Origin of the sequence: Cognatundibacterium aquatile (assembly GCF_014699135.1) — a bacterium.
GTDB lineage: Bacteria > Pseudomonadota > Gammaproteobacteria > Burkholderiales > Burkholderiaceae_D > Undibacterium > Undibacterium aquatile.
In genome coordinates this window covers 57,959-173,301 of record NZ_JACOFT010000005.1, presented here as the reverse complement: position 1 = coordinate 173,301, position 115,343 = coordinate 57,959, and the positions used below count along the sequence as shown (strand labels likewise).

105 protein-coding genes (2 of these 105 running past the window's edge) are annotated in these 115,343 nt (G+C 50.4%); 41 read left to right on the top strand and 64 right to left on the bottom strand.

Going from position 1 to position 115,343, the window contains the following annotated elements:
• The 3 genes from H8K26_RS14070 to H8K26_RS14060 all read right to left on the bottom strand — a co-directional run.
• A protein-coding gene (locus H8K26_RS14070) for an alpha-D-ribose 1-methylphosphonate 5-triphosphate diphosphatase (protein ID WP_190480390.1) crosses the window boundary here: on the bottom strand, positions 1-552 show its beginning. The gene continues 603 nt to the left of window position 1, outside the view; only the first 552 of its 1,155 coding nucleotides appear in the window; the start codon lies at positions 550-552; its stop codon lies beyond the left edge, outside the window.
• A gap of 165 nt (positions 553-717) precedes the next feature.
• Complete coding sequence (locus tag H8K26_RS14065) at positions 718-1,128, bottom strand: VOC family protein (protein ID WP_190480388.1); 411 nt, start codon at positions 1,126-1,128, stop codon at positions 718-720.
• A gap of 25 nt (positions 1,129-1,153) precedes the next feature.
• Positions 1,154-1,549 carry a VOC family protein gene (locus tag H8K26_RS14060; RefSeq protein WP_190480386.1) on the bottom strand — a complete coding sequence of 132 codons (396 nt, stop codon included), beginning with the start codon at positions 1,547-1,549 and terminating at the stop codon, positions 1,154-1,156.
• Between the two features lie 221 nt (positions 1,550-1,770).
• On the opposite strand from H8K26_RS14060, the gene H8K26_RS14055 reads away from it, so the two are divergent.
• Both H8K26_RS14055 and H8K26_RS14050 read left to right on the top strand, forming a co-directional pair.
• Entirely contained in the window at positions 1,771-2,535 is a 765-nt protein-coding gene (locus H8K26_RS14055) for a DUF1045 domain-containing protein (protein ID WP_190480384.1), read from the top strand.
• Positions 2,532-3,278, top strand: coding sequence for an alpha/beta fold hydrolase (locus tag H8K26_RS14050; protein WP_190480382.1), 747 nt, complete (start codon positions 2,532-2,534; stop codon positions 3,276-3,278). Before H8K26_RS14055 ends, H8K26_RS14050 begins: the two co-directional genes overlap by 4 nt.
• 201 nt (positions 3,279-3,479) lie before the next feature.
• On the opposite strand, the gene H8K26_RS14045 is transcribed toward H8K26_RS14050, so the two are convergent.
• On the bottom strand, positions 3,480-5,879 hold the full coding sequence (locus H8K26_RS14045) for a TonB-dependent receptor plug domain-containing protein (RefSeq protein WP_190480380.1): 2,400 nt from the start codon (positions 5,877-5,879) through the stop codon (positions 3,480-3,482).
• A gap of 536 nt (positions 5,880-6,415) precedes the next feature.
• On the opposite strand from H8K26_RS14045, the gene H8K26_RS14040 reads away from it, so the two are divergent.
• The gene (locus H8K26_RS14040) at positions 6,416-6,628 is read left to right on the top strand and encodes a cold-shock protein (RefSeq protein WP_186884413.1); all 213 of its coding nucleotides are present in this window, start codon (positions 6,416-6,418) and stop codon (positions 6,626-6,628) included.
• Positions 6,629-7,267: 639 nt separating this feature from the next.
• Here the strand turns inward: H8K26_RS14040 and H8K26_RS14035 are convergent.
• The 5 genes from H8K26_RS14035 to H8K26_RS14015 all read right to left on the bottom strand — a co-directional run bounded on the left by H8K26_RS14035 (position 7,268) and on the right by H8K26_RS14015 (position 11,466).
• Complete coding sequence (locus H8K26_RS14035; protein WP_190480378.1) at positions 7,268-7,597, bottom strand: c-type cytochrome; 330 nt, start codon at positions 7,595-7,597, stop codon at positions 7,268-7,270.
• Positions 7,598-7,612: 15 nt separating this feature from the next.
• Positions 7,613-8,542, bottom strand: a complete 930-nt coding sequence (locus H8K26_RS14030) for an alpha/beta fold hydrolase (RefSeq protein WP_190480376.1) — start codon at positions 8,540-8,542, stop codon at positions 7,613-7,615.
• A 131-nt stretch (positions 8,543-8,673) separates the two neighbouring features.
• A complete protein-coding gene (locus H8K26_RS14025; protein ID WP_190480374.1) occupies positions 8,674-9,435 on the bottom strand; it encodes a head GIN domain-containing protein in 762 nt (253 codons plus the stop codon).
• A 225-nt stretch (positions 9,436-9,660) separates the two neighbouring features.
• Complete coding sequence (locus H8K26_RS14020) at positions 9,661-9,879, bottom strand: DUF4124 domain-containing protein (RefSeq protein WP_190480372.1); 219 nt, start codon at positions 9,877-9,879, stop codon at positions 9,661-9,663.
• A 291-nt stretch (positions 9,880-10,170) separates the two neighbouring features.
• Complete coding sequence (locus H8K26_RS14015; protein WP_190480624.1) at positions 10,171-11,466, bottom strand: acetyl-CoA hydrolase/transferase family protein; 1,296 nt, start codon at positions 11,464-11,466, stop codon at positions 10,171-10,173.
• A gap of 221 nt (positions 11,467-11,687) precedes the next feature.
• On the opposite strand from H8K26_RS14015, the gene H8K26_RS14010 reads away from it, so the two are divergent.
• Together H8K26_RS14010 and H8K26_RS14005 are read left to right on the top strand one after the other, a co-directional pair.
• On the top strand, positions 11,688-13,061 hold the full coding sequence (locus H8K26_RS14010; protein WP_190480370.1) for a M20/M25/M40 family metallo-hydrolase: 1,374 nt from the start codon (positions 11,688-11,690) through the stop codon (positions 13,059-13,061).
• An 88-nt stretch (positions 13,062-13,149) separates the two neighbouring features.
• The gene (locus H8K26_RS14005) at positions 13,150-13,761 is read left to right on the top strand and encodes a glutathione S-transferase family protein (RefSeq protein ID WP_190480368.1); all 612 of its coding nucleotides are present in this window, start codon (positions 13,150-13,152) and stop codon (positions 13,759-13,761) included.
• 94 nt (positions 13,762-13,855) lie between these two features.
• Here H8K26_RS14005 and H8K26_RS14000 read toward each other — a convergent pair whose 3' ends face one another.
• From H8K26_RS14000 to H8K26_RS13990, 3 genes are all read right to left on the bottom strand, one after another.
• Positions 13,856-14,233, bottom strand: coding sequence for a DUF423 domain-containing protein (locus tag H8K26_RS14000; RefSeq protein WP_190480366.1), 378 nt, complete (start codon positions 14,231-14,233; stop codon positions 13,856-13,858).
• Positions 14,230-15,705, bottom strand: coding sequence for a peptide MFS transporter (locus H8K26_RS13995; protein WP_190480364.1), 1,476 nt, complete (start codon positions 15,703-15,705; stop codon positions 14,230-14,232). The genes H8K26_RS14000 and H8K26_RS13995 overlap by 4 nt, the downstream gene beginning before the upstream one ends.
• Positions 15,706-15,824: 119 nt before the next feature.
• Positions 15,825-19,406, bottom strand: coding sequence for an indolepyruvate ferredoxin oxidoreductase family protein (locus tag H8K26_RS13990; RefSeq protein WP_190480362.1), 3,582 nt, complete (start codon positions 19,404-19,406; stop codon positions 15,825-15,827).
• 343 nt (positions 19,407-19,749) lie between these two features.
• On the opposite strand from H8K26_RS13990, the gene H8K26_RS13985 reads away from it, so the two are divergent.
• From H8K26_RS13985 to H8K26_RS13955, 7 genes are all read left to right on the top strand, one after another.
• Complete coding sequence (locus H8K26_RS13985) at positions 19,750-22,086, top strand: methyl-accepting chemotaxis protein (protein ID WP_190480359.1); 2,337 nt, start codon at positions 19,750-19,752, stop codon at positions 22,084-22,086.
• 50 nt (positions 22,087-22,136) lie between these two features.
• On the top strand, positions 22,137-22,988 hold the full coding sequence (gene dapF / locus H8K26_RS13980; protein ID WP_186897672.1) for a diaminopimelate epimerase: 852 nt from the start codon (positions 22,137-22,139) through the stop codon (positions 22,986-22,988).
• Between the two features lie 8 nt (positions 22,989-22,996).
• Complete coding sequence (locus H8K26_RS13975) at positions 22,997-23,656, top strand: DUF484 family protein (RefSeq protein ID WP_390366883.1); 660 nt, start codon at positions 22,997-22,999, stop codon at positions 23,654-23,656.
• 26 nt (positions 23,657-23,682) lie between these two features.
• The gene (xerC, locus tag H8K26_RS13970; RefSeq protein ID WP_190480356.1) at positions 23,683-24,633 is read left to right on the top strand and encodes a tyrosine recombinase XerC; all 951 of its coding nucleotides are present in this window, start codon (positions 23,683-23,685) and stop codon (positions 24,631-24,633) included.
• A gap of 281 nt (positions 24,634-24,914) precedes the next feature.
• The gene (locus H8K26_RS13965) at positions 24,915-26,363 is read left to right on the top strand and encodes an alkaline phosphatase (protein ID WP_190480355.1); all 1,449 of its coding nucleotides are present in this window, start codon (positions 24,915-24,917) and stop codon (positions 26,361-26,363) included.
• Between the two features lie 33 nt (positions 26,364-26,396).
• On the top strand, positions 26,397-27,803 hold the full coding sequence (locus H8K26_RS13960; protein WP_190480353.1) for an alkaline phosphatase: 1,407 nt from the start codon (positions 26,397-26,399) through the stop codon (positions 27,801-27,803).
• A gap of 125 nt (positions 27,804-27,928) precedes the next feature.
• Positions 27,929-28,681 (top strand): hypothetical protein, encoded by a 753-nt coding sequence (locus H8K26_RS13955; RefSeq protein WP_190480352.1) that lies wholly within the window; start codon positions 27,929-27,931, stop codon positions 28,679-28,681.
• Positions 28,682-28,927: 246 nt separating this feature from the next.
• Here H8K26_RS13955 and H8K26_RS13950 read toward each other — a convergent pair whose 3' ends face one another.
• Complete coding sequence (locus H8K26_RS13950) at positions 28,928-30,895, bottom strand: PhoX family protein (protein WP_186884397.1); 1,968 nt, start codon at positions 30,893-30,895, stop codon at positions 28,928-28,930.
• A 283-nt stretch (positions 30,896-31,178) separates the two neighbouring features.
• Here H8K26_RS13950 and H8K26_RS13945 point away from each other — a divergent pair, with 283 nt between their 5' ends.
• From H8K26_RS13945 to H8K26_RS13895, 11 genes are all read left to right on the top strand, one after another.
• On the top strand, positions 31,179-31,670 hold the full coding sequence (locus tag H8K26_RS13945; protein WP_186884396.1) for a Fur family transcriptional regulator: 492 nt from the start codon (positions 31,179-31,181) through the stop codon (positions 31,668-31,670).
• 17 nt (positions 31,671-31,687) lie between these two features.
• Positions 31,688-32,761 carry a CobW family GTP-binding protein gene (locus H8K26_RS13940; protein ID WP_190480350.1) on the top strand — a complete coding sequence of 358 codons (1,074 nt, stop codon included), beginning with the start codon at positions 31,688-31,690 and terminating at the stop codon, positions 32,759-32,761.
• A 207-nt stretch (positions 32,762-32,968) separates the two neighbouring features.
• On the top strand, positions 32,969-33,373 hold the full coding sequence (dksA, locus tag H8K26_RS13935; RefSeq protein ID WP_186884601.1) for an RNA polymerase-binding protein DksA: 405 nt from the start codon (positions 32,969-32,971) through the stop codon (positions 33,371-33,373).
• A gap of 223 nt (positions 33,374-33,596) precedes the next feature.
• The gene (locus tag H8K26_RS13930) at positions 33,597-33,971 is read left to right on the top strand and encodes a hypothetical protein (protein ID WP_190480348.1); all 375 of its coding nucleotides are present in this window, start codon (positions 33,597-33,599) and stop codon (positions 33,969-33,971) included.
• 110 nt (positions 33,972-34,081) lie between these two features.
• The gene (locus H8K26_RS13925) at positions 34,082-36,076 is read left to right on the top strand and encodes a TonB-dependent receptor (protein ID WP_190480346.1); all 1,995 of its coding nucleotides are present in this window, start codon (positions 34,082-34,084) and stop codon (positions 36,074-36,076) included.
• A gap of 259 nt (positions 36,077-36,335) precedes the next feature.
• Positions 36,336-37,763, top strand: coding sequence for an STAS domain-containing protein (locus H8K26_RS13920; RefSeq protein ID WP_190480344.1), 1,428 nt, complete (start codon positions 36,336-36,338; stop codon positions 37,761-37,763).
• Between the two features lie 251 nt (positions 37,764-38,014).
• Complete coding sequence (gene hslV, locus H8K26_RS13915; RefSeq protein ID WP_186884391.1) at positions 38,015-38,551, top strand: ATP-dependent protease subunit HslV; 537 nt, start codon at positions 38,015-38,017, stop codon at positions 38,549-38,551.
• A gap of 69 nt (positions 38,552-38,620) precedes the next feature.
• The gene (gene hslU, locus H8K26_RS13910; protein WP_186884390.1) at positions 38,621-39,961 is read left to right on the top strand and encodes an ATP-dependent protease ATPase subunit HslU; all 1,341 of its coding nucleotides are present in this window, start codon (positions 38,621-38,623) and stop codon (positions 39,959-39,961) included.
• Between the two features lie 32 nt (positions 39,962-39,993).
• Positions 39,994-40,185: a hypothetical protein gene (locus H8K26_RS13905; protein WP_190480341.1), complete on the top strand. Its 192-nt coding sequence runs from the start codon at positions 39,994-39,996 to the stop codon at positions 40,183-40,185.
• A 75-nt stretch (positions 40,186-40,260) separates the two neighbouring features.
• Entirely contained in the window at positions 40,261-40,776 is a 516-nt protein-coding gene (locus tag H8K26_RS13900) for a GAF domain-containing protein (protein ID WP_190480339.1), read from the top strand.
• 123 nt (positions 40,777-40,899) lie between these two features.
• Positions 40,900-41,112 (top strand): hypothetical protein, encoded by a 213-nt coding sequence (locus H8K26_RS13895; protein WP_186884387.1) that lies wholly within the window; start codon positions 40,900-40,902, stop codon positions 41,110-41,112.
• A gap of 1 nt (position 41,113) precedes the next feature.
• Here H8K26_RS13895 and H8K26_RS13890 read toward each other — a convergent pair whose 3' ends face one another.
• The 5 genes from H8K26_RS13890 to H8K26_RS13870 all read right to left on the bottom strand — a co-directional run bounded on the left by H8K26_RS13890 (position 41,114) and on the right by H8K26_RS13870 (position 44,240).
• Positions 41,114-42,112, bottom strand: coding sequence for an NAD(P)H-dependent glycerol-3-phosphate dehydrogenase (locus H8K26_RS13890; RefSeq protein ID WP_186884600.1), 999 nt, complete (start codon positions 42,110-42,112; stop codon positions 41,114-41,116).
• A gap of 274 nt (positions 42,113-42,386) precedes the next feature.
• Positions 42,387-42,836: an SH3 domain-containing protein gene (locus H8K26_RS13885; protein ID WP_186884386.1), complete on the bottom strand. Its 450-nt coding sequence runs from the start codon at positions 42,834-42,836 to the stop codon at positions 42,387-42,389.
• Positions 42,837-42,899: 63 nt separating this feature from the next.
• The gene (secB, locus tag H8K26_RS13880) at positions 42,900-43,373 is read right to left on the bottom strand and encodes a protein-export chaperone SecB (RefSeq protein WP_186884385.1); all 474 of its coding nucleotides are present in this window, start codon (positions 43,371-43,373) and stop codon (positions 42,900-42,902) included.
• A 180-nt stretch (positions 43,374-43,553) separates the two neighbouring features.
• A complete protein-coding gene (grxC, locus tag H8K26_RS13875; RefSeq protein ID WP_186897658.1) occupies positions 43,554-43,814 on the bottom strand; it encodes a glutaredoxin 3 in 261 nt (86 codons plus the stop codon).
• A 24-nt stretch (positions 43,815-43,838) separates the two neighbouring features.
• On the bottom strand, positions 43,839-44,240 hold the full coding sequence (locus H8K26_RS13870) for a rhodanese-like domain-containing protein (RefSeq protein ID WP_186884383.1): 402 nt from the start codon (positions 44,238-44,240) through the stop codon (positions 43,839-43,841).
• Positions 44,241-44,341: 101 nt separating this feature from the next.
• On the opposite strand from H8K26_RS13870, the gene gpmA reads away from it, so the two are divergent.
• From gpmA to H8K26_RS13840, 6 genes are all read left to right on the top strand, one after another.
• Positions 44,342-45,088, top strand: coding sequence for a 2,3-diphosphoglycerate-dependent phosphoglycerate mutase (gene gpmA / locus H8K26_RS13865; protein ID WP_186884382.1), 747 nt, complete (start codon positions 44,342-44,344; stop codon positions 45,086-45,088).
• A 6-nt stretch (positions 45,089-45,094) separates the two neighbouring features.
• Entirely contained in the window at positions 45,095-46,432 is a 1,338-nt protein-coding gene (locus H8K26_RS13860; protein ID WP_190480337.1) for a murein hydrolase activator EnvC family protein, read from the top strand.
• Between the two features lie 14 nt (positions 46,433-46,446).
• Entirely contained in the window at positions 46,447-47,928 is a 1,482-nt protein-coding gene (locus tag H8K26_RS13855) for a S41 family peptidase (RefSeq protein ID WP_186884380.1), read from the top strand.
• Positions 47,929-47,969: 41 nt separating this feature from the next.
• Positions 47,970-48,722: a HesA/MoeB/ThiF family protein gene (locus tag H8K26_RS13850; RefSeq protein WP_190480335.1), complete on the top strand. Its 753-nt coding sequence runs from the start codon at positions 47,970-47,972 to the stop codon at positions 48,720-48,722.
• A gap of 69 nt (positions 48,723-48,791) precedes the next feature.
• Positions 48,792-49,433, top strand: a complete 642-nt coding sequence (locus H8K26_RS13845) for a glutathione S-transferase family protein (RefSeq protein ID WP_190480333.1) — start codon at positions 48,792-48,794, stop codon at positions 49,431-49,433.
• The gene (locus H8K26_RS13840; protein ID WP_190480331.1) at positions 49,430-50,215 is read left to right on the top strand and encodes a spermine/spermidine synthase domain-containing protein; all 786 of its coding nucleotides are present in this window, start codon (positions 49,430-49,432) and stop codon (positions 50,213-50,215) included. The genes H8K26_RS13845 and H8K26_RS13840 overlap by 4 nt, the downstream gene beginning before the upstream one ends.
• A 24-nt stretch (positions 50,216-50,239) precedes the next feature.
• Here H8K26_RS13840 and H8K26_RS13835 read toward each other — a convergent pair whose 3' ends face one another.
• The 11 genes from H8K26_RS13835 to argB form a co-directional block, all read right to left on the bottom strand.
• Positions 50,240-50,632, bottom strand: a complete 393-nt coding sequence (locus tag H8K26_RS13835; protein WP_190480329.1) for a VOC family protein — start codon at positions 50,630-50,632, stop codon at positions 50,240-50,242.
• A gap of 28 nt (positions 50,633-50,660) precedes the next feature.
• Positions 50,661-51,431, bottom strand: coding sequence for an ABC transporter ATP-binding protein (locus tag H8K26_RS13830; RefSeq protein WP_190480327.1), 771 nt, complete (start codon positions 51,429-51,431; stop codon positions 50,661-50,663).
• The gene (locus H8K26_RS13825) at positions 51,431-53,248 is read right to left on the bottom strand and encodes a branched-chain amino acid ABC transporter ATP-binding protein/permease (protein ID WP_190480325.1); all 1,818 of its coding nucleotides are present in this window, start codon (positions 53,246-53,248) and stop codon (positions 51,431-51,433) included. The genes H8K26_RS13830 and H8K26_RS13825 overlap by 1 nt, the downstream gene beginning before the upstream one ends.
• Positions 53,245-54,300, bottom strand: coding sequence for a branched-chain amino acid ABC transporter permease (locus H8K26_RS13820; RefSeq protein ID WP_190480323.1), 1,056 nt, complete (start codon positions 54,298-54,300; stop codon positions 53,245-53,247). Before H8K26_RS13820 ends, H8K26_RS13825 begins: the two co-directional genes overlap by 4 nt.
• 158 nt (positions 54,301-54,458) lie before the next feature.
• Positions 54,459-55,622 carry an ABC transporter substrate-binding protein gene (locus H8K26_RS13815; RefSeq protein ID WP_190480321.1) on the bottom strand — a complete coding sequence of 388 codons (1,164 nt, stop codon included), beginning with the start codon at positions 55,620-55,622 and terminating at the stop codon, positions 54,459-54,461.
• Positions 55,623-55,777: 155 nt separating this feature from the next.
• The gene (pabB, locus tag H8K26_RS13810; RefSeq protein ID WP_317889277.1) at positions 55,778-57,658 is read right to left on the bottom strand and encodes an aminodeoxychorismate synthase component I; all 1,881 of its coding nucleotides are present in this window, start codon (positions 57,656-57,658) and stop codon (positions 55,778-55,780) included.
• A 217-nt stretch (positions 57,659-57,875) separates the two neighbouring features.
• On the bottom strand, positions 57,876-58,331 hold the full coding sequence (locus tag H8K26_RS13805; RefSeq protein ID WP_190480319.1) for an Mpo1 family 2-hydroxy fatty acid dioxygenase: 456 nt from the start codon (positions 58,329-58,331) through the stop codon (positions 57,876-57,878).
• Positions 58,332-58,497: 166 nt separating this feature from the next.
• Positions 58,498-59,073, bottom strand: a complete 576-nt coding sequence (gene slmA / locus H8K26_RS13800) for a nucleoid occlusion factor SlmA (RefSeq protein ID WP_186884370.1) — start codon at positions 59,071-59,073, stop codon at positions 58,498-58,500.
• A gap of 222 nt (positions 59,074-59,295) precedes the next feature.
• The gene (locus tag H8K26_RS13795; RefSeq protein ID WP_190480317.1) at positions 59,296-60,099 is read right to left on the bottom strand and encodes a PhnD/SsuA/transferrin family substrate-binding protein; all 804 of its coding nucleotides are present in this window, start codon (positions 60,097-60,099) and stop codon (positions 59,296-59,298) included.
• A gap of 337 nt (positions 60,100-60,436) precedes the next feature.
• A complete protein-coding gene (locus H8K26_RS13790; RefSeq protein WP_190480315.1) occupies positions 60,437-61,147 on the bottom strand; it encodes a pyrimidine 5'-nucleotidase in 711 nt (236 codons plus the stop codon).
• Between the two features lie 40 nt (positions 61,148-61,187).
• Entirely contained in the window at positions 61,188-62,114 is a 927-nt protein-coding gene (gene argB / locus H8K26_RS13785; RefSeq protein WP_223827036.1) for an acetylglutamate kinase, read from the bottom strand.
• 136 nt (positions 62,115-62,250) lie between these two features.
• Between argB and H8K26_RS13780 the strand changes: the two genes are divergently transcribed.
• Genes H8K26_RS13780 through H8K26_RS13770 form a run of 3 tightly spaced genes read left to right on the top strand, consistent with a single transcriptional unit; the run spans position 62,251 to position 63,661 of the window.
• Positions 62,251-62,457 (top strand): cysteine-rich CWC family protein, encoded by a 207-nt coding sequence (locus tag H8K26_RS13780; protein WP_190480313.1) that lies wholly within the window; start codon positions 62,251-62,253, stop codon positions 62,455-62,457.
• 53 nt (positions 62,458-62,510) lie between these two features.
• Entirely contained in the window at positions 62,511-63,218 is a 708-nt protein-coding gene (folE, locus tag H8K26_RS13775; protein ID WP_186897645.1) for a GTP cyclohydrolase I, read from the top strand.
• A 17-nt stretch (positions 63,219-63,235) separates the two neighbouring features.
• Complete coding sequence (locus H8K26_RS13770; protein WP_186884365.1) at positions 63,236-63,661, top strand: BLUF domain-containing protein; 426 nt, start codon at positions 63,236-63,238, stop codon at positions 63,659-63,661.
• 85 nt (positions 63,662-63,746) lie between these two features.
• On the opposite strand, the gene H8K26_RS13765 is transcribed toward H8K26_RS13770, so the two are convergent.
• From H8K26_RS13765 to H8K26_RS13745, 5 genes are read right to left on the bottom strand one after another with little or no spacing between them, the layout of a single operon-like run.
• Complete coding sequence (locus H8K26_RS13765) at positions 63,747-65,723, bottom strand: M48 family metallopeptidase (protein WP_190480311.1); 1,977 nt, start codon at positions 65,721-65,723, stop codon at positions 63,747-63,749.
• Positions 65,724-65,750: 27 nt separating this feature from the next.
• Positions 65,751-66,341: a LemA family protein gene (locus H8K26_RS13760; protein ID WP_186897643.1), complete on the bottom strand. Its 591-nt coding sequence runs from the start codon at positions 66,339-66,341 to the stop codon at positions 65,751-65,753.
• A 53-nt stretch (positions 66,342-66,394) separates the two neighbouring features.
• Positions 66,395-67,060, bottom strand: a complete 666-nt coding sequence (locus H8K26_RS13755; protein ID WP_186884362.1) for a BON domain-containing protein — start codon at positions 67,058-67,060, stop codon at positions 66,395-66,397.
• Positions 67,047-67,652 carry a phosphoheptose isomerase gene (locus H8K26_RS13750; RefSeq protein WP_190480309.1) on the bottom strand — a complete coding sequence of 202 codons (606 nt, stop codon included), beginning with the start codon at positions 67,650-67,652 and terminating at the stop codon, positions 67,047-67,049. The genes H8K26_RS13755 and H8K26_RS13750 overlap by 14 nt, the downstream gene beginning before the upstream one ends.
• 25 nt (positions 67,653-67,677) lie before the next feature.
• Entirely contained in the window at positions 67,678-68,064 is a 387-nt protein-coding gene (locus H8K26_RS13745) for a YraN family protein (protein ID WP_190480307.1), read from the bottom strand.
• A gap of 41 nt (positions 68,065-68,105) precedes the next feature.
• On the opposite strand from H8K26_RS13745, the gene rsmI reads away from it, so the two are divergent.
• Positions 68,106-69,014: a 16S rRNA (cytidine(1402)-2'-O)-methyltransferase gene (rsmI, locus tag H8K26_RS13740; protein ID WP_190480305.1), complete on the top strand. Its 909-nt coding sequence runs from the start codon at positions 68,106-68,108 to the stop codon at positions 69,012-69,014.
• Here the strand turns inward: rsmI and H8K26_RS13735 are convergent.
• From H8K26_RS13735 to H8K26_RS13710, 6 genes are all read right to left on the bottom strand, one after another.
• Positions 69,011-70,099 (bottom strand): septal ring lytic transglycosylase RlpA family protein, encoded by a 1,089-nt coding sequence (locus H8K26_RS13735; protein WP_190480303.1) that lies wholly within the window; start codon positions 70,097-70,099, stop codon positions 69,011-69,013. The genes rsmI and H8K26_RS13735 overlap by 4 nt on opposite strands.
• Positions 70,096-71,208 (bottom strand): rod shape-determining protein RodA, encoded by a 1,113-nt coding sequence (gene rodA / locus H8K26_RS13730; protein WP_186884357.1) that lies wholly within the window; start codon positions 71,206-71,208, stop codon positions 70,096-70,098. Before rodA ends, H8K26_RS13735 begins: the two co-directional genes overlap by 4 nt.
• A gap of 2 nt (positions 71,209-71,210) precedes the next feature.
• A complete protein-coding gene (mrdA, locus tag H8K26_RS13725) occupies positions 71,211-73,211 on the bottom strand; it encodes a penicillin-binding protein 2 (protein ID WP_186884356.1) in 2,001 nt (666 codons plus the stop codon).
• 58 nt (positions 73,212-73,269) lie between these two features.
• Positions 73,270-73,788 (bottom strand): rod shape-determining protein MreD, encoded by a 519-nt coding sequence (gene mreD / locus H8K26_RS13720; RefSeq protein ID WP_190480301.1) that lies wholly within the window; start codon positions 73,786-73,788, stop codon positions 73,270-73,272.
• Positions 73,785-74,804 (bottom strand): rod shape-determining protein MreC, encoded by a 1,020-nt coding sequence (gene mreC, locus H8K26_RS13715; RefSeq protein WP_190480300.1) that lies wholly within the window; start codon positions 74,802-74,804, stop codon positions 73,785-73,787. The genes mreD and mreC overlap by 4 nt, the downstream gene beginning before the upstream one ends.
• A 249-nt stretch (positions 74,805-75,053) precedes the next feature.
• A complete protein-coding gene (locus H8K26_RS13710; protein ID WP_186884353.1) occupies positions 75,054-76,097 on the bottom strand; it encodes a rod shape-determining protein in 1,044 nt (347 codons plus the stop codon).
• A gap of 287 nt (positions 76,098-76,384) precedes the next feature.
• Here H8K26_RS13710 and gatC point away from each other — a divergent pair, with 287 nt between their 5' ends.
• The 4 genes from gatC (at position 76,385) to pyrE (ending at position 80,437) form a co-directional block, all read left to right on the top strand.
• Entirely contained in the window at positions 76,385-76,687 is a 303-nt protein-coding gene (gene gatC / locus H8K26_RS13705) for an Asp-tRNA(Asn)/Glu-tRNA(Gln) amidotransferase subunit GatC (protein ID WP_186884352.1), read from the top strand.
• Positions 76,688-76,706: 19 nt separating this feature from the next.
• Positions 76,707-78,161 (top strand): Asp-tRNA(Asn)/Glu-tRNA(Gln) amidotransferase subunit GatA, encoded by a 1,455-nt coding sequence (gene gatA / locus H8K26_RS13700; RefSeq protein WP_190480298.1) that lies wholly within the window; start codon positions 76,707-76,709, stop codon positions 78,159-78,161.
• A 109-nt stretch (positions 78,162-78,270) separates the two neighbouring features.
• Positions 78,271-79,737 (top strand): Asp-tRNA(Asn)/Glu-tRNA(Gln) amidotransferase subunit GatB, encoded by a 1,467-nt coding sequence (gene gatB / locus H8K26_RS13695; RefSeq protein WP_390366861.1) that lies wholly within the window; start codon positions 78,271-78,273, stop codon positions 79,735-79,737.
• Positions 79,738-79,771: 34 nt separating this feature from the next.
• On the top strand, positions 79,772-80,437 hold the full coding sequence (gene pyrE / locus H8K26_RS13690) for an orotate phosphoribosyltransferase (protein WP_190480294.1): 666 nt from the start codon (positions 79,772-79,774) through the stop codon (positions 80,435-80,437).
• Between the two features lie 104 nt (positions 80,438-80,541).
• Here pyrE and H8K26_RS13685 read toward each other — a convergent pair whose 3' ends face one another.
• From H8K26_RS13685 to H8K26_RS13640, 10 genes are all read right to left on the bottom strand, one after another.
• Positions 80,542-83,073, bottom strand: coding sequence for a secretin N-terminal domain-containing protein (locus tag H8K26_RS13685; protein ID WP_190480292.1), 2,532 nt, complete (start codon positions 83,071-83,073; stop codon positions 80,542-80,544).
• Positions 83,070-83,612: a hypothetical protein gene (locus H8K26_RS13680; protein ID WP_190480290.1), complete on the bottom strand. Its 543-nt coding sequence runs from the start codon at positions 83,610-83,612 to the stop codon at positions 83,070-83,072. Before H8K26_RS13680 ends, H8K26_RS13685 begins: the two co-directional genes overlap by 4 nt.
• A gap of 3 nt (positions 83,613-83,615) precedes the next feature.
• Complete coding sequence (locus H8K26_RS13675) at positions 83,616-84,266, bottom strand: hypothetical protein (RefSeq protein WP_190480289.1); 651 nt, start codon at positions 84,264-84,266, stop codon at positions 83,616-83,618.
• Between the two features lies 1 nt (position 84,267).
• Entirely contained in the window at positions 84,268-85,416 is a 1,149-nt protein-coding gene (locus H8K26_RS13670; protein WP_190480287.1) for a hypothetical protein, read from the bottom strand.
• Positions 85,417-85,510: 94 nt separating this feature from the next.
• The gene (locus H8K26_RS13665; protein WP_190480285.1) at positions 85,511-86,533 is read right to left on the bottom strand and encodes a hypothetical protein; all 1,023 of its coding nucleotides are present in this window, start codon (positions 86,531-86,533) and stop codon (positions 85,511-85,513) included.
• Positions 86,530-87,171 (bottom strand): type II secretion system protein, encoded by a 642-nt coding sequence (locus H8K26_RS13660; protein ID WP_190480283.1) that lies wholly within the window; start codon positions 87,169-87,171, stop codon positions 86,530-86,532. Before H8K26_RS13660 ends, H8K26_RS13665 begins: the two co-directional genes overlap by 4 nt.
• A 20-nt stretch (positions 87,172-87,191) precedes the next feature.
• Complete coding sequence (locus H8K26_RS13655; protein WP_190480281.1) at positions 87,192-87,650, bottom strand: PulJ/GspJ family protein; 459 nt, start codon at positions 87,648-87,650, stop codon at positions 87,192-87,194.
• A 3-nt stretch (positions 87,651-87,653) separates the two neighbouring features.
• Positions 87,654-88,097, bottom strand: coding sequence for a pilus assembly FimT family protein (locus tag H8K26_RS13650; RefSeq protein ID WP_263398863.1), 444 nt, complete (start codon positions 88,095-88,097; stop codon positions 87,654-87,656).
• A 105-nt stretch (positions 88,098-88,202) separates the two neighbouring features.
• Positions 88,203-88,679 (bottom strand): type II secretion system major pseudopilin GspG, encoded by a 477-nt coding sequence (gene gspG / locus H8K26_RS13645; protein WP_190480277.1) that lies wholly within the window; start codon positions 88,677-88,679, stop codon positions 88,203-88,205.
• Positions 88,680-88,788: 109 nt separating this feature from the next.
• On the bottom strand, positions 88,789-89,991 hold the full coding sequence (locus H8K26_RS13640; RefSeq protein WP_190480275.1) for a type II secretion system F family protein: 1,203 nt from the start codon (positions 89,989-89,991) through the stop codon (positions 88,789-88,791).
• Between the two features lie 509 nt (positions 89,992-90,500).
• Here H8K26_RS13640 and H8K26_RS13635 point away from each other — a divergent pair.
• From H8K26_RS13635 to H8K26_RS13625, 3 genes are all read left to right on the top strand, one after another.
• A complete protein-coding gene (locus H8K26_RS13635) occupies positions 90,501-92,282 on the top strand; it encodes a hypothetical protein (protein ID WP_190480274.1) in 1,782 nt (593 codons plus the stop codon).
• A 347-nt stretch (positions 92,283-92,629) separates the two neighbouring features.
• Positions 92,630-93,145: a hypothetical protein gene (locus H8K26_RS13630; RefSeq protein ID WP_190480271.1), complete on the top strand. Its 516-nt coding sequence runs from the start codon at positions 92,630-92,632 to the stop codon at positions 93,143-93,145.
• 91 nt (positions 93,146-93,236) lie between these two features.
• Positions 93,237-94,922 carry a GspE/PulE family protein gene (locus H8K26_RS13625; RefSeq protein ID WP_190480269.1) on the top strand — a complete coding sequence of 562 codons (1,686 nt, stop codon included), beginning with the start codon at positions 93,237-93,239 and terminating at the stop codon, positions 94,920-94,922.
• Positions 94,923-95,061: 139 nt separating this feature from the next.
• On the opposite strand, the gene H8K26_RS13620 is transcribed toward H8K26_RS13625, so the two are convergent.
• From H8K26_RS13620 to H8K26_RS13605, 4 genes are all read right to left on the bottom strand, one after another.
• Positions 95,062-98,679, bottom strand: coding sequence for a rhamnosyltransferase WsaF family glycosyltransferase (locus H8K26_RS13620; RefSeq protein WP_190480268.1), 3,618 nt, complete (start codon positions 98,677-98,679; stop codon positions 95,062-95,064).
• A gap of 381 nt (positions 98,680-99,060) precedes the next feature.
• On the bottom strand, positions 99,061-99,657 hold the full coding sequence (locus H8K26_RS13615; RefSeq protein ID WP_190480266.1) for a methyltransferase domain-containing protein: 597 nt from the start codon (positions 99,655-99,657) through the stop codon (positions 99,061-99,063).
• 25 nt (positions 99,658-99,682) lie between these two features.
• Complete coding sequence (locus H8K26_RS13610; protein ID WP_190480264.1) at positions 99,683-101,077, bottom strand: ABC transporter ATP-binding protein; 1,395 nt, start codon at positions 101,075-101,077, stop codon at positions 99,683-99,685.
• On the bottom strand, positions 101,067-101,885 hold the full coding sequence (locus H8K26_RS13605) for an ABC transporter permease (RefSeq protein WP_190480262.1): 819 nt from the start codon (positions 101,883-101,885) through the stop codon (positions 101,067-101,069). Before H8K26_RS13605 ends, H8K26_RS13610 begins: the two co-directional genes overlap by 11 nt.
• A 393-nt stretch (positions 101,886-102,278) precedes the next feature.
• Between H8K26_RS13605 and H8K26_RS13600 the strand changes: the two genes are divergently transcribed.
• Positions 102,279-103,052: an exodeoxyribonuclease III gene (locus tag H8K26_RS13600; RefSeq protein ID WP_190480260.1), complete on the top strand. Its 774-nt coding sequence runs from the start codon at positions 102,279-102,281 to the stop codon at positions 103,050-103,052.
• 113 nt (positions 103,053-103,165) lie between these two features.
• Here the strand turns inward: H8K26_RS13600 and H8K26_RS13595 are convergent, their stop codons facing one another.
• From H8K26_RS13595 to gshA, 10 genes are all read right to left on the bottom strand, one after another.
• A complete protein-coding gene (locus tag H8K26_RS13595; protein WP_190480257.1) occupies positions 103,166-104,854 on the bottom strand; it encodes a bifunctional metallophosphatase/5'-nucleotidase in 1,689 nt (562 codons plus the stop codon).
• A 109-nt stretch (positions 104,855-104,963) separates the two neighbouring features.
• Positions 104,964-107,345, bottom strand: a complete 2,382-nt coding sequence (locus tag H8K26_RS13590; RefSeq protein WP_186884328.1) for a TonB-dependent receptor — start codon at positions 107,343-107,345, stop codon at positions 104,964-104,966.
• Positions 107,346-107,976: 631 nt separating this feature from the next.
• Positions 107,977-108,867 carry a M48 family metallopeptidase gene (locus tag H8K26_RS13585; protein WP_190480256.1) on the bottom strand — a complete coding sequence of 297 codons (891 nt, stop codon included), beginning with the start codon at positions 108,865-108,867 and terminating at the stop codon, positions 107,977-107,979.
• A 115-nt stretch (positions 108,868-108,982) separates the two neighbouring features.
• Positions 108,983-109,591, bottom strand: coding sequence for a methionine biosynthesis protein MetW (metW, locus tag H8K26_RS13580; RefSeq protein WP_186884326.1), 609 nt, complete (start codon positions 109,589-109,591; stop codon positions 108,983-108,985).
• On the bottom strand, positions 109,588-110,739 hold the full coding sequence (gene metX, locus H8K26_RS13575; protein WP_223827035.1) for a homoserine O-succinyltransferase MetX: 1,152 nt from the start codon (positions 110,737-110,739) through the stop codon (positions 109,588-109,590). Before metX ends, metW begins: the two co-directional genes overlap by 4 nt.
• Before the next feature lie 228 nt (positions 110,740-110,967).
• The gene (gene ptsP, locus H8K26_RS13570) at positions 110,968-112,734 is read right to left on the bottom strand and encodes a phosphoenolpyruvate--protein phosphotransferase (RefSeq protein ID WP_190480252.1); all 1,767 of its coding nucleotides are present in this window, start codon (positions 112,732-112,734) and stop codon (positions 110,968-110,970) included.
• A gap of 123 nt (positions 112,735-112,857) precedes the next feature.
• On the bottom strand, positions 112,858-113,127 hold the full coding sequence (locus H8K26_RS13565) for an HPr family phosphocarrier protein (protein ID WP_186884323.1): 270 nt from the start codon (positions 113,125-113,127) through the stop codon (positions 112,858-112,860).
• A 21-nt stretch (positions 113,128-113,148) separates the two neighbouring features.
• Positions 113,149-113,556, bottom strand: a complete 408-nt coding sequence (locus tag H8K26_RS13560) for a PTS sugar transporter subunit IIA (protein WP_186897621.1) — start codon at positions 113,554-113,556, stop codon at positions 113,149-113,151.
• Positions 113,557-113,644: 88 nt separating this feature from the next.
• Complete coding sequence (gshB, locus tag H8K26_RS13555) at positions 113,645-114,592, bottom strand: glutathione synthase (protein WP_190480250.1); 948 nt, start codon at positions 114,590-114,592, stop codon at positions 113,645-113,647.
• A gap of 51 nt (positions 114,593-114,643) precedes the next feature.
• Positions 114,644-115,343 carry the 3' portion of a glutamate--cysteine ligase gene (gshA, locus tag H8K26_RS13550; protein WP_186884320.1) on the bottom strand. It continues 599 nt past the right edge of the window, so 700 of the gene's 1,299 nt are visible here — the last part of the coding sequence; the start codon falls outside the window, past its right edge — the gene reads right to left on this strand; the stop codon is at positions 114,644-114,646.

The following is a 115,343-nucleotide window of genomic DNA, read 5'->3' as shown; positions in this document are numbered from 1 at the left end:
ATGTTCAAGGTCTGTCCATTGTCGTTGTCCCGGCGTGTGATCCATCAGCGACACCAGCCGCAAGCGCTCGTCATTTAAAAATGGCGTAAATAATTCCAGCAAACGCGCCTCTGCCAACTCCAGCCGCAGATGCAGAAAATGATCGGTGCGCAGCACCCCCGCCTGCCTGGCACCGGCCAGCCCTTGTACGCAGGCCTGCATCATTTGTGTACGCACGCTGTCGGGGTCGATATCGCCGATGGCAATCGCGTCCAGCACCGTGGTGATACCGGAACAGGCGATCTGCGCGTCATGCGCGATGATGGCGGGCAGCACCGGCCAACTCACTTTCGGGCGCGGCATCAGATGCTTTTCTAAATTATCGGTATGTAATTCCACCAGACCCGGTAACAGATAATCGCCATGCCAGTCAGTACCGGTCAGCGTCGCCGCGCCTGAATTAACATCATCAATATGCCCGTGACTAACGGCGATACCGCCAGTCAGCACCTGATCCGCTGTGACGACGCGTGCGTTGCGGATAGAGAACGCTGTATGCGAAGCAAAATTCATGAAGTAATACATCCTTGAAAAGCGGTGAACAAGCCGAAAAGAACCTGAGAAAAAAATTACCGGTCGTACCTGTGACTTTTTACTGCTGCGATCCGGTATTGTTGAACAGGAATAGAATTTACGCAAAACTTTCCGGCGTGATGAAGATCTGATCTCAGCAATGCACTACAAAGACCATGCGCGATTTTGTAACACCACCCGGTACCCATCGGCATCTTCAAACGTTTTACCGGCCACATCCCAAAAAGGATTAGCGGAGCGCACCGGCAAAAATCCCGCCTGTTGCATGTTCTCGCAGGCTCGCCGCCATTCTGCCTCGTCGGGAAGATAAAAAACCAGCAAATGATCCTGGCTCGGTGCCTTACATGCATACGAGTCGACATGCGAACCGGCATGCTGAGTAAATTCCAGATGATAGTTGTGCTGCGGATGTCCGATGATCGCACCGTCTATGCCATCGTGATCTGCAAATTGGCTCAGCAAAACAAACCCCAGCCCGTCGATATACATTCTGGTGATCACGCTGAGATGATCGGTGGGTCGAGCCACCCGCATCACCGTTTTTTCTGAAATCATGCTTTTCCTTTACTTCACGTGTGATTCACACCGGTGCATGGCACACGGCTTCGACGTTATTCCCATCAGGATCTATCGTGAAAGCACCGTAGTAATTTTCATGATAATGCGGGCGCAGGCCAGGTTGTCCATTGTCTTTGCCGCCATGCGTCATCGCCTGCGCATAGAATTGATCGACAGCGTCGCGGGACGCAGCACTGAAAGCGACATGCCGTGGTGTCGATTTTTCTTTGGTTTCGATAATCCAGAACGTCGGCTTTCCATTCACACCAAACGCGCACATCCGCTGGGTAGGAAAATCGGCATTCCACTCAGCGACAAATTCCATTTGCACGGTATATCCCAATGGCGCAAAAGCCGCTTCATAAAATAATTTTGTGGCCGGATAATCTGTCGCATAAGTGCTGAGGTGATCTATCATGAGTTCTCCCGGTTTTCAGATGGAATAAGAATGATGAATGACAACGCATTCGCCGCATACTATGTCATATCAGACACAAAATATTCTTCTGAAAATGCGCTTACTTTGGTTTCCTGTATTGAGGAACGGCGGCTACATGAGCAATCACGATGTCGCCACAACGTTACGCCATGCGGGATAGCGAACAAAATGAACATGAAAAAATCTGAGAAAAACGACTGATGAACGAAACCAGCAATACTCCTGCTCCGGAAGTACGTTATGCGCTGTATTTTGCGCCGGAGCAAAACAGCCCCTGGTGGCAGGCTGGCTGCCATTGGCTGGGACGTGATCCGGCATCGGCAACCGCTCTGCCGCAACCGGCATTAAGCAACGTGACTGCCGCAGAATTTCACCAACTGACCAGCGACGCCCGTCGTTACGGTTTTCATGCGACGCTGAAAGCACCGTTCAGGCTCGCTGAAGGCTGCACACCCGCGCAACTCGATGCTGCCCTGCGCGCATTTTGCCAACAACAGCACAGCCTGACGATTCCGGCTCCGCGAGTCGAATGGATGGGGAATTTTCTGGCGCTGCGTCCGCATGGTGACGTCAGCGCGATCAATCGGTTAGCAATGGATTGCGTCAGCACCTTCGACAGCTTCCGCGCACCGCTGAGTGCCACCGACATCGCGCGCCGCCAGCGGCATCCACTCAGCGACCGGCAAATGCAGCTCTTGCAGCGCTGGGGTTATCCGTACACAGAAGAAGAGTTCCGTTTTCATATGACGTTGACCGATGCATTGCATGAGCCAGTTCAGGCAGAGGCGATCTGTCAGGCAGCGCAAAACTTCTTTACGATCGATGCGCCTTTGCAGTTGAACGGCCTCGCGCTGTTCACAGAAAGCGCACCGGGCACGCCGTTTCAACTGGCGCAGCGTTATGCATTCGGTGCGGCAAACGACAGCACCACAGCCACAGTGAATGAAATGAAATCGCAGTCATGACAGCCTCAGAAATGAATATCGCGCGCAGCTCAGAAAGCGCCGCTACAACACAACGCCATATCGTGCTGATTCCCGGCTTCATGTGCGATGCCAGCCTGTGGCAAGATGTACTGGGCGGCTTGCAGCAACTCGGCACGGTCTCGTTTGCGGATCTGAATCAGGGCACCGATATCGATGCGATGGCAGACCGCATCATTGCCAGCCTGCCGCAAAGCTGTGTGCTGATCGGTTTTTCTCTCGGTGGTTATGTCGCCCGCCGCATCGCCGCGAAAGCGCCGCAACGCGTCAGTCAGCTGGTGTTACTGAATACCTCGGCACGCGCCACCAGCGTCGAAGAAATCGCCCGCAATCAGCAGCAAATCAAGATGCTGAAAGTATTTCCATACAAAGGGCAGACCGTCACTGCGCTCAAGCGCGCACTGCATCCGGCACGCAGCGACAACAAGGGCTTGCTGCAACATCTGCAGGCGATGTCGCTGACGCTCGGGGCAGATATTTTCATGCAGCAGTTAAGCATCATCCGGCAAGACGGGCACGCCGATTGCGCGCAGATTTTTTGTCCGGTGCTGGTCGTCGCCAGCCGCGAAGATCAGATGCGCCGTTTGCAGGAAGCCGAAGATATCGTCGCCGCGCTGCCGGATCCGACTTTCCGCATCATCGACGATTGCGGCCACATGTCGCCACTCGAACAGCCGCAGATACTGCTGGAATATCTGCGCGATTTTTTGTCGCAGACAAACTGAACGCAGGCTAAAAATATGCTGAAAACAGGCGCAAAAACGGCATTTTTGGCTTAAAAATACTGGGGGGAGTATATTTTAAAGCCCAGCATTAACGCTGAGAATAATGCCAAATCGCCATATACTCCCCCTAAATGTATAAAAATGCAGAAAAAAAGCCGGAAATTTTCCCGGCTTTTTTCGTACTTGCTGCTGACCTGAAAATTACCAGGCGTAAGCTGCCTTCGCATAGAAATAACGACCATTGAAACCATACGGCGAGAAGGTGCTGTAAGGCAAAGTGCCGCCGGTATTCAGGTTCCCGGTTGATGTCACCTGATCCGGATATTTGTCGCCCAGATTGTCGATGCCACCGGTCAGCGTCCACTTGCCGATGCGATAGCTGGCAGAAATATCGACCACCACATTCGCACCATAAGTCTGATCCAGCGTTGCATTATTTTGCGGCGAAACGAAGCTGCCGTAACGGGTTGCCTGCGCACGCGCCGTCCATTGATTGAGCGCGTAATCAGCGCTCAGTGTCAGCTTGTCTTTCGGTGCAGAATCAGTCGCGCGCAACAGCGATTGCCGATCAATCAGCAACAGATTATTTTGCGCCAGCACCGCCGGATTCGCCGCCACATGGCTGACGGTAGTTTTGTTGTGGTTGTAACCCAGCGTCAGCCCGAGTTTATCGCTGCCAGTCAGGCTCAGCTGATAAGTGCCGACGATATCCACGCCGCGTGTTTGTGAATCCAGCGCATTCGTGAAATAACGCGCGGCGCCGACCAGCACGCCCTGTTTCGCCAGCACGCTTTGCAAGGCCGCTGGCAACACCAGATTACCGGAATACAAAATGCGGTTATCAATATCGATCTGATACGCATCGACGCTCAGCGAGACATTTTTATTCGGCTGCAACACCGCACCCAGACTATAGTTGCGCGATTTTTCAGCTTCCAGCGGTTTCGCACCCAACGCTTTTGCCGCCGCAGTAGCAACGCCAAAGGTGCCGGTATCGACCAGTTGCGAGGTGCCGTTAATGGTGATCAGATTGGTGGTCGAGATCGTGTAATTTTGCTGCGCTAACGATGGTGCGCGGAAGCCATTGGACGCCGCACCACGCAACGCAAATTCCGGTGTCACAGCAAAACGGCCCGATAATTTACCGGAAGTGACGCTGCCAAAATCGCTGTAATTTTCATGCCGCACCGCGACTGAGGCGCTGAGTTGTTTTGTCAGCTCGGCTTCAACGTTCGCATACACCGATGTGCTGTGACGGTTAAAGCTGCCTGCATTCGATGGCTGGAAGCCGGAGAAACCCTGCGCACCGCTGCCGAAATACGAGTTTGGCTCACCGGCGCTGATCTCATATTGATCACGCCGGTATTCGGCACCGACCGCCAATGTCAGCGGGTTCGCCAGACCGGCAAATTCAAATTCTTTGGCCGCATCAAAGTTCGCCAGTGTCTGCGAATTTTTTAATTTACCAGCATAAAAACTGGTCGGGCTGGCAGCACCTAAACTGAGGTTGACGCTGTTATTCACATCGAGGCTGAATTCATTCGAACCGTAATTGGCACTCGCATCCCAGCGCCAGCCATCGGCCCGCCCTTTGATCCCGACCACGGTGGAAACATCGGTATTTCTTGCCGCTTCATTCGGCAAAAAGCCTTGTGGATACAGCGGTGTGCGCAAAGTCGTGCCGCTGGTGTAAGCCGTGCGCCAGGTTGCGGCCGCATCGGAATCACGCTGGCTGACATTCGCAAACGCATACAGTTCAAGATCATTATTCAGCGGCAAAGACCCATTCAGTCCCAAATTGGTTTGCTGAACTTTCGGGTCACCTTGTTTCTGCGTGACCTTGCCATACAAAGGCTCGGCCGGATTACGCAAATCAGCACCCGCGCGGTTGGTCTCGCCCTGATATTTTTGTTCTGCGGTAAAACGCACCCAGCCTTTGTCGCCCAGTTGGCTACCAAAGTTGGCGCTCAGCGCACCTTGCGTGCCGTCACCCTTGCTGTATTGACCGCCTCCTGCTTGTAACTCGCCGCCCGCCGCACCTTTTTTGAGAATGATGTTGATCACGCCGGCAATCGCATCAGAACCATATTGCGCCGCTGCACCATCGCGCAGAACTTCGACTTTTTCAATCGCAGAAATAGGAATGGTATTCAGATCAGCCGGTGAAGATCCGCGCCCTGCCGTGCCGTTGACGTTGACAATCGCCGTCGTGTGCCAGCGCTTGCCATTCACCAGCACCAGCGTCTGATCGGGTGACAAGCCGCGCAATTGTGCCGGACGACTCGCAGAAGTGCCGTCAGCAACAGCCGGACGCGGGAAATTCAAGGAAGGCAGCAAGCGGCTTAAGGCAGTACCTAATTCACCGGTGCCGCTGGCCTGCAAATCTTTACTGGTCAGAATATCGATAGGTGCTTCGGAATCAGAGACAGTGCGCTTGATGCTGCGCGTGCCGGTGACAATCACAGTATCAGCTGCAGCGATCTCGGCTTGTTGCGCATACACAGCCGAAGCCGGAGCCACCAGACTGCTGAATAAAGCGCCGATCAGCAGACTGATGGAACGGCGGGGAACGGGAATAGAAAAAGTTTGATACGCACGCATGAATAAACCTCTTTGTAATTGGCAAAACGGACGCCTGATAACGAACGCCTGATAACGCAGTCAGAAAATGACTGCAGCGATGGAGATTCATGCTACGTGCTGAGGGCTGGCTGCCCAACGACCTTTTTTCACTTAGAAAAGATGAAAAAGATATATGGAATATAAAAAACACCACGGAAAAATCATATGAATCACCAACAATGAAAAATATTTTCAATTAATTTTCGTAATAAAAACAAGCACTTAAACACCTGATGCGGAGCCTGTTTTTGTCTATGAAAAGCTGGCATTTTTTTGTGGTGGAAGAATGCTCTTTTGTGTGATCAATACCAGATCGGATTAAAAATAAAGTTTGGTGTTTGTTGTTTTCCCGTGTATATTCCGTTCCGTACTTGCATCAAGTCCTTATATTGTTGGTCCCAATTCCGCATAGCTGTATCCTCTGGCTGTTCTGTTTTTTCTCCTCCGGTTTTATTTCTTGGTTTCAAGTGCCTCCAAGGCAATTTCGCCTATGTTTCACGTAAAGGAATAAAAACATGAGTACTCAAACAGGTATCGTAAAATGGTTCAACGACGCTAAGGGCTTCGGCTTCATCGCTCCTGATGCAGGTGGTGCAGATTTGTTCGCCCACTTTCAGGACATTCAATCGAGCGGCTTCAAAAGTCTGAGCGAAAATCAGCGCGTTTCTTTTGAACGCACGACAGGCCCTAAAGGCGACAAAGCAGGCAATATCCAGATTCTGGCTTAAAGTCTCCCGGCATATTCCGGCAGGCGATGCTTGCCAGAACAGCGCCAACCGTTTTTGCTGTGATGAAAAATTTGTTCTGCAATACCGGCCAGTGACACCATGCAGATAGCATGGGTTGCTGATGAACAAAGTCTGACCGTTACAGCAAGCCTTCGCATACCAGTACGCTGCTCTCACGCAGTGCACTCTGGCGGCAATCAATTCTCACCGGCTGGTGGCACCATACAGATAGTATGGGTTATCGGAAAATGGCGTAGTTGATCAGTGAGTTTCACTGGAAAGCATCTGCTTTTTGCTATGCAATCGTCCATCTCTTTTTTACTGATGCGTGTGCATCATGAAAAAATGCGTTGGTCGATCTTGCGAAGGTACGCATTCGTTTTGCCCTCTGAGGTTGCCAGTATTGACTGACAACGCAGAAAAAAGTGACTCACCACGACAAGCACCGCGCAGATAGCACGGGCATTGTTACAGTCAGTGGCACCACGCAGATAGCATGGGTTGCTGACGAGTCACTGCAATGAATGGATCGCCCACCGTATGGTGGGCTTTTTGTTGTCTGCCGCTTTTGTTTTGGCCGATCAGAACGAGCGCAGATGTAAGGTTTGTGCAGATTGCACTGAATTATTTCTTAGCAGCTTATTTCTTACCGGCGACTTCTGCCAGATAGCGCGCCACCAGTTTGATTTCTGCATCAGTCAATCCGGTAATCACCGGCATTTCACCTATGCCGTTACGCACCGCTTTTTCCACCCGCGCCGCATCCGGCTTCAGCTCGTCCAAGTCGGGGCCGCCTTCTGCATACGAATCCGCATGTTTCAGGCTATGGCACATCGCACATTTCGGCTCGGCTTTCTGATTGAAGATTTTCTTGCCTTCGGCCATCACATCTTCGGCCCCTGCAATACCGGTGCCAAGCAAACTCAGCGCGACAAGACCGTAAGAAATACACAGACGAAAAGCGGACATGACGGGTTCCTCAGATTACTGCAAAAATATGCGGACCGCAGCGACGGTGACTACGGGATTTTCTTCCTGCGGAACATGGCCGAGTTCATCAAACATAATCAGCTTGCTGTTAGCAATATCTTGCTGAAACCACTCTGCGTTTTCCGGCGGTATCAACTGATCTTTGCCACCCCAGAGTATCAGGGTCGGTACACGTATCGTTTTGATTAGTTCAGCATGATCGCCGATGGCGAGCTGGCTGATACGCTGGCGCAGGGCGGGACGATTTCCTTCGCGCAGCATCATCGCTTCATAGCGATCAACTAAGGCTGGCGTGACTTTTTCCGGGCGGGCATAAACATTCTTGACGCTGGATTCAACCATAGAGCGCGGCAGGCAGTGATCCATCACCCACGACATCATAGGCATGCGCGCAATCTGAAAACCAACTGGTATCGATTTTGGTGTGAACGCATAACCTGCTGCATCCACCAGGATCAGTTTGTCTACCCGCGCCGGTGCAGCAGCAGCGACTTCCCAGGCGATTTCGCCACCAAGAGAGTTACCGCCCAACACGACTTTAGACAGATGCAAGCTATCCATCAGATCCAGAATGAAACGCACGTAAGCCGTCGTGCTGTAATCATTTTCCTGATTCGGCCCGGTCAGACCAAAACCGGGTAAATCCATGGTGATCACGCGGCGTTCTGCCTTCAAGGCTTTCACCCACGGTTCCCAGGTATGCAGGCTGGATGAGGTGCCATGGATCAGCATCACCGGAACGGGATCGTCCGCCAGGCCTTCGTCGCGCACATGCACCTGCAAACCGTGAACATCAATAAATTTTGAAGGTGCAGGTGCCCATTTTTGTTTCAGGTCATCGACAGATTTGTCAGGTGCCCAGGCGATCGCTAAACCCAGAAACAAAGCACCTGCTAACAAGATAAAGAGACTCAGGACAGCCATAGAAACGCGTTGACGGACACTCATTGATGACAGAAAAAAAACAATTCAGTAAGAGAGCGAGATTATAGGATGCATCGCCTTTTTCCTGTGCAGTTTCTTACCGGAAGAATGACATTGCCCGACAGCGGTGATTAGTGCGGTGCGCTGCCCAGTCGAATCAGACGACCGGAGCCGCCTATGGTTTTGGTAACGGCGGGATCACCGTAATATTCGATTTCGCCGGAGCCGCCGACAGTCACATCCAGCTTATTATGAACCCAGGTGCGGACATGGCCGGAACCGCCGATACGGATACGCACATCGTTGGCCTCCAGCGTATCCATCAGCAACGAGCCGGAGCCGCCGATTTTCCCGCTGATTTCCGTTGAAGTTCCGGCGGCACTGAAGCTGCCGCTGCCGCTGATATCGATTTCCAGTATCTCGGTACGCAAATCCTGTATCCGCACATCGCCGGAACCACTGACCGCAATATGCAGACCGGGAATGTGTAATTTTTCTGCATTTACCTTACCCCAGCCGCTGATTTTCAGCTCCGCCAGATTTTTCAGAAACACCGTAATCTTCAGCGCTTTACTGTCAGGGTAAACATTTTTCTGCTGCGGCCGTATTTGTAACGCGCCGCTTTCCACCACGACTTCAACCAGGCTCTGTAAATTATCATCGGTCTCGATCTCGACACTTTCTTTTTCTCCCTGACGCAATTCGAGATACGCCGGAAGATCGAGCGCAATTTCGTTAAATCCGCTGGCCACTCTGACTTGTTTCTGGATATTGCCGGAACCAGCCACTGTTTTACCTTTGCGGAAAATATCCAGCCAACCGGCACTCGCAGGTAGCGTCGTCGCCAGCAACAAACCAGCAATAACAGTGCGACGTAAAGATGAGGTTTTCATAGATGGGCTCCGGCAAGACGATCTGGACAAAGAGCGTCAGTGTAGCCGCAAGTGACAGCAGCGAAAAGCGGATTCTGGATCAAAGATCATTCATCGTTCGCCCGTGCCGGGACGAGATTGCGTCATTCCCGAGACAACAAATTTGCAGGATGCTGATTTGATTTAATCAGCATCATCAAACTTTTTCATGAATATGCGACTAGCACACCGCATAGCAAGATCAGTTTACTTTCTTGCGTCCGGCGGGGCTACGGCTGCTTCACCATTCTTTTTCTTTTCGGACGAGGCAACGGATTTCACCTGCACTACTTTGCCTTTACCTTTGCATGGGCTGTCCGACCAGACGACGCGGCCATCGACCTCACATTTGAACACCGGCGTCTGCGCCGCGCTGATCATAGGAAGAGCCAGAGACAACACCAGCACACTCAGTAATTTATTCATTCTCGTTACCTGATTAATTAATCGATTGCAGGATGCGCGCATCACTGTGACTGACGCAGGCTGGCAAGCCAGTCGAACGTCTCTATTGTTAAAATTTAAGCAATTATAAGCTATGCTTTCTGTTCCTTTGCTCAAATCACGATAAATCATGGCAATCGGAGCAGTTTTTTTATCGCGCATCGCTTAAAAGAAAACCCCGCATAAAATAAGGCCTGCAAGGCATTTTCATGCCAGCAGGCGCATCGAATCAGGGGCGTTTACTCAGGCAAAGGCTGGCGACAATCATCGCGCTTACAGCAGATGCAAGCGCCTGGCCTCCTGCGTTAATTCCGCGCGGAAATCCGGGTGAGCAATCGCGATCATTTCCTGCGCACGTTGCTTCGCCGATTTACCGCGTAACTGGGCGACGCCGAATTCGGTGACAACGTAGTTAATATCGTTTTTGCCAGTCGTGACATGGGTGCCCGGAGTCAGCATCGGCACGATACGGGTAATGCTGTCGTCTTTCGCCGTTGCCGGTAAGACGATGAACGCCTTACCATCGCGGGAACGATTCGCCGCCCGCACAAAATCGACCTGCCCGCCAGTGCCCGAATACGGTACTGGCCCCAGACTTTCCGATCCGCACTGTCCCAGCAAGTCAATTTGCAAGGTCGCATTAATCGCGATCAGCTTGTCATTTTTGGCCGCCAGATACGGATCATTGGTAAAGTCCACCGGATGCATTTCCAGTGCCGGATTGCGGTGGATGAACTGATACAATTTTTTTGAACCAAGCACAAAAGTGGCAATCATTTTTCCCGGCATGAACGTCTTTTTGCGATTAGTGACGGCACCACTTTCCACCAGTGTCAGTATGCCGTCACCGATCATTTCTGTATGAATGCCAAGATCGTGCTTGTTGGTAAGTTGCATCACCACCGCATCTGGAATACCACCGTAACCGATCTGCAAGGTCGAACCATCATCAATCATATCGGCAACGTATTTGCCGATAGCCTCCTGCACAGGGCCGATTACCGGCAGACCGACCTCGGTGACGGCTTGATTGCTTTCAACCAGCGCTGCCACCTGAGAAATATGGATGTGGCAGGAACCATTCGCAAACGGCACATTGGGATTTACTTCCAGCACCACCGCACGCGCTTTGGCGATCGCCGCCATCGTGTAATCGGCTGCCAGACTCAGCGAAAAATAGCCATGCTCATCCATAGGAGAAGCCAGCGTGAACACCACATCGGAAGGGATCATGCCGCGCTCTATCAACATCGGCATTTCTGAAAAATAGCTGGGAATAAAATCGATGTCGCCTGCTTGCCCGCCAGCGCGGGAAGCCGCACCAAAAAAGAAAGAAACGTGACGGACATGCTCTGCCGTCGAAGGATCAAAATAGTCGAATTTTCTGATTGGTAAAATCTGCGCCACCTTCACATCGTGAAAGCGCCGGCGTTGTGCCGATAAGGCGGACAATAAAGCGGGCGGCTCACCAACGCCTGTTGGTACGACGATGAAATCGCCATCCTTAACTTGGTTGATGGCATCTTCCGGGGAAAGATGTTTTTGACGATACAATTCCTGTACAGACATCATGTTGTAGCACTCTCTTTGGTGTTAATTAGTAGTCAGTCTCCTGCGAAAGTCTATGTTAGCGTTAAAGCATGTTGCAGCGCAGTCATGCAGACGACATTTGCACCAGATTTGTGCTGGCGCAAAAAATATGTCGTCTCTGCTTGCCAGTGTGGTTTCGCGTAATATCTGCTCAACACCATCCACGTATTTTTTCTCTTATTTTTTTGGGAATATGCACCATGCCACAATCGCCGTTGACTCATTCCGTGCTGCTCAGTATCACATTACTGGCCTGCGCACTACCAGCGTCGGCCCAGATCGACGAACCAAACATCAATGAAAAAAAAACGCAAATAACAAAGATAGTGCAACAGATCTCGGCGCAACGGATTGACAGTTACGTCCGCAAACTGGTCAGCTTTCATACCCGTCATACCATGTCAGAGACACAGTCAGATACTGTCGGCATCGGCGCGGCAAGACGCTGGATCAAAGCAGAACTTGAACGCTGCAGTGCCGGTCAGCTTGACGTGCAATTCGACAGCTATGTCGAAGCAGGTGGACGCCGTATCAGCAAACCGACCGAGATTGTGAATGTGGTCGCGACCCTGAAGGGGAAAACAGACCCCGGCCGTTATTACGTCGTCAGCGGACACTACGATTCGCGTGCCACTGATGTAATGGATGCCACGTCGTTTGCCCCGGGCGCAAATGATGATGCGTCAGGCACTGCTGCTGTCATGGAGATGGCCTGTGTGATGGCACAACATCGCTTTGATGCGAGCATCGTTTTTATGGCGGTCGCTGCGGAAGAGCAAGGGCTGTACGGCGCAACACACTGGGCGAAACAAGCTAGAGAAAAAAATCTGAATATCGCTGGCATGTTCACGAATGACATTATCGGCAGCTCGCGCTCGGAACACGGCGAGATCGATAACAAGTCAGTGCGCCTGTTTGCAGAAGGGATACCCGCCGTCAAAGAATTACCGGACGCGACCCGCAATCTGATTGCCACGGGTGGTGAGAGCGATTCTATTTCCCGCCAGCTGGCGCGCCACGTCAAAGAAACCGGTGAACGCTATGTGCCTGGCTTCACTGTGAATATTATTCATCGGCGTGATCGCTATCTGCGTGGTGGCGATCATATCCCTTTCCTCGAACAGGGTTACGCCGCGCTGCGCTTTACTGAACCAAATGAAGATTTCCATCATCAGCATCAGAATGTCCGTATAGAAAACGGCGTGCAGCTGGGTGACTTACCGGAATTTGTCGATACCGATTACACCGCAAATGTAGCCCGCGTTAACGCGGCTGCACTGGCCAGCTTGGCGCTCGCACCTGCGGCACCGGCACAGGTGCAGATGAATACCTCACAACTTGAAAATGACACCAGCATGCGCTGGAATGCCAATACTGAAGCCGATCTTGCGGGCTACCGCATTGTCTGGCGAGATACGACCAGCAGCGTCTGGCAAGGCAGTGTGATGGTGGGCAATGTCCTCTCCTATACCGTCAAAGGGAAATCCAAAGACAATTATTTCTTTGGCGTACAGGCAGTCGATAAAGACGGCAATATCAGCGTCGCCAGCTACCCTATGCCAGAAAAAAAATGAGCAGAGAAACAGCCATTTCACGCTGATGCCAACGAGGATGCAGAAATATCGGCATAATCAGCATTCTTTTTTACCCCTGAGGATTACTATGATTGAAGTTCATCACCTGAAAGAATCCCGTTCACGTCGTATCACCTGGATGCTGGAAGAATTAGGTCAGGAATATGCGGTGATCAGCTATGACCGCGATCCGCAAACCCGACTCGCACCGCCAGAACTCAAGAAAATTCACCCACTGGGAAAAGCACCGGTGCTGCGCGATAAAGAAGAAATTCTGATCGAATCCGGCGCGATTCTGGAATACCTGATCGCTGAATATGGCAACGGCAAATTCGTACCGGAAAAAGGCTCGACTGATTACTACCGCTATCTGCAATTCATGCACTATGCCGAAGGATCGGCCATGCTGCCTTTGTTGCTGAAGTTGTACGTCGGTCGGCTCGGCGAGGCAGGTGCTCCATTACATCCACGCATCAACAGCGAAATCGCCAATCATCTTGGCTATTTGAACGCGGAATTAGAAGGGCGCGATTTCTTCGTCGGCAATGAACTCACCGGAGCAGATGTCCAGCTATCTTTTGTAGTGCAAATCGGCGTCAGAAGTGCCGGACGCGATGCGTTTCCGAATCTGACGCGTTTTGTCGATATGATAGAAGCACGCCCAGCCTACCAACGCGCAGTCGAAAAAAATGGCGAGTAAGCTCTGCCGCTTCACCCGCCAGTCTTAGCAAGCACTGTCATCAGGTCACAATCTGACACGCTATCCGGCGGCCAGATTGTGACTGCGCAGAACATCAATGCTGACGGCGGTAAGCGCACCGCGCCAGCATTGCCCAACTCAGCAAAAATGCGACGCCACCCACCGGCGTAATCGCACCAAGGATGCGCAAACCAGACAACGCCAGAGCATACAGGCTGCCGCTGAAAATAACGATGCCGGACAACATCGTCCACGTCGCATACCGTAGCAAACGCTCATTCCACTGCGCCTGCAACAGGCTTAATCCCAGCAAGCCCAGTGCATGCACCATCTGATACTGTACCGCCGTCTGCCAGATCGCCAGCATGTCGGCACTCAACACGGATTTCAGGCCGTGCGCACCAAATGCCCCGGCACCAACTGCGGTGATCATATTGATTGCGGCAATACTGATCCAGTGATGCGGTTTCATGCTATCGCCTCTTGATCGGCGCCTTTAGTAATCAGTTTGCGCAAGAAAGGAATCAGCAAAATCAATACAACACCAACGCCGACAGCGCCCCAGCCCAGCATAGAAAAAATATGCTGATACGTTGGATTCGTTGACGCTGCCATACCTTCGCTGGCCTCAGGAATCATGCCGGAAAAATAGCTGGCGAGTATCGATGCCGTGCCCGTCGTCAGCATCCAGGTGCCCATCATCACACCCTGATACTTCGCTGGTGCAAGGCGCCCTATCATGGCGTAACCAACCGGTGAAATCAGCAGCTCAGCAACGCTTTGCAACAGGTAGCTGATGAATATCCAGCGGAATGCCACCAGACCGTTGCTGGCAGCAAAACCTATGCCCAACGGTAGTACCAGAAAGCCAATACCAATCAGTAATAATGCGGCAGAAAACTGCATCGGCACATCAATCTGCCAGCCTTGATCGCGCAGTTTTTTAAACAGCATCGCCATCAGCGGGCCTCCGACCATAATGACGAAGCTATTGATGTTTTGTATCCATTGCGGCGCGATTTCTATGCCCCAGACCATGCGGTCCACATTATTCACCGCAAACAGTTGCAAGCCCATCGGCGCCATCTGATACAGCGTCCAGAACACCAGTGAACCTATGGTCAGCAAAATGTAAGCAGACATGTTTTTTTGTTCGCGCCGATCCTCATGTCTGAATGTCAGATAGGCGATGACCAACGCGATACAGACACTGATGATCAGCACCAGATTACCGGTTAGCTCGGCTTTATGCAGCATGATATAAATCACCGGTACCAGGCCAAACAAAATCACCAGCCCGACCGCCAGACGCTTTTTGAATTCCGTTGGCGTTGCCTGCAATAACGGCGTATTCAGATCGACCAGTCGCTTCCAGTTCAACAGCGCCAGCACAATCGCCATAAAATTGCCTATCGTCGCAAAGACAAACAGACCGGCATAATCTTCCAGCAATTGAAAGTGACCGGCAGCACTAAAGCCGACAAAAAAGCCGAGATTCATCCCCGCGTAATTCCACAGAAATGCACTCTCGCGTCTGTCGTCTTCGGGTTTGAAGCGCTGCGTCAGCATCATGTTGATGCAGGTTACATTCAGACCACTACCGGTCAGGAATAATCCCAGCCCCCAGTACAGTTGCTCGGCACTGCCTAAAGAAATACAGCCGCAGCCCAACACCTGCAATACCATGCCGCCGACGAACAGATTACGGTTGCTGATAAAGCGGCCGCCAAGATAGCCGCCGAATAAATGCAGACCATAATTGAACGCGCCAAACACACCCATGATAGCCGTGGCTTCTTTGACGGAAAAATTCAGTTTCTTGGTTGCGTACAGCACCAGTGTCGAATACAACACAGCGAAACCGAGTGTCGCAAATATCTGAATAAAAAACAGGGCTGCCGAGCCCTCAGGTATGGTGGCAAGCTTTTGTTTAATCGTGGACAAAATGTACTCCTTTGAATGTCGGGTGCATTGTAAAGCAGAGCGCTGGCATCCTGCTCTTTTCCGGATCAGGAAATAAAAAATGGCCGACTTGCGTCGACCATTCTTTTAAGTAGTCAGAACTACGCTGCTTTTTGCGGCGTTGCGACCGTATTAAATTCCGCCAGCAATGTCGCTTGTTTATTTTTAGCGGCAAGCAAATGACGTTCTTTGACATGACCGTAACCGCGAATATCTTCGGGCACACTGGCAACTGCAACCGCACTGGCGAGATTGCCTGCATTCAGCAACGGCAACAGTTGCAGTATCGTCTGTTTGTATTCCATCACCAGCGCACGTTCGGTTCTGCGTTCTGCTGTATATCCAAATACATCGAACATACTGCCACGCAAAGATTTCATCTTCGCCAGCACACCGAATACTTTCATCATCCACGGCCCATAATGTTGCTTGATCAGGTGTCCCTGTGCATCGTGTTTGGCAAACAGCGGCGGTGCGAGGTGGAAGTGAACCGCGTAATCGCCCTCAAACATATCAGCAATTTTTTTCTGGAACTTGCCATCGGTGTACAAACGTGCGACCTCGTACTCATCTTTATACGCCATCAGTTTGAACAGATATTTTGCCACTGCCTCAGTCAGACGTAATGGCTTACCATCGGCAATCGCAGCCTCCGCCACTTTGACCTTATTTACGAAGTCACTGTATTGCAAGGCATAAGCAGCATTCTGATAATCCGTCAGGAAAGCAATCCGTTTAGTGACGATGTCATCCAGTGTCGGTGCGCGTTTCAGCTCAATCACCTGTGCCGGAGCCACCAGCTTTTTCACCGCCGCCAGATCATGCGCTGCGACGCGTCCCCAATTGAATGCCTGCTTATTAAAGTCGATCGCGACGCCATTGAGTTCAATTGCGCGCATCAACCCAGCTTCACTCAGAGGCACGCAGCCTTTTTGCCATGCAAAACCCAGCATGAACATATTCGAGGCAATGTTGTCACCCATCAGTGCCGTTGCCATGCGGGTGGCGTCAACCATATCGACGCGGTCTTCGCCGCAGGAATGGCGGATTTCCGCTTCCGCGCTCTCGCCCGGGAAACTCCAGTCAGGATTTTTAATGAACGTTGACGTTGGTGAAATGGAGGAGTTGACCACCGCACGGGTACGACCTTCGCCCATACGCGACAGCGCATCACGGCTGGCGGTCACGACTTCATCGCAACCGATCACCAGATCCGCCATGCCGGTACCAACGCGGGTGGAATGCAAATCAGCAGCATTGTCCGCAAGACGCACGTGCGACATGACCGCACCGCCTTTTTGCGCCAGACCGGTGATATCGAGTACGGAACATGCCTTGCCTTCGAGATGCGCTGCCATCGCCATGATCTGACCAATCGTGATCACGCCGGTGCCGCCGATACCGGTCACCAGCACGTTCAGCGGTTCTTTCGTTGCAGGTAAAGCCGGTGCAGGCAAGCTGGCCACATCGAGCGCAGTCCCTTGTTCTACTTTGGCCTTCGCTGGCTTTTTCAGCTTGCCGCCTTCGACGGTGACGAAACTTGGACAGAAGCCGTTCACACAAGAATAATCCTTGTTGCATGACGATTGATTGATCTGACGCTTGCGCCCAAATTCGGTTTCCAGCGGTTCGACCGACAGGCAGTTTGATTGCACCGAACAATCGCCGCAACCTTCACAGACTGCTTCATTAATCACAGCGCGTTTGGCTGGATCAGGAAAGCCAGGCTTGCCATCCTTGTCAAATTTTTTCCGGCGGCGACGCTTTTCAGACGCACAGGTCTGATCGTAAATCATCGCTGACACGCCTTCGATTTCGCGCAGCTCGCGCTGTACCGCATCGAGTTCGCTACGATGGCGCACGGTCACGCCGGGAGCCCAGTTGTAATTGGCCGGATATTTTTCCGGTTCATCGGTCACGACGATAATCGGTGTGACACCTTCTGCCGCGATCTGGCGTGAAATCATGCCGGGGTCCAGCGGGCCGTCAAATTCCTGACCACCCGTCATCGCAACGGCGTCGTTAAATAAAATTTTGTAGGTGATATTCACATGCCCGGCAACCGCTGCACGTATCGCCAGCAAACCAGAATGGAAATACGTACCGTCACCCAGATTGCTGAACACATGCTTTTCATTCGTGAACGGTGCCTGACCTACCCAGGTCACGCCTTCACCGCCCATGTGACTGAAGATCGTCGATTCGCGATTCATCCAGGTCACCATGTAATGGCAACCGATACCCGCCAGAGCACGGCTGCCTTCTGGCAACTTGGTCGAGGTATTGTGCGGGCAACCTGAACAGAAATGCGGGACACGATCTTTGTTTGGATCAGGTTTTGCTGCAACGTTCAGCATTGCCTCTTTGGCTTCCAGATAAGCGACACGCTGTTTGACGCGTTGCTCGACCGGATGGCCGGAAAAATACTTGGTGATACGGGATGCAATCGCACGGGCGATCTGCGCCGGGCTGAGTTCATAAGTCGCTGGCAACAACCAGTCGCCATGACCGGTATGATCGAGATCGCTCCATTCACCGGTATCGTCAAACTTGCCGACCACGCGTGGACGCACATCATCCTGCCAGTTGTACAGTTCTTCTTTGAGCGCATATTCGAGAATCTGACGCTTCTCTTCGACCACCAGAATTTCGTCCAGACCTTTGGCAAATTCGCGCACACCCTGCGATTCCAGCGGCCAGGTCATACCGATTTTATACAGACGGATGCCGATGTCGGCCGCCGCCTGCTCATCGATGCCCAGATCCGCCAGCGCCTGGCGGGTGTCGAGATACGATTTACCTGCGGTGATAATGCCGACTCGGGCACGCGGACTATCCCAGATGATCTGATTCAGTTTATTGGCGCGGGCATAGGCTAATGCGCCGTACCATTTGTAATTGATCATGCGCGACTCTTGCGCGAGCACAGGATCGGGCGTGCGTATGCTGATGCCATCAGCAGGCATCTGGAAATCGCCGGGGATAATTGGCTTGATACGTTCAGGATCGATATCGACGGAAGCGCCGGATTCCACTACTTCGGTCACACATTTCATCGAGACCCAGAGGCCGGTGTAGCGCGACAGGGCAATACCATGCAAGCCATAATCCAGATATTCTTGTACCGATGATGGATATAACACCGGAATGCCACAGGCTTTCAGAATATGTTCAGACTGATGTGCCGCGGTAGACGATTTTGCAGCATGGTCATCACCGGCAATGACCAGTACACCACCATGTTTCGATGTTCCCGCCAGATTCGCATGTTTAAACACATCGCCGCAGCGATCAACACCCGGACCTTTGCCGTACCACATCGCAAAGACGCCATCGTATTTCGCCCCCGGGAATAAATTCACCTGCTGCGTACCCCATACCGAGGTTGCCGCCAGATCTTCATTCACGCCGGGATGAAATTTGACGTGCGCTTTTTCCAGATATTTTTTCGCTTTACTGGCAGTCAGATCGACGTTGCCCAAAGGCGAACCGCGATAGCCGGTAATAAAACCAGCCGTATTGAGTCCGGCTTTTTCATCCGCCTGCCGTTGTAACATCATCAGGCGCAATAAGGCCTGGGTGCCGGTCATGAAAGCGCGTCCGCGCTCCAGCGTGAATTTATCGTCGAGGGAAATAGAATTGTCGATCAGCGCCTGCTGCTCGGGTCTGAGAGGTGCATTCATGGGGTCTCCGTGCTTTTTTTGTATGGCATTGGTATTTGCCAATAATCAGAATCACCTTGTGAGTGAATCATATACTTTTTAATTCTGGTCGCACATTAGCATGCAGCATGGTACGTCCCCATGCACAGTCACGCACAAAAATACCAGTACAGTACGACTGACAGTGAGATAAAGTGTACTGGTTCCTGAGAGAAACAATATAGCCTGTTTTTTAAGCTATCATCTATACAGCTGTATCGTGCTGTAATCGGGCTGTTATTGTTGTTTTTCCATTGAAGACAATGTTCTGCCGGTTCTTTTCTGGGAAAATGCAAGAGCGCTTTTAATCCAACGAAAAAAAACTATGCCAGCCTCAAGAGACAAACTGCTGACCACGCTCATGCGGCCAAGTGCCGCCATGATGAGCAAGCTCAGCTTGCGCACCAAACTGCTGTCGATGTTTATCGTCTTGATGCTGCCGACGCTGCTGCTGGTCATGTACATGTTGTCGAAAATGCAGACGGATGTTGAAGTCGCGCAAAATGAGCTGGGCGGCATACAGATCAACCGTCAGGTTATGGATGTGATGATCCAGACCCAAAAACATCGCGGTCAGGTCAATCTGAAGTTATCTGGCGGGAATATTGATGCCGATCTGGCGACAACCAGAAAAGCCTTGTCGGATAGCCTGTCACGACTGAGTCAGGAAATCGTCACCAACCCCGAATTCAAGCTCGCCGATAACTGGAAACCGCTGGAAACCGAATTACGCCAGTTGGCAGCGGGGCAGATCGCAGAAACGTCGGCCGCCAGCCTCGCTCAGCATACCAGTCTGATTGCCAAAATTCAGGATTTCTCTTTGTATGCGAGTGAACGTAGTGGCTTATTTTTTGATCCCGAAGCGGCCACTTATTTCCTGATGGATGCCGCCATCATCAAGATTCCCACATGGATAGAACAAGTGGCTCTGCTGCGGGGCCTGGGTGCCGGTTATATCAAATCAGGTACGATCGATTTTTCCGGTAAAGCGGCCATAGTCTCGCGCCTGAGCGCTTTACAGACCGCAATCAAAGCGGTCAACGATCTGGAACAACAACTGAAGCGGGCTGGCGAAACCGTCCCGACTGAGCAGCAGGCAAGCATCAAAGCGAGTGAGGAATTCGCCGTACTGGCAAAGCAGAATTTGCTGGGAGAGAACGTCAGCGGTGACGCCAGCAGCTATTTCGAACAAGGGACGCAGGCCATCGAAAAAACCGTCAGACTGCAACAGCAATTGCATCAGCGACTGACTGACCTGCTCAGCGAACGCGTGGCAAAACAAAGCTTCCGCAGAAATCTGATCTTTACCGTTCTGGTGTTTTTATTTTTGACGGTATCTTACCTGTTAGTGGGATTTTATCGCGGCTTTATGCAAGCGCTGCACGCCGTGCGTGAATCCGCGTTGTCGGTGTCTTCCGGTGACCTGACCAAGCAAATACATATCGACGGCACAGATGAACTGGCGGAAACCGGCAATACCCTTGAAACTATGAATCTGAGCCTGTCGGGTCTGGTAGCAAATGTACGCACGAATGCGAGCAAGGTGTCACAGCTTGGACAGAATCTGGCCAGCGATATCGGTGATCTGGCAGTCAGAACCGAACAGCAAGCGTCCAGCCTAGAAGAAACAACGGCGAGTGTCGAAGACCTGTCGGTAACAGTAAAAAAAAATGCTGAAAGCGCCCGCGAAGTAGATCATCTGGCCTCGAATCTGAGTCAGATTGCAGCTTCCAGCGGTGACGCGATGCACGCCGCAGTAACGTCTATGCAGGGCATACAACAAAGTGCGCTGAAGATGCATGAAATCATCAGCATGATCGATGGCATCGCTTTTCAAACCAATATACTCGCGCTGAATGCAGCGGTTGAAGCAGCGCGCGCCGGTGAACAAGGGCGCGGCTTTGCCGTGGTGGCAACCGAAGTCCGCAGTCTGGCGCAGCGCAGTGCTGACGCGGCAAAACAAATCCGTGATCTGATCGATCAATCGGTACATCAGGTCAAACATGGCGTCGGTCAGATCAACGACGTCAACACCACACTCAATAACATCGTCTCTGGCATACGCGATCTGGCGGGCAATATTAACGAAATATCCAGCGCGTCAGAGGAGCAAAGCAATGGTCTGGCGCAAATTTCTGAAGCGCTGAAGCATCTCGATGAAATCACACAAAGTAACGGCGGTATGGCAGAACAAGCGCGCAGCACCGCGATTCATCTCGAACAGCGTGCCGCCTATCTGACCAAAGCCGTCGCCAGCTTCCACCTCAGACAGGGTACGGCTGACGAAGCCTATCTGATGGTCAAGAAAGCGATCGAACTGTTCCAACGTAAAGGCAGGGCTGCATTAGCAGAAATCACCGGCGATAAAGACCACTATTTCAGCCACAAAGACATGTATGTGTTTGCCTTCAACCGGGATGGCCAGTATCTGGCATTCGGCGGTAATGCAGAAAAACTGAAACTGAATCTGTTCCAACTGACGGGCCTCGATGGCCGCAAACTGGTGGCCGATGCGTTCAGCCTGCCGGCATCGGGTGGCTGGGTCGATTACACCATCCTGAATCCTGTCTCGAATAAAGTCGAAGGTAAAACTTCGTATATCGAAGCGGTGACGAGTGACATTGTTTTGGGTTGCGGCGTATATAAAGCCGACGGCAGCTAAATCACAGCATCGGGCGCATCATCGCGCTTATCCCGCGATATAATGCATCCATGAAACTCAAATTCACCAAAATGCATGGCGCCGGCAATGATTTTGTCGTGATCGATGCGATTAATCAGCAGATACAATTCACCCGCGAACAGTGGCAGCATATCGCTGACCGCCGCTTTGGCATCGGTGCAGATCAGATTCTGGTCGTCGAAAAATCCGACACGCCGGATGTTGATTTCCGCTACCGCATTTATAACGCCGACGGCGGCGAAGTCGAGCAATGCGGTAATGGCTCACGCGCTTTCGTGCGCTTCGTCATTGAGAAAAAACTCACCGACAAATCGACCATCCGTGTTGAAACCATGTCCGGCATTATTGCCCCACGCATGGAAAGCGACGGCAGCATCACCGTTGATATGGGTGCGCCGATACTGGAACCGGCAAAAGTTCCTTTCGACAATTCCGGGTTGACTGCGATTTCCCAGGCCGATGATACGCTGTGGCCACTCGATGTGAATGGCAAAACCGTCTCTGTTTCTGTGGTCTCGATGGGCAATCCCCACGCGGTACAGGTGGTTGACAATGCGGAGACTTTTCCGGTCGCGGCCGATGGCCCTGTGATCGAACATCATCCGCGTTTTCCCAAGCGCGTGAATGCTGGTTTTATGCAAATTAACGATCGTCATCATATCCGCTTGCGCGTGTATGAACGCGGTGCGGGTGAGACGCTGGCCTGCGGTACCGGTGCCTGCGCGGCAGTTGTTGCAGGTATACGGCGCGGCTTGCTCGACAGCCCGGTTCGCGTCACCACTCATGGCGGCGAACTCTCTATCGCGTGGCAAGGCGAAGGTAGCTCTGTTATGCTCAGCGGCCCGGCAGTCACGGTCTTCGAAGGCGAAATTAATCTCTGATCAATGTAATGAATTCAACTGACATCGCAACCTACCTGATCCAGAATCCGGATTTTTTTGAAGAGCACGCAGAATTACTGAGTGCGGTCAAACTGACGAGCCCGGTCATGGGTCGTACCATTTCTCTGCAAGAACGACAAATGGAAGTCGTGCGTGAAAAGTATCGCGCACTGGAACTCAGATTGTCCGAATTAATGCGGATCGCGGAAGAAAATCACGACATCAGCAAAAAATTTCAGACGTGGACGCGCGCCCTGCTGCTGGCGCGCAATGATGTCGATCTGCCGTTTGTTCTGACGCAGGGTTTACAGGATATTTTCCAGCTGCCGCACGCCACCTTGCGCCTGTGGAATGTCGCCCCTGAGTTTTCTCACACCTGGTTTGCTGCGCCCGCCAGCGAAGATGCTATTCTGTTTGCAAAAGGCCTGACAACGCCGTTTTGCGGCCCGAATCAGGATTTCGAAGCAGCCAGTTGGATAGAAGCCAGCGCACCGGTACAATCCATCGCCATGCTGCCGCTGCGTCTGTCGCCAACATCATCGGCCTTCGGTTTGCTGGTGCTGGGTTCGCCCGATCCGGCGCGTTACACAAAAAACATGGCCACCGATTTTCTGGTCAACATCGCCGATACCAGCAGCGCGGCATTGACCTGTCTGATCGATATTTAATTCACTGACGCCAGACCGGAGTCGCCATGGCAACGCCAGATCACCTACCGGAAACGACTGCCGCTGGCGACAATTTTCTGCATGAGTATCTGGAAGTCTTACGCAGTCAGCGCCAGTTGTCACCGCATACGCTCAGCAGTTATGCACTCGATCTGCGGGAATTGCAGCAATGCGCCGGCTCACAGGCGATCGCCGAACTGAGCGCTGCACAAATCCGCCGCTTTACCTCACAACTCCATGCCCAAGGTCTGAACGCCCGCAGCATCGCACGCAAACTGTCGAGCTGGCGCGGCTTTTACCGTTGGCTGATGGAGCAGCATGACCTGAGCAGCAACCCGGTCGAAGGCATACGCGCCCCGAAAAAAAGTAAGCCTTTGCCCAAAGCACTTGGCGCCGACGATGCTGTGCGTCTGGTGTCGCATCGCGGTGGCGACGAGGCAACACCGCGCGCAAATCGCGCCATGTTTGAACTCTTGTATTCGAGTGGTTTGCGCGTTTCCGAACTGGTCGGCCTGGATGTCGCTGCCGTACAAGAGCCTGGCTATGCATCGGCGGGCTGGATCGATCTGGATCAAGGCGAAGTGCACGTCACCGGTAAAGGCAACAAGCCACGCATCGTGCCGGTCGGTGCGCCAGCGCTGGAAGCATTGCGCGACTGGCTGGCCATCCGCGGGAGTCTGCTCAAAGCCGACCCGCATCCGCTGTTTCTGAGCGAGCGTGGCACACGGATTTCGGCACGTCTGGTGCAGTTGCGCATCAAAACCCATGCACAAAGTCTGGACATACCTGCCAACGTCCATCCGCACATGCTGCGTCATTCCTTTGCATCGCATGTATTGCAATCGTCCGGCGATTTACGCGCGGTACAGGAGATGCTGGGACATAGCTCGATTGCCGCAACGCAGGTGTATACCTCGCTCGACTTTCAGCATCTGGCAAAAGTCTATGATCAGGCGCATCCGCGCGCCAAAAAATAGCATACTCCCCCTCGTTTTCATGATTTCACCCTTGATGTCCTTATAAAATAAGGGTGTCAAAATATACTCCCCCCAGTATATTTAGCGCTTATTTCATCGAAAAAATTGATTGCTGGCGTCTGCACTGCTCAGCAGCACGCATACAGCTTCCTCATCTTTTCAGCAAAATCAGGAAAACAACGCTGAATACAACAGTCCGCCTCATCCTCAGCCAGGGTCACTGACAGGTAATAATGCCTTGTTACATTGGGATACTTTTAACCCCCTCTGGACGAACGAAAATGAAATTCAAGCCTCTTTACGTCGCTGTTCTCGGCGCCGCACTTACTCTCTCGGTCACAGGTTGCGGCACCAGCTCAAACGATCCGGCACCAGTCGCTGAAGCACCGAAAAACGTGATCTTTTTCCTGGGTGACGGCATGGGTATGACGACCATGACAGCAGCGCGTATTTACTCTGTCGGTGAAGATGGCGAATTGACCATGGATACCTTGCCAGAAACCGCGTTCGTTAAAACCTTCTCTAACGATGCACAGGTCACGGACAGTGCACCGTCAATGTCGGCTTACATGACCGGCGTCAAGATGAATAATGAAGTGATTTCCATGTCACCCGACACCGTCGCAGTTGATCCGGTAGCGGACGCGAACGGCAACAAACTGGGAAATAATTGCGGCACTAAAAATGGCACCAGCGCCACCACATTACTGGAACTGGCCAAAGCCAAAGGTTTATCCGCTGGCGTTGTCACGACAACCCGCGTTACACATGCGACACCTGCCGCAACCTACTCACATATCTGCCATCGCGATCTGGAAAATGATATTGCAGCAGCAGCCGTTCCAGGCGGTGTCGGCTACAACACAGCGCTGGGCACAACAGGTCTGGACGTATTAATGGGCGGCGGTCTGCAATTTTTCACGCCATCCAAAAATGGTGGCAAACGCGCCGATGGGCGTGATTTAGTCGCTGAAATGAAAGCGAAAAACTACGCCTACGCCAGCAACGCGACCGAATTCAATGCGATTGACGGCACCAAAACAGATCGCCTGCTCGGCCTGTTCACTTCCAGCCATATGAGCTACGACCTTGATCGTGATCCGGCCAAAGAACCAAGTCTGGCGGACATGACCACCAAAGCGATGGACGTGTTAGCGAAAAATTCCAAAGGCTATTTCCTGATGGTGGAAGGCGGACGGATTGACCACGCTCTGCATGAAACAACCGCCAAGAAAGCATTACAAGACACAGTGGCTTTCGACAACGCAATTAAAGCCGCGATTGCTAAAGCGAAAATCAGCGATCCTGATCTGAAAAACACACTCATCGTCGTTACTGCTGACCATGACCATACACTGGTACTGAACGGCTACGCAAAACGTACCGGTAAAACAGCCAGCGGTAATCCAGGTGTGCTCGGCGTGGTGAAAAACTATGTCACCGGCGCAGTCGAAAAAGATCTGGATGGTGCACCGTATTCGATCATCGGCTTCGGTAATGGTGAAAACCGCACGCAAGGCAGCCGTAGCAGCATGATCAGTCTCGATGAAACCACAACCAGCGCCAATACCTACCATCAGGAAGCGGTGGTACGCGTGGCAGCCGGCAGCGAAACACATGGCGGTACTGACGTATTCCTCGGTGCGATTGGTAAAGGCGCCGATACTTTCCTCGGTACGATCGATAACACCAAAGTCTTCGGTCTGGTGAAATCGGCCTCTGGCTTGTGATTATTCAACATTGTTGAGAACGGATAACTGATTATGAAACGCACACTTTTAGCCGCCACACTGGCGATGACTTTTGCCAATGCTGCAAACGCTGCAGGCGAAGCAAAAAATATTATTTTCTTTTTGGGCGACGGCATGGGCCCATCGACTATCACGGCATCCCGTATTTTTAAATACGGTGAAGACGGCAGCCTGAATATGGACAAGCTGGAACGCACGGCACGCATCAAGACTTATTCTAACGATGCGCAGACGACCGACAGCGCACCATCGATGGCAGCCTACATGACAGGCGTGAAGATGAACAACGAAGTCATCTCCATGTCTGCCGACACCGTTGCGACGAATCCTGGCAAAGATGCGAATGGCAATCTTGGTATCAACAATTGCGCCGCGACAGGTAACGGCACTTCGGTACCAACGATACTGGAACTGGCAAAATCTAAAGGGAAAGCAGTCGGCTCGATTACCACGACTGAGCTGACCCATGCGACACCAGCCGCAACTTTCTCGCATATCTGTAACCGCAATGCGCAATACGCGATTGCTGCGCAGGCAGTGCCAGGTGGCGCAGGCTACAACAGCGCCTTGCTGGATGGTGTGGACGTGCTGATGGGTGGCGGCCGCAACCACTTCCTGCCTTACGATGCCACCACCAGCATCGGTAAGCTCGGCCGTGCCGATGGCCGCAATCTGCTGACTGAAATTGCTGCCAAAGGCTACACCGTTGCGGCGACTAAAGCAGACATGCTGGCAGCGCCGACGAATAAAAAATTCATCGGTTTGTACAGCAGTAAAAGTCATCTGGAATATGAACTCGACCGCACTGCGACACCATCGGTTGGCGAAGGCGCGAACCAGCCTAGCCTGGCCGAGATGACGACAAAAGCCATGGATATTCTGTCGCAAAATTCGAACGGCTATTTCCTGATGGTTGAAGGCGGCCGCATTGACCATGCATTGCACGGCACCAACGCGAAACGTGCACTGACAGACACCATCGCATTTGATGATGCTGTGAAGGCAGCATTGGACAAGGCAAAACTGACTGATCCGACGCTGGCCAATACTCTGATCGTAGTCACCGCAGATCATGACCACACGCTGGCATTCAATGGCTACGGCAAACGCGGCAATCCGATTCTGGACATTAACCGTGGCTACCGCGACGGCAAGCCAAGTCTCGATGCCGATGGCAATACTTACACCACACTGGTGTTCGGTAACGGTCCTAATCGCCCTAACCTGCGTACTAATTTAGACAGTGCAACGGTATTGGCGGACAACTATTTGCAAGAAACCGGCGTTCGTCTGGCCAGTGAAACGCATGGTGGTGGTGATGTGAAATTGTTTGCCACTGGCGCAGGCGCAAAATCGTTTAAAGGCACACTGGACAACACTAAAGTATTCACACTGCTGAAATCAGCTTACGGTTTCTGATTCCTCCATCGCTGAATGTATACAAAACCAGAGGGTGTTGCCCTCTGGTTTTTTTCATCTTTACAGCTATCAGCGCATATCGTCTGATATCGCAATATTCACGAGTACGAAAGTCTTATTTAAAAATGAAATTCAAGCACCTTATCGCCGCACTGAGCCTGACCCTGCCCCTGACCGTCAGCCATTTTGCGATGGCAGCGCCAGCGACGCCTGAGACAGCAGCGCCGGATCTGGATATCCGGATACAAAATTACAGTCGTGTGTTAACGCCAGAAGGCGTGACACGCGAAGCACGCTACGAAGAAACCCTGTTACGCCGCGCCAAACACGTCTGGATCGCCCGCGTTTTGCCAGCCGGTATGCATGACCACGCAGACGGCGATCATGCTGACGAGAAGACCAACAAGAAAAATAATGCTGGCAACGCGAAAGAAGCCAAGCACAAACACTTCAATCATGTGGTGCTTCCGCGCCATGTGTTCCAGGAAAATAATAAAACCCAGATCGAATTCGTGAACACGAAAGATAAAGAAATTATCGCTATTCCTGTTTCCGAATACGACAATGTGAATTTCGATGGCTCGTGGGAAAACGCGTTTTATCTGCTTGATCCTAAGCTCGTCAAAGCCATGCCGCTATCAAAGAAGGCATCGACCGTCAGCGGTGCGCAATGGCGTGAACGCGAAATGAATGGCAATTTCCAGAGAGTATTGTGGGATGAGCAAAAACAAATTCCGCTGATCATCGAAAGCGGTGATAAAGCCGGTACATTCTTCCGCCGCGTTGACGTCAAACTGCAAGCTCCGCTCAGCACTAAGCTGCCATGGCAAAATTTAAAAGGCTATGCGCAAAAAGAATATGCGGATTTTCTCGATTGATTTGTGTGCAGATCAACCGCGCTGCAATGAGCGTTCGCTTTTAGATGAGCGCTCAAACACAGAAAGCAGATACTCCCCGTTACTGAGCCATCAATACCGCTGATGTCCTTATAGAATAAGGGCATCCAAATATACTCCCCCCCAGTATATTCAGACGTAAAAAAGGGCAGAATCATCTGCCCTTTTTCATTCAAACCTGCGTCGCACTTCCGGTCAGATCTGCGCCGGAAGTGCATTCATCAGAAATTATTTCGCCAGTTTGACACTGCTGACATCAGCAGTTAGATAGCCAACCGCAGAAGCGAAACGATCTTTGTAGTTCGCCCGCACCAACGGATCGAGCGTAGGCTTAACGATATTGTGGATGCTGCCCCAATCGCCAGCGTGCTGGAAATTGCTGGTGATGTAGGTCCAGCCATTCAGATTATCCACCACCGACAAACCAGTTGCCTCGGCACCGGCAGGCATGGATGCAACGCGGGTCAGTTTTTTGGTGTCGACGTTGTAAGCCCACAGGAAGTTGTTGACGTGATAGCTGCTGTCTTCGCCGATAAACAAGGTGCGCAGTTTTTCGGAGAATTTCAGATTATCCGGCGCGCCGATTTTTTCCGGATTCGCTGTATTGCCCAAAGCATCCGCCGCAATATCTTCGCCGATCAGCAAAGTCTTGGTGACAGTCGGCACCCATTCACTGTTGATGGCCGCACCAGAAGTATCTTTCTGACCGCCCGCCAGCGTATGCGCCAGAATACCGCCTGCGTTCAAGGCTTTTTCTAAGGTCACGCCGAATGCTTCGTTCCAGGCCGCATTACCGCGCACCATGGAACTTTGCATGTTTTGCAAAGCAGAATAAGCAATCTTGTCTTTTGCATTGACGGTCGTGCCTTCAAGCTTCGTCAAGGCCATACTGCCGCCCATCAACGCCGCATAACGATGGGTTTCGAGGAACGCCGCTGCTTTTTCCATACCGGCTTTGACGCGTACCCACTGGATTTTTCCACTGATATAAATCTTGGTGTAAGTCGCATCTTTTGGATCGGTATTGGCCACATCCATGATGTCAGTTGGTTTCAGCTTGTTTGCCAGTGCTTCGATTTCTGCACTGGTCGCGGAGCCGAGTTTAATCCAGCTCAGTGACGCACCGGCAGCTGCAGTATCGAGTGAGAAACCCGCACCAATTTTAGCCACATACAAAGAACCGGAAGACAGGTCTTTTTCTTTGTCCGCCACGAAAATAAACAAGCCGCCATTCGTTGCATCGTCACCCATCAATGCCGTGCGGTTATCCGGGAAAACCTGTATCAGTTCATGCGAAATACGACCCAGGCAATAATGTTTTTTGATCGAACCAGTGCCATCAGGATTGACTGTCACTTCTGGCAAATGACCATAGTGGTACGGATTTGCTTTCGTTGCGTCACCAAACAAATTGGTGCTGTATGCCGCGAACATCGCATTCGACGAAATCGTGAACGCATCTGGCTCATACTCTTCGCTAGACAGATGTGTGTCCCACGGCGACAGGCTGGAACCGCAGGTAATCCACAAACCATTGGCTTTGGATGTATCGACGTTATGGTATTTCACCAGGCTCAATTTACCGGTTGTCTGATCCTGATCCAGTGTCAGTACAGCGATAGGTGAAGGCAATTTACCGTACATATCGGTTTTGCCATCTTGCGCCCAGGTTGTGTATTCGAACTGCACCACCGCAAATACTGCTTTGCCTTTGATGCCTGTCACTGTCGGATTCGGCAACGATAACAGGGAAGTGCCATCCGGCGAATCTGAGAAATATTGACGTTCTTTGCCCGCAACGGTCGCATCAATAATCGGCTTGTTATTGATGTCGTAGTAACCACCGGCCAACACTGTGCCGCCGTTACCGTTCGGTACCATGTCACCGGTCAGGAAGAATGGCTGATAGGCCAGTTTGTAGGTTTGTGTGGAGTTGTCGCTAAACGTCACATTCAGGCTGGAAGCCACTGTCGTCGTTGCCATCGCGGCGGCATTCGTCAACGTTGGCGCAGCCATTGCAGTGAAATCTGCAGAAACAAAATTCGCCACCGGAGCAGCCGGAGCCGCAGCGACCGCCGAGCTGCCACCACAGGCAGACAGCAGCGATGCTGTGGACATTGCGCCGAGCGGCAGCAACGGTGCACCAGCGAGGAATTTTAATGCCTTACGGCGGCCTGATTGAGGTTGATCTGACATGAGTAGAATTCCAGAATAATTGACGTCAAAACGCGGGCATCAGCGATGCGCGGCGCACAAATTTAGTAAGAATCCGGGACGCAGAACGAGACGCATCAGCGGATTCACCGTGCGCAGTTTAAAAAGTAAATATGACAAGACGATGAATAGAAACACTGCTGTGTTCATGCGACGTCTGCCTGACGTTGTTTTGATCAGACGCACTTTTGCAACTGAATTGCATTTTCAGGCATAATGCTCGCTTACTCTTACTTATTTTTGCTTACTCTTTTCTGCATTCAATATGAAATCTGCGCATCACAGCCACACCGTCAGCGATCAGGCACAGGCCTCGGACTTGTTGCGGGCCAGTGGCGTCCGCGTTACCGATGCGAGACTGGGCGTGTTGTCTGTATTGCTGGATACCAAACGTGCGTTGTCGCATCTGGAAGTGCAAGATGCGCTGCCTGAGATGGACAGAGTCACCTTGTACCGTGCACTGGATTGCCTGACGGAAGCTGGCTTGACGCATAAAATTCCGGGCGATGACCGGGTGTTCCGCTACAGCACCGGCAGTGAACAGTCAGGCGATTCGAAAAGCGGCGTGACGCAGCACCAGCACGGCCATTTCAAATGCACCCGCTGCGCCCGCGTGTTTTGTCTCGATGATGCAGAACAACCGGCGTCTTTACGCGAGCAATTGCAAGCGACCCTGCAGGCAACGCTGGGACGCGGCTTTCAAAGTCATGACATCGAGCTGACCATCAAGGGCTGGTGTGCTGACTGTTCCAATTAACTTTTCCTTCTGACGCTATGGCACTGATTCCAACCACTATTCTTACCGGCTTTCTGGGCGCGGGAAAAACGACCCTGCTCAATCGCATCCTGCAGGAAAACCACGGCTATAAAATCGCCGTGATCGAAAATGAATTCGGCCAGGAAAATATCGACAATGAAATTCTGGTTCAGGACAGCAATGAACAAATCGTCGAAATGAACAATGGTTGTATCTGTTGCACTGTGCGCGGCGATCTGATCATCGCACTCAGTAAGCTGATACAACAAAAGAACGAAGGCAAGATTGATTTCGACCGCGTGATTATCGAAACCACAGGTCTGGCCAATCCCGGCCCGGTTGCGCAAACTTTCTTCGTTGATGAAGAAGTCGGCACCTACTACATGCTTGATGCAGTCGTCACCGTGGTTGATGCGCGTCACGGTATGCAGCAACTCGATGAACATGAAGAAGCGCAGCGTCAGGTGGGCTTTGCCGACAAAATTTTGCTGTCCAAAACGGATCTGGTTGATGCCAAACAACTGGCGAGTCTGCGTTCACGTCTGACGCATATCAATCCACGTGCACCAATCAGCACTGTCGATTTCGGCAAGATTGCCATCGCTGAAGTGCTGGATCTGAAAGGCTTCAACCTGAACGCAAAACTGGATCTCGATCCCGAATTTCTAAGTGAAGAAGAACATTCCCACGAACATCATGCTGAACATGCGCACGATGACGAACACTGTGATGAACATTGCACACATGAACACGGGCACGAACATGCGCATAATCATCATCACGCCCATCATTCTGACGATATCGCCGCATTTGTATTTAAAAGCACACGCCCGTTCAACACCGGGCAGCTTGACGAATTTTTAGGTGGACTGGTGCAGGTGTTCGGCCCGCGCATGCTGCGTTATAAGGGCGTGCTGTACATGCAAGGTGCTGACCGTAAGGTGATCTTCCAGGGGGTACATCAGATTATGGGAACCGATGTCGGCGCGAAATGGGGGGATGAAGAAACGAAAGAAAGCAAAATGGTGTTTATTGGCAAAAATCTACCAAAAGACATATTTATTCAAGGTCTGGAGCATTGTTTAGTATAAACTGTCGGGCTACTGATATCAGGCATTGTCTGTTGTGCAAGTGGCATGAGTAAAAATGCTGCTTTTCATATCAGTAAGGGGAGGATAAATTATCTGAAAACTTCATCGTTTCAGACTTTTTCTATGTGTTAACCCGTTGTATCGAAAGTAAGCGAAGTGGCAACTAAATCATCTAAATCGACTGCTACAGTCAGCGCCCCCGAAGCCCTGCTCACCGAGGAACAAATCCTCGCGATGGGAGAGAAGGACTATATGAACGCTGCACAACTGGCATTTTTCAAGGCCCGTTTGCAACAGCTTGAAAAGGATTTATTGAAGAATGCCGACGAAACTACCGAGCATCTTCGCGAAACCGTATTAGTTCCCGATCCGGCAGACCGTGCCACGATCGAAGAAGAACATGCGCTTGAGTTACGTACCCGTGACCGCGAACGCAAATTGCTGAAAAAAGTTCAGCAATCCATCGCCAGCATCGATGAAGGTGACTACGGCTGGTGCGAAGAAACAGGCGAGCCTATCGGCGTTCCACGCTTATTGGCACGTCCGACAGCAACGCTGTCACTCGAAGCTCAGCAACGACGCGAAATGAAACAAAAACTGTACGGTGATTAATTCCACTGTCACAAAAAAGCGTTAAAGTAAAAAGCGTGTGATCAGTTACACGCTTTTTTTACTCAAGGAACTGCAACAGTGTTGCACCAATAAGGAACTTTGTAGATATTCAGCTATCCAAGCCGCGTCTTGCGCCAGCCAATCAAGGAAAGAATGTTGGCTTTTTGCAACACAACTTACAACGCAATGCCTATAGCAATATCCGGTCAAGTTTTCGATACAAATGAGCTCATCTTATCCATTCAGACACAGACGCAGCAGCCACTGGCTGTTGTGTCTGCTGCTGCCCGCTTTATTGCTGGCGCAATGGGTCAGTCTTTCTCATAAACTCGCGCACGCGGGCTGGCCCGGTGGCAAAGCGCAAGTCACCGCGCTCAGCAACAGTTACACGTTCTGGCAAGTCACTTCGGATTCCGACGAAAGAGCACTGCACTCCTGCGCGTTATTTGACGCGACCGTTGCTGCGGATTATCTCGATGCCAGAGTGCAGACACTTTCGGCCATCGATACAACAGACTTCATTAACACCTTTGCCGCCAATATCGTCTGGCTGGCCAGTATACAGCTCTCGTTCTCTTCACGCGCCCCGCCTTTCTGAAGCATTGAAAATCTCAGCCGGAATTCAATTTCATCTGGCACTCAGTTCGTTTTTTCAGATCGCTCTTCTGAGCGGTCTGCTTTGTTCATTTTCATGTTTCAGGAAAAATCATGCAATTTCACCGCACTATTGCCGCAGCCGCAGTCCTCTCCGCCCTTGCTCATTGCAACGCCAACGCACAAGCGATCAATACTGTCACGGTCACTTCCAACCCACTGGGAAATGGCGAAGACATGCAAGTACTGACGCCGGCAAAAATACTTTCCGGCCCTGAGCTTCGCGCAAAAATTGGCACCTCACTCGGAGAAACGCTGGGCAACGAGCTCGGTGTATCCGCCTCAGGATTTGGTGCAGGCGCATCGCGACCTATCATCCGCGGTCTGGAAGGCCCACGGGTAAAAATTCTGCAAAACGGCATGGGTGTTGCCGACGTCTCCAGCCTGTCAAACGATCACGCAGTCGCCAGTGAAAGCTCAACCGCACAACAAATCGAAATTTTGCGCGGCCCAGCAGCTTTACTCTACGGCAGCGGTGCCATCGGTGGTCTGATCAACGTGATAGACGATCGCATTCCCACCGTATTAAATAAAAAAATTACTGGCGAAGCGGAGCTCAGATACGGCACGGTGAATCAGGAAAAAAGTGGCTCATTCTCCGTGGATGGTTCCAGCGGCAACATAGGATTACATGTAGACGGCAACAGCCGCGAAACCGGAAATTATGATATCCCGGGTAAAGCAAACCTGTCAGATCCGGCATCAGCAGATGGCAAACTACCTTCCAGTTTCACCCGTTCAAACAGTCTTGCTGCCGGTGCATCCCTGATTCAATCGTGGGGTTATCTGGGCGCAGCCGTACAAACTCTGAACGACCATTACGGCATACCAACTGCAGAAAAATCCTTTATCGATCTGCGGCAGAACAGGCTTGATCTGGAAGGCCAGCTCAACTCGCCACTAAAAGGTTTTGATAGTCTGAAATTTAAACTCAGCGGCACTGATTATCAGCACACAGAAAAAGCTGAAGACGGTACCCCGGTCACAAACTTTAAAAACAAAATGCTGGAAAGCCGCATCGTCCTGTCGCACGCAAACTGGTCCGGCTGGCAAGGCAGTTGGGGACTGCAGACGGAACAGACCAAATTCTCAGCATTGTCGGCTTCAAGTGGCCGCGCTGATACCGTTCCTTCGACCAAATCAACCTCGGTTGCGGTATTCGCGCTGGAACAACGTCAGTTTGGTGATGTTCTTGGCAGCGCAGGTGTACGCCTTGAAAATGTCAGCCGTGAACCAGACGAAATCAGTGCACTCGCTCACAGAAACTTCAATCTGTATTCCGCGTCTGCCGGTGGTTTATGGCAATTTACTCCGGGCTACAGTGCCGGTCTGAGTTTGTCACTCGCGCAACGCGCTCCGGCAACAGAAGAATTGTATTCAGCAGGTCCGCACGAATCGACCGCGACGTTCGATATCGGCAATATCAACATGAAAAAAGAGATTTCGCATAATCTCGAATTCACCCTGCAAAAATCCACTGGATTGCTGCGCTGGAAGTTGAATGCCTTTATTAATCAAGTCGACAACTATATCTATGGTCATACGGATGGCACCAAAGTAGATGGAGAAGGTATCGCTCAGGCGGACGCTGAATTCACTTTGCGCAACTGGTCACAGGCGACTGCGAAGATTCGCGGTGGCGAAGCGGAAATCAGTTATAACCACTTGGGAGAAGGATTTTCTGCGCGCGCCTTTGCTGATATCTCGCGCGGTACACTGACTGATCTCGGAAACTTACCTTTGCAACCGGCCACACGTGTTGGTTTCGATTTGGGATTCAAACAAGGGGCTTGGCGCACCTCGCTGAATATCCTGCATGCACAGCGTCAGGACAGACTGGCCAGTTTTGAAAATTACGTCACACCTTCGTATACCAAAATAGACGCCAATCTGAGTTACTCTCATCCGTATCAAGGGCAACAAATTACCTGGTTCCTGATGGCCAGAAATTTACTGAATCAGGATATACGCCTGTCCACCTCGATATTGAGAGAAAGCGTACCGCAGCCGGGCAGAAGCTTTATCGCCGGAGTCAGAACCAGTTTTTAATTTCTGGCTTGTTACGAAATGTAAAATTAAATTTACAAAGATGGCGTAGTTAAATGCGAAATGGAGGCTAAATGCCTCCATTTTTGTGTATATGAGCTTAATATGCTAACTTCTCTAAGATATTTTTAAAAAACTGATTTTTGTAAAAAATAAAACATTGTTAAGTCAGAAAAGCGCAGCTTACTATTTACGCTCAATTAAGAATATACTTAGCAAGTACAAATTTCACTCGTTTAAGACGTATTTTTTTAGGAATAGTGTGGGGATTTTTTCTCTTTTCGGTAAAAAAGGTGGCAAAAAAGAAGATCGCTCCACCGAGAAATCTTCTTCAAGAAAAGCTCGCTCTAAATCTGGTAACACTGTTATTACAGGTTTCCATGACAGCGAGGTTTTCAGCAATTCTGTCATTACCCAGCGCCACGTCGCTCGTGCTACTGAACGAAAAATTGATGCCATAGAATTTGAAATGTCGCGTGACATCGTCAAGACGCGCCCGCCGGTCATCACCAAAACCGATATTTCAAAAAAACTCGGCAACAGTAAATTTGATCTTACCGAACACACACAACCTCTGACAAATCGCGGCCCTGTAGCAGATTTTCAAACAACGCTGCCGATGCCGATGCCGTCAGATTATCTGCTCGGCCACAATACAGAAATTCCGGGGTCAGCACTCGCCTATAGTGAATCCGTACCGGTTCTCGAAGAAGCAGCTATTTTGTTTGCAAGCGGACAAAATGAAGTGGCAGAGCAAATGCTGGATGCCGCCGTACATCACCAACATCTTGGACTGGCGACCGAAATAGGCTGGCAGATGCTGTTTGATTTATACCGGATCACGAATAATCAGCATAAATTTGAAAGCCTCTCGCTCGATTACGCCAACAAATTTGAAACCTCGCCTCCGCTGTGGCCTGAAAATACACCGCAGCCAGAAGCCGACACGCATCCTAAGGATGCGTCCCGACCAAGCATACTTTTCCCGGTAAAACTTGACGCTACCATTGTCAAAATACTGGAAAAAATTAATATTGCGAGCGCAAAAAGTCCTAGCCTGCGTCTGGATTTCTCGAAAATTAAAGAAGTTGATCCTGTCGGCTGCGGCTTATTGTTACGGACACTCAAAAATCTGAAAAAGAGCGGGCATGATCTGATGCTGGTCGGCGCACAAAGCCTGACAGATAAAATTCGCGCTATTTTGCAGGTCGGGCGGCGTGATGAGACAGAAGCCCCATGGCTGCTGTTATTAGAAATTCTGCAATTGCTGCACTTTGAAAAAGCATTCGAAGAAGCCAGCATGGATTACTGCATTACGTTTGAAGTGTCTCCGCCATCGTTCGAAGCACCTCAGAATAATGTTACAGATGCCTTCCCAGAGCTCAATCATGAAGAGGAAGAAGCGCCTTCTGATCGTTTCTTCATGCCTGCAATGGTGGATGGCAGCGTCGACACGCTGGTGAAAAAAATTGCTGAACAAGCTGCACAGCACCAGCCTTTGATCATCGATTGCTCGAAACTTGACCGCGTGGAATTCAGTGCCTCCGCTGAGTTATTAAACGGCCTTGCACCCATCGTCGGCAAACCCGGCGTGACTATCCGGTTTGAAGAAGTGAATTATCTGGTCATGATGTTATTTAACGCGATGGGTTTAAAAAATATCGCCAGCATCTCACTGCGTAAGCACTAGACTTCTTGTAATTCTGCCGACACACCCCATTTTCTTTCTGGTTCCGATGCGCCATCGCGTGTGTGTTGTCGCTTTTTATTCTTGCGCCTATCTGTCATCCGTCTGACAAAGACGATTTTCAAATAAGTATAGCGGTAGCAAGCACTCACGTAACAAGATCCGCTCAGTACGCAGTCTCGTTCTGCTTCAATCTCTGCCGGCGCGAGCCTGCGAAGCTTCGCGACATAGTTTCAACCATTTATGAGGTCCTTATGGAACAATTTCACGGCACCACCATCCTGACGGTACGGCGCGGCAATGTTGTCGCCCTCGGCGGCGATGGTCAGGTCACCCTTGGCAATATCGTTATGAAAGGTACAGCACGCAAGGTGCGTAAGCTGTATCACAATAAAGTACTGGCGGGTTTCGCTGGCGGTACCGCAGATGCATTCACATTAATCGAACGCTTTGAATCCAAACTGGAAAAACATCAGGGGCATCTGATGCGCGCATCGGTAGAGCTCGCCAAAGACTGGCGTACCGACCGTATGTTACGCCGCCTGGAAGCAATGCTGTTGGTGGCAGACAAAGACACGACCCTGGTCATCACCGGCAATGGTGATGTGCTTGAACCGAATCAGGGCATAGGAGCGATCGGCTCCGGCGGCACGTTTGCACAATCAGCCGCGATTGCCCTGTTTGAAAATACCGATTTGTCACCAGTCGAGATCGTCAAGAAGTCGCTGACGATTGCTGGGGAACTATGTATTTATACCAATTTGTCGCACACCATAGAAACCCTGGAATAATTTTGATTCACCATGCCTGATGAGCGCCTGCGGCGCCGGCATGGATTTAAGAAGCAGATAGGAAACAGCATGAATATGACTCCGCAAGAGATCGTCTCTGAACTCGATAAACACGTGGTTGGTCAGGCCAAAGCAAAGCGGGCAGTCGCAATTGCCCTGCGCAATCGCTGGCGTCGCCAGCAGGTCGAAGAACCGTTGCGCCATGAAATCACGCCAAAAAACATTTTGATGATAGGCCCGACAGGCGTCGGTAAAACAGAAATCGCCCGTCGTCTCGCGAAACTGGCGGATGCCCCTTTCATTAAAATTGAAGCGACTAAATTTACCGAAGTCGGTTACGTCGGGCGCGACGTCGATACCATCATCCGCGATCTGGTCGATATCGGCATCAAGCAAACGCGCGAAGCAGCGACCCGCAAAGTCCGGCTGCGCGCGGAAGATGCGGCAGAAGACCGCATTCTCGATATTTTATTGCCACCGGCACGCGATTTCGGCATTCATCCTGAAGGCAGTGAAGCTGCGCCAGCCGCTGACAATGCGACGCGCCAGACCTTCCGCAAACGCCTGCGTGAAGGCGCGCTGGACGACAAAGAAATTGAACTGGAAGTGGCTGAAGCCGTAACCCACATGGAAATCATGGCGCCGCCGGGCATGGAAGAAATGACCGAGCAGATTAAAACCATGTTCTCGGGCATGGGCAATGGCCGCAAAAAAACCCGCAAACTGAAAATCAAAGAAGCATTCAAATTGCTGATTGAAGAAGAAGCGGCAAAGCTGGTCAACGAAGAAGAATTGAAACAAGACGCGATCAGAAACGTAGAGCAGAACGGTATCGTTTTTCTGGATGAAATCGATAAAATTGCATCGCGCTCAGAAACTGGCGGTGCCGAAGTTTCGCGCGCCGGTGTCCAGCGTGATTTGCTGCCGCTGGTTGAGGGCACGACAGTCAATACCAAATATGGCATGATCAAAACCGATCATATTCTGTTCATTGCATCCGGCGCTTTCCATCTCGCCAAACCGTCGGATCTGATCCCGGAATTACAAGGCCGTTTCCCTATCCGCGTCGAACTTGAATCCTTATCGATTGCCGATTTTGAACGCATATTGACCAGCACCGACGCTTGCCTGACACGTCAGTATCAGGCTCTACTGGCAACCGAAGATGTTGCGGTGGACTTCACTCCGGAAGGCGTGGAAAAACTCGCCAGCATCGCTTATTCCGTCAATGAAACGACCGAAAATATCGGTGCGCGCCGGCTGTACACCGTGATGGAAAAACTGCTGGAGGAAATCTCTTACGCAGCACACGAAAACGCCGGAAAAGTAGTGACGATAGACGCGGCCTATGTTGAAGAGCGACTCGGCGCATTGTCGGTTAATGAAGACTTGTCGCGCTACGTGCTGTAAGCGGCGTACCTGATCATTCTGCGAGGTTCAACATGGCAAACAAAGCACTGGCAACACGGCAGCGTATGCAATTCCGTGTTGAGCCTTCGCAGGTGGGTCGCCACTTAGCACAACATCATGCGACAAAGCTGGCATCCGGCACAAAGCCAAAAGTGCATCCGGCACCGGCCACCGCAAACACGAAAAAAAAAGCGAATCCCAGGCTAAAGGTGAAGGCTGAATAAAGCCTGAACATTTTTTATCGCGCGTGCCTTACTCAACTTAAGTCAGCGCGACATTTTATTTCAAGAGAAAACACCATGTTTGAAACTTCGGCCGCGAGTGAAAAACCAGATTATGCCTTGCTGGTAAAACAGATCCGCAGCATTTTAGAAGGCGAACGCAATCTGAGCACCAACGCGTCGCAATTTTCTGCCTTTATTTATCACAGCCTGACGGGGCTGAACTGGGCCGGGTTTTATCTGTGTACACCGGCAAAAAACCCCACGACAGAATTTCCACATGATTTACTGGTCGGGCCATTTCAGGGCAAAGTCGCCTGCGCGCGCATTCCGTTTAAACGTGGCGTCTGCGGTACTGCAGCAGCGGAAAAACGCACAGTGCTGGTTGCCGATGTACACGCGTTTCCCGGACATATCGCATGTGATTCTGCATCGAATTCTGAAATCGTGATTCCGGTGATCGTGAATGGACAGGTCGCCGGTGTGTTTGATATCGACAGCCCGCATCTGAACCGCTTTTCAGCAGAAGATCAGCAAGGACTGGAAGCACTGCTGGCTGAATTCATCAACGCCACCGATTTTCCCACGCTCTGATCGTCGCTCAGAACGGCAATGACACAGGGCAAATTGATGATCTATGCACATTTGACAACACGATAGTGGCAAAGCTGCATGGCTGGCTTTATACTCGGCTCATACTACCAGCCGGAGCCCGTCATGCCAGGAAGCCGCCGCCGTAAAGCTTTACGCAAATATTGTCAGCCATTGCGGCGCAAAGATGTGATTTCACGCTTACTGGTGGATATCGGGCTGCACTATCTGGACATACTGGGATTCGCAAAAACCCGAGAGCTGATGCAGCGCCACGCAATTGCCGAACCGGTGATCACGCGGGTGCTGGAATACCCGGCACAACGCCGCCGTTATTGATTCAGCTGACTTCCTGCTTAGAATCGCGAGCCAACAAACGCATACTCATTTCTCTGGCAGAAACGCCATCAAATAAGACTCCCGCCACCGCATTCGTAATCGGCATATCGACGCCCAGTCGGGCTGCCAGACTGCGCACCGCCTGCGCGCAACGTACGCCTTCGGCAACATGACCCAGCTCTTCGATAATCACCGCGAGCGACTTTCCTTGTGCCAGCGCCAGGCCGACTTTGCGGTTACGCGACAAATCACCTGTGCAGGTCAGAATTAAATCGCCAACGCCAGTCAGGCCCATCAGGGTTTCCGCTTTACCGCCGAGCGCAACACCAAGCCGGCTGATCTCTGCCAGACCGCGCGTCATCAAAGCTGCGCGCGCATTCAGGCCAAGACCCAGTCCGTCAGCCACACCGGTAGCAATCGCCAGAATATTTTTGACTGCCCCGCCGACTTCAACACCGACCAGATCATCGCTGGAATACACCCGCATCGCATTGACGTGCAGGGCTTGCACAACACGTTGGCAGAGTGCCGGAGAAGTCGAAGCAATCGTCAGCGCGCAAGGTAATCCCTGCGCGACTTCCTGCGCAAACGACGGGCCGGACAAAGCACCGATGGCCACATCATCGCCCAGTATTTCGCGGGCAATCTGATGCGGCAGTAACTGCGTCGCCTCTTCGAAACCTTTGCACAGCCAGATCACATTTTGCGGCGCATACGGCAGGCAAGCCTCTAAAGTCGGGCGCAGACCGGATACCGAAGTCGCAATCACCAGCAGGCTGTCATTCCCCGCAACATGCGCCATCGCAGCGGAAAAATCCGCAGTGATTTCGAGATTGTCTGGCAGCGGAAACCCCGGCAGATAAACGACATTCTCACACTGCGCCTGTATTTCCTGCATCGCGGCCTGATTCCGGCCCCACATCAATACTTTGTTTTTTGCTGTCAGGGCAATCGCCACTGCTGTGCCCCAGGCACCTGCGCCTAATACGCTGATATTCATGCTCTTACCTACGATGGAATTCATCAGAAACGGCTCAAATATACTCCCACCAGTATATTTTGAAGCCCTTTATCTATGCCGACAATCGGTGGGTTTTTAATAAAAACAGGGGGAGTATGCGAATTTCGCCCTGAAATACCGGCTGTCTTCAGTAATCGGTTCCGCCAGCTTTACGCCAGCAAATACAATCCGTCATTGCGTATCACATACAAAAAAAGGACAGCACGCTGTCCTCTTTTGAATTACTGCCGTCAAACCAGCGATCAGGGCGGAATTATAAACCCCAGACCTCGTTCACTTTCACGTAACCAAGTTGCCCGTCGCGATGCCGGACTTTGACCCAACCGGCCGAAGCAGGCTCGGCCATTTCCAGCAAGACGTTTTTCTCAGCGCTGAATACCAGTGCGGCACTGTCATCAGCACTGGCGCGGATTTTCGCATTGGCAACCCGCACAATCAGATTGCGGCGGGTAATCAGATCCTTGGATTCGACCCAACTCAGGTCGCCCGCCATATCCCTGACTTTGCTCCACGCACCCGAGGTAAAAATCACTTCCACCGGCATGCCGCGTGGCGCCACATAGACTTTGCCACCTTTGACCGAAGGCGCGTCGTACATAATCACAGGCGTCGCACCAACCGAACGGAACTCCATCGCCTGCACCGGCGCTGTCACCAGCGTCGCCAACAGACTCAGGGTAGAAATGGAAATCAAGCCGCGCATGAACTTCTTTCTTCACCCGCGCGGATCGTCAATCAGATGGCGATCCGGCGGGTATCAGGAAAATTACTGGATAGTCGCAGGTGCTTCAGCTGCGTTAGCCTGATCTGCTGCGATTTGCAAACGTTGCGCATAGAAGGCTTCAAAGTTGATTTCCGACAGATGAATCGGTGGGAAACCAGCGCGGGTGATCGCATCCGCTACGTTAGAACGCAGGTATGGATAGATGATGTTCGGGCAACCGATACCCAGCAATGGATCGAGCTGATCTTCAGGGATATTGCGCGCTTCGAAAATACCGGCTTGTTTGCCTTCAACCAGGAACGCTACTTTGTCGCCGATTTTAGCTGTCACAGTCACTGTCACTGTCGATTCAAAAATGCCATCCGCCAGTTTTTCATTGCCGACATCAACAGAAACTTCGATGCCAGGGGCTTCTTGTTCCAGGAAAATCGCTGGAGAATTTGGCTGTTCAAGCGACAAATCTTTCAGATATACGCGTTGGATTTGGAATACGGGCTGCAGATTTTCGTCAGACATGTGAGACTTTCTAAAATTCTAAAAGATTAATAATGAACAGCGAGATGGGCAGATAGGGCCGATTCTGGCCATTTCAAGATCGCGCCGCCTTATTGTAGCAAGGAGACTGCAAAAATCACAACTTCGCAGACACTTCAACAGCAAGCCCGTAGAAAATCCGGTCAAAGCCGGATTTTTTGCTCAAGGATTCAGCAAAGCATCGAGCTTACCGGCACGATCAAGGGCCGATAAATCGTCAAAACCACCAACATGGGTGTCGCCGATGTAAATCTGCGGCACCGTGCGGCGCCCGGTTTTCTGCATCATCGCATCGCGTTCGGCAGGATCAAGATCAATGCGCACTTTGTCGATTTCATCGACGCCCTTGGATTTCAACAAGCGTTCAGCCATCGTGCAATACGGACAAACGCCCGTGCTATACATACGAACTTGCGGTTTCATACACTTCTCCAGCTACTTTACAGCTTACTTAACAATCGGCATACCCTGGGTTTTCCAGGCTTCGGTGCCACCATCGAGACTGAATACCTGCGCAAATCCGGCTTTATTCAACACAGAAACGGCATTCGAAGAACGCACGCCCGTCGCGCAGACAGTGATCACCACTGCATTTTTGGACTTTTCGATTTCTTTCAAGCGATTATTGATTTCTGCCAGCGGGATATTTTTTGCATTCGGCAGATGGCCCGTCGCAAATTCGTCTGCGCTACGCACATCCAGCACCAGCGTTTTGCCCTGATTGATGTATTGTGTCGCCTGTAATTGCGACACTTTGGCACCACGGCGTTGCAACAAAGGCAGCAATAAAGCACCACCAGAAATCAACGCAATACCGATCAGAAAAATATTATCAAGAATGAATTTCACAGGTTTCCAGTAGTAAAAATGGTTATCAGAAGCCCGTCATTATAAAATAGATGCAGCGAACATATTTAAATGCATACTAACCACGACTTAAACTGACCACTATGTACAAAATCGTATTAATGCGACACGGTGAATCCACCTGGAATCTTGACAACCGTTTCACCGGCTGGACCGACGTTGACCTGACCCCGAAAGGCGTCGCCGAGGCGACACAAGCGGGGAAATTACTCAAAGAAGCCGGGCTGACATTTGACCTGGCCTACACTTCCGTCCTCAAACGTGCAATCCGCACGCTGTGGGGCACGCTCGATGAAATGGATCTGATGTGGCTGCCAGTCGTGCACGACTGGCGTCTGAATGAGCGCCACTATGGCGCGCTGCAAGGCCTGAACAAAGCAGAAACTGCCGCCAAGTACGGTGATGACCAAGTATTGGTATGGCGCCGCAGCTATGACACACCGCCAAATCCGCTGGCAGAAGACGATGACCGCACGTCGTTTAATGATCCGCGTTATGCCGGTCTGGATCGCAAACAAATCCCATTGACAGAATGTTTGAAAGACACAGTGGCACGCGTCGTACCGGCATGGGAAGACAGCATTGCACCTGCGATCCGCTCTGGCAAACGTATCCTGATCTCAGCACACGGCAACAGCCTGCGCGCCCTGATCAAAATGCTCGATGGCATCAGCGACGACGATATCGTCAATCTGAATATTCCTAATGGTCAGCCTTTGGTGTATGAACTGGATGCTGATCTGAAACCAATCAGACATTATTACCTCGGTGACCAGTCGGCGATTGAAGCCGCACTGAAAGCCGTTGCCAGCCAGGGTAAATCCAAGTAATCCTAGATGCAAAAACACACACGCTTTTTGCTTTCCAGTCTGCTGTGCCTGTCGATCACAGGTACAGCAGCATCAGGCTTTGCCGCCAGTAACTCGCGCGCCCTGCAAAAAAATAAAGCAGAAGCTGAACGTGCAGAGTTGCAGCAAAAACTGAAAGCATTAAAAACAGACATCAATAAGACCGAGAGCGCCAAAGATCAGGCCAGCGATGCACTCGCCGAGTCTGAAAAAGCCATCTCGGAAGCGAACCGGTCTTTACGCGATTTGCAGAACGAACAAGCGCAGACCGAAGAAAAACTCCGGCAACTGACCGAGCAACAACAAGCCTTAAGCGCACAGATAGAAAAGCAAAAAAAACAACTGTCGACGTTCCTGCGCCGGCAGTACATGCATGGCGACAGCGATCGTATCAAGCTGCTGCTGTCCGGTGACAATCCGAACCGGATTAACCGCGATCTGCAATACATGGGCTATGTCTCGCAAACGCAGGCAAAAATGATAGAAAGCCTGCGCAGCAGTCTGAAAGCGGCAGAAAAAAATACCCAGGATGCGCAAGAGGCCAAAGCCGAACTCGATGAAATCGCCGAAGAAGAAAAAGACCACAAGATCGCGTTAGAAAAAGAAAAGAAAAAACATGCGACGCTGGTCGGACAGTTATCAAACAAACTCTACGCACAAAAAAAACAGGCAGATAATCTGCAAAAAGATGAACAAAGACTGAGTAATCTTGTCTCACGTCTGAATCAACTGATAGAAGAGCAGTTGAAAGCCGATAAACTGCGCGCGGAACAGGAAGAGAAACAGCGCCAGGAAAGAATTGCGGCGCAAAAAGAAAGAGCGAAGCAAGCGGCGCTGGACAAGAAAGCCGGTAAGAAGCCGAATCCGAATGCGATTGATGCAGACGAGCCGCCACCGAAACAGGTGAAGTCAGAAGCACCACCAGCGGGTGAATTTGATCGACTGAAAGGGCAATTAAGATTACCAGTCAAAGGCGAAATTCTGGCGAAGTTTGGCAGCAAGCGCGGCGATGGACCAAGCTGGAAAGGTTTATTCATCAAAGCCGGTGAAGGCAGTGAAATTAAAGCCATCGCAGCGGGCAAAGTCATTTTTGCAGATTGGTATAAAGGTTACGGAAATATGATTATTGTTGGTCATGGCGACCAATACATGAGCATCTATGGCAATAATCAGGCAGTATTGAAACATGTCGGCGACAGCGTCAAAGCGGGCGACATTATTGCCAGTGCCGGTAACAGCGGCGGCAATGAAGAATCAGGTTTATACTTTGAAATCCGTCATCAGGGACGGGCATTTGATCCACTTAACTGGATCGTCGTTAAATAGGCATTAGGTGAATCATGGGCAGTAAATTTAAGAATTTCGGTTTAATCGGCCTGGGCATGGTCGCTGGCGTGGCGGTTTCCATGCAGTTTTCTGCTCTTGCGCAAAAAAATGCCGGCAGCCCCCTGCCAGTGGAAGAATTGCGCCAGTTGGCTGATGTCTTCGGTCTGATCAAGTCAGATTATGTCGAACCTGTCGATGATAATAAACTGCTGACAGAAGCAATCTCTGGCATGGTGGCATCGCTGGACCCGCACTCCGCCTATCTGGATAAGAAATCCTTTAAAGAATTAAAGGAAGGCACACAAGGTAAATTCGTCGGCCTCGGCATTGAAGTCGGGATGGAAGACGGCTATGTCAAAATCGTTTCACCGATTGAAGATTCCCCTGCCTACCGTGCTGGCTTAAAACCCGGCGATCTGATCACACGCCTCGATTCGCTGCCAGTCAAAGGCATGACGCTCGATGAAGCCGTCAAAAAAATGCGTGGTGAACCGAATACCAAAATCACGCTGACGATCGCCCGCAAAACGGAAGACAAACCAATTATCGTCACCATCACACGTGAACTGATCAAACAGCAAAGTGTGAAGGCCAAGATCGTTGAACCTGGTTATGCATGGCTGCGCATCTCGCAATTCCAGGAGCCAACCGTTGAAGATATGGCCAAGAAAATCCAGATTTTGTATGCGCAAGACCCTGCAATCAAAGGTCTGGTGCTGGATTTACGCAATGATCCGGGCGGCGTACTGCCAGGCGCCGTCGGTGTTTCCGCTGCGTTTTTGCCTAAGGACGTGCCGGTGGTCTCCACCAATGGACAGTTGGCAGACTCGAAAGCAACCTTCTACGCCAAACGTGAATATTATGCAGGCCGCGCGATGGGTGACCCGCTGGCCAAATTACCGGAAGCCATTAAAAATGTGCCTATGGTTGTGCTGATCAATACCGGTTCTGCTTCTGCATCTGAAATCGTTGCCGGTGCTTTGCAGGATTACAAACGCGCAACGGTGATCGGTACTCAGAGTTTCGGTAAAGGTTCTGTGCAGACCATACGCCAGATTTCTGCTGATACAGCAGTCAAACTGACGACTGCGCGCTACTACACACCGAATGGCCGCTCGATACAGGCAAAAGGCATCGTGCCGGATCTGAATGTAGAAGAAACAGCCGAAGGTGATGGTTTCAACAGTTTCCGCGCACGTGAAGCAGATTTGCAAAAGCATCTGACGAACGACAAAGAAAAAGAAGTTGTCCGCCCGAAAGTGGACGAGCTGGAGGAAGAGCAACGCCTGCTGGCATTGGCCAAGAAAAGCAAACCACTGGAATACGGCAGCAAAGAAGATTTCCAGTTAGCACAGGCCCTGAATCATCTGAAAGGCTTGCCGGTCAAAGTGACTGAGCCAAAAGAAGTGAAAGAAACAAAAGACGCAGCAAAAGACGGTGCGGAAAAATCAGAGAAAACCGACAAAGACGGCAAATCTGATCACAAGAAAAAATAATCAGACCTTCAAGGCCGCTGCACAGCGGCCTTTTTTATCTCATGAACGACAATCAACTCCTGCGCTATTCGCGCCATATTCTGCTTGAACAGATAGGCATAGAAGGCCAGAAAAAAATTACTGAAGCCAAAGTTCTGATCATCGGTGCCGGTGGCCTTGGCTCGCCTGCCGCTCTGTATCTTGCCAGCGCCGGTGTCGGCAGCCTTACCCTGGTTGATAATGACTTCGTCGATCTGACAAATCTGCAAAGACAAATTCTGCATACCACTGAGCGGGTCGGCATGGCGAAAGTCTTATCCGGCCGGACAGCGCTGCAACAGATCAATCCTGATGTTCATGTCATCGCCCTGCAAGAACGGGCTCAAGGTGAGCGGCTCGAAGAGCTGATACAGCAAGCGGACATTGTGCTTGATTGCTGTGACAATTTCAGCACGCGTCATGCGGTGAACGCTGCCTGTGTCAAATATCAACGACCGCTGGTCTCCGGTGCGGCCATTGCATTTGATGGCCAGATCAGCGTCTTCGATACGCGTAATACGGAATCGCCTTGCTATGCATGTCTGTTTCCACCGGATCAGAAATTCGAGGAAGTCCTGTGTTCCAGCATGGGTGTCTTTGCGCCACTGGTCGGGATCATCGGCACCATGCAGGCAGCCGAAGCATTGAAGCTGATCATGCAAACGGGTAAATCTCTGCAAGGCCGCTTACTGCTGCTGGATGCGATGAGCATGGAATGGACGACGATAGGAATGAAAAAAAATCCGCGCTGCCCGGTTTGCGGTGAGCAACACTAAGTGCTTCCTTCATTTCAATCATGTTTGCCGGCGAATGTTTCCGGCTCTGCCCGATTTTCCAGACAAATCATGTACACACTTTATTACGCTCCGGCGACCGCCAGCATGGCGGTGCATCTGGCCTTACTGGAAACAGGTGCGCCCTACGAACTGCAACTGGTCGATTTTGAAAAAAATCAGCAAAAAGATCCCGCTTACCTGCGCCTGAATCCGAACGGGGTCGTGCCGACGTTGGTGTGCGATGGTAAGCCATATATAGAAACGGCCGCGTTGATGATGTTGCTCGCTGAACGCCATCCGGCGGCGGGTCTGACCGGCACGCCGGAACAATATGATGAATGGCGTCAGTGGATGGTTTATCTGAGTCACAATCTGCAGGCCACTTATCGTTTCTGGTTTTATCCGTCAGAACTGGGTTATGCAACGCATCCCGATGAGGTATGTCATGCCCTGCAAACGCGTATAGAAAAAATATGGGATCAGTTAGATCAACACCTGAACGCGCATGGCCCTTATCTTCTCGGTGCACAATTTTCAGTCGCCGATCTGTATCTGACACTATTGATGCGCTGGTCACGTAAGATGCCGCATCCGGCAACCGAATGGCCGGCACTGAATCATCTGGTGCAACTGATCACCAATCGCCCTAGCTGGAAAAAAATGATGGAGATAGAAGGCGTGGATATCTGGCCTGAGGACAAGACCGTATGAGTAAGCCAACCGATTTATACGCCACCACCCAGATTGCCGGTTATCCGGAAATCAGTATTTCCGAGTTCATCGGCGTGCGCTCTCTGCATTTATCGTCCGATGCAATACAAGGCTCCATGCGACTGGCCATGCCGGATCAGATTGAACTGGAATACGTACAGCAAATGATGATGTGGCTGTTGTTCAACAAGACACCGCAACATATCGTCCAACTGGGACTCGGTGCAGCCGCACTGACTAAATTCTGTTACCGCCAATGCCCACATGCACAAGTCACCGCCATAGAGCTGAATCCGAATGTGATCGCTGCCTGCTATCAGCATTTTCGCCTGCCACCCAACGACGACAGGCTGCATGTCGTCGCCATGGATGCCATGACATACGTGACCGATACCGCGCATCACGGCAAAGCCGACGTGATGCAGGTTGATCTGTACGATGCCGCCGCCGAAGCTCCCGCACTCAGCAGCCCGGAGTTTTATCAGGCTTGCGCAGATTGTCTGACTGATGACGGCATACTGACGGTCAATTTATTCGGCAACCCGGAACACTACGAAGCCAATTGCAACGCGAATCTGGACGCCTTGAATGCGGCCTTTGATGCGGTCGTCTGGCTACCGATGGTGCACGATGCGAACACCGTCGCGATCGCCTTCAAACAGGCACCGGCAGTCGATTTCGATGTGCTGTATGAACGCGCAACAGAGATCAGACTCAGCATGAAATTGCCGGCGGCAAAATGGGTTAACGGACTGAAAGCCTGGATGCAGGATACGCAGTGATGTCTGTCTGTTGTTAGTCTGTTGTCACTCCGGCGTATGACAACAGACGCATAATTTATTGCCATCCAGATCCCGAAAATATGCGCCGTAGTAATCTGCATGATACTGCGGTCGCAGCCCCGGAGCACCTTCGCAAGTCGCCCCCAACTGTATCGCCTTTGCGTACACTCGCCTGACCATCGCACGATCAGACGCCAGTAACGCAATCATCTGCCCATTTCCTGCCGAGGCTGGCGCTCCATTAAATGGTCTGCCGATCAAAAATAGAGGGCGCGGCTGATCGGCTTTAATCCATCCTGCCCACGCCTTATCTTCTTCTGAAAATTTAAGTTGTAATGCCAGTTCAGTCATCACTCCCGAATAGAAGTGAAAAGCGCGCTGGAAATCATTCACGCCAATAAATACATGAGATAGCATCGCATTCCCTCATTATGCTCATACCACATCAGTGAGATTTTTTCGTCAGCCCCAAATAGGTATCAATCACGCGCTGATCATTGGCAAGTTCTGCGGCATTTCCTTGCAGTGCAATCGCGCCGGTTTCCAACACATACGCATAGTCGGCCACCTGTAAAGCAGCACGGGCATTCTGTTCAACCAATAATATGGCAACGCCGGTTTGCCTGAGTCGCTGAATGATGTGAAAAATTTCTTTGACGATCAATGGCGCCAGACCAAGGCTAGGTTCATCGAGCATCAGCAACTGCGGTTTTGCCATCAGTGCGCGCCCCAGCGCAAGCATCTGTCGCTCGCCACCCGATAAAGTGCCCGCTTCCTGATGACGCCTTTCCTTCAGACGCGGAAATAAATCAAACACCACGCTGAGCTGATCGGCATAGTTTTTTTCACCGGCCTGATAACGGCGGTAACTGCCTAACAAAAGATTGTCTTCCACTTTCATGCTGGAGAACAATTCGCGCTTTTCCGGCACCAGCGACATCCCCATCGCGACGCGTTTTTCTATGCTGATGCCGCGTAAATCCTGCCCGTTAAAAAGGACCTGCCCACGCTGGCTGCCACTGGCAGGCAAGGCACCGGCAATACCATTGAGCATCGTTGATTTGCCTGCGCCATTCGGGCCGATGACGGTGACGATCTGTCCACGCTCCACCCGGATATTCGTCGCCTGCAAGGCTTCGACCTTGCCGTACAACACCTGCAATTGATCGGTGACCAGCAGCGCTTGTGAATTTGCCTGTGAATTTTCTTGTGTCATCAGTCTATTCCACCTAAATACGCTTCCAATACTGCCGGATGTTGTTGAATTTCTTGCGGCAAACCCTCGGCTATTTTGCTGCCGAATTCCATCACGACCAGATGATCGGTCAGGTTCATCACGAAATCCATATCGTGTTCCACCAGCAAAATGCTCATTCCTTCGGCGCGCAATTTTCGCAACAACTCTGCGAGTTCCTGCTTTTCCTTATAGCGCAAACCAGCGGCAGGCTCGTCGAGTAACAGCAAAACCGGGTCGCAGCACAGCGCACGTGCAATTTCCAAAATACGTTGCTGACCCAGCGCCAGATTGCCTGCTTCTTCATGCATCAGGTGTGCCAATCCAACCCGTTCAAGCTGGCGTGCTGCTTCGGCCAGCAAGCTGTCTTCGATTTTCCGGTCGCGACGCAAAATACTGGCGAAGACTTCGCTGATATCGCCTTGCTTGTGTCGCAAGTGCGCGCCTATCGCCACGTTTTCCAGCACACTCATATTCGCCAGCAAACGTACATGCTGAAACGTGCGGGCGATGCCGAGTCTGACGATGTCGCGCGAAGCGAGACCGGTAATGTCCTGTAACTGACCATTGCTATAAAAACGTACCATGCCGCTGGTCAGCGGCAACACACCTGTTACGAGATTGAACATTGTCGATTTACCGGCACCATTCGGCCCGATCAGACCGACAATCTGACCAGCGCTGACGCTGAACTGCATGTCATTCACAGCGACCAGACCACCAAACTCTTTGCGCGCCTGCGCTATCTCTAAAATCACGTTACCACTGGCTGGCTTAATACGACTGGCTAGTGGCGCACTGTGAGTGTTGATCACGATAGCCGGTTCTGTCGCCAACCACGGCCGGAATATATTTTTCGCTGCACGAAGCAGATAAGGCCAGACGCCATCACGCGCCGTTTGCAGCAACAGAATCAGCAAGACACCAAAAACAATCACTTCAAAATTACCATTACTGCCTAACAAAGCAGGCAGTATCGCTTGCAGTTTATCTTTCAGGATGGTCAGTAATGCCGAGCCCAGCAAAGCGCCCCACACATGCGCCGCACCGCCTACCACGGCCATAAACAAGTATTCGATACCGGCATTCAAGCCAAACGGTGTCGGGTTCACGGAGCGCTGTAAATGGGCATACAGCCAGCCGGAAATACTCGCCAGCATGGCTGCCAATACGAAGATGATGACTTTCATGCGTGCGGTATTCACGCCCATCGCTTCCGCCATCACACCGCCCCCTTTGAGCGCACGTATCGCACGACCGGGACGCGACTGCAACAGATGTTGTACAGCCAGCGTTGCCAGCAACAATATGGCCCAGATCAGCAGATACATGCTGCGGCCGCTATCAAGCCTGATGCCGAAGATCGCAATCGACGGAATGCCGTTGATGCCATCGTATTTCCCCAGAAATTCGAGATTTCCGAACAGGAAAAACAGGGACAAGCCCCAGGCGATCGTCCCCAGTGGCAGATAGTGGCCGGATAAGCGCATGGTAATCATCCCGATTGCCAGGGCTGCCACGACAGTAATCAGCAAACCGGCAAGCAAACCCAGCCACGGTGATAAGCCCACCGTCGTACTCAGATAAGCAGTGGCATACGCGCCGATACCGACAAACGCCGCCTGCCCGAACGAGGTCAGACCACCGACACCCGTCAGCAAAACCAGACCCAGCGCGACGATCGCATACAAGCCTATGTAATTCGATAAAGTGATCCAGAATTCGGGAACCGGTAATGCCGGGAAAATGAACACCAGCGCCAGCAATACATATTTTCCATAACGCAGGAGGTGACTCATGATTCCTCCTCGTCATTGTGTTTACTACTGAGAGAACGCCACAGCAACACCGGAATGATCAGCGTAAAGACGATCACCTCTTTATAAGCGCTGGCCCAGAACGAGGAATAAGATTCAAGCAAACCGACCAGTAAGGCGCCAGCGGCAGCCACCGGATAGCTGAACAAACCGCCGACAATCGCCCCGACGAATCCTTTCAGCCCGATCAGAAAACCACTGTCGTAATAGACGGTCGTCATTGGCGCAATCAATACGCCGCACAAGGCACCTAAGGCTGCCGTCAGCGTGAAAACCAAACGTCCTGCCTGCGTCGTCCCTATCCCGACCAGTTGCGCACCAAGACGATTGACGGCAGTCGCCCGCAACGCTTTACCAGATAAACTGCGCTCAAAATAGACATACAAAGCGATCATCAGCGTGACAGAAACGGCAATCACGACCAGACTCTGACCTGAGATCATCAGCGAACCTAGCTGTAATTGTGCGTCACTGAAAGCAGCAGTTCGTGAGCCCTCGGCACCGAACATCACTAGGCCAAGACCGGTCAGCGCCAGATGCAGCCCGACGGAAACGATCAGCAAAACCAGCGTACTGGCTTCAGCCAGCGGCTGATAGGCGAGCCGGTACATCATCGGCCCCATAGGTATCACCAGCAGCAGCGCCAGCACGACCTGTACCAGCATAGGCAATTCCTGTAATGGCAGATAGCGCATCAACAGCCAGAGCAGCAACGGCAACAGCAACAGCTTTACTGTATCTGGCAAAAATGCACGTAAAAAATTCGCGCTGCGCTGCGGCGCGCGCAGATGCTGATAAATTTCTTTGAGCAGACACAACGTCCCCAAGCCCAGCAACAATGTGGCTGAATGTGGAAATTGCCCTGACTGTATCGCGGCCAGACTCAGCGCACCGAAAGCGACAAATTCACCTTGAGGAATAAAAATGATGCGGGTAACAGAAAACACCAGCACTAGTGCCAGCGCCAGCAGCGCATATATCGCACCACTGGTGATGCCATCCTGCGCAAGGATGGCGGCAATCGAAAAATCCATGGAAAAAACTTTCTCGCTGAAACAAACAGATCTGAACTATCGCTGCCGATGAAGCGTGACAGTCTATGCTGATTTACATTTAAAAGCCGACTTCAAAGTGCATCCCGAAGACCAAGCAAAAGGGAGCCGCAGCTCCCTTTTATAGCGAATGCTAAGGCTTATTTTGCCTGCCCCGCCAGTTTCCATTTGCCGCCGACAATCTGCACCATCACGCGGGAACGCTGATCCAGGCCAACATGATCGCCGCTGTTCATATTTACAATGCCATGAGACACGGCCAGATTTGTGGTGTTTTCTATCGCCGTGCGCAACGCTGCCCTGAATTCTTTGGTTCCCGGCTGTGCTTTTTTCAACGCCGTAGGCACTGCGTTTTCCAGCAATAATCCGGCATCCCAAGCATGCCCGCCAAAGGTCGAGACTGAGCCTGCTCCGTACGCTTTTTCATAGACGCCGGTGTAACGCAAAGCAGATTTTTTCACCGGACTATCTGCCGGTAACTGCTCAGCGACCAGCAAAGGGCCCGCCGGTAACCAAGTGCCTTCGCAATCTTTGCCACAAACACGCAGGAAATCATTGTTCGCAACGCCATGCGTCTGATAAATCTTCCCTTTATAACCGCGCTCTTTTAAAGTTTTTTGTGGTAAGGCTGCAGGTGTGCCAGCGCCAGCGATGAACACCGCATCGGGATTACTGGCGATAATTTTCAGGATTTGTCCGGTGACCGACGTATCCGGACGGGCAAAGCGTTCGTTTGCCACGATTTTTATTTTGCGTAATTCTGCCAGTTTGGAAAATTCTTTGTACCAGCCTTCGCCGTATGCATCATTGAAGCCGATGAAGCCTACTGTCTTAATACCGGCATCGGCCATGTGACTGATGACCGCCGTAGACATATGCGAATCATTTTGCGGCGTCTTGAATATCCAGTGACGCTTTGCATCAGACGGAGAAATAATGGAAGCGGCCGCTGCCATCGAAATCATCGGCGTTTCTGTCTCCGCCGCTACATCGATCATCGCCAGAGAAGTCGGCACGATGGTCGACCCTATCAGTAAATCTACCTTGTCTTCGGATACCAGTTTGCGCGCATTTTTGACTGCCATCGTCGAATCAGAAGCGTCATCGAGAATGATGTATTCGACTTTTTTGCCACCAATTTCTTTCGGCAATAAAGCAAAAGTATTCTTTTCAGGTATGCCCAACGAGGCACCGGCACCCGTAGCGGAAACATTCACGCCGACTTTAATCTGGGCAGCGACATTCGCGCTAAACATGAGGGCAATCAATGCAGGCAAAGCTGCGAGGGCGTAGCGTTTTTTCATCGGTCATCTCCTGTTGAGATCATGCAAATGATCTTGTCTATTTTTTGTCTGTCGTTGGAATTTGTCAGCATATGCTTGCTGTTGCCATTCCGAGTGTAACCCGCCAGCGATCTGCGGCACAACCCGTAATGATTTCAGCAGGCATTATGCAGCAACTACCGTTGTAAGAGCCTGACTGTAAATGCGCCGCGCAAGGCATTGCACAACATGATCTGATCGGCATTGTCGAGATCAGCACGGGTCAGCGATTGTTCGCACACCCGGTATTGCTGCTGAAACTCAGGCTCTTCCAGTAATACCGAACGCATCACCCCGGGCAGCACGCCGTCAGATAAAGGCGGGGTCAGCCATACCCCCTGTTTCTGAATCAGGACATTGCTGCGACCACCTTCGGTCAGATGTCCTTGCTCATTGAAAAACAGCATGTCAAAAGCCCCGTGGGCTCCAGCCGCTTTCCAGGCTTCGTCGTAGCGTTGCCGGATGCTCGATTTATGCTGCAAAAATAATTCATCGCTGGATGTTGCCTGTTGCGCCAGCATCACGCCGGGATGCGCGTTCAGCAGTGTTAACACGCCCGACGTAATCGCCACCTGACCTTGCGCATTAATCGCCAGACGTAAGCGATATGCGGTCTGTGGCGGTAAATTGGCACAGAACCCTTGTACTGTGCGGCAGATCTCTTTTTCATTCCAGACAAAGCCGAAATACTGGGCAGACCGGCGTAAACGCTGTAAATGGCGCGTCCAGTAACGACAGCCTTGCTCACGCGTGGCATACATGGTTTCAAACAATTCAAACTGCGCTGGTAATCCTGTCAGAAATTTTGCCTTCAACTGACATTCGGCAAATTCTTCGTCTGCACGACTGTCGTACACAATTCCGGCCCCGACCCCCATGACGCCTCGCCGCACAACGGTACTCTCCCCTACCCCCTTATCTGGTGCCTGCAATTGCAAAGTACGGATAGGTACAGCCAGGCAGAAATCGCCGGGTATATTGCTATGCTGCGGCGGATCAAACCAGCCTATCGCACCGGTATATAAATCACGTGCGGCAGGTTCAATTTCACGGATGATTTGCATGGTTCTGTGCTTAGGTGCGCCCGTGATCGAACCACATGGAAACAGCGCGTTGAGTATATCTGCCAGCCCTAATTCTGGACGCAGATGCGCATGTATCGTCGAGGTCATCTGCAGCACACTGGAAAAACGATTCACTTCAAATAATTGCGGCACTTTCACCGATCCGATATCCGCAATACGACCGAGATCATTGCGCAGCAGATCGACGATCATCAGGTTTTCTGCACGGTTCTTGGTATCTGCGGCCAGTTCTTTTGCCAGTTGCTGATCACGCAGCGTGTCGCCCGTGGCGGCCGCCGTTCCCTTCATGGGTTTGGCGTATAAGTTTCCTTGCTGATGGCGGATGAAGAGTTCCGGTGACATGGAAATCACGATGTCACCCTCTGGCATATAAATCAGGGCACAATAAGGCACTGGCTGGCGTTCGCGCAAACGCCGGTATAAAGCAAGCGGGTCACCATAAGCATCGAAGTGCAGGCGATAAGTGTAATTAACCTGATACGTATCACCGGCGGCGATATAGGTCTGTATTTTTTCTATCGCCTCGCTGAAAGCTGGCTCATCCACATTCGCATGGATATCTGCCACCCCCGTCACAGAAGCCGGGATTTCGCTCAATAGCTGTTCTACCTGTGTGCCGTTCAGCCGCTGACAATACTGAAAAATCGCTATCCTGGAGACAGCAGCAGTGTCACGCGGAGCTATCTTCTGTAATTGCGCGCCGGTCTCATAAGACAACAAGGCCACGCCATAATACCCATCCTGTAACGCCGCTTCCAGCGTGTGAATAAAGGCGGGCCAGTCTTGTAAATTCCGGCATTCGACTACTCTCTGAAAGCCATAATACAAGCGCGACTGTGCCGCATCCGCCTGGGCATCATCAAGCAATGCAAACGGCTGAGCGGAATGCAACAGTTGTGATAAAGAAAAATTGGATGGAGAAATATCAGACACGGTCAGACTTAAGCAGGAGACAGAGTCGCAGTTTACCCGCAGATGAGCAGCCTTGCAGGCATCTGAACTTATCAAGGCAGCGGCTGGCGGCGTTGTTCATAACTACGGTTGCGAATACCATACAACCATCGCCGGCAGGCCAAAGTCGAAGCAGAAAATCAGACAGGCGGAACATGCATTGTTCGCTTATAACAGAGGGTGTTCCGCCAGCAAAGATTTAATACGTGATGCCGATACGCCGGTACAGAAAGCCCAGCACGAACAAAGGGCCTATCAGTAAAAAACGGATATCATCAAAAAACGAGGGTTTTTTGCCCTCGATCTTATGCCCGATGAACTGACCTATCCAGGCGATGATGAAAACGGCAAGAGAAATCTGCCAGATTCTGCCCTGCGGCAGATACTGCAAAACCGCCAGTATCAGCATCGACATCAGCAGCATGCCCAGCGCGAAGCGCGGCGATAAAAAGAAATAGTAAATCAGGCTGGTCATCACGGCGGCATACGCTGCTAACGGGTGCCCGGCCCAGATCAGACCGAGAAAAGAAAAAACGATCGCCGGTACACAGATGCAATGAATGATTTCATTCGTCGGATGTAAGTGACTTTCGGCATATTTGGTCAGCAAAATATCCACCTGCCGACGCTTGGCGTGGGTTTGGGTTTGTTCCATGTTGTCTCCTGATATTCGTCATATCGCGCACCACACCAGCGAACTTTCTGCTGCGGTAACAATATGCGTTGTCGATTTTTATGTGATATGACCTGTCAGCGTCTGTCGCGCTGTCGGCGTACAGCATCATACTTTGGAAATCTGTTGAATACCAAGAACGGCAGAATTAATGCAACATCATCGCGATCTGTAACGTTGCCTGCTCGGTGGGTAAATTTTTGAATCCGGTCTTTGCAAAACGCAACCAACGGCCAAGGACAAAACTACACAACAGGCTGGCCCGGACCTGCGCTTCTGTATCAATCGCGTTGCCCTGACTTGCGGCCAGACGGAAAGACTGCCGGAACGCCATTTCTATCCGTTCTGCCAGTTGATTCATGCGTAATTGCAGGCGCTCATCTTCATTGACCAGCGCATCGCCAGTCAGCACCCGCGTCATGCCGGGGTTACGTTCTGCAAAATTTAACAGCATTTGTGCAATCGCCTGCACCTGCAACAAGCCATCGTCCTGCTGCTCGCTGATTTGATTAATCAGACCAAAAATGGATGCTTCAATGAATTCGATCAAGCCTTCAAACATCTGCGCTTTGCTGGCGAAATGACGATATAAAGCGGCCTCAGACACCTCCACCTTTGCCGCCAGGGCTGCGGTGGTGATTTTCTCGCCTTTAGGATTTTCCAGCATTGCTGCCAGCGTCTGCAAAATTTGGTGCTTACGCTCGCCCGGTTTGGTACTAGCCATTTTTCTCTGATCTGAATGAAAGGTACAAAAGTACAAAATGCATCGTGTAGATGCATGATCTTGCCTGTTACTGACTCACTACCTGTGAACAGCGGGTGTCAGATTCTATGTGAAACCCGCTGCTCATGTGAAGCAATCTTGCAAACTTTAATTTTTCAAATACTCTTGACAACTGGCTTTTTATACAGCTATCCGTTCTTCGTTCAATACTGGCTGATGGTCTTATTTACCGTTATAACGATTGTACGCATTCACATATGGCTGCGGATCTGCCTCAACAACATTTTGCACACGAATACCTTGCAATGCAGCTTTATGTTCAGCATTCGACATCATACCCGTCATCGCAACACGGATCTGATCAATCAGTTCAGCGCCCAGTTTTTTATTCGCCAACATCACCCACGGCGCTGCCTTCTCACCTTCAGCCAGAACAACGTAACCCGCAGCCGCCAGTTTAGGCGCAACCGTGGAATCCGATTTCACCACACCGACGTCCGCCAGTTTGTTTTCTAAGGCAAAAGGAATTGTTGCCTGTAATTGTACGTTGTACACATTGCTTGTCTCCGGTTTGAATCCCATACCAGCAAGCAGACGCAATGCCTGACGTGTCACTTCACTGTCCGCAGGTGGCATCGCAAAGCGCAGTTTTTTCAGTTCATCAGGCGACTTAAAATTCTTTTTCAGGCTGGCCGGTCCAACCAGTGTCATCTGACTTTTGATGCCCGAATCAAGGGCAACAACTGGGACAAAACCTAAAGTCTGGATCGCCATTCCGGCAACCGCATTCGGGCGGGCAATCAGAATATCACCCTGACGTATCGCGTCCGCATCGTACTGACGCAAAGGAGATAGTCCTGTTACCTGTATTTCACGCTTCAGGTAAGTACCAAGAACCGTGGCAAGTTGCTGATATTTTTTCGAACTGTACTCAGATTCGCCGCTGCTGGAAGTACCTTCCTGAACCAGCAGACGCAGCGCAGGACCAGTGACAGGCGCAGCGATAGAAATAGAATTCAAACTCAAAAAAACACTGAAAATACTCAGAAACAGAATACGAAATATCATCTTTATACAATCAATAAAAATACAGCCGCCTACCGGGTAACACCTGGCAAACGGTTTAAGGAAATGGAACTGGCGGGATGGCGTTGAACGCGGAGGGAATAACGAAGGGGATAAATTAGTTTATCCGGCGACCCACAATTTCCACACGGAAAATTTTAAGGCTGTATTGTAATCGCTTCTTTGTGCACCTGCACAAAATTTGGGCATTTTTTATTTATATAACAGATATAAGCAAACACGCATATTCTTGCAAAATGTAACTAAAAATAGCTATTTATCATCTATAAATGCTAATTTATCGCAGCCTTCTGCACTTCAGTAAGCGCTGCACGGAGCGTAACTGCACATCGATGCAAGCAGCGCGTGGTCGAAGATGCGTAATTTTTCGCTGCTGCGGCGGAATGTATCCGTGCACCCAAACTGTCTGCAAGCCTTCTTTTTTAGCGGCACGCAGATTATCAATGCTGTCTTCAACCAGAATACATTGCGAAGCACGCAGGCGGTTTTTTGCCAGAAATTTACGCAAAAAAGAACGTGATGGTTTAGGCTGCAATTTTCCATGGACACGCATTTCCTCCACCGGAATATGCTGCATGAATTGTCGGTGCAGATTCAGATGCATTAACACCCGGCGGGAATAATGCGCTGGTGCATTCGTCAGCAAAATTTTCTTACCGGGCAGCGTGCGCAAACAACGGGCAAGGCCACGCTGAGAACGGATCATGGATGGCAAATCATGGAAGGTATGCGCATGCTGCAAAAACTCTTCTGCCTGAACGCCATGATGTCTGACGAGCCCCATCATCGTCACGCCATAGCGCAGATAATAGTCCAGCCGCAATGCGTTGACAGTCGCCTCATCTGCCGGTTTGCCAGCATCACCCAACAAACGGGCGATGTAGGCATTCATGTTCAGATTAATCTGCGGGAAAATCGCATGTGAGGCATTGTGCAGGGTGTTATCCAGATCAAATAGCCAGACCCGCTGCGACGCACGCCGCCTCATGCCTGCAATCGCAAAGACAGACGAAGGATAGTCATCCGGATTAATGACTGCGGATCATGGTGCCGAAAGCCTGCTCAGTCAGCACTTCCAATAACAACGAGTGCTCAATGCGGCCATCAATAATATGCACCGTATTGACGCCAGATTTGGCGGCGTCCAGTGCTGACGATATCTTCGGCAGCATACCGCCGGAAATGGTGCCATCCGCAAACATCTCATCAATCTCACGCGCCGACAAATCGGTGACCAGATTGCCTTGCTTATCCAGCACACCAGGAATGTTGGTCATCATGATCAACTTCTCTGCTTTCAGAATTTCAGCGATCTTGCCTGCCACCAGATCAGCGTTGATGTTATAAGCCTGACCGTCGTCACCAAAACCGATAGGAGAAATAATCGGAATGAAAGCATCGTCCTGCAAGGCTTTCACAACGGCCGGATTGATTGCATCGATTTCACCGACAAAACCGATATCCAGCATTTCTCCCGGATTTTCCCTATCCGGCATCATCATTTTGCGGGCACGGATCAGGCCACCGTCTTTACCAGTCAGACCAACAGCCTGACCTCCGTAGTGGTTAATCAGCATCACGATATCTTGCTGAACTTCACCACCAAGCACCCACTCAACGACTTCCATCGTTTCATCATCGGTAATACGCATGCCCTGTATAAAAGTGCCCTGCTTACCCATTTTTTTCAGTGCGTTATCGATTTGCGGACCACCACCATGCACCACCACAGGATTCATGCCGACCAGCTTCAACAAAATCACATCACGTGCAAAACCATGTTTCAGGCGCTCTTCTGTCATCGCGTTACCGCCGTATTTAACGACGATGGTTTTTCCATGAAACTTGCGGATATAAGGCAACGCCTCAGCCAGAATTTCGGCTTTAATCACTGGCTCGACACCGGCTAATTTATCTTCTGCTTCTGCTGCTGGGTTTGCGTTCAAATCGCTCATAATGACGGTATCCTGAAGATCATGAAAGGTTTATTCGGTTATCCCGGATTTTACAGGATTATGCAGGCGAACCGATGGCCAATTCACCCCGAACGCATGACTTTAGCAGCGGATCAATTAATAAAAGGAAATCAGCATGAGCATTTGCCAGCGTTGTCATACAGAATTCACCTGCGCAATGGCTGACAATACAAGGCAGGAGTGTTGGTGCACCGCTCTGCCACCAGTAGATTTCTCTTGTTTTCCGGATGGGAAAATTCCCGCCAATGCCAGTTGTTTGTGCCCTTCCTGTCTGCCGCAATGGAAAGCGGAAATTGCAGCAGGAAAAAACAAGCTTGAATGAATTCAGTTACCATACGCGTTCGAGTAATCAGCCTTCCTGATAGGAATACTGCAATGTCTAACGATACCTCCATCGCTTACAAGGCGGTCAATATCCCCGTCTCGCAACGCATCCGTGAACGGATACAAGCGAGTAAAACGCGCTTCCATGCCAACGATAACATCGCCCGCTTTATTGAGCCTGGTGAGCTTGCGGAACTGCAGGCGGAAGTCGAGGAAAAAATGCGCGCGGTATTGCAGAGCCTGGTGATTGATACCGAAAGCGATCACAATACTCAGGATACCGGACGCCGCGTCGCTAAAATGTTCATCAATGAAGTCTTTGGAGGCCGCTATGTCCCTATGCCTTCGGTGACCGAATTTCCGAATGCGTCACATCTGAATGAATTGATGATCATCGGCCCGATTACCGTGCGCAGCGCATGCTCTCATCATCTGTGTCCGATCATGGGGAAAGTATGGATTGGTGTGATGCCGAATGAGCATTCCAATCTGATCGGTTTATCCAAGTATGCGCGGATTGCGGAATGGATCATGAGTCGCCCGCAGATACAGGAAGAAGCTGTCGTACAACTGGCAGATGCGCTGCAAGAAAAAATGCAGCCGGATGGCCTTGCCGTCGTCATGGAAGCCGATCATTTCTGCATGCACTGGCGCGGTGTGAAAGACACCGAAGCAAAGATGATTAACAGCGTCATGCACGGATCGTTTTTGAAAGACCCGAATCTGCGCCGCGAATTTTTATCCCTCATTAAACGTTAATCCAGACAGGAAAGATCATGTTAGTCCGCCTGCTATATGCCAGCCGTGCCGTTGATGAAAAAACTTGCGATACCGTCCAACTGATTATGCAGCAATCACGTCTGCATAATCCGGCGAATGGCATCACTGGTGTACTGTGCCATACTGACCAAGTGTTCATGCAAGTACTGGAAGGCGGGCGTGAGGCGGTCAATACCTTATACGGTCATATCTTGCGCGACCCGCGCCATAAAGATGTGATGTTGCTTGATTACGAAGAAATCACAGAACGTCGCTATGCCTGCTGGACTATGGGACAGGCGAATATGAGCAAAATTAACCCATCTATTCTGCTGAAATATTCACCGTTGCCGGTGTTAGATCCACATGGGATGTCCGGGAAAATGCTGCTGTCACTGATAGATGAATTAATGGCGACGGCATCGATCGTCGGGCGCACCTGACATCATCTCAGGAAATATCTGCAAATAAATACGGGAAAGCCGGTAAGCACTGAAACGCGCAGTGCTTACCGGCTTTTCTTATTTGTCAGTTACTGCTATTGCCACCGGCATTGACAACTGCTTCCGGCACTGGCGCATCAATCGCAGCGCAAACACCGCGCAATAAATCAGCAACCGGCGCTTCGATGTGGACATCCGGTGCACGTGCTGCAGCAGCAAGCATCGCACGTATCAGGAAGGGTTTGGCGAGTGGAGCCAACTGATGTATTTTTTCCAGTGCCTGCCTGACGTCAAAAAAATCTGAAGAGGCCGTTGCCATCAAGTCTATCGCATTGAATTCCAGCTCAGGCAAAATAGCAGCAGCGCGCATAAATGCGGCCTCCGCGATATTTTGCTGAGTATGGCTGTGCGCCACCAGAGATAATAATAAACAGACCTCTGAACGCAACGCTGCGACATTCGCGTAGCGCACGGGAACCGAACGCCCGGCCTGCGAACCAAGGCGACGCTCTAACACAGCCAGCACGACAAATTCGGCTTGCGTCATGCGCTGATCAGCCGCAATCAACTTGGCTGCCACTGACAACAACTGCGCTCTTTCCGGCGTTGTAAGCAGTTTTAAAGCCGGCATTGCCAGATCCAGCAAAGGCAAGCGAACGCTGTTCTTCATCGCTTCGATTTCAAGCAGATATTGTTGCGCCAGATTTGCCTGAGAATTTGCTACCTGACTGATCAGGTTCTGTTGCACAACGAAGGCTTCAGACTGATTGCGATCCAGCAGCATTGCATACACGAGGGCGCAAGCTGATTGCGTATCACGTGCGGCCTGCAGCAGCACAGGGCTGAAGCTCATCTTACGCCGTTCGTCAGTCTGTGCAGAAACGATGCCCGGTTGCTGAGCGCTATTCATATTTATCGCTGATTGTGACGGAGTCGCCGCCTGCCGCATCGCCTCGACGTTACGTGAGCCAAAGCCATACACACCCTCTGGTAACTCTTTCTGCGCCGCAGTATCCTCTGACATCACACTGGCATCAAGAAATGCCACGTTTCTGCCATAAACACGTTTTAAACGCTCTTCCAGCGGTGGATGCGTTGCAAACAAACCGGACAACAATTGTGGCCGGGCAGCACCAAGAAATAAATGGGAAAGTTGTTCCGCGTGCGGGTTATCAATGCGCGAACCACAATGATTGACCGCAGTCAGCCCACCGATCTTACGCAAGGCGCCGCCTATCCCATCAGGATTGCGCGTGAATTGCACTGCACTCGCATCGGCCAGAAATTCACGCTGACGCGACACTGCAGATTTAATCAGGCGACCAAAAAAAATACCGACGTAACCGATTACAAACAGTGCAGCGCCAACCGCCAGCATAATGATTTGCAGCGGCGGGCCTTTATCGTCGCGACTGCGAGAACTGCCGAAACGCGTGCCCCAATAGAGTAATTCCTGTCCCAGGCCAGCGATCATCTGTATGCCGAATAAGATCCCGATCAGCTTGATATTCATGCGCATATCGCCATTCAGAATATGGCTGAATTCATGCCCTATCACGCCTTGCAGCTCATCCCTGCTGAGTCGGGATAAGGTTCCCTGCGTCACAGCGACAACCGCTTCATTCTGGTGATAGCCAGCGGCAAAAGCGTTGATCGCGTCTTCGTTATCCAGAATGTATACACGCGGGCAGGCGATGCCCGATGCCAAGGCCATCTCTTCAACGATGTTCAGTAAGCGACGCTCCCGCACATCGGTCGACGACGGCATAACCAATCTGCCGCCAGCCATTTTGGCAACCGCATCGCCTCCGTCGCGCAGACGCCAGGTTTCAAACAAGGTTCCCCCAGCGATGAACAGCAAGGTCACAAAGGTATTGACGAAAAAAAATCCACGAGGATATGCCGGAGCAACCGAGCCGTGCGCTCCGCCAAAACCCCAGGACCAGATCAGCGCCAGACTGACATTAACAGTAATGACTATGGCAATCACCGCCAACAGAAACAGAAACAATAATTTTCTGGTCTGGCGGTGTGCCTGATCCTGCTGCTCAAAAAAATCCATATCGGTTACGAGCCAGGCGATATGAAATCAAAAAGAAACTTTGACCGCTTTACGCTCTTCAGCGGATTCGGTTGCCTGTAATAATTCACCAGCTTTAAAGCCGAAAGAATTTGCAATCACTGAACCGGGGAACTGCTCTATGCCGGTGTTGTATTGCATGACGCTGTCGTTGTAAGCCTGACGGGCGAACGCAATTTTATTTTCTGTGCTGGTCAGCTCTTCGGTCAGTTGTATCATGTTCTCATTCGCTTTGAGATCAGGATAAGCTTCAGACAGGGCAAACATTTTCCCGAGCGAGGCAGTCAGTGTCCCTTCCGCTGCAGCGAGTTGCTGTACCGATGCGGCATCTGATGGATCCACCACCGCTTTACTGTTTGCAGTCACTGCCTGGTTCCGCGCTGCAATCACGGCTTCCAGCGTCTCCCGCTCATGCTTCATATAGCCTTTAGCGACTTCGACCAGATTCGGGATCAGATCATAGCGGCGTTTCAGTTGCACATCGATCTGCGCGAACGCATTTTTAAAGCGATTACGCAAGCTGACCAGACGGTTATACACACCGATAACCCAGAATACGATAACCGCGATAATGACCAACAGAACGAGTAAAGCAATCATAATTTCTCCGGATAAAAATAAAAAACCAGCGAAAATTCGCCGGTTTGTTTCACTTAATTATTGGTTTCTGTCTTTTCCGTCTTATTCGGCTGAACTGTCATCGCTTTGAGTTCTTCTTCACTGATGTATTCCAGCACCTTCACGACTTTACGGACCCCGCCGACGCTGGCCGCAACCTCAGCTGCCTGATTGCCTTCACGCTGCGTAACACGCCCCAGCAGATAGACAACGCTCCCCTCGGTAACGACCTTAAACGCATTCGCATACAAATCTTTAGTGTCAACCAGAGACGCTTTTACTTTAGTCGTAATCAGCGCATCGTTTGAACGCGCGGAGAAATTGGAAATACCGGATATCTGAATTTCATTCATCACAGATAAAACACCTTCCACCCCACGCAACTCACGCTCTGCAGCAGCTTTGGTTTGCTCATCGGCGACTTCACCCGTCAGCAACACACGGCGATTAAAAGAATTCACATTCACATGCGCAGTATCTCCGAGAGATCTGGCAAGACGAGTTTCGCCTTTGATGACGATCGCTTTATCTTCAGTCTGTGCGCCGAATGTACGACGATCACTTGCGGCAAAAGTCCCCATCACCGCGCTGCCAACGACCAGTTCGACGCATCCCTGCAGGCTCATCGCCGCAGCACAGCACAGACTGACAGTGGCAAGAGTACGGCTCAATCCGTTCCAGTTTTTTTTAATCATCTGCATCACCTCCAAATAGCGCGGCATCAATGCCATCGCAAATACAATGTATCGTTAACAAATGCACTTCCTGAATCCGCGCAGTACGGTCATGCGGAACACAGATATGTACATCCGCTTCGCTTAACAACTTCTTAATTTCACCACCGCCTTTTCCGGTAAAGGCAACGATACGCATATCGCGCTCAAGAGCAGCATTGATTGCATTCACCACACTGACTGAATTACCGGAAGTCGAAATCGCCAGCAAAATATCACCGGACTGACCAAACGCCTGTACCTGTTTAGAAAATACTTCCTGAAAGCTGTAATCATTCGCAACCGCAGTCATGATGGAGGTATCTGTCGTCAGCGCCATCGCCGGTAAAGGCAAACGTTCACGTTCAAACCGCCCAACTAACTCGGCCGCAAAATGCTGACAATCTGCAGCCGAACCGCCATTGCCGCATGCCAGGATTTTGTTACCGTTAGACAGTGCCAGAAACATGAGTTCCACTGCCTGTGAAATAGGCACGGCCAGTTCGTTGGCAGCCTGGATTTTTAATTCAGCACTTTCTTGAAAGTGCGCCAAGATACGTTGGTTTAGTTGATTTGTCATAGTGTGTCAGATTATAAGGCAGGGACTAGCCTAGAATTACGTTTTGTAACCAATGGATTTTACCCGCATCAATCGCAACAACATCGAAACGACATGCAGGTTGCCCGCTCTGTTGAAGCAGAAAAACCTGGGCAGCATGCCACATTTTCTTTTGCTTGGCAGGAGTCACGCTGGTAAGCGCACCGCCAAATTGCATGGAAGTACGCGTTCTTACTTCAATAAATACCAGGCCGTCGCCATCGCGCATAATGAGATCAATCTCGCCGCCTTTACACAAAAAATTTTTTTGTATCAAACACAGGCCGGCTTGCTCCAGATAGTGCAGCGCCTGTAATTCACCTTCATCGCCAGCACGGCGACGACTGGTACGTTTGTCTTCGTTTGCATCTGACAGCGTCGGCGCACGTCTCATTGTCGTACAATCTGGTTTTGATTAAATTGGAATGAACAGGTATGACTAGCACAGAATCCACACTGTTCACGAGCAACACCATTATTGAAGCCGTCACCCGACAACAATATCCGGCTGGCACATTATATGTAGTCGCGACACCGATTGGAAATATCGCCGATATTTCTTTACGGGCCTTGCATCTGCTTTCTCTGGTCGATGCGGTCGCCTGCGAAGACACCCGGAATACGGCGCAATTATTTTCGCGCTATGGTATCAATAAACCACTGATTGCAGCACATCAGCATAACGAGCGCGAAGTCGCAGACAAAATTCTGGCGCGCCTGCAAGCGGGCGAACGTATTGCGCTGGTATCTGACGCCGGTACGCCGGGGATTTCTGATCCTGGCGCAAAAATCGTTGAAGTGCTGAAGCAATCCGGTATTCATGTCACGCCATTACCCGGGGCGTCTGCCGCTATCAGTGCTTTATCCGCCAGCGGGCTCTTGCATGAGCGCTTTTATTTCGTCGGCTTTTTACCGGCAAAAGCAGGACAACGCGACAGCATGCTGCACAAGCTTGAAAGTACTGATGCAACGCTGATTTTTTACGAAGCCCCGCATCGTATTACTGACACTGTTCAGGCGATGCTCGCTGTGTTTGGCGGTGAGAGACAGATCGTGCTGGCGCGCGAACTCACCAAATTGTTTGAAGAAATCCACCGCTGTTCGCTGAGCGATGCACCAGCATGGCTGAGTGCCGATAGCCACCGCGAAAAAGGCGAGTATGTGATTCTGGTCGATGCCAAGCCAGTCGCGGAAGGAAACGACGATAGCGAAGCGCGCCGCGTGCTCAATATTTTGCTGGAAGAATGTTCAGTCAAACAGGCTGCAGGATTGGCGGCGCAGCTGACCGGTCTGAAGAAAAATGCCCTGTATCAGCTTGCGCTGGAAATGAAAACAGAAGACTAACGCTGCACAACCAGCGGGCGTCCGACACCCAGATCGCCTGCTTGTGCAATCGCCGACATTGCCTCGGAACGGCTACTGAAAGGGCCGCTGACAAGGCGATACAAACTTCCTTGCTGCACAATATCAAAGCCCGGCAACCGGTTCTCGATTCGGTTTTTCAGGTGGGTCATGATCGATTCGGCATTTGAACGGATTGCATAAGCACCAAATTGCAGGTAATAACCGCCACTCGCCTGCACAGGCGGGTTCAGCTTTTCTACAGGGCGACTATCCTGCGCAGCCAGCAGTTCTTCCATTGTCATCTGATTGCTTGCAGGGGCAGAAGCCGCCTGAACTACGGCGGCAGGTCTGACGACATTGTCGCTACTTGCATTAGCCACTGTCGTCGTCTGAGGCTGATTTTTACGATTCTCCGCCATACGCTCAATGTCTGCTGGAAGTAAGCGCTCGACTTCAATCTGGCTGCTTCCTTTACCAAGAATGTCCAGTTTCAATGCGGCCGTATACGATAAATCGACAATGCGGCTTGAATGAAATGGTCCACGATCATTGATGCGCACAATAATCTGCTTTCCATTCGACAGATTGGTTACTCTGGCATAAGACGGAATAGGCAAGGTAGGATGTGCCGCCGTAATTTTGTACATATCGTACAGTTCACCGGAAGACGTTTTCTGTCCATGAAATTTTTTACCGTACCAACTGCCCACGCCGCGCTGCACATAAGGCGTGGTCGTGTCGATAATCGGTGTATAGGTCTTGCCAAAAACTACGTAGGGCCGGTTAGCTCCCCTGGCGAAATCTTCAACGACAGGAATCGGATCCACCGTAAACTCCAGTCCTTCCGGTGGATTATCGCCAGGGCCATCGTCTTTGTAATATCCACCTCTACCTGAGTTGGCTTTTGGCAGAGCGGGAGCGGTCGTTGTGGCAGACTTATTGGTTGATGCAGGGCGGGGATGATCAGCAATGATGATGGGCTGCTTAGGTGCAGTGCCGCAAGCGACTAACAATACGGATGACGCCGACGCCAGCAGCAAGGCTGGTCGTCTGAAATTGACTGATTGAGAAAAGAAAATTTTCATGTCTGCACCAGCTTACGATTACGCTGCACACTCATCATAATTCCTGCCGCCATTCCCAAGGTCACCAATGCGGTGCCGCCGTAACTGAGAAAAGGTAAAGGAACGCCGACTACCGGCAAAATTCCACTCACCATGCCCATATTCACGAATGAATAAGTAAAGAATATCATAGACACTGAACCGGCCATCAAACGGGAGAACATCGTTGGGGCATTCGCGGCGATCATCAGGCAGCGAACGATCAGCAAAAAATACAAGCTAACCAGAATAGCATTGCCGATAAAGCCGAATTCTTCTGAAAAAACGGCAAAGATAAAATCGGTCGTACGTTCAGGAATAAATTCCAGATGCGCTTGTGTTCCCTTGAGCAAACCTTTACCCGTCACGCCTCCAGAACCAACCGCAATCGTCGATTGAATAATATGAAAGCCCTTACCTAACGGATCCCGCGTCGGGTCCAGCATAGTCAGCACCCGGTCTTTTTGGTAATCATGTAACAGGTATGGCCAGATCACTGTCGGCGTCACCACGGCGATAAAAGCGACGATCGATAATAAAACTTTCCATGACAGACCTGCCAGAAAGATCACGGTGAATCCGGCAGCGACCACCAGTAATGCAGTACCCAGATCTGGTTGTCTTGCAATCAGGCCGACCGGCACACCGAGTATGACTGTCGCGATGACAAAATCCTTGAAATGCAATGCGCCTTCTTTTTTCTGGAAATACCAGGCAAGCATCAGCGGTGTCGCAATTTTCATCATTTCTGAAGGCTGCATGTCTATACCTATATGCAACCAGCGGCGCGAGCCTTTTTTTACCAGGCCAAATACAGCGACCGCAATCAGCAAAGCCACACCAAAGCTATAAATCGGAATCGCAAAACGCATCAGCGTGCGTGGTGGAATATTCGCCACTATCCACATAATGACAAATGACACGACGATATTGCGCAACTGATCTTCAAGCCTGCCTGGGAAATCAATCCCTGCCGAATACAGTGTCACAACTCCGCAAGATAAAATCAGAAAAATGATGATTGCCAACGGCGCATCAAACACCATGATGCGAGAACGCAAGGAACGCCAGTAGACACCGAAATTATGCATGATCAGTCCTTATTCCCAGTTGTTTCGCCACCAGGTTTCGGGCCCGGGGCTGGCTCTGGCGGATTTTTTACTTCAGCATCAGAGCGGTACAAAGCCATGTCACTTTGCGCTTTCGGTACTGGCACCGGAAGCTCTTTACTTTCCTTAACCTCAGGGCGTTTTCCCAGCAAATAATAATCCAGCGCCTTACGTACAATCGGTGCAGCCGCCTCCGAGCCGAAACCACCATTCTCTACGATAATTGCCAATGCAATTTTAGGTTGATCGGCGGGCGCGAAGGCGGTGTACAAAGAGTGATCCAGATGTCTGACCGCCATCCGTTTAGCATCGTACTTTTCATTTTTCTTGATACTGATGACCTGCGCTGTTCCGGTTTTACCGCCGGATACATATTCTGCATTCGCGAATACGCGCGCAGAAGTTCCTTCTTTCACCACCCCGACCATCGCATTTTTAATAAAATCGATGTTTTCCTGTTTCAATGGAATACGGAAACTTTCTTTTGGCACAGTCAGCGTGCGGGCACGGGTTTGCGGATCTTCCGTCATCTTCACCAGATGCGGCTTCATCACTACGCCGTTATTGGCCAGTGTTGCAATTGCATGCGCCATCTGTAATGGCGTAAAAGTATTTTGCCCTTGTCCTATGCCCAGTGAAATCGTGTCACCCGGTATCCAGCGTTGCTGTGCAGGCTTCTTGAATGCTGTGCGTTTCCAGGCGGTCGACGGCAGCAAACCGGTACGCTCATGTTCAAGATCAATGCCTGTTTTTTGACCAAATCCAAACGGTTTCATAAAATCATGCATCGCATCGACACCCATGTCATTGGCCAGCATGTAGTAATACGTATCGCACGATTGCACGATCGATCGATACATATCCACCATGCCGTGACCACCGGGTTTATCGTCTTTGAAAATGTGATTACCGAATGCAAAGAAACCGGGATCGGCAATCGCCTGCGTTGCGGTCCGTTTGCCCAGCTCCAATGCCGCCAGCGCCATAAACGGCTTATACGTCGAGCCGGGTGGATAGGCTCCGGTCAGTGGCCGGTTTAACAGCGGCTTGTCTTCAGAAGTATTAAGCTCATTCCAGCTTTGCTGATCGATTCCTTCGACAAATAAATTCGGATCATAGGTGGGTTTGGATACGAATGCCAATACGTCACCAGTCGCCGGTTCAATCGCGACCAGCGCACCACGACGATCACCAAATGCTTCTTCAATCACTTTCTGCAGCTCAATATCGACCGACAAAATCAGGTTCTTACCGGACGTCGGCGGCGTGCGCGATAAGGTGCGCACGGCACGACCACCGGCGGAGACTTCCACCTCTTCAAACCCGGTACTTCCATGCAAAATCTTTTCGTAGCTTTTTTCCAGTCCTTCCTTGCCGATATAGTCCGTCCCGTTATAGTTCGCACTGTCTTCCATATCATCGATAATTTCAGCATCTTTTGTGCTGATACGACCAATGTAGCCAATTACATGCGAAGCCACATCGCCCTGAGGATATTGGCGGAATAAGCGGGCTTGTATATCGACGCCGGGAAAGCGAAAGCGTTGTGCAGTAAACCGGGCAACTTCTTCATCGGTTAAACGGGTACGGATAGGAACACTTTCAAAGCTCTTGGAATCTTCTAGCAATTTGCGGAAACGCTTGCGATGCTTAGGCTGAATATCGACCAAATCCGCCAGCTCATCGATCAGCACATCCATGTCCTGATTGATCTTGGAAGCAGTAATCTCCAGCGTATAGGCTGAATAATTTCTGGCGAGAATGACACCGTTTCTGTCCAGGATCAGACCACGGTTAGGTACCACCGGAACAACATCAATACGGTTTTCATCCGCCAGTAAAACGTAATCGTCATGCTTGACTATCTGTAACCAGACAAAACGTGTGACCAACGCAGAAAAACAGGCGAGCACAAATATGCCGAGGAAAATCAGCCGCAGGCGAAAAAGATAAAGCTCGCGCTCGGTGTTCTTTAGTTCAGTCATGATTTCTTAAATTTACTCAGCAACATGCGGCACACTATTGACGCACGTCCGCAGCGGTTCAGATAGGACGATTATGGTCTTTATCGATGGCACGTCGTTGTGGCGCCAGCAAAATCAGCGTTGCTACCGGCCACAACAATGTCGTCACCAGACTCTGAGAGAAATACAACCAGCCTGGAAAATGTGCCTCTGGTGCGATCAACAGCCGGACGCCCGTCTGCAATCCTTGTACAAACAGGAATAACGGAAATACATGCAGGCACTGAGTCACAGGATGAAACCACAATACGCGCCGGTGTATGGTGATCGCAAAATACGACAACAAGGTATATGCCAGCGCGTTTTCACCAAGATAAATTGCATCATGCACATCCATCACCAGCCCCATCGCAAAAGCGACACCGATGCCAACCTTGAGCGGCTGATGAATACTCCAGAAAACCAATACCAGGGCAACAAAGTCCGGCACGCCAGCGATGCCACCCCAAGGTAAAAAATTCAGAAAAAAAGCAGCAATAAAACTAAACGCAATAAACAGCGAATTAACTGGCAACAAAATGTAATGGGGCTGATTCATTTTGTGGCATCCTTTTTATCTTCAGGTTTCACTTCCTTTACCGCGTCTTTCATGTCGGTCTGCGTGATTGCCTGATGATCGACCGGTTTCACATCACTTCCAGGCGGCGCAGTGTCACGCGTTACTTTGCGATTGAATTTTTCTTTTTTCGCCCGTACATCTTCGGTGTCAGGACGCGGCAGATTGGTCGTCGACACCTGCAGAATCAACAATTGCTTATTCTTGTCTATGCCAGCGACCGGAGCACATAAAATGTTTTCCAGAGTGGTCGTCGCCTTATTTTCGACTTGCACGACATTCGCTACCGCCAGTCCGGCGGGATAAATACCATCGATACCTGAAGTCACAAGCTGATCACCCACTTTGACATCTGCATTCGAGGTCAGGCGCATATCAAGGTAGGATGACTTGCCGCGTCCATACGCCACACTGCGCAAACCATTTCTGAGTATCTGCACCGGAATCGCCTGATTTTTATCGGACAACAATGTCACTTCAGCCGTGAATGGAAAAACTCTTGTGACCTGCCCCACCACACCGAGATCATCAATAACTGGCTGGCCCAGTGCAACACCATCTTTGATACCCCGGTCAACGATGACTTTTTTGGTTGAGGCATCGCGGGCATCATAAATAATTTCAGCAAGAACTGACTTCACTGGCAACCGTTCACGTGCACCAAGCAGGTTACGCAAATGATTATTTTCCGACTGGAGCTGAGCAGTTTTCTGCAAAGAATCTGCATTGATGATTTGCTGGCGTTTCAGGCGGGAATTCTCTTTTTCGAGATCTGTCTGCGTCACAAAATAATGTGACACCCGCCGCGCAATGTCGGCAGGAATCACTGCCATCATTTGTGCTGGGTACAACACCGTTCCTAATACCTGGCGGGCAAACGTTAAGGTATTCAGACGGGAATCAACGACCAGCAGGAAAACCGCAAAAACGGTAAAAAAAACGGCTCTGACACGTGCAGATGCACCTTGTTTAAAGAGGGGTGGCGGACTGTAATCCATACTATATCAATCGTCAGAAACCGGTTACCTATCCACAGCAGAAGCCTGGGCTATGTGCATGCGCTCAAAAAACAAAAAGCCGACATAAATGCCGACTCTGCTACCTGCAGAACTGATGCGTCCTACCGACAAGACAATGAATTACATTCACAGACACATACATTGTGGTTTCATGCCTCGCCGGATCGTATTGCTCATACTCTGATCTGCATAGGCGAGGTGATATACCACCCCGCCTGGTTCAGAGTTTTATTCGTAAGAAAAGATGGAGCCCAATTTATCCATGCGCTCCAGCGCCATGCCCGAACCGCGCACCACGCAAGTCAACGGATCTTCGGCAACGATCACCGGCAGACCCGTTTCTTCCATCAGCAAACGGTCCAGATCACGCAGCAAAGCACCACCACCGGTCAGCATCATGCCTTTTTCTGCAATATCGGCACCAAGTTCCGGCGGCGTTTGTTCCAGCGCGTTTTTAACCGCAGAAACAATATTGTTCAACGGATCAGTCAGCGCTTCCAGAATTTCATTGCTGGAAATGGTGAACGAACGCGGAATACCTTCGGACAAATTGCGACCTTTGACTTCCATTTCCTTGACTTCGGAACCTGGGAAGGCAGAGCCGATCGCTTTTTTGATTGCTTCCGCAGTCTGTTCACCGATCAGCATGCCGTAGTTACGACGGATGTAATTGACAATCGCTTCGTCAAATTTATCACCGCCGACCCGCACAGAACCTTTGTACACCATACCGCCGAGCGAGATAATACCAACTTCAGTCGTACCACCGCCGATATCCACCACCATAGAACCGGTCGCTTCAGAAACCGGCAAACCGGCACCGATCGCCGCCGCCATCGGCTCTTCAATCAAAAATACCTGAGATGCGCCGGCGCCCAGCGCAGATTCACGGATCGCGCGACGTTCGACCTGCGTAGAGCCACAAGGAACGCAGATGATAATACGCGGGGAAGGCTTGAAGAATTTGGTGTCATGCACCATGCGGATAAACTGCTTGAGCATCTGCTCAGTCACCGTAAAGTCAGCGATCACGCCATCTTTCATCGGGCGGATTGCTTCGATATTGCCGGGCACTTTGCCCAGCATCTGTTTCGCTTCTTTACCAACGGCCTGAATGGTTTTCTTACCATTAGGACCGCCTTCCTGACGAATCGCCACCACAGAAGGCTCATCCAGCACGATGCCCTGACTACGGACATAAATTAAGGTATTTGCAGTACCAAGATCGATTGCCAGATCATTTGAAAAATAGCTACGTAGAAAACCAAACATGTATTGTCCTGTATTTAACAATTGTGTGTACAGCGTCTCAAGCAGATCGCTGTTCCACGAAATTTCATCAAAATTTGACCCTGTCCGCATCAACCGGATCCTCATATTCGAGGCCAGTCCGCAGCAACTTCGGGGATTTAGCGCACCTTATAGGGCATTAACCCGCCATTCTACCTTATAATCTTCTTAAATTTACTCGATACCAACACCTAAAAATTCAGTATCGGAATTTGTATATTTTTGCATTATTTTTGACACCCTTTTGCGCCTTGCCGCGCCCTTAAATCATGTCACTGACACTTAATGATGTTACCCGCATCGCGAATCTGGCAAAGCTTGAAGTTTCCGAGTCCGAGGCGAATTCCACGCTTGATAAGCTGAATGGTATTTTTTTACTGGCGGAACAATTAAAAGCCGTTGATACCACTGGCGTTGCACCACTGAGCCACCCTATCGGTGCCCTGTTACCCGAACTCGCGCTGCGCCTGCGTGACGATGTGGTTACTGAAACCAATCATCGCGACGAATACCAAAAGCCAGCACCGGCAACTCAGGACGGCCTGTATCTGGTACCTAAGGTCATTGAATAAGCTTCCCGGAAAAGATTCTATGCATACCAAAACTCTTGCCCAATTATCCGCACTGCTGCATAGCAAGCAGATCTCCGCGACTGAACTCGCCCAGCACTTTCTGCAACGTATCGCCGCCAGTGATCTGAATGCATTTCTGCATGTCGATCCGGCACTGACGCTGCAACAGGCAGCCGCTGCCGATGTACGCCTTGCCAATGGCGATGCCACCGCGCTGACCGGCATCCCCATCGCTCATAAAGATATTTTTGTAACAAAAAATCTGCGCTCTACTGCAGGTTCACGCATGCTGGAAAACTATGTCAGCCCATTCGATGCAACGGTCGTCACAAAACTGGCTGAAGCAGGCATGGTCACACTGGGCAAACTGAATTGCGATGAATTCGCGATGGGTTCAGCGAATGAAAACTCGTATTTTGGTGCAGTCAAAAATCCATGGGATAAAACCGCGGTTCCTGGCGGTTCGTCCGGCGGTTCTGCTGCCGCGATCGCAGCTCGCCTGACACCCGCAGCCAGCGGTACAGATACCGGCGGCTCGATTCGCCAGCCAGCCGCCTTTTGCGGCGTCACCGGTATCAAACCGACTTACAGCAGCGTTTCCCGTTACGGCATGATCGCGTTTGCTTCATCGCTCGATCAGGGCGGACCGATTGCGCAGACAGCCGAAGACTGCGGCCTGTTGCTCAACGCCATGGTCGGCTTTGACGAAAAAGATTCCACCTCGCTCGATCGCAAACCGGAAGATTTCAATCGTGATCTGAACAAATCAATCCAAGGTCTGCGTATTGGCGTACCGAAAGAATTTTTCGGTGAAGGTCTGGCCCCGGATGTGGAACAGGCGGTACGTGCGGCACTCGCCGAATACGAAAAACTTGGCGCGACACTGGTTGATATCTCGCTGCCAAAAACTGAGTTATCGATTCCGGTCTATTACGTCATTGCGCCAGCAGAAGCGTCATCGAATCTGAGCCGTTTTGATGGTGTACGTTACGGCCACCGCGCCGCCGACTACAAAGACCTCAACGACATGTACAAAAAATCGCGTACCGAAGGTTTTGGTGAGGAAGTGAAACGCCGTATTCTGGTCGGTGCCTATGTTTTATCGCACGGTTACTACGATGCCTACTATTTGCAAGCACAAAAAATCCGCCGCCTGATTGCACAGGATTTTGCGGCCGCCTTTGAAAAATGCGATGTGATTATGGGGCCAGTAGCACCGACAGTTGCCTGGGATCTGGGTTCAAAATCCGATGATCCGGTCGCTAACTATCTGGCCGATATTTTTACTTTATCGACCAGTCTTGCCGGTTTGCCAGGCATGTCCATCCCTTGCGGTTTTGGGCAAGGCGATAAAAATGCAAAACGTCCGGTCGGCTTGCAACTGATAGGCAATTACTTTGATGAAGCACGTTTATTGAATGTCGCGCATCAGTATCAGCAAGTCACTGACTGGCATCAACGCGCACCGGAATAAGCAAACATTGCTGTCGCTGACACAGCAACCTGTGTCAGCGACAGCATCCGATTGATGGATGAAGTGTGTCGCGCATTTGCTGACACCACATGCAACAACGAAACAAGGAATGATTATGCAATGGGAAGTCGTTATTGGTTTTGAGACGCACGCGCAACTCAAAACAAACTCCAAGATATTCAGCGGTTCTTCAATTCAATTTGGCGCAGAACCTAATACCCAGGCCAGCCCTGTCGATCTGGCATTGCCGGGCGTCTTGCCGGTGATGAACAAAGGTGCGGTAGAAAAAGCGATTCAGTTTGGTCTCGCTGTCGGCGCGGTCGTCGCGCCGGAATCGATCTTCGCCCGTAAAAACTATTTTTATCCCGATCTGCCTAAAGGCTATCAGATCAGTCAGTTTGAAATCCCCGTGGTTCAGGGGGGGACTGTGTCGTGCGTGGTGGAGAAAGATGGTAAATCCGAAGTCAAAGTCATTGAGCTGACCCGTGCACATCTGGAAGAAGATGCCGGTAAATCCCTGCACGAAGATTATCAGGGCATGACAGGCATCGACCTCAATCGCGCAGGCACGCCCTTGCTGGAAATCGTCACGGAACCGGTCATGCGCAGTGCCACCGAAGCGGTCGCTTATGCAAAGGCATTGCACTCGCTGGTAATGTGGCTGGATATCTGTGATGGCAATATGCAGGAAGGCTCTTTCCGTTGCGACGCCAACGTTTCCGTGCGTCCGGTCGGTCAGAAAGAATTCGGCACACGCTGCGAAATCAAGAATCTGAACTCGTTTCGCTTTCTCGAAGAAGCGATCAATATCGAAGTGCGTCGTCAGATTGAATTGATAGAAGACGGCGGCACCGTGGTGCAGGAAACCCGTTTATATGATCCTGACCGCAAAGAAACACGCTCTATGCGTAGCAAGGAAGACTCACAGGATTATCGCTATTTTCCTGACCCGGATTTGCCGCCACTGAAAATCAGCCGTGAGTGGGTCGAGCAAGTGCGCGCCACCATGCCAGAGCTGCCGTCGGCAATGCGCCAGCGCTTCATTGAGCAATTCGGCTTACCTGAATACGATGCCACTATCCTGACGCAATCAAAAGGTATCGCAACCTATTTTGAAGCCGTCGTACAAGCGGCTGGCGTCGCTCAGGCAAAACCTGCAGCAAATATGATGATGGGCGATGTTGCGTCCACGCTCAACCGTGAAGGCGTTGATATCAGCGCCATCCCGGTCAGCGCAGCGCAACTGGCAGTGCTGTTGCAACGCATTGCCGATGGCACGATCTCGAACAAAATTGCCAAGGAAGTGTTTGCAGCAATGTGGCAAGCACCATCGGTAGACGTCAATCTGGCCGATCAGGTGATTGAAGCAAAAGGCTTGAAACAAATTTCCGATGTCGGCGCACTCGAAAAAATTATCGATGAAGTGATGGCAGCGAATCAGCAATCGGTCGATGAATACCGGGCGGGGAAAGAAAAAGCATTCAACTCGCTGGTCGGTCAGGCGATGAAAGCAACCAAAGGCAAAGGCAATCCAGCGCAGGTCAATGAATTGCTGAAGAAAAAGCTGGCAGGCTGATTGCGCAATCCCCAATTAATCAAGTGAGACTATTTTGAGCAATTTAAGACAAGAATTTATTGCATTTTCAGTCAATGCCGGCGTCATCCGCTTCGGTGATTTTGTCACCAAAGCCGGACGTAATTCCCCGTATTTTTTTAACGCAGGCTTGTTTAATGACGGCGCTAATCTCGGCAAACTGGCTGCATTTTATGCGGACACCCTGATTAATTCCGGCGTCGAATTCGACATGCTGTTCGGCCCTGCCTACAAAGGCATCACGCTGGCCAGTGCTACTGCCGTCGCGCTGGCAGCGCGGGGTCGTAACGTGCCATTTGCCTACAATCGCAAGGAGGCCAAAGACCACGGTGAAGGCGGCACCATTGTCGGCGCTGAACTGAAAGGCAAAGTCGTCATCATCGACGACGTGATTTCTGCCGGGACTTCCGTGCGTGAATCGGTGGAAATGATACGTGCGGCAGGTGCTACGCCATGCGCCGTGCTGATCGCACTCGACCGTATGGAGCGCTCCGGCAAGGATGATGCCCTCTCTGCACAGTCCGCAGTGCAGGAAGTAAGTCAGACTTACAACATGCCTGTCGTCTCTATCGGTAATCTGAATGACTTGTTTGACTACCTGTCCGCAGAAGGCGCGGATACTCAACTGACCCAGCACAAAGATGCGGTTGCGGCCTACCGCCAGCGTTACGGAGCCATCTGAGTCTGGTGTGATCAACACGAAGAACAATCAACTGTCGCAGGAATAAAAAAAGGATGCCAAACGGCATCCTTTTTTTATTTGTGCTTAAACTTCAGATCTTCATATCAGCGTTTTGGCAAACCGGCTGCACGGCGCAACTCTTCCAGAAGCTCAGGATCTTCAACGAGTTTCGCACCTGGAATCGGCGGCATCACGACGTTCGAAGGCTTATTGACCGGTGCTGGCTTGACCGCTGGTTTAGCACCTGATTTGTCCTGCCCGGCAGCACTTGTCGTTGAAGCCGGATTTTGCACTGGAGCAGGAACAGGCTTACTCATGATCACACCACCAAGCTCATCCGCGTCAGGTTTCTTCGGCGCGTCTTTCACTACCGCTGCCGGTGTTGTCACAGACGGCTCAACAGAAGTCGCAGGCAAAGACACCTGAGGTTCAGATGACGGTACCACTTCTGTCATTGGTTTTACCAATTTTGTATCGCGAGTCAGGGCCGGAACTTCTACTGCCGGCTTCGCATTTTCCAGACTAGGCGGACGACGCAAGCGGGTCATATCGGCATTTGATTTCAAATCCCGCGCCCAATCACCCAGTGTCGACTGGAAAGCATTGGTGATCGATTCGGCTTCAAAATCATCGTTGATAATATAAGGCGTGATAAGAATAATTAATTCCTTCTTATTCTTATTCATGCTTTCGTTCTTAAACAAACTACCTATACCCGGTATGTCTTTCAACAATGGCACACCACCATCGGAGGAATTGTTGTCGTTGGAAATTAACCCAGCCAACATCACCGTACTACCGTCACGCAGCGTCAGTTTGGTATCTACTTTGCGGGTACCTATCGTTGGTGATGTGATCGCGCCGCTGGTCAGTGATTTCACATTACTGACTTCCTGTGAAATATCGAGATCGATACGGCTACCGGAATTAATAATAGGGCGAACCTTCAAAATCATACCCGCCGTACGATATTGCACAGTGTTTGTGGTTGTGGAACCAGTGAGCACACCCGGTGTAGTGGTGGTACTGGTCAGGATTGGCACTTCATCTGCCACCTGTATCGTTGCAGTCTCACCATTTCTGGCCATCAGTTTAGGGCTGGATAAAATCTGCGCATCACTTTTGCTTGCCAATGCGGTGACATCGGCCCGCATGGAGTGTGCGGAATTCAGAAAGCTGAATGCCAAGCCACTGGAGCCCAGCTTACTCATCGGCAAAGCTCCGGAAAGCGGTGTGCCATTCTTTACGCTCCAGTCAACACCAAGCGAATTACTGGTTCCGGCGGTCACTTCGGCCACCATCACGTCGATCAGTGCTGATTTGCTCGGTTTATCAAGCTCAGCCAATAATGCCATCCACTGGCGATACTGATCAGCGCCACCACCCTGAATAATCAGGCTATTAGTCGCATTGTTGACAACAATTTTAGAGCCGCCGCGATTTCCTGATGCTGCTGCCGTAGCAGTTGCCGCTGCGTTCGCACCGGTTCCGGTGGCTGCCGGCACTGTGGATGAAGTTGAACCGCCTATCAGTTCAGACAAGGTTTTCGCCAGTGCCTGCGCATCAGCATATTTTACTGGGTAGGTGAAGAAAGCACCTCCAGCTTGACTCTCAGAGGGCTTATCCAGTTCTTTGGACCACTGCAAAGCGTGATTCATCACCGTTTCAGACGAAGAGAAAATAATCACGCTGTTAATCGGTGGAATCGGCAGTATCAGGATTGGCGTACCTGCACCAACGCTGGTGCTGGCGGCATAGCCTTCTGCACTCAGAACTTCCACCAGACGTTTACTGAATTCTTCGGCTGTCCAGAATACCGGGCTGACGCGCTTGGTGCGTTGACCACGCATGGACGGTTGGTCAAATACCTGTATTACTTCCATCGCCGCAGCGACATCGTCCGGCTGACCACTGATCAGAATCGCATTTTTCGCCAGGTCGTCAGTAGTCTGAATCTTGGCGCCAAACATGGTCTTAAGCAAACTACTGAAGTCATTCACCCGCACAGCATCCAGCTCAACATAATGAAATACCGGGCGCAGACTCTGCGGCGTCTCCGGGCTGGCACGACCACGCCGTATCGCTGGTGAGTAACTACTGGAAGCATTGTCAGGCACGATACGAACCACACCACCAAAATCTTGTACAGCAACGCCATAACTCTTCAACAGCATGCGTGACAAACGCGATAATTCAGCATTCGTCGTTGGCTGAGGAATATGAAAAGTTACCAGATCGGTACGCGCTGCCACCGCGCCGTCCATAGAATAATTTGCTTTCAGCACACTGCCATAAACTGCCTGAATGAAGGTCGGTAAAGGCATCTGATCGAAAGAAACCGTCAGATCAGCTTTGTCATTGGCAGGAGCAGCCTGATTTTGCACTGGCCGTTTTTCACCACTGATCGTCGCTGGCATTTTCGGCGTATCCGTCTCAGAATACGTCCGCTTCATCTGCTGCTCACCGAGCAAAGATGCAGCGTCAGTCTGAGGGCTGCGTTCAAAGTCGATACGTTTAGGCACAACCAGTTTCGTATCTACACATCCGCTCAATGCCAGCAACAGTCCCAACGCAGAAACGGGCCAGGCGCTGTACAAAGATTTATTGCCATGACGGCCAAAAGGAAATTTTTTCATTGCTTACGTAAATTCAATTTCATAGTTTGACCATTGAGTACAATCTTCAAATGGTCTTGAGCGATGTCGACAATTTTTGCGCCACCAGGAAGCTTATCTCCGATTCCTCTCGCCTCTGTAACTGGCTGATTTTCGAACAATAGCAATACGCTTTTTACTGATCCTACCGAGGTGATACCGACAACGCGCCAGCGCGGTGGTGTCATCGGTTCTTTACGTGGTGGCAAAGGCTGCTTGGCCGTTGCTTCCCACATACGCTGATCGGCTAATTCCTCTTCTGCTTTTTGTGCACTCTTCGCGGCCAGCTGTGCCGCATCCTCTGTCACAGGACTGACTGCTTTTTTTACCGGGGGAGAAGCTGGCAATACAAACGGAGCATCTTTCGCGGAAGGCTCGTCAGCACTGTTCTGCGTCACCAGACCGGTGGCGGAAATCGAGAAAAATCCTGCGACTGCACCCGCCACAATGCCAACCACAATCACGCCAGCAGCAATCAACTGCTGCCTCGATATTTTTTTTAAACTAAGCATCATGTTCATGGTTCAGATATCTTTCGCAACCGGCGCAGCATCAGTAGCGGCTGCAGCTAACTTATCGGCCTGAGCATCTAAGTGCCAATAGCAGCGGATATTGACTTCTAACTGTGTCCCGCGCACCAGTACACGTTCAACAACCGTAAATTTCTGCGCATCTTCCAGAGTATCAAGCAAACGTCCGAAAGGCACAGGATCAAAACGACCGATCAAGGTGACTTTAATCATCTGTACGCCCGATGGCAGGCTGCTCTTTGTCTTATCCTGAACAGAAGAGCCACTACCCGCGCCGTAACTGGTTAACGCGGTACCGGTCTTCTCTCCGCCCTCGGCATCCAGCGCCGATACCGTTGCGCCGACAATACCTGCGTCTTTAGCCAACTGTCGCACATCACTCAGTAAACGTGCTTTCGCAAAAGTGGGGGATTTTTCAACCGGCAAATAAGCAAGCCATGCTTTCTGAACCTGCTCTGCATCCTTCAACTTCTGATCCCAGCGACTCTCTTTTAATGCCGCCTGCTGACGCACTAACAACTGCTGCTGATTCGCCAGTTGTTTTTGCCGGGCTGTATTACTATCAAATAATTCTGCCAGACCATAAGCGCAGAGTATGAAGATGGCAGCACCAACTAATTGCCAGAAACGTTCACCTGTTTGCATCTTATTCGCCCTTTTCCCGCTTGCCGCTACGCGGTATTACTGAAGAATCCATCTGTCCTGTTTTTTTCTGCTCTGCTGTCTTCGGTGATGCAAGTGCTGCAGGCGTTGCTGGTGTTTTTGTTTCCGGTGCTCCATTCGCACTACTTTCTGGCTTCACGACTTTCGGCGCGATTTTGGCTGATATCTTCATCAGACGCGCATCGCTATCCGGCAATAAACGTATGCTATTGAGTAACTTCATCGACTCCAGATCCTGTGTCACGCCAACGATATTCAATTCTGTGTTCACGGGAACCAGCATCAGGCGTACTTCTCCGTCCTGATATTCAAACTCCCGCAGAGCCGCATCCTGTTTCTGCAACAGCGGGCGCAAGTTTTTCAACAATTCCCTGACCTCATCGCGACTACGCAGCGCCGCCAGTTTCGTTGTCCATTGCTGCAAAGACATTGCCTTACTGCGGGCAGTATTAATAGGCTCAACTTTGGCGGACAAGGAATCAATTTCCTGATCGGTAACTTTCAACTGAGACTCGATCGACCACCATTGAGCACCAAGATAAGCTCCATACGAAGCCAGTACCACCACCGCGACCACTGCCAACACATCACCGCGGAAATTTTTCAGCGCATGCCACCATTGCACGCCCAGAAGATTGCGCCCCCATGGTTCTGCCAGACGATAGGTGGGGTCATTCAAACCTGATTCGGCTAACTGCACATGCGCCGGCACCTGCTCCGGCCACGAAGCAATCTGCGCACGTGCGCCAGTCACTGCCGCCGAACCCGGACGCCATGTCTGCCATTCATCGTCGCTGACACGCTCCGGCCACCAGGCGCTGTCCACCAATAAACCCTGATGCCATAACTGCGCTTCCACACCCTGCTGACACTGAATCAACACGGCGCCATCTTTGCGTTTCGGAAAACATACGCTTTCCGGAGCGAATTGCATATTGCTGATATCCAGCCCATGCTTTTCGCAGATATCCCTGACCTTACGATTCTCCCAAAACCACAGGTGTACCCAGTCACCGGAACGGCAGGCATACACACCGCTGCCAGCAAAAGGCGCCAGACGATGTAAATGTAATTGGACAAACGCTTGCGTTTTATGGGATGGCACGCCCTTCGCCTGCAGCGAAGTCGTCACGCACCACGATCTTGGCAAAATCCAAAGCGGCTTGAACCAGGCAGTTCGCGCATTCTGCTTTGCAATAATTTCTTTTGCTTTTGGTTCAGCAATGTCAGAAAGGTAAAATCGGTTGCGTAATTGCATTCTTGTCCGTTTCAGATATTTGGTCAATTCTCGGCCATTCGGCGCGACCAGCCGGTATCATAACCGATGCCAGAGGCAATCTGCGTGGTGAAAAAATGAACCACGGGACTCCCTCTGTATTTGTTGCTATTTTTAATTCATATCTCAATGCCCACGGCATATCCGGTGCAGTATGCGTTATCCGGAAAGTGCGAGAAGGCACCCTGCCCGACGCAAAGCCCATAAATCCGCTGGCATCATTGGCCTGCTGTATCCGGCTGATCAGGGTCGATTCATTTTTAACGCGCTCCTGCTCGACCTGAGACACCTGCTCCGCGGTCAGGCCATAAGCAGCGAGCGCACGCGGCGTCGCGGTACTTGCGTTAAAAGATTTATCACCGAATACTGTGACATCTTCAAAGCAGTGTTGTTCAGTCCAGCTTTTTTCCAATGCCGACCAGCCAAAGACCCGCCAGATTTCCGGTTCGGCCAACAATGGTGCGCCACGCGGCGGACGCATACCCGCTGCAGCATATTCAAAATCCTTTGCACCATTGACACGCTTGAGCTTACCGGGTTCCTGATAATCTTCCAGCGCATCAATCAGCGCATCCGTTTCTCCTTCGGCAGCGCCGCACGCGACCAGCAGCCGCGCCAGCTTCGCCCGGTCTGGCCGGTTCAGCGACAATAACCCTTTTATGTCCTGCAACTGAATTGTACTTTTTTCAGCCCCAGCATAGCCACGTCCATCGACTTGCAAATACGTTCCGGGCCAGCCAAAACCGTCCTTCGTGGCGCGACTGGTTGATATCCAGAATAAAGCCTCGCTACGACTGGACAAAAATGCCTGCTCCGCATCGGCGCGCTGCTTCAGCTTTGCCTGACGCTCTGCCAATATCTGATTCGACTGACTGATCATCGCTGCCAATATCGTAAGACCTGCCAGCAGCCACAACACGGCTGCAAGCGCAAAGCCTTGCTCCGTCGATGAACGTAAGCGATACACAATCATTTCGATTCAATACCCAATAAACGCGCCAGATCTTTAGTACCGTCGGACTCTGGCTTCCGGATGCCATCGTACACGGCTAACATCTGCACGCGTTGCTCGCCCGATTTTGCGCGAATCACAACTGCTCTCGGCAAACCATCCTCTGCCTTGCCGGACATCGGCGGCCAGATGGATTCCATCGTGCCTTGTATCGTCTGGTATTCCAGTACTACCGGCATTTTCCAGGAAGCGACGATCAGCGGCGGCATATTTTCAGCGCTGACGGACAAGTCAGTACCGCCATCCGCATTGGGCTTCAGCGTCGCCGTTGCAAGAGTCACCTGCCCCCAGTCGCCCTGGGGCATCGCCAGTGTGTAGGCTTCAAAGCTGGTGTCATTACCGGTAAAAGGCTTTTCGACGTTTTTAGGTAAAGCCAGATTCGCCACCAGATCCCTGAGCGCATTCAGTCTCACCCACTGTCCCTGAAAGTTGCCATTGACGTTTTCGGCGATTCTCACCACCTGCGCAACCTGGTAGAAAGCGCCCGACATAATTGTCACCACAAAACCCAGTATCACCAGACTGACCAGTAATTCGATCAGCGTCAGGCCAGCTTGCTTCTGCAAGCCGGGTCGGGAAGTCGTGATGCGTACAAGCATGGGGGGAATCATTTTCACAATTAAAACGGCTTATCCGCTGTCGGATTTCGCACCTGTTTGTAGCCCGCCAGTTTTACCGAAAATGCAAACCATTCACGTCCGTCATGATGAAATGCCTTGGACTGCACGTTATATAAAGTGATCTGATACAAACCCAATCCATCTTGCGGGGAAACGGATTCACGCGTTTCGGATATCGCTGCCGACGTCCACTCGAGATAAAACTGATCAAATATCTGCTTACCTGCAGGTGTCGCTACCGGGTTCTGATTCGACAGAAACTGCACCGCCTGTATGCGTGCCATCGACTCTGTTTCCTGTAACTGAAAACGTGTCAATTGCCCCATCGTTTGCCCCAACCAGCTGAACAACACGACCGAACCTATCGTCAGAATGGTCAGCGCAGCAATCATCTCCAGCAGGCTGAAACCTTGCTGTCCGGCAGATAAATAACGAAGGCGGAATCGGTTACTCTTCATGGATTAGTGTTTGACAATACTGACGTCACAAGACACAGGCGCAATCAGCAGTCGTATCTGGCGTTTTTGCGGCGCACTCAGATCAATTTCGCCACCGGCACAAACACCACTGTGATAAAAAATCACGCTCTTGTCGCTACTGACCGCCCACCCCTCAGGCAGACTCAATGCGGGTTCACCGTCATTCAACTTGCTATTCCAGCTTTGTTTATCAAGCTTCACGGTTTGCGATAATAATGCCGCTCTCGAAGCCAGACGCTGAAACTGTATCGACACTTCAGTCAATTGCGCCCGTTCAGAAATCGATTCAAACCAACGCTGCATAGCAGGAATGGCAACACCCGCCATTAATGCCGCCAACGTCAGCACTGCCATCATTTCTATCAACGTGAAACCCTGCGCAATGGGTCGGTGTGACGATAGCGCCGTCGTTCGCAGAATCGGCAAACGATGACAAGCAATGTGCTTATCTATACAGAGCAGAGGCGACAAAAGATTCGGCAAAATAAACGGCGGGAATGAATGAATACAACGCGTCAGAATCTGTTCAGCTTATTTGGTCGTCGGGGCAACATTCGCACCCAGACCGATGTCGGCATTCAAGCCCTCACCACCGGCTTTACCATCGGCACCAAACGAATAGACTGAAAACGCCTTGTTATCAACACCCGGCGTTTTGTATTGATAAGGGTTACCCCACGGATCAGCCGGTACCGAACCCTCGATATACGGGCCTTTCCACAAGGATTGCAACGATGGATCTTGCGGTGCCGCCAGCAGCCATTGCAAACCCTGATCCTGCGGCGGCGTTTGCCCCACATCCAGACGCATGATATTCAATGCGCTTTCCAGCATCTTGATTTGCGTTTGTGCAGTCTGCACTTTAGAACTATCTACCTTACCGAAAATACGCGGTCCGACCAGACCTGCCAGCAAACCGATGATCACCATCACTACCAGCATTTCCAGCAGTGTAAAACCTGCGTGCTTCTTCAGCAGCCCTGTTTGTAATTGTTGCTTACTATGCATAGCACAACCTTTCAAAATAATCTTCGTATTAAAAAATAAAATCAGCAAGCGACTTACTGACATGACGACGAGCCACGCCCGGCCAAAGCGGGCGACTCCGCCTTCCGCCTTAAATCACATTCGTCAGACTGGTGATCGCCAGCATCACCGAAATCATGATGCCGCCCAACACCACCGACACCAACAAAATCGTCACCGGTTCCAACAAAATCAAAAACTGACGCATCTGCTGCTGACTATGCATGCGATGCATCTGCGCCAGTGAAGCAGTCGTCTTACCGAGAGCACCAGAACGTTCGCCCACCCGTACCAGATTGACGCCGGTCGCGTCGATAAACTGATGCAACTGCAAAGATTCCGCCAAAGTCTTACCACCACGCACATCACTCAGAATCAGCGCAGCTTTTTGCCGCCAGGCATCACCGCGCAAAGCGTTCTGCGCATGTGCCAGCGCTTCCAATATCGAAACATGGTTTTGCAGCAACACACTGAACATAGAACTCCAACGCGCCATTTCAGTATGCATAATCCAGCTACCAATGACAGGCAAACCTGCTGCCCAGTTCCATAAATTTTGCTGCACTTTCTCCTGACGCAACAAAGCGAAAGCACTACCGGCAACACCCGCCAGCAAGGCACCTAATAACAGCTTATTTTTTGTCAGCCACATTCCCGTCGCCAACACCCACAGAGAAATCGTCGGTATATCCGCTTTAGGATTACTCAGAATATTGGCAAACTTCGGCACCACGAAGACAAACACCAGCAATGTTGCCAGAAAACCACTAACGATCAGCACCATAGGGTAAATCAGTGCGTTACGCGCCTCGCGCTGGAAGTTTTGCTCTAATTCAAGCTGTTCTGCTGCGGAGCGCAAAGAACCCGCCAACTTACCAGTAGATTCACCAGCGCGGCATAGTTCAACAACATAATTAGGCAAGCGCAAATCAGCATCGATTAACGCCTTAGAGAAAGCAATACCACCGCGCAATTGTGAATAGATTTTATTAAAGGCAAGACCCAGAGGTGAGTCCTGATATCCTCTGGCAACATTCTCCACCGCGTCTGCCAGCGTCACCCCGGCATCCAGTAAAGTAGCCAGTTCCTGCAGTACCACCAGAATCGCATCGCGCCCCGCGCGCTTGGGTTGAGAGATACGACTGCTGCGGGAAGCGGCGACTTCCTGCATTTCAAACACCATTAAACCGCGACGTTGCAATTGCGTCATCGCCTCAGTCTGATCTTCTACAGTCAGCACACCTTTCACCACGGCGCCTTGCGCGTCAGTAGCTTGATAACGAAATTCCGGCATAAGGGAAAATTAAAAAACTCAGCATATATATATAGCGAAAAAAACCGTTCCAGGCTGAAAAGGCTTGGCGCAGCGAATGTGCACGGATTGTATAAGACAACGGAATACAACAGTAGTGAAACTCTTGTATGCACTCACTCAGAGCTGCTTTACAACATCCTTAATTAAAAAAAGAATGAGAAAGCAAGCCAAAATCCGGAATTAATCAAACTTAATGCCTGGAAGTGTATCCTATACACAACACACATGTGTACAAACGTAAGAAATACAGCGCAGAATCACGCCGCTACGTATTATATCGTTGTCGATCTTAGGAATATGCCTGGCGAAAGAAGAGAAAGTTATATTTTCGACATAACTGCACATGGGAACTTGCTGCAATTGAAAAAACATGTTTTAATCTTCATCGGCTAGTCATATGAGTACTCGTATGACAAGTACTTGTAGCAAACGTACGTTGTACATTTATTACGTAACAATTTAATGTCTTTTCTAGAGAGGCTATTCAAATGAAACAAAAACAATTAAGTATCCTGGCGGCTAGCCTGGTTGCTGCCTTCGCTGCTAACGTAGCTTCCGCAGGTCAAATCCAATCTTCATCTTCTGCTATCGCTCACGAAGTTATCGTAAATGATGCACAAGCTGTTTCAGCTCCTCCAGTTTCTTATCGTTTCGCTGGTGATATCGATGCAACTCTGGTTTCCCAAACTTTCCAGATCCAATTGGTATTGGCTAGCGGCACATTCGCGACAGCTGGTAACGCATCTGCGATCACTCTGGTTGATGCAAACGGTGTTGGTATTCCTTACACAAAATACACTGTAACGACTCCAACTCTGAGCGCTGACAAAAAAGTACTGTACGCGAACGTTACATTCCCACAATCTGCAGGTACAACATTCGTTACTCCAGCTGTACGTTTCAACGATACAGTAACTAACACTGGCGTAGTAGTTGCTCCTCCAGGTGCTGGTGGTCCAGGTTCTAACGGTACAGCAGGTGTTGCTGCAACTGTTTCCGGTCTGTACACACTGGTTGGCGCTGTTCAACCATGTACTAACACTATCCCAACTCTGGGCGTAGCGTTCAAACACTTTGCTAACGTTACTTCTACAGCACAAGCTGACGACGTATTGAACGCAAATGCAGCGAATGAACACCAACGTTCAGGCAGCACTAACAACGGTACACTGTTCACATTCCCAACAAACTTGTCTCTGGGTCTGACAGCAGCTTCCGTTAATCTGGCACGTGTTGACCCATCAACAGGTAACACACTGTTCAAAGGTACTGCAGCAGCTTCCGTATTGCCAGCACTGAACGGTTTCCGTTCTACTACAGTGGCTCAATTGGGTTCTATCACTGTTAAGCAAGATGCTAACGGCTCTGACTCTGGTTCTAACACAGTGTATGCAGTTGCTTCCGGCGTTACTTTCGGTGCAAATGCAGCGACAAAAACAACTGGTGTTGTTGAGTTGAAATCTTACGATATCGCTATCACTGCTAGCCAAGGTTTTGCTGTTGGTTCTACAGTAGGTCTGTCTACAACAGCTGATACATACACAGCACCAGCATCTGGCGCGATCCTGTCTCCAGCAGTAACTTCTACTACTGGCAACACAATCACTTTCAGCAACACAACGCTGACAGCAGCTGAATTGGCAGCACCTCTGTATGTGTTCTACACAATCCCAGGTACTTCAGTAGTTCCAGTATCTACATTCTCTGCTACTGCAACTCTGACAAAAGCAGCAGGTACAACAACATACCTGAACGAACAAAACAACTCATGCACAAAACCATTGGCTGGTCTGGTTGGTGGCGTGAAAGTGGACGTTCGTAACTACGCTACTTCCAAAAACCAAGGTTGGGCATCTTACATCCGTTTGATCAACCCAAGTGAAACCAACACAGCAACGATCTACGGTCAGTTGATCCACTCTGATGGTTCCTACGGTGGTTGGGGTCAGATCACAACATTGGCACCACGTGCTGCTGCTAACTTCTCTTCGACACAAATCGATGCGTTGTTGACAGGTACACCAGTAACTAACGGTACTGGCTATGTTGCAGGTGCTGTTGCTCCAGTAGCACAAGGCTTGGGCGAGCGTCTGCGTGTTACAGCTGAAGGCGTTAGCGCGTTGAAAGTTCAGAACTACCTGTTGAACGGTTCTAACGGTAACTTCATCGAAGCTTCCTCTTCACAAGGCGTTGACTTTGATTCTTCAACAGATCGTGCATACGATTCTCAATTGAACGATCAAGACGCACAACGCGGTCTGGCTAAGTAATTCTGGTTATTGCTAACTAGTTCTACTGATTAAAAAGGGAGGCGCAAGCCTCCCTTTTTTTATGCATCCACGCTTTATTGATCAATCTGACTTATTGATTTCCTTCATCAAGGCTCAGATTCATAGCCTGGGTTCCAAACTTAAACCCTTCACCCGGAATCAACGCTTGGCTTTCTTTGTGATATGTTGTTCAATATCACGGTTTTCCACAATGGCGCGGCAACCAGCAACGCCAGTAATGCGGCACAGCTGCTTTTGTTAAGCATTGGTTGATGGTTGAGTTGATGGCCCAATGGCTTGTTAATGTTGATACCACTGTTTTATTCTTGTTTTGTTACTGGATTCGTATGTCTTCGAATAAATTTTATGTGCGTCGTTTGTCGCGCTGTATTTGTGCATTAAGCCTGCTTTCCTTCACTTTGCTCTCCAGCGTCGCCCCCGTTTCTGCACAAGCCCAGACCGCTCCGACCAAAGTGGTCAATAGCATAGAAGACCTGATACCGGAAATGACCAAAGCCGGTACGGTCGATGCTGTGCTGGCCATGATGCGCCCCCCCGTCAGTAAAACGACACTGACAAAATCAGACTATTTGCTGCTGGATTCACCCACGATCGCAGTTGCTGGCATCATGAGCATACGCATGGTCAGCGAAATACCCGGTACTGAATTTTTCATGCTGTTTAACCAGTCTCCGGCAGACAAAGAACCTATGTTTATCACCGCGGTCTCAACACCGGGAATAGGCAAGGCTGAGGCAAAAATTAAGGCGAAATTCAGTAAAAACGCCGATTTACTTCTGGTGGTCAAAGCTGGTGGACGTTGGTACAGCGTCGCGAATGACATCAAAATTGCGACCAAATAATTTTCCTGGACAAGCAGATTGTGCTGAAGAGTTCAGCCCGCGTTCCGCTTCGTTCTTTTTATCCGCTATATAGCATTTGTAGTCAGTATCCATGAGCACAAAATTATCTTTCGATCAGTATTTACAAACGAATCATCTTGTTCCGGCTGAGGTGCTCGATAATGTACGCCTGCTTCAGCTCGATCAGTTCACGCCGTTACCTGCAATGCTGGTGCGTATGGGCGCCTTATCCGAAGAGGTGCTGTATCAGCATCTGTCTGAGTACACTGGTTTGCCGCTGCTGAGCGATGATGAGCTGCACCATGCCCAATCGACATTTCACAGCACGATCACACAATGGGAAATCCTGCCGCACTGGTGTCAGTCGCAAGGCATGATTATCTGGAGCAACGAAGAAACCGGTGTCACTTGCTGTGCGTCTAAAGAAACACTGAATGCAAGCGTGCTGGAAGTCTTACGTTTAAAAGCACCTGCTGCCACACCTTTGCAATTTGCGCTGGTACGCCCGTCTTCTTTCGAGGCGTTCTATGCGGCACTGGAGCGACGCGAGCCGAAGATGGCAATGAGCGGCGACGTCATGCATCTGCGCGAACTGGCGGAAGAAGGCCCGATTATCGAACTGGTGAATACCGTGTTATCGCAGGCAGTGACGCGACGCGCTTCGGATATTCACGTAGAACCGGGCGAATATGAATTCGCTATTCGCCTGCGGGTCGATGGCGTAATGCAGGATCTGAGCCGCTTTCCTTTGGATAAATTCGACGCGACCGTTTGCCGTATTAAAATCCTGTCACAGCTCGATATTGCTGAACGGCGCTTACCGCAAGATGGCCGCATGACCGCGCGGGTCAACAGCGAAGTGTTTGATGTACGTGTCTCGGTATTACCAAGTGCGATGGGCGAATCGGTGGTAATGCGTTTGCTGCGTCAGGATCGGAAACCTTATCACCTCGAAGATCTGGGGATGATGCCTGATCACGCGGCCTTATTTAAACGCTGGATCAAGATGCCAAACGGCATCGTACTGGTGACAGGGCCGACCGGGTCGGGTAAAACGACCACGCTGTACACGGCTCTCGATATCGGTAACGATGGTTTGAATAAAATTATCACCGTCGAAGACCCGGTCGAATACCGTCTGCAAGGCATCTCGCAGATTCAGGTGAATGCCGATATCGGCTTTACCTTCGCCTCTGCCTTGCGCTCTATCCTGCGCCATGATCCCGATGTGGTGCTGATCGGTGAGATCCGCGATCAGGAAACAGCGTCTATCGCCGTGCAATCGGCACTCACCGGGCATCTGGTATTCTCGACTTTACACACGAATAGTGCTGCCGGTGCGGTAACGCGTCTGATGGATATGGGTATAGAACCCTTCCTGCTCGGCTCCAGTTTGAAAGGTGTGATGGCACAACGGCTGGTACGCTGCCTGTGCGAGGCCTGTGCGGTTCCTGCAGAAGTCTCACTGGAAACACATAAAGTACTGCTGGAAGGCGTTAAAGAATGGCGTGATGCACTTGTGCCGGAACCTAAATTACGTGCTCCTGTGGGCTGTAAGCAGTGTAACCACACCGGTTTTTCAGGTCGAGTGGCGATCTATGAGCTGTTTGAAATTGATGAGACTGTGCAACATCAGATCCTGACGCAAGTCAGCGAGGCGGACATCATTAATTATCTGCGCAGTAAAAAGATTCGCTCATTGCGCGACGACGGCATGCTGAAAGTATGGCAAGGAATTACCACCGTGGATGAAGTGCTGAGTTTATCTGGCTCCTGAGCTCTGAGCATCAGGCACAGACCAATAAACACCTGATATAACGCGGTGCAAAATAATAAGGGCTGACCTGTCATCTGGCAGATCAGCCCTTATTTATATTTACCGATCAATGCATGACTGATTCAGCCATGCACTGATGTCAACTCCGTTCAGAGTGCAATACGGCGTCAACGTATTGAGCCAGGCTAACGCTTTCCATCGTCTGATACAGGTCGCGGTTAAAAGATGGCGTTCCCTTCGGCATCGCCAATGCAACTTCGAGACGATCAAGCAGACGTTCCCGAACTGGATCAAACGGAACCATATTGGCCGATACGCTTTGCAGGAATTCAGCATCGCGGTTATCAAACACATTGGTGACTGTCGGTATTCCCGATGCTGCCGTCTGGAATGCAATCACGCCGGGATGAGCCGAATAGATCATGGAGACTGCCGCATCGCAGGTTTTCAGGAAATTAACGTACTCATCTTTACTCAGCTTGGAAATCACAAAAATCTGATTGCCATTCAATGAGTAAGACAAGCAGGTATCTACTGAACCGAGTAAATAGAGTTCATAACCCGTGTGTTTTACACAGAACTGTTCAACCGCTTCCATCAGCATTTCCGGCAGATTTCTGGCGTTAAATTGCTCAGGACGGAAATAGAAGAAGATGCGCTTACTTTTTTCAGGTACAACCTCGACGACCTCAATCCCGGGAGTCGTCACATAAACGTTTTGCTGCTCTGTCAGCAAGCCACGATGTTGCAAGAATTTCTTAAGCAATGCACTGGAAACGATGATGTTATGCGAGCTGGCAATCGCCATTTCTGAGCGCACATAACTGGTTCCCATCGGGAAAAATCCAGCTTCGAAATCCTGGCAATAATAAATCGTACGGGCCAGGTCACCGAAAATATCACGGGCTTTCAGCAACAATTCACTGTTGAAGCTGACAATCACATTCGGGCGAACCTGCAAGCGGCTTAATTCTGCGTCATGAATGACTTCAATTTTGTCTGAATAACGCGCAGCCAATTTTGGATTAAAGTGTGGCGTTGCTACCGACAACACAACGCGGTTGAACGCCTCGAAAACAGGCAGAAAATCTTTAAAGAATTCGGTATAACCTGCAAAAAATAAATCGTCCTGCAAGTGCGAAAAGAAAATCAGTAAAAATGGTTTATCACTTTCCGGTAACGCATGCAGATCAGGACCATACACAGGGGATGCACGCAAGTTCACCGGTGTCGCAAAACCCTGTGCCAGCCGTGGACGTTGCCTGAACTGCCGCGTCAATTGCCTGTCACTCCATAAGCGACCTTCAAACTGACCAGACAGGCAATAGTGCACATAACCACAAGGGGCAGCACCGATTTTGACCTGCTGAGCAACATCGGGGTTTACCTCAAGATAAAATTTTTCGTCAAAATCAATTTCACTTTCCTGACCCGATGCCAGCAAAGCTGCCTGTTCGGTGAACTGGCTAAGACTCATAGATGCGCGATAGCCGGATTTCTGAAAAGCTCTGGAATACTGCGATTTTTGTGATCTGGTCACCGCAGGTGCAGTTCCGGATCGGACCGGTTCTGCATTCTCATGGGTTTCCAGCAAATTCTGCGTGTGCTGTTTCATGTACTGCTGTAACTGCTCGCGACTCTTGATGTCGAGAACCCGGTCCGCAAACTGTGGATGCATCGGCTTTAAAGCGATTTTCATCCATTCAAAGCCCGCTTTCTCTGCACACAAGAAATAAAAACGTTCGATCACATGGCCGAGCGTGCCATCGATTTGTCCCGCCTCTACAGGAAAATCTTCAAACGTCAGATTAATGTCCAGCAGAGGTTTCAGGGCGGCAGAGCGAGCCCAGAACATCGACCCCGAAGGGAAATCAACCGCGCCATCAAGCGATAAAGGGATGCTCAGCCGCTGCCCGAATTGTCGCGCAATCTCAAAATTCCAGCCCCAGCCAACATAAGGCCGGATGTCTTCAAGATGTTGTGGCGCAATCATGCCGAGACGAGGATTTGTTCTGAACGCTTCAAACACGCTATCAACCGTTTTAGGCGTGCCTATCAGGGTGTCCAGCAAGAACGAGCGCCAGCCATTTTCATGGCCGCGATGCGGAGACTTTTTAGTATGCATATGCAGGATATATTCATAGTTATCGTAGACATCCCTGCAACTGATCAGCTTAGGTGCAATATCCCTGCCGCGGTTCTGCGCGATACGCACCTCGACTTTGCCTTTTGTCCAGTCAGAAAAAAAGGTATCGATAATGGCTTTTTTTTCTGCCGTATCGGTCGTGATATACAAATCAAACGGAAACAGGATATTGGAAAAATAGTTCGCAAACTCTTCCGCCAGGTCGGGATAGTACATGTGGCAGACGACCGCCAGAGACGGTGTACTTTCCCACGGCGCAATATCGTACTGCAAAGGCATGGCAACACTATGATCGTCCACCGGAGGTGAAAAATGCGGTCCGGCAGCAACCGCTGGCGGGGTAGCTTGCGCTTGCTGACGTGCACGTGCAACTTCGGCCCAACCAGATATGGGTTTGGTGAGCAAAATCTTACCGACCACATAAAATCTGTGCAGCCAGACATGCAGGAACCAGCGCGGTTTTTGCGGGATTTTTCTTGCGAGAAATCTAAACGGTGAAGTCAGTTTCCAGCTGCTGGAGTTAACGACCGAATGCAATATCTGCTGGGTATTCTGCAACTCGGCATTTAACTGCGCCAGCGCACTGATTTTTTCCTCAACAAGAATACGTTGGCTTTCAAGAGATTTGTGCTGACTTTCTATGACGTCCATTTGCTCATGAATCAAGGCCTGTTGCTGCGCAGTGTCGTTTTTCAGGTCAGCCAGTTGCCGACGGTCAGCATCAAGCTGCTGTTCCGTCGTTCTCAACTGAGTCTCGATTACTCTCAGATGCGCTTCAAGCGTATCCGCTCTCTGCTCTACCAGTATGATATGCCGCTGCGCTTCTTCCTGAATTGCTGCGATCTGTGCTTGTGCCTGGTCTTGCAAAGCGCGAATGCTACGCTTGGTGATCTCAAACTGCCGCTGCGTTTCATAAAGTGTCGCTGCATCAACAGAAGTATTGCGCTTAGTCGCACTGACAACAAACTGGAATGCCATTGCATTCGGCATACGTAAAATGGTATCGCGTAACTCTGGCGTCAGTTGATTCCAGTACTCTGAAAATTCCGGATGATCAGCACCAGCTTCAACACTATCAAAATGCCCGACGACAAAGCCCTGCTCTTTTAATATATCGCGCAAGCTTTGCTCGGTAAAAAAATGGACGTGAGTACGATCCAGCAAACCCGTATCACGATATTGAAAACTTCCTTGCATCAGACTGGCAATCACGCCACCGTGAGCAATATTGGGAGTCGAAACGATCAGGGTTGCGTTTTCACTCATCAAGCTACGAACCCGGGATAAGCATTTGCCGGGATCACGCAGGTGCTCGAGAACATCCGCAGCAATCACCACGTCAAATTTGGGTTGGTCTTTCAGCAGCGCCACCCATTGATCATCGTCGAGGTCGACTTCGTACACTTGTGAGCAAATTTTACGCGCAGCCTCTGCCGCCTCTGCATCCATTTCCAGACCAACAACTTCGCAGCCACGATCCACTAATATCTTTGACATGTGTCCCGAATAACAGCCTAACTCCAGCACCCGTTTATCCATACCGGCAAGGCGCACCACTCTTGAAGCGATACCTTCAGATTCCACATCAAATTGATATTCGTATTGATTCATTTTTGTGTCTTTTTTGCGTACCTGAACAAGCAACAGTGCTGGCGATGGCGCTGCAGCTGCTCATTCAAATATCTGTACATTCAGTTGTGCTTCAGCTTATTCCTGTGCGCCAGATCATCCATCTGCGCGGAAAGCCTGTTTCTCAATTCAATTATTTCAAGTGCAACCGCAGAAAATGTACTTTCATTTTCTGGATGTGCATGATCAAACGCATCAGGCTGGCGTACAGATGACCGACGCTGGCCTGTGCAGCTTAACTTCTACGTCGACACCTGGAATTTGCGTCATTCCACCTTCGATTACCTGATGTTATACGCCGTGTTACTGACAACTCTTTGACAGCAGCAAGAAAATATCTAAACGTATATTTTAATTCGGCAATTACAGTTGTCGGCTCCACTTGATTAACTGCTGCCTGAGAGCATCCCGGAATCCAAATGCCCGATCCTTACGAGCGATCAGCACTGAATCATGCCAGCAATTGTTGTCGTTGTCATACTGTGGCAAATCTTCCCATTGAGTGTAAGACTCTACCACGCTCAGTTTCGCATATTTTGCCAATGCACTGAAACCATCGGGATAGAAACGCCAGCAATCGACAGGATAGCGATGTTCGAAACCACCTGATGGCGCGATTATGCAACATAAGCCACCCGGTTTCAGCACGCGCGCGATTTCCAGCATTGTGATCCAGAAAAGTTCGACATGCTCGAACGCCTGACCAGAAATGATAACGTCTGCTGAATTTGATTTAATTTGTTTCCAGTCGTAAGGGTCTGTCAGAACGATATCGACATTTTTACCTTCGACCATGTCACATCCCTGATATTTCCAAAGCGGCTGATCGCTGAAAATCGACTTATAACTGCCGTTGACTTCCTGACTACCGATGTCAAGAATCTGCAATGCAGTATTAGTCCGGGACTCAAGATATTTCTCCCGGAACGCCCGCATTTTATCCATTGAGCTGATATGCATTGCTCTTACCTTTTCGTATATTTTATTAATTGAGATTAACTGTTCTGAGCACAATACTCTGCATGGGTACGCCGACCAGACCCGTCGCAACATAAGTGGACTCAGATCGTAAAATCATGGCGTCATGCATCCACTCAAGTTGAGTATGGTTTTCATTCGAACCAGCCGCAATCGCCACACAGACGGAATAATCGCCTTTGGGCAAGATCGGCATGATGAATTCAAATTCAGCTTCGATCAGGGTATTGGCCTCCGCCGATAACGGCGTATCCTGATAAGTCAGATAAGTATTGTCGCCAAACAAAATCTGACCCAGTTTATCTTTGATATAAAAACCGAGAATCGGCGAATAAATCTCGGTTGCGAGCATCGCTTTCATGCGGAAAGTAACAGGTTCACCGCCAACCACCCAACTCAGGGGCTGACCTTCCTGATCAAAAAATTCAACAGCGTGAATCGCTGCATCGCGGGTACCGAAACTTGCTGCCTTCTCATCAAACTCAAACAGGCGGATGTCATTTCGCAGATTACTTTGATTAATCCAGTCAGATCTCGCATCACGCCGTTGCGCAGGCAATATAGGCGCAGATGTCGCCGTTGGCCGCATCCTGGTTGTTGTGCTGCGCCCTTGCACCGATTCATAGAAAGCTTGCAAATAGCGCTCAGAAACATCTTTCGCCGTTCCCAGCAATTGCATCTGGCCTTTTTCCAACCAGATCGCATGCTCACATAAGCTTTTCACCGCAGCGGTGTCATGACTGACAAATAAAATTGTGCCGGTTTCCATGAAATTACGTAAAAAACGCATGCATTTTTGCGTAAAGAATGCATCGCCGACAGCGAGCGCCTCATCAATAACCAATATATCGGCGTCCACATGGGCGATCACCGCAAACGCGACACGGACAAACATACCGCTGGAATACGTTTTAACTGGCTGCTCGATAAATTCACCGATTTCGGCAAACGCGATGATGTCGTCGATACGTTCATCAATTTGTTCTCTGCTCAGCCCCAATAACTGGCCGTTCATATAGATATTTTCTCGCCCGGTGTATTCTGGGTTAAAGCCGGAACCGAGTTCCAGCAATGCCGCCACGCGCCCATGAATTTCCACACTGCCATGCGTAGGATTTAAGGTCCCGCACAATATCTGCAACAGGGTACTTTTGCCTGAACCGTTGCGTCCGATGATGCCGAAAGCACCGCCTTTTTTTAATTCAAAACTGACATCATGCAAAGCCCAGTACTGGCGCGAACATGCATGCGCCTTTTGCAGTAAAGACTGTTTTAATGTGGTGATTGGACAGAGTCGGGCAGCCAATGAAAACAGCCCCTGTTTCAGACGGTCATTAGGTCGATCATAAATCTGATAACACTTGCTGACGTTGTGAACTTTAATGATCGCTTCAGATGACATCAGCAAATCCCCGGCGTGTCTTCTGAAAAGAAACGAAACCTGCCCATGCCACTAGCAGCGTCATTAATAAGTAGATTCCCCATTCTGCCCAGTCAGGAGTTTTCCCCCATACCAGCACATCCCGCGCCATTTCAATCGGAAACACCATAGGATTCAACCGCGCCAACCCCTGCCATTTTTCAGGAATGGCAGATAAAGGAAAAAAGACCGGCGATAAGAACATCAGGCCCGTCACTAACAAACCTATGGTCTGCCCGACATCACGGATGAACACTCCCAGCGCCGACAAAAACCATGAAATGCCCAAACACAGCAGTGCCAATGGTAAAACGGCAAAAGGTAACAGCAACACTGTCCAAGGCAGATACGTATTCATAATTAACTGAAACAGCAGCAACACTGCCGTACTGACAAGCATATGAAACATCGCTGAAAACAAACTAACGCAAGCGAGAATTTCCAGAGGGAACACAATTTTTTTTACAAAATTGGCGTTACTGACAATCAGCGTCGGAGCGCGATTAATGATCTCCGAAAAAAGATTGAACATAATCATTCCGGAAAACAATGCGATGGCAAATTCAGCTTTCGACTGGCTGGCGGGAGTCCAGCGTGCCCGGAATATTTCGCTAAATACGAAGGTGTAAATAGCAAGCATAAACACCGGTGTCAATAACGACCATATAATGCCCAACCTCGACCCTTTGTATTTACCTAAGGCATCGCGGCCAGCCATATCCAGAATTAACTGCCGATGCTGCCACAAGGAATAAATTGCATAAAAAGGGGAAATGGGATTTTTCGTCATTAGCTTTGTGATCGCCCTTAGCGTGAATAGGTGAGGTGCTCAAACAGTGGGCAGGCGCTATTATAATGCTAAAGCGTTTAGTAATCTCCAGCTTAGAGTCTCAAAATCGAGAGATAGCCGCAAGCAAAGTTACATTGTGAAATGTGCTGTATCCCGTGAATTTTCCCTCACCTACAACCTTACACGCATACTTTCAGCATGGATTTTTGCAAAGGTATTTAGAAAAATGTCGCATAAAGTATCAAATAAACAATTAATTTAATTATATAAATTGTCTAGTCTGGATGACAGATAAAACACCGGACACGGATTGAAGCAACTCAGCGCATAAAAGAACTTGTGCTTCCCCGGTGCCTCTAATTTTTGAATTTACCTATTTTACGCCTCCAAAACATGACCAAAATTGTTTCCGCCAACTTAAACGGCGTTCGCTCTGCAGCAAAAAAAGGTTTCTTTGAATGGATGGAGAAAGAAAGCCCGGATGTCGTTTGCGTGCAGGAATTGAAGGCGCAGGCACCGGATATGACGGCTGATTTTCTGAATCCGCACGGTTATCACGGGCACTTTCACTACGCAGAAAAAAAAGGCTATTCCGGAGCTGGTGTGTATAGCAAGAAAAAACCAGACGCAGTACACATCGGGTTTGGCAGCGCAGAATTTGACCCGGAAGGGCGTTATGTGCGTTGCGATTTTGATGACGTTTCGGTCATTTCTGTCTATTGCCCTTCCGGATCGTCATCACCGGAAAGACAGGAAGCAAAATTCCGCTTTATGGATGAATTTTTTCCACATCTGGCAATGCTGATGGCAGAAGGCAGGGAATTGGTGATTTGCGGCGACTGGAATATTGCCCACAAGGAAATCGATTTAAAAAACTGGAAGAGCAATCAAAAGAACTCCGGCTTTTTACCTGAAGAGCGCGCGTGGCTGACACGTTTATTGGACGAACAAGGCTGGGTTGATGTGTATCGCCGCCTGCATCCAGATACGACTGGCGAAGCCTACACCTGGTGGAGTAATCGTGGTCAGGCCTGGGCGAATAATGTTGGTTGGCGAATTGACTACCATGTCGCAACGCCCGGTATCGCAGCGAAAGCACACTCAGCTTCCATTTACAAAGAACAGCGCTTTTCTGACCATTCGCCGCTGATTATCAGCTACGTTTAATTCGATAGTCCTAATAAAAAAGCGGGTTTCCAAGCCAAAATGACTGGAAACCCGCACAGATATTAGGAGAAGCGGTTTAAATTTCTCGCAATTTTTCCTGATGAGTCGTGCGACTAACGGCGCTGCACGCGATCCAGCTGCACATCGGTGATGCGATCACCGCGCTCGCGGATATACGATTCAAATGCATCCAGATCGCGCCCGATCAGCTGACGATCTGTTCCCTGCTTCAGCACACTGAAGCCATCACCGCCATCCGCCAGAAAATTATTCACGACCACCTGATATTGCTGCGTCGGATCAAGCGCTTTACCTTTGATCTTAACGTCGGTGATACGCTGCTCTATCGCCGCTGCCGGATTCCAGACATAGCTGAGGCCGTGCGAGACAAACAGTTTTTTCGGCTCTTCTGCAGGGCGTCCACCGGCCCACTGCTGCTGCAGTACCTGCAATAATTGGGCGCCCGACAATCTCATTCGTACGATGTTGTTCCCAAAGGGCTGCACCGCATACAAATCGCCAAAAGTGACATTAATCGGTGTTTTCTGACTGCCGGATGGCAAATCACTGCGAATCCCACCTGCATTCATCAACGAAATGTCGGCACCGCCATGATGCTGAGCGTAATGCAGTTGTGCATCGGCGATGATGTTACCTAATACACTGTCGAAACGACCTGACTCACTCGACCGTAATAATGCTTTGTCTATCGTAACGACTGGACGCTGGCGCAACGCCGCCGTTTGTGTCGCCACTTTATCTACCAGCACCTGCGCCGTTGCATCGGCTTTAATCTGCTGCTGATCAATCAAGTGATTGATAGCGACAGCATTCACCACCGTATTGGTGTTGCGGTCTATCGTCAGCGTGGACTCTGTCAGAAACGCGCCATAGCTACGGCCTTGTACAACCAGGCGACCATCAATTTTGCACGTATAGCCTTGATGAGTATGACCGGAGACAACCAACGATATGGCTTTATCGAGCTTTTTAGTGATATCAATAATCGGCCCTTGCAAGCCTTCGCAACGATAAGTCGGATCGTTTTCAGCACCTTTGTAGCTCGCACCTTCATGAATCAGCGCAACAATCGCATTCACACCTTGCTTTTGCAACTCAGGCACATAGCGATTTATCGACGCCGCCTCATCGTCAAAACGCAGGCGTTTAATCGCGTCACCAGCCACCAGATTAGGAACATCGGACGTCACCGCACCGATAAAACCGACCTTCACATCCCCGACCTGACGTATTACATACGGTGTCAGCCACGGCGTATTACTGCCCTGCTCATACACGTTCGCACCAAGATACGCATATTTAGCACCGTGAAAATCTGCGTATGCGCAGCCAGAGGAAGCACATTCGCCTTTAATTTTACGCATCAGATCAGCCGTGCCAGAGTCGAATTCGTGATTTCCGACTGCTGTCACCGTCAGGTCAAGCTGATTCAAGGCTTCGATCACTGGCTCATCTTTCAGCAACGCCGAGCCCATAGGAGATGCACCCATCAAATCACCGCTCCCTACCAGTATGCTGGATGGCACCGCTGCGCGACGCTCTTTTAACTTCGCCGCCAGATAAGCATAACCACCAGAGGGAACATTCACTGTTTTACCCGGATTAGCAACATCTGCCTTGCTTGCCAGATAAGGTACTGGCTGATCCGACTGCAGATTGCCGTGAAAATCATTGATACTGAAGATGGTGATGTTGCTAAGTCCGGCATTCTTGTCTGACGTTGTCGAGCAGCCGCCGATGGCGACAAGAACAGCAAGGCTGATGAGTTTGAATTTATTCATATCTTTGCCACTATCAAATAAAAAAGGCCCGCAACAAGAAATCGTTGCAGGCCTGAATTGTCGTTGCTTTACCTTGAAAACTGACTACAGCAACTGCGCATTCATGCGATTAGAAATCTGCAGAGAATGTGACAGATGTGAAGCGTGGTGCACCGAGGTAGTAAAACACAGTCTTCGCAGCTGCTGTGCCATATGCCTGAGCATTTGTCACGTTGAAGCTGGATGGATTGCGATATTTCTCGTTTGTCAGGTTACTGATACTGAGACGTACTGTTGGTTTTTTCAACCAGCCAGTGTTTGCGAACTGATAACCAGCGTCCAGACCAAGCAATGTGTAGCTAGGAACCAATTCATCATTAGTCATCGTTGCCCATTGGCTGCTTGTATATTTGGCTTTCAGACGTGCATACCATACTGCTGTCTCATACTGTGCGCTCAAGCCTGCTTTCCAGTTTGGCGTCAGTGTCATTTCTTTACCTGCTGTTGGCAATACGGCAGTTTTGCTTGCGATCAGGTTATCCTGAATTTCGCTCTTAGCGTAACCAACTGAACTGTAGAAAGACCAGCCATTGACTGGAGTATTACCCAGTTCAACTTCAAAACCTTTGGTCTTCACTTTACCAACGCTAGTAACACTGCTGGTGTTGCTGATTACGTCGTACGCAGTCGCCTGACGGTCACGGAAATCAACAGAATATACCGTGAACTGACCTGTGAGTTTGTCGCTTTGATGACGATAGCCCAAATCCAGGTTCACCGATGTCTCTGCTTTCACATCAACCGGCATCGTTGGAACACCATTGACCAGTACAACGTTATTCGTTGTCGAGTAAACATAGTTTGGCGGCGCTTTCATGTTTTTAGCCAAACTTGCGAACACTTGATTATTGTTGTCGATTTGGTAGCGAGCACCTAATTGTGGCAATACTTCTGAATATGATTTAGAAATATTGTATGTTGTACCCGAGCTTGAACCTTCATTCGCATAGTTAGTGAAATCGCGCTTCATCGTTGGCGCACGTACACCAATGTTGACTTGCAATTTGTCGTCTAACAGACTGATGGTGTCTTGAGCAAAGAATTGATATGCCGTACTGATTGTTTTCCAGTCACGGGATTGATAAGGCGTGCCATCAGGGCGCATGATCATGCCGTTCTGCAACCAGATGTCGCTCGCGTTACCAGCAGCGTCAACAGAAACCATCGGTCCAAATTGCTCATGCGTTGCACGTTCGTACCAGAAACCAGCCAGCAACTGATGATTACCAAGGTTATGGGTAACGGAAGCTGTAATACCAGGACGGTTTGTGCGTGTCACACTCGCATTCGCAACAATCACTTTATCAAGTGTATCTCCGTCGCCATTCAGATCCACTGCACCGGTATTCTTGCCAGTTGCAACGTTCAGGAAACCAACTTCGGAAACCAGTTTTTGTTGAACGCCACCATTACCGTAACCGTACCAGTAGTAAGGAATAACTTTGACGTCGGTGTTTTCGCCGATACGCATTTTCCCAGTGACAGACGCAATCACGTTTTCGAACGGATTCTGTGTCAACTTATAGAAAGAATCAGCATTGGCTTGGCTAGGATCGTTGTCTGCTTTGCCTTTGGTCGGCGTCACATGACCAATAAATTTCGTAGAATAATCGTAGTAGTAACCATTTTTGTTCAGATCAGCCAGACTGAATGAACTGATATTCTGGTTGATCGCGCGGTTGTAAAGAACAACGCCGCTGATAGAGTTGAATTTATCGAAGTCTGTACGGAAGCCAAAATCGACGTGATCACGTTTAGCTCCGCCATCACCTTTCCATTTATCCGCTTGCGCATGAGAGTAGGAAATGAACAAACGGGAACGGTTATCCGACAACATACCTGTATCGTAACGCAGATAAGTTTTGGACAGATTCAGGCCGCCAACAGTTTGCATTACGCGGAAACGCTTCTCTTTGGAAGGGTCGCATGTCGTAATACCGAAGTTACCACCAGTTGCACCGATTTGTGGAGAATCAACGTCAGTCGAGCCTTGTGTGACGAACTGTGTGCAGGTATTTTCCTGATCCACAAACTCTTGTGGATACACTGAGAAACTACCGGAATCATTAACAGGTACGCCATTGATCGTTGCACCGATCTGATCGCTGTTAAAACCACGCAGAGTCAGGCCACCGCCGAACAAACCAGTTGCGTCATAATTGTAGCTGTTGACCGCAGGCATCAGTTCCAGCGCTTCATACGCATTACCGGTAGGACGTTGTTTTGCCAGCTCTTCTGCAGTAATTGTACTGCGTGCTTTTGGCGCATTTTCCTGAACCATCAAACCCATACCGACTTTTTTGCCGGTAATAGTGACTTGTGTTGAGCTTGTTTGTTCGTTGCTGACTTCCTGTGCTTGCGCAGTGGAAATACCCATGCATGCCAACTGGCATGCAATCGCGACCATCGACAAACGTGATGGAAACGCTGAAGGCTTCGTAGATTGTTTCATTGACTGCTCCCGGATCAAATTACGGTAAATAAAATAAAATTGCGCTGAACCCTGTTCATCATCTCAAGCTTTTAACACCGCTTGATGACATCTCCATCACCACACTTTAGTGCCAATACACTGGCTTTATAAAAACTTCAACCTGCAACCGCGATACAAAAAGCTTACGAGCAACGGTGTAATGCATTTTTTATGCCTGATTTCAACACGCAATCGATTGCGACCGCTGAAAAACATAAATTGGCTGATACGCAAACGATTGCTCTTTTGATTTAAAAAAAACAGACACCAGGTTCTATCGTCTATTTTTATATGACACTGTTGATTTTTGTGTGCTGACCGGACAAGTAAATTCGAGTGAATCAGCTGTATATTGATATGTGAAAATAGTCTATCACATAATTTTTTCAACATTACAAAGTGTTACACCCAATTGTGAAAGGACGATGACATCGTGGTTTTCCATGCATGAAAATGTCACAAATGCACAACAGATGTGCTTTTTTTAGCGAATCTGCTTACTTTGGGTGAAATCTGCGCAATTTTTATTTTTGAGATGTCTGAAAAGAAACTTTTCTTTCAGATGAAGAAAAATCCCGGTGGCGGTGAACGGCTGCCACAGGCATAGAAACTATGGATAGGTAACCGGATCAATACCTTTGACGTTGGTCCGATATGGCGCAATGCCATTCAGAGACAATGCTTTCGCCTTCACATACAAAGGCATCACTTCCGGTAAGTGGCGGCGAATTTCAGCAATTCTGTTTTGCCCAGCGGGGTGGGTGGACAACCATTGCGGCGGGGCACCTTTATTGACCATGCCCATTTTTTGCCAAAGAGCAACCCCGGCGCGAGGGTCGTAACCGGCACGTGCCGCAATATCGAGCCCAACAATATCCGCTTCTGTTTCATTATCGCGGGAAAACTTCAACATGGTCATGTTTGCGGCACCGCCTGCAATCGAACCAGCGATATTCGGATCATATCCTTTCGCTCCGGCAAAAATCTCTACCCCTTTGACGAATAAATTAGCGGCGCTCGATTTCACTGCTCTTTCGGCACCATGTTCGCGTAAGGCGTGGGCGATCTCATGCCCCATGACTATCGCGACTTCGTCGTCAGTCAGTTTCAAGGTATCCAGAATCCCGGAATAAAAAGCAATCTTGCCACCAGGCATACAATAGGCATTGATTTGCTTGGATCCCAGCAAGTTAATTTCCCACTTCCACTGCTTCGCTCGCTCATTCCATTTCAACGAATAAGGGATCAGCTTATTGGCAATGGCGCGTAACCGTAATACTTGTGGATGATTATCGGGTCCCAGCGCATGTTGCTTTTCAGCTTGCTGCATGGTTTGTGCATACTGCGTTGCAGCCTGGTTTTCCAGCGCTCCGACCGGAGCGAATTTGCTTAAAAGAGAGTTGCCGCCAATTTTGACGCCATCCTGCGACGTTGCATTCTGCGCAAATGCAGAGCCCATCGTCGCAAAAAGAACAGCAGCAAAGAGTGTATGCAGTTTCATATTTAAGCCAGTAATAAGCCAGTGAACAGGTTACCCAGAGAAATGGTGATCATGCCGCCAGTTTTAAAGATACCGCAATAAAAATCGCTATTTGCCCGAATCGATCTCTTAAACACTAAGCTTGACGCTTACGCAACCTGAACACCGCCAGACTGCCACGCAAGTTAGGTAAAAAATTCACTGGCTGACCTTCATGCAGAGCAACACATTGCATGACTTCCAGACCGACTTCGTTGGCAAGATCGGCGAAATCATAAATCGTTGCACAACGAACGTTCGGCGTGTCATACCACTGATACGGCAAGGATTTCGATACCGGCATTTTCCCCAGCAATAATGCAGTACGATGCGGCCAATAGCCAAAATTCGGAAAAGAGACGATGGCTTCACGACCGACGCGGGCAATGTCACGCAACAAAGGTTCCACATGCTTCATCATCTGTAATGACGATAAGCACAACACAGTGTCAAAAGCATTGTCATCAAACATGCCCAGACCATTTTCCATGTCTTGCTGTATCACATTAATATGACGTTTCGCGCAGGCAAGTGTTTTGTCGTCCGCGATCTCTATGCCGTAGCCACTGCATTGTTTGTCGGTTTGCAGATAATCAAGCATGACGCCATCGCCGCAACCCACGTCCAATACTTGTGACTGCGGCTGAATCCAGTCGGCAATAAAAGCCAGATCGGGACGTAATTGATTTAATTCTGAAAAATTCATGCTGACACTCCTTTCAGTTCTGTCGCAATGCGATCGAAATACGCCGCAACCAGATTCAGATAACGGGAGTCGTCCAGCAGGAATGCATCGTGTCCGTGAGGCGCATCAATTTCAGCGTAGCTGACGGTGCGTTTGTTACTGATTAAGGCTTTCACAATTTCACGGCTGCGCTCAGGCGAAAAACGCCAGTCGGTAGTGAATGAGGCCAGTAAAAACTGCGCTTTGGTTGTCGCCAGCGCTTTGGTCAGATCGCCATCGGTATGGCGGGCCGGATCAAAATAATCCAGCGCTTTGGTGATCAGCAAATACGTATTGGCATCAAAGTAATCTGAAAATTTATCGCCCTGATAGCGGAGATAAGATTCAATTTCAAAATCGACGCCGTAGCCAAACTGGTAATCATCCGACTTCAGATCACGTCCGAATTTTTCGGCCATATCGTCATCCGACAAATAAGTGATATGACCTATCATGCGCGCCACTCTTAAGCCACGGCGCGGAACGACGCCATGCGCATAGAAATCACCGCCGTGAAAATCCGGATCAGTCAGTATCGCCTGCCGCGCCACATCGTTAAACGCGATATTCTGCGCCGACAGTTTTGGCGTCGATGCGATTACCACGCAGTTCTGCAAACGATCCGGGTACAAAATACTCCACGCCAGTGCCTGCATACCACCAAGCGAGCCGCCCATGACCGCAGCGAATTGCTTTATCCCCATAACATCTGCCAGACGCGCCTGCGCGTTGACCCAGTCTTCTACGGTGACCACCGGAAAATCAGCGCCATAAGGTTTGCCCGTGGCGGGGTTCGTATGCATAGGGCCGGTGGAGCCAAAACAGGAACCAAGATTATTGACGCCGATCACAAAAAAACGGTTGGTATCTACCGGTTTACCGGGGCCGACCATGTTGTCCCACCACCCTATATTCTTGGGCTGGTCGGCGTAGTAACCTGCGACATGATGAGATGCATTCAAGGCATGACAAATAAGTACGGCATTTGATTTATCTGCATTTAAGCTGCCATAGGTTTCCACCATCAAGGTGTATCCGGCAATTGATGCGCCACTTTGTAAAGGCAACGGCGCCTCAAAGTGAAACGCCTGTGGTGTCACGGCACCAACGGATCCTGGTAAGGCTGACATACACTCTTCCATCGAGAAAATTCTCGTTCAAAAACTAAGGAAGGCTAAAAGAAGGGCTGAATGTGAAGGAAGGAAAGCTGCATTCAAGCTCGCTTTAGCCGTATTTATTGTCCGGAAATTGTCCAGACCGCGCCCGCAAGCTGATTTTCAAATCGGCGCCTGTATCTAATTGCATCTAAGTTGGCAAGGATAACGAACTCCAGCCTCATCGTCAAACCTGTTCCGGATTCAATGCAACGTTTTGCCAAGCGCTTCCATATGACCCAGCGTTTCCTGTATCACCGCAGAATCATAGCTGCGCAAGATCTTTTTCACATATGGTTGCAAGGTGTCAAACCGGGTATTCAGAATCGCCTGTTTAATCTCTGGTAACAACGCCGCAGGCATTGATAACTCCCGGAATCCCATGCCGACCAATAAGCGGGTCAGGCGTAAATCGCCTGCCATACCGCCACAAATCGACAAAGGAATCCCGGCTTTTTCTGCCGTACTGACGATGATCTGCAATAACTGCAAAATCGCCGGATGTAAATCATCGTATAAGTGTGCAACTTCGTGATCGGCGCGATCAATTGCCAGCGTGTACTGGATCAAGTCATTCGTGCCGATAGATAAGAAGTCGAGCTTTTTAACAAACATCGGCAGCGCCAGCGCGGCAGCGGGAATTTCTATCATCGCGCCGATCGGTATGCCTGCATCAAATTCTTTCTTTTCTGCCGTCAGTTCTTTCTTGGCCTGCGCGATCAGTTGCAAGGTCTGTTCGATTTCAAATCCATGCGCCATCATCGGAATCAGAATTTTGACCGGCCCAAATGCAGACGCACGCAAGATTGCCCGCAATTGCGTCAGAAAAAGTTGCGGCTCGGCCAGACAATAGCGTATTGCCCGCAAACCTAAGGCAGGGTTGAGAATATTGTGTTCAGCCGCTTCCAGTGGTTTGTCAGCACCCACGTCTAAAGTGCGGATGGTGACAGGACGGCCTTTCATGCCAAGTACCGCCTTACGATAAGCATCAAACTGCTCTTCTTCACTCGGCAACTGATGCTGTTCGCCGCTGCGCTCCATAAACAGAAATTCAGAACGGAACAGGCCAACACCACTGGCGCCAGCCTCAAGCGCAGGGGTGGCGTCGCCCGGCAATTCGATGTTTGCCAGCAAGGTAATTTCAATGCCGTCCTGCGTCACCGCCGGGGTTTTTTTGAGTTTGGAGAGTTTTTTTCTTTGTTTGAGCAGCAGCGCCTGACGTTCACGATATTGTTCCAGCACCATCGTCGGCGGCGCAACGATGACCACGCCGGCATCGCTGTCGATGATCAGCCAGTCATCCTGTTCTATCAGTTGCGAAGCATTCCCCATACCGACCACGGCAGGGATACCAAGGCTGCGCGACACAATTGCAGTATGCGAATTTTGCCCGCCTTCATCGGTGACAAACCCGGTAAAAGCGACATCGCGGAATTGCATCATATCTGCCGGAGAAATATCTCTGGCGACCACGACCATGTTAGCGGTGCGCTCATCTATCCCATCGGAAGAAGGAACCTGACTAGAAGAGCCGGTCAGCACTTTCAACACCCGCTCGGCAACTTGCTGAATATCGGCTTTGCGTTCGCGCAGATAATCGTCTTCGATTTCATCGAACTGCGCCGACAGCTCATCGACCTGAGTCACGAGCGCCCATTCGGCGTTGTAATGGCGGGTACGGATAATATCGAGCGGGGCTTCCGATACCATGGGATCGGACAAAATGAGAGCGTGTACATCCAGAAAAGCGCCGAGCTCGGTCGGTGCATCCTGCGGCAGATCGGCCCAGATCGCCTGTAATTCAACGTGGACTTGCGCAATTGCGTTTTGCAGGCGCAGCACTTCCGCCTCGACTAATTCCTGCGCAACCAGATAATGCTTCACATCCAGCGCAGCCGGACGCAATAAATGCGCGCGACCGATCGCGATACCGCGTGAAACAGGGATGCCTTGCAATGTAAATGATGCCATGCCTCGTGCCCCATGTTCTTAATTGTCTTTACTCACCTGCCTTCAGGAAAATGAGCAAACGGATACAACACTGCAGAACCATCGCACCTGGAACACTTCACATGGTCTGCGCGGAAAAAATCATTACTCGCCTTCACCAAACTTATCATTGACGAGATTGACGATGGCATCAAAGCATTCCTGCTCATCGGCACCATCGGTTTCCAGCATGATTTTGCTGCCCTTACCCGCCGCCAGCATCATCACGCCCATGATCGACTTGCCATTCACACGGCGACCATTGCGTGTCACCCAGACTTCACTTTTGAATTTACTGGCCAGTTGCGTAAATTTGGCCGATGCGCGCGCATGCAGACCAAGTTTGTTCACAATTTCAATTTCTTGTTGGATCATGCTCTACTTTCAACTCTTTGATTAATTCGGTGACAGCCGGATACGGTTATCTATCCGCAGCGCGCCATTCTGACCGCCCGCGAGTGCCATTTCCACAACCACATCGAGCGCGTCATTACGGTAAGTAATCGCCCGCAACAACATCGGCAAGCTGATACCGGCAATGGTGGCAACCTGATCGGGTTCGCCTAGCTGGCGGCAGCAATTGGATGGCGTTCCACCCATGATATCGGTCATCACCAGCACGCCGGAGCCGTCATTGAGTCGTTGTACCGCTTCCAGCGCCAGACGGTGCACATCATCCGTATTCTGATCGGCAATCACATCGATCGCTTCCAGGCGCTCCGGCATACCGCGAAAAACATGGGCTGCAGCCTGGATAAATGCCGAGCCTAGCGGCGCGTGGGTCATCAACAGTATTCCAACCATAATTTCTCAAAATAGAGGGAGTATGTGCCAATTTTCACTTACTCTCCTTGATTTCATTAGGGGGTTACGACATACCCCGGGGAGTATATTAACGCCCTGAAACGGCTGTTTCAAGCGCATCAATAAACATCGCGGCCACATCCACGCCTTTTTGCTGCGTAATTTCCTGGAAACAGGTCGGGCTGGTCACATTGACTTCGGTCAGGCAATCGCCAATGACGTCTAATCCTACCAGCAACAAGCCTCTTTGATAAAGCTGCGGCGCCAAAGTCTGCGCAATCTCAAGATCGCGCGCCGACAATTCCTGCGCCACGCCAACACCGCCCGCCGCCAGATTGCCACGCACTTCGCCGTTTTGCGGAATCCGCGCCAGCGCATATGGCACGACCTTGCCACCGATGAGCAAAATACGTTTATCACCATTGACGATCTCGGGAATATAGCGCTGGATCATGATGGTGCGGCTGCCATTGAGCGTCAGCGTTTCGATCACGGAACCCAGGTTCATGCCATCGGCACGAATCCGGAAAATACCGGCGCCGCCCATGCCGTCGAGCGGTTTCAGAATGATGTCCTGATGTTCGCGGTGAAACGCGCGGATACGCTGCTCATCGCGGGTCACCAACGTCGGTGCGGTGAACTGGCTGAATTGCGCAATGCTCAGTTTTTCATTGTGATTGCGTATCGCTGCCGGTTTGTTGAAGACGCGTGCGCCCTGTTGTTCTGCCAGCTCCAGCAAATAAGTCGCGTAGATATATTCCATATCAAACGGCGGGTCTTTACGCTGCAATACCGCATCGAAAGCACTCAGCGGCAACGCCTGTGGCGCTTCGGCGCGATACCAGTCTTCGCTGTCACCAGTCAGCGTAATCTTACTGATGCTGGCAATGACTTTGCCACCTTCCAGCGCCATGTCTGCCGGGCCAAACGCATACACCGCGTAACCTCGCCTGACTGCCTCGCGCATCATCGCAAAAGTGGAATCTTTATAAGTCTTGAACTGCGACAGCGGGTCAGTCAGAAAGGCGATTTTCATGGCAATTTTTAAAGAAAATGACGGCGCACCGGCGACAAGCCAGCAGGCCAATTAATAGATTTCAGGATCAGGATCCGTTTTTTCCAGCTCGAGTGAAGCCGCCAGCAATGCCAGCCGCGCCACCACACCATACATGTAAAAACGATTCGGTGCTGCCGTCCCTGGTTTTGCTTTCATGTCCGGCACCGCATGTTGCTGGGCAAAAGCCAGCGGCACAAACTGCATCCCCGGTGCGTTCAGATTTTCATCGATGCCACGCTCTTCATTCACACGGTAAAAGCCACCGACAACATAGCGATCGATCATATAGACGACCGGTTCAGCGACGGAATCTTTGATCTGCTCAAAGGTGTACACACCTTCTTGCACAATCACATCAGTGACGGCTATGCCATCTTTAATGACGGACATTTTATTGCGCTGTTTGCGATTCAACTCGCGGACTTCGTCGGAATGGTGCACCGTCATAATGCCCATGCCATAAGTGCCAGCATCTGCCTTGACGATCACGAACGGTTTTTCCTTGATGCCGTACTCTTTGTATTTTTTACGGATTTTCGCCAGTATCGTATCAACTGCGGCGACCAGCGCGTCTTCGCCTGTGCCATCGTGAAAATTAATCCCATTCACTTTGGTGAAAAACGGATTGAGCATCCACGGATCAATATCGACCAGTTTGGCAAATTTTTTCACCACTTCATCATACGATGAAAAATGATTACTCTTGCGGCGCATAGACCAGCCCGCGTGC

Bases quoted from the DNA above. Each gene is read 5' to 3' on its own strand.
- H8K26_RS14065 (WP_190480388.1), bottom strand. From the start codon at position 1,128: ATGATTTCAGAAAAAACGGTGATGCGGGTGGCTCGACCCACCGATCAT.
- H8K26_RS14060 (WP_190480386.1), bottom strand. From the start codon at position 1,549: ATGATAGATCACCTCAGCACTTATGCGACAGATTATCCGGCCACAAAA.
- H8K26_RS14055 (WP_190480384.1), top strand. From the start codon at position 1,771: ATGAACGAAACCAGCAATACTCCTGCTCCGGAAGTACGTTATGCGCTG.
- H8K26_RS14050 (WP_190480382.1), top strand. From the start codon at position 2,532: ATGACAGCCTCAGAAATGAATATCGCGCGCAGCTCAGAAAGCGCCGCT.
- H8K26_RS14045 (WP_190480380.1), bottom strand. From the start codon at position 5,879: ATGCGTGCGTATCAAACTTTTTCTATTCCCGTTCCCCGCCGTTCCATC.
- H8K26_RS14040 (WP_186884413.1), top strand. From the start codon at position 6,416: ATGAGTACTCAAACAGGTATCGTAAAATGGTTCAACGACGCTAAGGGC.
- H8K26_RS14035 (WP_190480378.1), bottom strand. From the start codon at position 7,597: ATGTCCGCTTTTCGTCTGTGTATTTCTTACGGTCTTGTCGCGCTGAGT.
- H8K26_RS14030 (WP_190480376.1), bottom strand. From the start codon at position 8,542: ATGGCTGTCCTGAGTCTCTTTATCTTGTTAGCAGGTGCTTTGTTTCTG.
- H8K26_RS14025 (WP_190480374.1), bottom strand. From the start codon at position 9,435: ATGAAAACCTCATCTTTACGTCGCACTGTTATTGCTGGTTTGTTGCTG.
- H8K26_RS14020 (WP_190480372.1), bottom strand. From the start codon at position 9,879: ATGAATAAATTACTGAGTGTGCTGGTGTTGTCTCTGGCTCTTCCTATG.
- H8K26_RS14015 (WP_190480624.1), bottom strand. From the start codon at position 11,466: ATGTCTGTACAGGAATTGTATCGTCAAAAACATCTTTCCCCGGAAGAT.
- H8K26_RS14010 (WP_190480370.1), top strand. From the start codon at position 11,688: ATGCCACAATCGCCGTTGACTCATTCCGTGCTGCTCAGTATCACATTA.
- H8K26_RS14005 (WP_190480368.1), top strand. From the start codon at position 13,150: ATGATTGAAGTTCATCACCTGAAAGAATCCCGTTCACGTCGTATCACC.
- H8K26_RS14000 (WP_190480366.1), bottom strand. From the start codon at position 14,233: ATGAAACCGCATCACTGGATCAGTATTGCCGCAATCAATATGATCACC.
- H8K26_RS13990 (WP_190480362.1), bottom strand. From the start codon at position 19,406: ATGAATGCACCTCTCAGACCCGAGCAGCAGGCGCTGATCGACAATTCT.
- H8K26_RS13985 (WP_190480359.1), top strand. From the start codon at position 19,750: ATGCCAGCCTCAAGAGACAAACTGCTGACCACGCTCATGCGGCCAAGT.
- dapF (WP_186897672.1), top strand. From the start codon at position 22,137: ATGAAACTCAAATTCACCAAAATGCATGGCGCCGGCAATGATTTTGTC.
- H8K26_RS13975 (WP_390366883.1), top strand. From the start codon at position 22,997: ATGAATTCAACTGACATCGCAACCTACCTGATCCAGAATCCGGATTTT.
- xerC (WP_190480356.1), top strand. From the start codon at position 23,683: ATGGCAACGCCAGATCACCTACCGGAAACGACTGCCGCTGGCGACAAT.
- H8K26_RS13965 (WP_190480355.1), top strand. From the start codon at position 24,915: ATGAAATTCAAGCCTCTTTACGTCGCTGTTCTCGGCGCCGCACTTACT.
- H8K26_RS13960 (WP_190480353.1), top strand. From the start codon at position 26,397: ATGAAACGCACACTTTTAGCCGCCACACTGGCGATGACTTTTGCCAAT.
- H8K26_RS13955 (WP_190480352.1), top strand. From the start codon at position 27,929: ATGAAATTCAAGCACCTTATCGCCGCACTGAGCCTGACCCTGCCCCTG.
- H8K26_RS13950 (WP_186884397.1), bottom strand. From the start codon at position 30,895: ATGTCAGATCAACCTCAATCAGGCCGCCGTAAGGCATTAAAATTCCTC.
- H8K26_RS13945 (WP_186884396.1), top strand. From the start codon at position 31,179: ATGAAATCTGCGCATCACAGCCACACCGTCAGCGATCAGGCACAGGCC.
- H8K26_RS13940 (WP_190480350.1), top strand. From the start codon at position 31,688: ATGGCACTGATTCCAACCACTATTCTTACCGGCTTTCTGGGCGCGGGA.
- H8K26_RS13930 (WP_190480348.1), top strand. From the start codon at position 33,597: ATGAGCTCATCTTATCCATTCAGACACAGACGCAGCAGCCACTGGCTG.
- H8K26_RS13925 (WP_190480346.1), top strand. From the start codon at position 34,082: ATGCAATTTCACCGCACTATTGCCGCAGCCGCAGTCCTCTCCGCCCTT.
- hslV (WP_186884391.1), top strand. From the start codon at position 38,015: ATGGAACAATTTCACGGCACCACCATCCTGACGGTACGGCGCGGCAAT.
- hslU (WP_186884390.1), top strand. From the start codon at position 38,621: ATGAATATGACTCCGCAAGAGATCGTCTCTGAACTCGATAAACACGTG.
- H8K26_RS13905 (WP_190480341.1), top strand. From the start codon at position 39,994: ATGGCAAACAAAGCACTGGCAACACGGCAGCGTATGCAATTCCGTGTT.
- H8K26_RS13900 (WP_190480339.1), top strand. From the start codon at position 40,261: ATGTTTGAAACTTCGGCCGCGAGTGAAAAACCAGATTATGCCTTGCTG.
- H8K26_RS13895 (WP_186884387.1), top strand. From the start codon at position 40,900: ATGCCAGGAAGCCGCCGCCGTAAAGCTTTACGCAAATATTGTCAGCCA.
- H8K26_RS13890 (WP_186884600.1), bottom strand. From the start codon at position 42,112: ATGAATATCAGCGTATTAGGCGCAGGTGCCTGGGGCACAGCAGTGGCG.
- H8K26_RS13885 (WP_186884386.1), bottom strand. From the start codon at position 42,836: ATGCGCGGCTTGATTTCCATTTCTACCCTGAGTCTGTTGGCGACGCTG.
- secB (WP_186884385.1), bottom strand. From the start codon at position 43,373: ATGTCTGACGAAAATCTGCAGCCCGTATTCCAAATCCAACGCGTATAT.
- grxC (WP_186897658.1), bottom strand. From the start codon at position 43,814: ATGAAACCGCAAGTTCGTATGTATAGCACGGGCGTTTGTCCGTATTGC.
- gpmA (WP_186884382.1), top strand. From the start codon at position 44,342: ATGTACAAAATCGTATTAATGCGACACGGTGAATCCACCTGGAATCTT.
- H8K26_RS13860 (WP_190480337.1), top strand. From the start codon at position 45,095: ATGCAAAAACACACACGCTTTTTGCTTTCCAGTCTGCTGTGCCTGTCG.
- H8K26_RS13855 (WP_186884380.1), top strand. From the start codon at position 46,447: ATGGGCAGTAAATTTAAGAATTTCGGTTTAATCGGCCTGGGCATGGTC.
- H8K26_RS13850 (WP_190480335.1), top strand. From the start codon at position 47,970: ATGAACGACAATCAACTCCTGCGCTATTCGCGCCATATTCTGCTTGAA.
- H8K26_RS13845 (WP_190480333.1), top strand. From the start codon at position 48,792: ATGTACACACTTTATTACGCTCCGGCGACCGCCAGCATGGCGGTGCAT.
- H8K26_RS13840 (WP_190480331.1), top strand. From the start codon at position 49,430: ATGAGTAAGCCAACCGATTTATACGCCACCACCCAGATTGCCGGTTAT.
- H8K26_RS13835 (WP_190480329.1), bottom strand. From the start codon at position 50,632: ATGCTATCTCATGTATTTATTGGCGTGAATGATTTCCAGCGCGCTTTT.
- H8K26_RS13830 (WP_190480327.1), bottom strand. From the start codon at position 51,431: ATGACACAAGAAAATTCACAGGCAAATTCACAAGCGCTGCTGGTCACC.
- H8K26_RS13825 (WP_190480325.1), bottom strand. From the start codon at position 53,248: ATGAGTCACCTCCTGCGTTATGGAAAATATGTATTGCTGGCGCTGGTG.
- H8K26_RS13820 (WP_190480323.1), bottom strand. From the start codon at position 54,300: ATGGATTTTTCGATTGCCGCCATCCTTGCGCAGGATGGCATCACCAGT.
- H8K26_RS13815 (WP_190480321.1), bottom strand. From the start codon at position 55,622: ATGAAAAAACGCTACGCCCTCGCAGCTTTGCCTGCATTGATTGCCCTC.
- H8K26_RS13805 (WP_190480319.1), bottom strand. From the start codon at position 58,331: ATGGAACAAACCCAAACCCACGCCAAGCGTCGGCAGGTGGATATTTTG.
- slmA (WP_186884370.1), bottom strand. From the start codon at position 59,073: ATGGCTAGTACCAAACCGGGCGAGCGTAAGCACCAAATTTTGCAGACG.
- H8K26_RS13790 (WP_190480315.1), bottom strand. From the start codon at position 61,147: ATGAGGCGGCGTGCGTCGCAGCGGGTCTGGCTATTTGATCTGGATAAC.
- argB (WP_223827036.1), bottom strand. From the start codon at position 62,114: ATGAGCGATTTGAACGCAAACCCAGCAGCAGAAGCAGAAGATAAATTA.
- H8K26_RS13780 (WP_190480313.1), top strand. From the start codon at position 62,251: ATGAGCATTTGCCAGCGTTGTCATACAGAATTCACCTGCGCAATGGCT.
- folE (WP_186897645.1), top strand. From the start codon at position 62,511: ATGTCTAACGATACCTCCATCGCTTACAAGGCGGTCAATATCCCCGTC.
- H8K26_RS13770 (WP_186884365.1), top strand. From the start codon at position 63,236: ATGTTAGTCCGCCTGCTATATGCCAGCCGTGCCGTTGATGAAAAAACT.
- H8K26_RS13765 (WP_190480311.1), bottom strand. From the start codon at position 65,723: ATGGATTTTTTTGAGCAGCAGGATCAGGCACACCGCCAGACCAGAAAA.
- H8K26_RS13760 (WP_186897643.1), bottom strand. From the start codon at position 66,341: ATGATTGCTTTACTCGTTCTGTTGGTCATTATCGCGGTTATCGTATTC.
- H8K26_RS13755 (WP_186884362.1), bottom strand. From the start codon at position 67,060: ATGCAGATGATTAAAAAAAACTGGAACGGATTGAGCCGTACTCTTGCC.
- H8K26_RS13750 (WP_190480309.1), bottom strand. From the start codon at position 67,652: ATGACAAATCAACTAAACCAACGTATCTTGGCGCACTTTCAAGAAAGT.
- H8K26_RS13745 (WP_190480307.1), bottom strand. From the start codon at position 68,064: ATGAGACGTGCGCCGACGCTGTCAGATGCAAACGAAGACAAACGTACC.
- rsmI (WP_190480305.1), top strand. From the start codon at position 68,106: ATGACTAGCACAGAATCCACACTGTTCACGAGCAACACCATTATTGAA.
- H8K26_RS13735 (WP_190480303.1), bottom strand. From the start codon at position 70,099: ATGAAAATTTTCTTTTCTCAATCAGTCAATTTCAGACGACCAGCCTTG.
- rodA (WP_186884357.1), bottom strand. From the start codon at position 71,208: ATGCATAATTTCGGTGTCTACTGGCGTTCCTTGCGTTCTCGCATCATG.
- mrdA (WP_186884356.1), bottom strand. From the start codon at position 73,211: ATGACTGAACTAAAGAACACCGAGCGCGAGCTTTATCTTTTTCGCCTG.
- mreD (WP_190480301.1), bottom strand. From the start codon at position 73,788: ATGAATCAGCCCCATTACATTTTGTTGCCAGTTAATTCGCTGTTTATT.
- mreC (WP_190480300.1), bottom strand. From the start codon at position 74,804: ATGGATTACAGTCCGCCACCCCTCTTTAAACAAGGTGCATCTGCACGT.
- H8K26_RS13710 (WP_186884353.1), bottom strand. From the start codon at position 76,097: ATGTTTGGTTTTCTACGTAGCTATTTTTCAAATGATCTGGCAATCGAT.
- gatC (WP_186884352.1), top strand. From the start codon at position 76,385: ATGTCACTGACACTTAATGATGTTACCCGCATCGCGAATCTGGCAAAG.
- gatA (WP_190480298.1), top strand. From the start codon at position 76,707: ATGCATACCAAAACTCTTGCCCAATTATCCGCACTGCTGCATAGCAAG.
- gatB (WP_390366861.1), top strand. From the start codon at position 78,271: ATGATTATGCAATGGGAAGTCGTTATTGGTTTTGAGACGCACGCGCAA.
- H8K26_RS13685 (WP_190480292.1), bottom strand. From the start codon at position 83,073: ATGAAAAAATTTCCTTTTGGCCGTCATGGCAATAAATCTTTGTACAGC.
- H8K26_RS13680 (WP_190480290.1), bottom strand. From the start codon at position 83,612: ATGAACATGATGCTTAGTTTAAAAAAAATATCGAGGCAGCAGTTGATT.
- H8K26_RS13675 (WP_190480289.1), bottom strand. From the start codon at position 84,266: ATGCAAACAGGTGAACGTTTCTGGCAATTAGTTGGTGCTGCCATCTTC.
- H8K26_RS13665 (WP_190480285.1), bottom strand. From the start codon at position 86,533: ATGATTGTGTATCGCTTACGTTCATCGACGGAGCAAGGCTTTGCGCTT.
- H8K26_RS13660 (WP_190480283.1), bottom strand. From the start codon at position 87,171: ATGCTTGTACGCATCACGACTTCCCGACCCGGCTTGCAGAAGCAAGCT.
- H8K26_RS13655 (WP_190480281.1), bottom strand. From the start codon at position 87,650: ATGAAGAGTAACCGATTCCGCCTTCGTTATTTATCTGCCGGACAGCAA.
- gspG (WP_190480277.1), bottom strand. From the start codon at position 88,679: ATGCATAGTAAGCAACAATTACAAACAGGGCTGCTGAAGAAGCACGCA.
- H8K26_RS13640 (WP_190480275.1), bottom strand. From the start codon at position 89,991: ATGCCGGAATTTCGTTATCAAGCTACTGACGCGCAAGGCGCCGTGGTG.
- H8K26_RS13635 (WP_190480274.1), top strand. From the start codon at position 90,501: ATGAAACAAAAACAATTAAGTATCCTGGCGGCTAGCCTGGTTGCTGCC.
- H8K26_RS13630 (WP_190480271.1), top strand. From the start codon at position 92,630: ATGTCTTCGAATAAATTTTATGTGCGTCGTTTGTCGCGCTGTATTTGT.
- H8K26_RS13625 (WP_190480269.1), top strand. From the start codon at position 93,237: ATGAGCACAAAATTATCTTTCGATCAGTATTTACAAACGAATCATCTT.
- H8K26_RS13620 (WP_190480268.1), bottom strand. From the start codon at position 98,679: ATGAATCAATACGAATATCAATTTGATGTGGAATCTGAAGGTATCGCT.
- H8K26_RS13615 (WP_190480266.1), bottom strand. From the start codon at position 99,657: ATGCATATCAGCTCAATGGATAAAATGCGGGCGTTCCGGGAGAAATAT.
- H8K26_RS13610 (WP_190480264.1), bottom strand. From the start codon at position 101,077: ATGTCATCTGAAGCGATCATTAAAGTTCACAACGTCAGCAAGTGTTAT.
- H8K26_RS13605 (WP_190480262.1), bottom strand. From the start codon at position 101,885: ATGACGAAAAATCCCATTTCCCCTTTTTATGCAATTTATTCCTTGTGG.
- H8K26_RS13600 (WP_190480260.1), top strand. From the start codon at position 102,279: ATGACCAAAATTGTTTCCGCCAACTTAAACGGCGTTCGCTCTGCAGCA.
- H8K26_RS13595 (WP_190480257.1), bottom strand. From the start codon at position 104,854: ATGAATAAATTCAAACTCATCAGCCTTGCTGTTCTTGTCGCCATCGGC.
- H8K26_RS13590 (WP_186884328.1), bottom strand. From the start codon at position 107,345: ATGAAACAATCTACGAAGCCTTCAGCGTTTCCATCACGTTTGTCGATG.
- H8K26_RS13585 (WP_190480256.1), bottom strand. From the start codon at position 108,867: ATGAAACTGCATACACTCTTTGCTGCTGTTCTTTTTGCGACGATGGGC.
- metW (WP_186884326.1), bottom strand. From the start codon at position 109,591: ATGAATTTTTCAGAATTAAATCAATTACGTCCCGATCTGGCTTTTATT.
- metX (WP_223827035.1), bottom strand. From the start codon at position 110,739: ATGTCAGCCTTACCAGGATCCGTTGGTGCCGTGACACCACAGGCGTTT.
- ptsP (WP_190480252.1), bottom strand. From the start codon at position 112,734: ATGGCATCATTTACATTGCAAGGCATCCCTGTTTCACGCGGTATCGCG.
- H8K26_RS13565 (WP_186884323.1), bottom strand. From the start codon at position 113,127: ATGATCCAACAAGAAATTGAAATTGTGAACAAACTTGGTCTGCATGCG.
- H8K26_RS13560 (WP_186897621.1), bottom strand. From the start codon at position 113,556: ATGGTTGGAATACTGTTGATGACCCACGCGCCGCTAGGCTCGGCATTT.
- gshB (WP_190480250.1), bottom strand. From the start codon at position 114,592: ATGAAAATCGCCTTTCTGACTGACCCGCTGTCGCAGTTCAAGACTTAT.